Annotated in this window: 103 protein-coding genes, 2 tRNA genes, 3 other RNA genes, 3 pseudogenes and 1 other annotated feature (1 of these 112 cut by a window edge); of the genes and pseudogenes, 66 read left to right on the top strand and 45 right to left on the bottom strand. The window is 54.5% G+C overall.

The annotated features are described in order from the left end of the window. A protein-coding gene (locus EDF75_RS07805) for a tyrosine-type recombinase/integrase (RefSeq protein WP_133598308.1) crosses the window boundary here: on the top strand, nucleotides 1–121 show its final stretch. The gene continues 809 nt to the left of window position 1, outside the view; 121 of the gene's 930 nt are visible here — the last part of the coding sequence; its start codon lies off the left edge, out of view; its stop codon occupies nucleotides 119–121. Here EDF75_RS07805 and EDF75_RS07800 read toward each other — a convergent pair. Next, on the bottom strand, nucleotides 108–722 hold the full coding sequence (locus EDF75_RS07800; RefSeq protein ID WP_133598306.1) for a hypothetical protein: 615 nt from the start codon (nucleotides 720–722) through the stop codon (nucleotides 108–110). The genes EDF75_RS07805 and EDF75_RS07800 overlap by 14 nt on opposite strands. A gap of 224 nt (nucleotides 723–946) precedes the next feature. Here EDF75_RS07800 and EDF75_RS07795 point away from each other — a divergent pair, with 224 nt between their 5' ends. The 4 genes from EDF75_RS07795 (at nucleotide 947) to EDF75_RS07780 (ending at nucleotide 4,549) form a co-directional block, all read left to right on the top strand. Then, nucleotides 947–1,144 (top strand): helix-turn-helix transcriptional regulator, encoded by a 198-nt coding sequence (locus EDF75_RS07795; RefSeq protein WP_016248781.1) that lies wholly within the window; start codon nucleotides 947–949, stop codon nucleotides 1,142–1,144. A 1-nt stretch (nucleotide 1,145) separates the two neighbouring features. Further along, entirely contained in the window at nucleotides 1,146–1,592 is a 447-nt protein-coding gene (locus EDF75_RS07790; protein ID WP_016248780.1) for a hypothetical protein, read from the top strand. Nucleotides 1,593–1,693: 101 nt separating this feature from the next. Next, nucleotides 1,694–2,647 carry a hypothetical protein gene (locus tag EDF75_RS07785; protein WP_133598304.1) on the top strand — a complete coding sequence of 318 codons (954 nt, stop codon included), beginning with the start codon at nucleotides 1,694–1,696 and terminating at the stop codon, nucleotides 2,645–2,647. 528 nt (nucleotides 2,648–3,175) lie between these two features. Further along, nucleotides 3,176–4,549 (top strand): hypothetical protein, encoded by a 1,374-nt coding sequence (locus EDF75_RS07780; RefSeq protein ID WP_208113310.1) that lies wholly within the window; start codon nucleotides 3,176–3,178, stop codon nucleotides 4,547–4,549. Between the two features lie 404 nt (nucleotides 4,550–4,953). On the opposite strand, the gene EDF75_RS07775 is transcribed toward EDF75_RS07780, so the two are convergent. Beyond that, nucleotides 4,954–5,364: a hypothetical protein gene (locus EDF75_RS07775; protein ID WP_133598300.1), complete on the bottom strand. Its 411-nt coding sequence runs from the start codon at nucleotides 5,362–5,364 to the stop codon at nucleotides 4,954–4,956. A gap of 69 nt (nucleotides 5,365–5,433) precedes the next feature. On the opposite strand from EDF75_RS07775, the pseudogene EDF75_RS07770 reads away from it, so the two are divergent. Further along, nucleotides 5,434–5,640: pseudogene (locus tag EDF75_RS07770) on the top strand (LysR family transcriptional regulator); the annotation flags it as partial. Between the two features lie 159 nt (nucleotides 5,641–5,799). Here EDF75_RS07770 and EDF75_RS07765 read toward each other — a convergent pair. The 3 genes from EDF75_RS07765 to EDF75_RS07755 all read right to left on the bottom strand — a co-directional run bounded on the left by EDF75_RS07765 (nucleotide 5,800) and on the right by EDF75_RS07755 (nucleotide 9,726). Next, nucleotides 5,800–7,068 carry a hypothetical protein gene (locus EDF75_RS07765; protein ID WP_133598296.1) on the bottom strand — a complete coding sequence of 423 codons (1,269 nt, stop codon included), beginning with the start codon at nucleotides 7,066–7,068 and terminating at the stop codon, nucleotides 5,800–5,802. 206 nt (nucleotides 7,069–7,274) lie between these two features. Continuing rightward, nucleotides 7,275–8,279 carry a hypothetical protein gene (locus tag EDF75_RS07760; RefSeq protein ID WP_133598294.1) on the bottom strand — a complete coding sequence of 335 codons (1,005 nt, stop codon included), beginning with the start codon at nucleotides 8,277–8,279 and terminating at the stop codon, nucleotides 7,275–7,277. Nucleotides 8,280–8,823: 544 nt separating this feature from the next. Continuing rightward, entirely contained in the window at nucleotides 8,824–9,726 is a 903-nt protein-coding gene (locus tag EDF75_RS07755) for a hypothetical protein (protein WP_133598292.1), read from the bottom strand. A gap of 442 nt (nucleotides 9,727–10,168) precedes the next feature. Here EDF75_RS07755 and EDF75_RS07750 point away from each other — a divergent pair, with 442 nt between their 5' ends. Next, complete coding sequence (locus tag EDF75_RS07750; RefSeq protein WP_133598290.1) at nucleotides 10,169–11,485, top strand: hypothetical protein; 1,317 nt, start codon at nucleotides 10,169–10,171, stop codon at nucleotides 11,483–11,485. 231 nt (nucleotides 11,486–11,716) lie between these two features. After that, nucleotides 11,717–14,402 (top strand): annotated as a pseudogene (ppl, locus tag EDF75_RS27500) (anti-phage protein Ppl). 126 nt (nucleotides 14,403–14,528) lie between these two features. Here ppl and EDF75_RS07740 read toward each other — a convergent pair. The 5 genes and pseudogenes from EDF75_RS07740 to pth form a co-directional block, all read right to left on the bottom strand. Next, nucleotides 14,529–16,751 carry a KAP family P-loop NTPase fold protein gene (locus EDF75_RS07740; RefSeq protein ID WP_133598288.1) on the bottom strand — a complete coding sequence of 741 codons (2,223 nt, stop codon included), beginning with the start codon at nucleotides 16,749–16,751 and terminating at the stop codon, nucleotides 14,529–14,531. A gap of 1 nt (nucleotide 16,752) precedes the next feature. Further along, nucleotides 16,753–17,068: pseudogene (locus tag EDF75_RS27275) on the bottom strand (transcriptional regulator); the annotation flags it as partial. Nucleotides 17,069–17,264: 196 nt separating this feature from the next. Further along, nucleotides 17,265–18,440 (bottom strand): tyrosine-type recombinase/integrase, encoded by a 1,176-nt coding sequence (locus EDF75_RS07730; RefSeq protein ID WP_133598286.1) that lies wholly within the window; start codon nucleotides 18,438–18,440, stop codon nucleotides 17,265–17,267. A gap of 214 nt (nucleotides 18,441–18,654) precedes the next feature. Next, nucleotides 18,655–19,746 (bottom strand): redox-regulated ATPase YchF, encoded by a 1,092-nt coding sequence (gene ychF / locus EDF75_RS07725; protein WP_041146109.1) that lies wholly within the window; start codon nucleotides 19,744–19,746, stop codon nucleotides 18,655–18,657. Nucleotides 19,747–19,863: 117 nt separating this feature from the next. Beyond that, nucleotides 19,864–20,448, bottom strand: a complete 585-nt coding sequence (gene pth, locus EDF75_RS07720; RefSeq protein ID WP_041147674.1) for an aminoacyl-tRNA hydrolase — start codon at nucleotides 20,446–20,448, stop codon at nucleotides 19,864–19,866. Nucleotides 20,449–20,719: 271 nt separating this feature from the next. Between pth and ychH the strand changes: the two genes are divergently transcribed. Together ychH and EDF75_RS07710 are read left to right on the top strand one after the other, a co-directional pair. Further along, nucleotides 20,720–20,995 carry a stress-induced protein YchH gene (gene ychH, locus EDF75_RS07715; RefSeq protein WP_045858992.1) on the top strand — a complete coding sequence of 92 codons (276 nt, stop codon included), beginning with the start codon at nucleotides 20,720–20,722 and terminating at the stop codon, nucleotides 20,993–20,995. 227 nt (nucleotides 20,996–21,222) lie between these two features. Beyond that, nucleotides 21,223–22,266: a MerR family transcriptional regulator gene (locus EDF75_RS07710; RefSeq protein WP_133598284.1), complete on the top strand. Its 1,044-nt coding sequence runs from the start codon at nucleotides 21,223–21,225 to the stop codon at nucleotides 22,264–22,266. On the opposite strand, the gene dauA is transcribed toward EDF75_RS07710, so the two are convergent. From dauA to lolB, 4 genes are all read right to left on the bottom strand, one after another. Beyond that, nucleotides 22,267–23,946 (bottom strand): C4-dicarboxylic acid transporter DauA, encoded by a 1,680-nt coding sequence (dauA, locus tag EDF75_RS07705; RefSeq protein WP_133598282.1) that lies wholly within the window; start codon nucleotides 23,944–23,946, stop codon nucleotides 22,267–22,269. Between the two features lie 126 nt (nucleotides 23,947–24,072). After that, nucleotides 24,073–25,020, bottom strand: coding sequence for a ribose-phosphate diphosphokinase (prs, locus tag EDF75_RS07700; protein ID WP_004863536.1), 948 nt, complete (start codon nucleotides 25,018–25,020; stop codon nucleotides 24,073–24,075). Nucleotides 25,021–25,203: 183 nt separating this feature from the next. Beyond that, complete coding sequence (gene ispE / locus EDF75_RS07695; RefSeq protein ID WP_166646161.1) at nucleotides 25,204–26,052, bottom strand: 4-(cytidine 5'-diphospho)-2-C-methyl-D-erythritol kinase; 849 nt, start codon at nucleotides 26,050–26,052, stop codon at nucleotides 25,204–25,206. After that, nucleotides 26,052–26,663: a lipoprotein insertase outer membrane protein LolB gene (gene lolB, locus EDF75_RS07690; protein ID WP_095101965.1), complete on the bottom strand. Its 612-nt coding sequence runs from the start codon at nucleotides 26,661–26,663 to the stop codon at nucleotides 26,052–26,054. Before lolB ends, ispE begins: the two co-directional genes overlap by 1 nt. 271 nt (nucleotides 26,664–26,934) lie before the next feature. On the opposite strand from lolB, the gene hemA reads away from it, so the two are divergent. The 6 genes from hemA to kdsA all read left to right on the top strand — a co-directional run bounded on the left by hemA (nucleotide 26,935) and on the right by kdsA (nucleotide 32,325). Then, nucleotides 26,935–28,191, top strand: coding sequence for a glutamyl-tRNA reductase (gene hemA / locus EDF75_RS07685; protein ID WP_095101968.1), 1,257 nt, complete (start codon nucleotides 26,935–26,937; stop codon nucleotides 28,189–28,191). 42 nt (nucleotides 28,192–28,233) lie between these two features. After that, nucleotides 28,234–29,316, top strand: a complete 1,083-nt coding sequence (gene prfA / locus EDF75_RS07680) for a peptide chain release factor 1 (protein ID WP_045858977.1) — start codon at nucleotides 28,234–28,236, stop codon at nucleotides 29,314–29,316. Next, a complete protein-coding gene (gene prmC, locus EDF75_RS07675; protein WP_133599405.1) occupies nucleotides 29,316–30,170 on the top strand; it encodes a peptide chain release factor N(5)-glutamine methyltransferase in 855 nt (284 codons plus the stop codon). The genes prfA and prmC overlap by 1 nt, the downstream gene beginning before the upstream one ends. Next, complete coding sequence (gene sirB2 / locus EDF75_RS07670; RefSeq protein WP_133598279.1) at nucleotides 30,167–30,559, top strand: invasion regulator SirB2; 393 nt, start codon at nucleotides 30,167–30,169, stop codon at nucleotides 30,557–30,559. Before prmC ends, sirB2 begins: the two co-directional genes overlap by 4 nt. 3 nt (nucleotides 30,560–30,562) lie before the next feature. Further along, a complete protein-coding gene (gene sirB1, locus EDF75_RS07665; protein WP_133598277.1) occupies nucleotides 30,563–31,375 on the top strand; it encodes an invasion regulator SirB1 in 813 nt (270 codons plus the stop codon). A gap of 95 nt (nucleotides 31,376–31,470) precedes the next feature. Then, nucleotides 31,471–32,325 carry a 3-deoxy-8-phosphooctulonate synthase gene (kdsA, locus tag EDF75_RS07660; RefSeq protein ID WP_041146098.1) on the top strand — a complete coding sequence of 285 codons (855 nt, stop codon included), beginning with the start codon at nucleotides 31,471–31,473 and terminating at the stop codon, nucleotides 32,323–32,325. Between the two features lie 96 nt (nucleotides 32,326–32,421). On the opposite strand, the gene chaA is transcribed toward kdsA, so the two are convergent. Next, nucleotides 32,422–33,522 carry a sodium-potassium/proton antiporter ChaA gene (chaA, locus tag EDF75_RS07655; RefSeq protein WP_123708327.1) on the bottom strand — a complete coding sequence of 367 codons (1,101 nt, stop codon included), beginning with the start codon at nucleotides 33,520–33,522 and terminating at the stop codon, nucleotides 32,422–32,424. Nucleotides 33,523–33,787: 265 nt separating this feature from the next. Between chaA and chaB the strand changes: the two genes are divergently transcribed. Together chaB and EDF75_RS07645 are read left to right on the top strand one after the other, a co-directional pair. Next, complete coding sequence (gene chaB / locus EDF75_RS07650) at nucleotides 33,788–34,018, top strand: putative cation transport regulator ChaB (protein WP_041146096.1); 231 nt, start codon at nucleotides 33,788–33,790, stop codon at nucleotides 34,016–34,018. Between the two features lie 152 nt (nucleotides 34,019–34,170). Then, nucleotides 34,171–34,851 (top strand): gamma-glutamylcyclotransferase, encoded by a 681-nt coding sequence (locus tag EDF75_RS07645; protein WP_133598275.1) that lies wholly within the window; start codon nucleotides 34,171–34,173, stop codon nucleotides 34,849–34,851. Nucleotides 34,852–34,920: 69 nt separating this feature from the next. Here the strand turns inward: EDF75_RS07645 and EDF75_RS07640 are convergent, their stop codons facing one another. Both EDF75_RS07640 and EDF75_RS07635 read right to left on the bottom strand, forming a co-directional pair. Beyond that, nucleotides 34,921–35,163, bottom strand: a complete 243-nt coding sequence (locus EDF75_RS07640; protein WP_076947669.1) for a DUF1883 domain-containing protein — start codon at nucleotides 35,161–35,163, stop codon at nucleotides 34,921–34,923. 239 nt (nucleotides 35,164–35,402) lie between these two features. Further along, nucleotides 35,403–35,756 carry a DsrE/DsrF/TusD sulfur relay family protein gene (locus EDF75_RS07635; RefSeq protein WP_045858961.1) on the bottom strand — a complete coding sequence of 118 codons (354 nt, stop codon included), beginning with the start codon at nucleotides 35,754–35,756 and terminating at the stop codon, nucleotides 35,403–35,405. A 68-nt stretch (nucleotides 35,757–35,824) separates the two neighbouring features. On the opposite strand from EDF75_RS07635, the gene nasR reads away from it, so the two are divergent. The 6 genes from nasR (at nucleotide 35,825) to EDF75_RS07605 (ending at nucleotide 44,798) form a co-directional block, all read left to right on the top strand. Then, on the top strand, nucleotides 35,825–37,021 hold the full coding sequence (gene nasR / locus EDF75_RS07630) for a nitrate regulatory protein NasR (RefSeq protein ID WP_133598273.1): 1,197 nt from the start codon (nucleotides 35,825–35,827) through the stop codon (nucleotides 37,019–37,021). 247 nt (nucleotides 37,022–37,268) lie between these two features. Then, complete coding sequence (locus EDF75_RS07625; protein WP_133598271.1) at nucleotides 37,269–38,525, top strand: CmpA/NrtA family ABC transporter substrate-binding protein; 1,257 nt, start codon at nucleotides 37,269–37,271, stop codon at nucleotides 38,523–38,525. A gap of 1 nt (nucleotide 38,526) precedes the next feature. Continuing rightward, entirely contained in the window at nucleotides 38,527–39,420 is an 894-nt protein-coding gene (gene ntrB / locus EDF75_RS07620) for a nitrate ABC transporter permease (RefSeq protein WP_041146091.1), read from the top strand. A gap of 8 nt (nucleotides 39,421–39,428) precedes the next feature. Continuing rightward, nucleotides 39,429–40,217, top strand: a complete 789-nt coding sequence (locus tag EDF75_RS07615; RefSeq protein WP_041146090.1) for an ABC transporter ATP-binding protein — start codon at nucleotides 39,429–39,431, stop codon at nucleotides 40,215–40,217. A 174-nt stretch (nucleotides 40,218–40,391) separates the two neighbouring features. Then, nucleotides 40,392–43,229, top strand: a complete 2,838-nt coding sequence (gene nirB, locus EDF75_RS07610) for a nitrite reductase large subunit NirB (RefSeq protein WP_463671426.1) — start codon at nucleotides 40,392–40,394, stop codon at nucleotides 43,227–43,229. Nucleotides 43,230–43,421: 192 nt separating this feature from the next. Continuing rightward, nucleotides 43,422–44,798, top strand: a complete 1,377-nt coding sequence (locus tag EDF75_RS07605; RefSeq protein WP_133598268.1) for a YchO/YchP family invasin — start codon at nucleotides 43,422–43,424, stop codon at nucleotides 44,796–44,798. On the opposite strand, the gene narL is transcribed toward EDF75_RS07605, so the two are convergent. Continuing rightward, entirely contained in the window at nucleotides 44,795–45,445 is a 651-nt protein-coding gene (narL, locus tag EDF75_RS07600) for a two-component system response regulator NarL (protein WP_041146087.1), read from the bottom strand. The two genes, EDF75_RS07605 and narL, sit on opposite strands and share 4 nt — an antisense overlap. A gap of 9 nt (nucleotides 45,446–45,454) precedes the next feature. Beyond that, the gene (gene narX / locus EDF75_RS07595; protein WP_133598266.1) at nucleotides 45,455–47,233 is read right to left on the bottom strand and encodes a nitrate/nitrite two-component system sensor histidine kinase NarX; all 1,779 of its coding nucleotides are present in this window, start codon (nucleotides 47,231–47,233) and stop codon (nucleotides 45,455–45,457) included. A gap of 311 nt (nucleotides 47,234–47,544) precedes the next feature. Between narX and EDF75_RS07590 the strand changes: the two genes are divergently transcribed. The 5 genes from EDF75_RS07590 to narI all read left to right on the top strand — a co-directional run bounded on the left by EDF75_RS07590 (nucleotide 47,545) and on the right by narI (nucleotide 55,991). After that, nucleotides 47,545–48,936, top strand: coding sequence for a NarK family nitrate/nitrite MFS transporter (locus EDF75_RS07590; protein WP_133598264.1), 1,392 nt, complete (start codon nucleotides 47,545–47,547; stop codon nucleotides 48,934–48,936). A gap of 392 nt (nucleotides 48,937–49,328) precedes the next feature. After that, entirely contained in the window at nucleotides 49,329–53,072 is a 3,744-nt protein-coding gene (locus tag EDF75_RS07585; RefSeq protein ID WP_133598262.1) for a nitrate reductase subunit alpha, read from the top strand. After that, nucleotides 53,069–54,607: a nitrate reductase subunit beta gene (gene narH, locus EDF75_RS07580; RefSeq protein ID WP_133598260.1), complete on the top strand. Its 1,539-nt coding sequence runs from the start codon at nucleotides 53,069–53,071 to the stop codon at nucleotides 54,605–54,607. Before EDF75_RS07585 ends, narH begins: the two co-directional genes overlap by 4 nt. After that, complete coding sequence (gene narJ, locus EDF75_RS07575) at nucleotides 54,604–55,314, top strand: nitrate reductase molybdenum cofactor assembly chaperone (RefSeq protein WP_133598258.1); 711 nt, start codon at nucleotides 54,604–54,606, stop codon at nucleotides 55,312–55,314. Before narH ends, narJ begins: the two co-directional genes overlap by 4 nt. Then, on the top strand, nucleotides 55,314–55,991 hold the full coding sequence (gene narI / locus EDF75_RS07570) for a respiratory nitrate reductase subunit gamma (RefSeq protein ID WP_133598257.1): 678 nt from the start codon (nucleotides 55,314–55,316) through the stop codon (nucleotides 55,989–55,991). The genes narJ and narI overlap by 1 nt, the downstream gene beginning before the upstream one ends. A 17-nt stretch (nucleotides 55,992–56,008) precedes the next feature. On the opposite strand, the gene EDF75_RS07565 is transcribed toward narI, so the two are convergent. After that, nucleotides 56,009–56,905, bottom strand: a complete 897-nt coding sequence (locus tag EDF75_RS07565) for a DMT family transporter (protein ID WP_133598255.1) — start codon at nucleotides 56,903–56,905, stop codon at nucleotides 56,009–56,011. Nucleotides 56,906–57,013: 108 nt separating this feature from the next. Between EDF75_RS07565 and EDF75_RS07560 the strand changes: the two genes are divergently transcribed. Further along, the gene (locus tag EDF75_RS07560; protein ID WP_133598253.1) at nucleotides 57,014–57,457 is read left to right on the top strand and encodes an Lrp/AsnC family transcriptional regulator; all 444 of its coding nucleotides are present in this window, start codon (nucleotides 57,014–57,016) and stop codon (nucleotides 57,455–57,457) included. A 69-nt stretch (nucleotides 57,458–57,526) separates the two neighbouring features. Here EDF75_RS07560 and EDF75_RS07555 read toward each other — a convergent pair. The 6 genes from EDF75_RS07555 to EDF75_RS07530 form a co-directional block, all read right to left on the bottom strand. Beyond that, nucleotides 57,527–57,658: non-coding RNA, RtT sRNA (locus tag EDF75_RS07555), on the bottom strand. Nucleotides 57,659–57,704: 46 nt separating this feature from the next. Continuing rightward, a non-coding RNA gene (locus EDF75_RS07550) (RtT sRNA) lies at nucleotides 57,705–57,836 on the bottom strand. A 45-nt stretch (nucleotides 57,837–57,881) separates the two neighbouring features. Beyond that, nucleotides 57,882–57,966, bottom strand: a tRNA-Tyr gene (locus EDF75_RS07545). Nucleotides 57,967–58,097: 131 nt separating this feature from the next. Continuing rightward, nucleotides 58,098–58,182 (bottom strand) — tRNA-Tyr (locus tag EDF75_RS07540). A 158-nt stretch (nucleotides 58,183–58,340) separates the two neighbouring features. Continuing rightward, nucleotides 58,341–59,183 carry a formyltetrahydrofolate deformylase gene (purU, locus tag EDF75_RS07535; protein ID WP_041146078.1) on the bottom strand — a complete coding sequence of 281 codons (843 nt, stop codon included), beginning with the start codon at nucleotides 59,181–59,183 and terminating at the stop codon, nucleotides 58,341–58,343. A 42-nt stretch (nucleotides 59,184–59,225) separates the two neighbouring features. Further along, a complete protein-coding gene (locus tag EDF75_RS07530) occupies nucleotides 59,226–59,684 on the bottom strand; it encodes a YchJ family protein (protein WP_133598251.1) in 459 nt (152 codons plus the stop codon). 111 nt (nucleotides 59,685–59,795) lie between these two features. On the opposite strand from EDF75_RS07530, the gene rssA reads away from it, so the two are divergent. The 3 genes from rssA (at nucleotide 59,796) to galU (ending at nucleotide 62,899) form a co-directional block, all read left to right on the top strand. Continuing rightward, nucleotides 59,796–60,698 carry a patatin-like phospholipase RssA gene (gene rssA, locus EDF75_RS07525; protein ID WP_133598249.1) on the top strand — a complete coding sequence of 301 codons (903 nt, stop codon included), beginning with the start codon at nucleotides 59,796–59,798 and terminating at the stop codon, nucleotides 60,696–60,698. Nucleotides 60,699–60,787: 89 nt separating this feature from the next. Then, nucleotides 60,788–61,801 (top strand): two-component system response regulator RssB, encoded by a 1,014-nt coding sequence (gene rssB / locus EDF75_RS07520; RefSeq protein ID WP_133598247.1) that lies wholly within the window; start codon nucleotides 60,788–60,790, stop codon nucleotides 61,799–61,801. Between the two features lie 195 nt (nucleotides 61,802–61,996). Next, on the top strand, nucleotides 61,997–62,899 hold the full coding sequence (gene galU / locus EDF75_RS07515) for a UTP--glucose-1-phosphate uridylyltransferase GalU (RefSeq protein ID WP_045858929.1): 903 nt from the start codon (nucleotides 61,997–61,999) through the stop codon (nucleotides 62,897–62,899). 117 nt (nucleotides 62,900–63,016) lie between these two features. On the opposite strand, the gene hns is transcribed toward galU, so the two are convergent. Then, complete coding sequence (hns, locus tag EDF75_RS07510; protein ID WP_041146073.1) at nucleotides 63,017–63,424, bottom strand: histone-like nucleoid-structuring protein H-NS; 408 nt, start codon at nucleotides 63,422–63,424, stop codon at nucleotides 63,017–63,019. A 560-nt stretch (nucleotides 63,425–63,984) separates the two neighbouring features. Between hns and tdk the strand changes: the two genes are divergently transcribed. After that, a complete protein-coding gene (tdk, locus tag EDF75_RS07505; protein ID WP_041147671.1) occupies nucleotides 63,985–64,602 on the top strand; it encodes a thymidine kinase in 618 nt (205 codons plus the stop codon). A gap of 189 nt (nucleotides 64,603–64,791) precedes the next feature. Here tdk and adhE read toward each other — a convergent pair whose 3' ends face one another. Beyond that, nucleotides 64,792–67,470, bottom strand: coding sequence for a bifunctional acetaldehyde-CoA/alcohol dehydrogenase (adhE, locus tag EDF75_RS07500; protein ID WP_133598245.1), 2,679 nt, complete (start codon nucleotides 67,468–67,470; stop codon nucleotides 64,792–64,794). Between the two features lie 476 nt (nucleotides 67,471–67,946). Between adhE and EDF75_RS07495 the strand changes: the two genes are divergently transcribed. The 7 genes from EDF75_RS07495 to EDF75_RS07465 all read left to right on the top strand — a co-directional run bounded on the left by EDF75_RS07495 (nucleotide 67,947) and on the right by EDF75_RS07465 (nucleotide 75,825). After that, entirely contained in the window at nucleotides 67,947–68,594 is a 648-nt protein-coding gene (locus tag EDF75_RS07495) for a YchE family NAAT transporter (protein WP_076947656.1), read from the top strand. Nucleotides 68,595–69,345: 751 nt separating this feature from the next. Further along, nucleotides 69,346–70,977 carry an oligopeptide ABC transporter substrate-binding protein OppA gene (gene oppA / locus EDF75_RS07490; RefSeq protein ID WP_076947655.1) on the top strand — a complete coding sequence of 544 codons (1,632 nt, stop codon included), beginning with the start codon at nucleotides 69,346–69,348 and terminating at the stop codon, nucleotides 70,975–70,977. A gap of 84 nt (nucleotides 70,978–71,061) precedes the next feature. Then, the gene (gene oppB, locus EDF75_RS07485) at nucleotides 71,062–71,982 is read left to right on the top strand and encodes an oligopeptide ABC transporter permease OppB (RefSeq protein WP_041146069.1); all 921 of its coding nucleotides are present in this window, start codon (nucleotides 71,062–71,064) and stop codon (nucleotides 71,980–71,982) included. Nucleotides 71,983–71,996: 14 nt separating this feature from the next. Then, nucleotides 71,997–72,905 carry an oligopeptide ABC transporter permease OppC gene (gene oppC, locus EDF75_RS07480; RefSeq protein ID WP_115192440.1) on the top strand — a complete coding sequence of 303 codons (909 nt, stop codon included), beginning with the start codon at nucleotides 71,997–71,999 and terminating at the stop codon, nucleotides 72,903–72,905. Nucleotides 72,906–72,916: 11 nt separating this feature from the next. Next, nucleotides 72,917–73,930: an ABC transporter ATP-binding protein gene (oppD, locus tag EDF75_RS07475; protein ID WP_133598243.1), complete on the top strand. Its 1,014-nt coding sequence runs from the start codon at nucleotides 72,917–72,919 to the stop codon at nucleotides 73,928–73,930. Beyond that, on the top strand, nucleotides 73,927–74,931 hold the full coding sequence (gene oppF, locus EDF75_RS07470) for a murein tripeptide/oligopeptide ABC transporter ATP-binding protein OppF (RefSeq protein WP_123708305.1): 1,005 nt from the start codon (nucleotides 73,927–73,929) through the stop codon (nucleotides 74,929–74,931). The genes oppD and oppF overlap by 4 nt, the downstream gene beginning before the upstream one ends. A gap of 45 nt (nucleotides 74,932–74,976) precedes the next feature. Next, nucleotides 74,977–75,825 carry an ion transporter gene (locus EDF75_RS07465; protein ID WP_133598241.1) on the top strand — a complete coding sequence of 283 codons (849 nt, stop codon included), beginning with the start codon at nucleotides 74,977–74,979 and terminating at the stop codon, nucleotides 75,823–75,825. Nucleotides 75,826–75,892: 67 nt separating this feature from the next. On the opposite strand, the gene EDF75_RS07460 is transcribed toward EDF75_RS07465, so the two are convergent. Both EDF75_RS07460 and cls read right to left on the bottom strand, forming a co-directional pair. Next, nucleotides 75,893–76,222, bottom strand: coding sequence for an HI1450 family dsDNA-mimic protein (locus EDF75_RS07460; RefSeq protein WP_095102024.1), 330 nt, complete (start codon nucleotides 76,220–76,222; stop codon nucleotides 75,893–75,895). Nucleotides 76,223–76,256: 34 nt separating this feature from the next. After that, entirely contained in the window at nucleotides 76,257–77,717 is a 1,461-nt protein-coding gene (gene cls, locus EDF75_RS07455) for a cardiolipin synthase (protein ID WP_045858917.1), read from the bottom strand. Between the two features lie 144 nt (nucleotides 77,718–77,861). Between cls and EDF75_RS07450 the strand changes: the two genes are divergently transcribed. Continuing rightward, nucleotides 77,862–78,035, top strand: coding sequence for a YciY family protein (locus EDF75_RS07450; RefSeq protein ID WP_095102028.1), 174 nt, complete (start codon nucleotides 77,862–77,864; stop codon nucleotides 78,033–78,035). A gap of 65 nt (nucleotides 78,036–78,100) precedes the next feature. On the opposite strand, the gene EDF75_RS07445 is transcribed toward EDF75_RS07450, so the two are convergent. Further along, nucleotides 78,101–78,397 (bottom strand): YciI family protein, encoded by a 297-nt coding sequence (locus tag EDF75_RS07445; protein WP_045858916.1) that lies wholly within the window; start codon nucleotides 78,395–78,397, stop codon nucleotides 78,101–78,103. 210 nt (nucleotides 78,398–78,607) lie between these two features. Between EDF75_RS07445 and tonB the strand changes: the two genes are divergently transcribed. After that, entirely contained in the window at nucleotides 78,608–79,345 is a 738-nt protein-coding gene (gene tonB / locus EDF75_RS07440; RefSeq protein WP_133598239.1) for a TonB system transport protein TonB, read from the top strand. 19 nt (nucleotides 79,346–79,364) lie between these two features. Here tonB and EDF75_RS07435 read toward each other — a convergent pair whose 3' ends face one another. The 3 genes from EDF75_RS07435 to pfkB form a co-directional block, all read right to left on the bottom strand. After that, nucleotides 79,365–80,237, bottom strand: coding sequence for a fructosamine kinase family protein (locus tag EDF75_RS07435; protein WP_041146060.1), 873 nt, complete (start codon nucleotides 80,235–80,237; stop codon nucleotides 79,365–79,367). Between the two features lie 105 nt (nucleotides 80,238–80,342). Beyond that, nucleotides 80,343–80,627 carry a type V toxin-antitoxin system endoribonuclease antitoxin GhoS gene (gene ghoS / locus EDF75_RS07430; RefSeq protein ID WP_045858909.1) on the bottom strand — a complete coding sequence of 95 codons (285 nt, stop codon included), beginning with the start codon at nucleotides 80,625–80,627 and terminating at the stop codon, nucleotides 80,343–80,345. Between the two features lie 87 nt (nucleotides 80,628–80,714). Then, entirely contained in the window at nucleotides 80,715–81,647 is a 933-nt protein-coding gene (gene pfkB / locus EDF75_RS07425) for a 6-phosphofructokinase II (RefSeq protein WP_133598237.1), read from the bottom strand. Between the two features lie 289 nt (nucleotides 81,648–81,936). Between pfkB and EDF75_RS07420 the strand changes: the two genes are divergently transcribed. From EDF75_RS07420 to ihfA, 10 genes are all read left to right on the top strand, one after another. After that, complete coding sequence (locus EDF75_RS07420; RefSeq protein ID WP_076947649.1) at nucleotides 81,937–82,695, top strand: DUF481 domain-containing protein; 759 nt, start codon at nucleotides 81,937–81,939, stop codon at nucleotides 82,693–82,695. Between the two features lie 269 nt (nucleotides 82,696–82,964). Beyond that, nucleotides 82,965–83,198: a YdgH/BhsA/McbA family protein gene (locus EDF75_RS07415; RefSeq protein WP_041146056.1), complete on the top strand. Its 234-nt coding sequence runs from the start codon at nucleotides 82,965–82,967 to the stop codon at nucleotides 83,196–83,198. 447 nt (nucleotides 83,199–83,645) lie between these two features. Beyond that, entirely contained in the window at nucleotides 83,646–85,574 is a 1,929-nt protein-coding gene (gene thrS, locus EDF75_RS07405) for a threonine--tRNA ligase (protein WP_041146055.1), read from the top strand. Nucleotides 85,575–85,577: 3 nt separating this feature from the next. Beyond that, nucleotides 85,578–86,120 carry a translation initiation factor IF-3 gene (gene infC / locus EDF75_RS07400; RefSeq protein WP_049267827.1) on the top strand — a complete coding sequence of 181 codons (543 nt, stop codon included), beginning with the start codon at nucleotides 85,578–85,580 and terminating at the stop codon, nucleotides 86,118–86,120. Nucleotides 86,121–86,216: 96 nt separating this feature from the next. Then, nucleotides 86,217–86,414: a 50S ribosomal protein L35 gene (gene rpmI, locus EDF75_RS07395; RefSeq protein ID WP_001124225.1), complete on the top strand. Its 198-nt coding sequence runs from the start codon at nucleotides 86,217–86,219 to the stop codon at nucleotides 86,412–86,414. A gap of 50 nt (nucleotides 86,415–86,464) precedes the next feature. After that, entirely contained in the window at nucleotides 86,465–86,821 is a 357-nt protein-coding gene (gene rplT / locus EDF75_RS07390) for a 50S ribosomal protein L20 (protein WP_133598233.1), read from the top strand. 118 nt (nucleotides 86,822–86,939) lie between these two features. Beyond that, nucleotides 86,940–87,065, top strand: a sequence feature (Phe leader region). Further along, on the top strand, nucleotides 86,945–86,989 hold the full coding sequence (pheM, locus tag EDF75_RS27185; RefSeq protein ID WP_001386830.1) for a pheST operon leader peptide PheM: 45 nt from the start codon (nucleotides 86,945–86,947) through the stop codon (nucleotides 86,987–86,989). Its footprint overlaps the feature before it by 45 nt. A gap of 169 nt (nucleotides 87,066–87,234) precedes the next feature. Next, the gene (gene pheS / locus EDF75_RS07375; RefSeq protein ID WP_041146054.1) at nucleotides 87,235–88,218 is read left to right on the top strand and encodes a phenylalanine--tRNA ligase subunit alpha; all 984 of its coding nucleotides are present in this window, start codon (nucleotides 87,235–87,237) and stop codon (nucleotides 88,216–88,218) included. A 15-nt stretch (nucleotides 88,219–88,233) separates the two neighbouring features. After that, the gene (gene pheT / locus EDF75_RS07370; protein ID WP_133598231.1) at nucleotides 88,234–90,621 is read left to right on the top strand and encodes a phenylalanine--tRNA ligase subunit beta; all 2,388 of its coding nucleotides are present in this window, start codon (nucleotides 88,234–88,236) and stop codon (nucleotides 90,619–90,621) included. Nucleotides 90,622–90,625: 4 nt separating this feature from the next. Next, nucleotides 90,626–90,925 carry an integration host factor subunit alpha gene (gene ihfA, locus EDF75_RS07365; RefSeq protein ID WP_004102960.1) on the top strand — a complete coding sequence of 100 codons (300 nt, stop codon included), beginning with the start codon at nucleotides 90,626–90,628 and terminating at the stop codon, nucleotides 90,923–90,925. Nucleotides 90,926–90,980: 55 nt separating this feature from the next. Here ihfA and EDF75_RS07360 read toward each other — a convergent pair whose 3' ends face one another. The 3 genes from EDF75_RS07360 to admX are packed head-to-tail and all read right to left on the bottom strand — an operon-like array spanning nucleotide 90,981 to nucleotide 93,549. After that, complete coding sequence (locus tag EDF75_RS07360) at nucleotides 90,981–91,334, bottom strand: RidA family protein (protein ID WP_133598229.1); 354 nt, start codon at nucleotides 91,332–91,334, stop codon at nucleotides 90,981–90,983. After that, nucleotides 91,331–92,584: a D-amino acid dehydrogenase gene (locus EDF75_RS07355; RefSeq protein ID WP_133598227.1), complete on the bottom strand. Its 1,254-nt coding sequence runs from the start codon at nucleotides 92,582–92,584 to the stop codon at nucleotides 91,331–91,333. Before EDF75_RS07355 ends, EDF75_RS07360 begins: the two co-directional genes overlap by 4 nt. Nucleotides 92,585–92,634: 50 nt before the next feature. Continuing rightward, nucleotides 92,635–93,549, bottom strand: a complete 915-nt coding sequence (admX, locus tag EDF75_RS07350) for an HTH-type transcriptional regulator AdmX (protein WP_133598225.1) — start codon at nucleotides 93,547–93,549, stop codon at nucleotides 92,635–92,637. A 277-nt stretch (nucleotides 93,550–93,826) separates the two neighbouring features. Here admX and EDF75_RS07345 point away from each other — a divergent pair, with 277 nt between their 5' ends. Together EDF75_RS07345 and btuC are read left to right on the top strand one after the other, a co-directional pair. Next, nucleotides 93,827–95,260, top strand: a complete 1,434-nt coding sequence (locus EDF75_RS07345) for a gluconate:proton symporter (protein WP_133598223.1) — start codon at nucleotides 93,827–93,829, stop codon at nucleotides 95,258–95,260. 133 nt (nucleotides 95,261–95,393) lie between these two features. After that, nucleotides 95,394–96,380: a vitamin B12 ABC transporter permease BtuC gene (gene btuC, locus EDF75_RS07340; protein WP_133598221.1), complete on the top strand. Its 987-nt coding sequence runs from the start codon at nucleotides 95,394–95,396 to the stop codon at nucleotides 96,378–96,380. A gap of 62 nt (nucleotides 96,381–96,442) precedes the next feature. Here btuC and EDF75_RS07335 read toward each other — a convergent pair whose 3' ends face one another. Continuing rightward, on the bottom strand, nucleotides 96,443–97,243 hold the full coding sequence (locus EDF75_RS07335) for a MetQ/NlpA family ABC transporter substrate-binding protein (protein WP_133598220.1): 801 nt from the start codon (nucleotides 97,241–97,243) through the stop codon (nucleotides 96,443–96,445). Nucleotides 97,244–97,468: 225 nt separating this feature from the next. On the opposite strand from EDF75_RS07335, the gene EDF75_RS07330 reads away from it, so the two are divergent. From EDF75_RS07330 to selO, 4 genes are all read left to right on the top strand, one after another. Next, nucleotides 97,469–98,020 carry a glutathione peroxidase gene (locus EDF75_RS07330; protein WP_045858875.1) on the top strand — a complete coding sequence of 184 codons (552 nt, stop codon included), beginning with the start codon at nucleotides 97,469–97,471 and terminating at the stop codon, nucleotides 98,018–98,020. Further along, on the top strand, nucleotides 98,020–98,769 hold the full coding sequence (gene btuD, locus EDF75_RS07325) for a vitamin B12 ABC transporter ATP-binding protein BtuD (RefSeq protein WP_133598217.1): 750 nt from the start codon (nucleotides 98,020–98,022) through the stop codon (nucleotides 98,767–98,769). Before EDF75_RS07330 ends, btuD begins: the two co-directional genes overlap by 1 nt. Nucleotides 98,770–98,850: 81 nt before the next feature. Further along, nucleotides 98,851–99,315 (top strand): NlpC/P60 family protein, encoded by a 465-nt coding sequence (locus tag EDF75_RS07320; RefSeq protein WP_041146044.1) that lies wholly within the window; start codon nucleotides 98,851–98,853, stop codon nucleotides 99,313–99,315. 524 nt (nucleotides 99,316–99,839) lie between these two features. Next, a complete protein-coding gene (gene selO / locus EDF75_RS07315; RefSeq protein WP_133598216.1) occupies nucleotides 99,840–101,282 on the top strand; it encodes a protein adenylyltransferase SelO in 1,443 nt (480 codons plus the stop codon). Between the two features lie 52 nt (nucleotides 101,283–101,334). Here the strand turns inward: selO and hemP are convergent, their stop codons facing one another. From hemP to ppsR, 3 genes are all read right to left on the bottom strand, one after another. Then, entirely contained in the window at nucleotides 101,335–101,514 is a 180-nt protein-coding gene (hemP, locus tag EDF75_RS07310) for a hemin uptake protein HemP (protein WP_166646147.1), read from the bottom strand. A gap of 171 nt (nucleotides 101,515–101,685) precedes the next feature. Beyond that, a complete protein-coding gene (gene aroH / locus EDF75_RS07305; protein ID WP_133598212.1) occupies nucleotides 101,686–102,732 on the bottom strand; it encodes a 3-deoxy-7-phosphoheptulonate synthase AroH in 1,047 nt (348 codons plus the stop codon). 154 nt (nucleotides 102,733–102,886) lie between these two features. Continuing rightward, the gene (gene ppsR / locus EDF75_RS07300; protein ID WP_133598210.1) at nucleotides 102,887–103,720 is read right to left on the bottom strand and encodes a posphoenolpyruvate synthetase regulatory kinase/phosphorylase PpsR; all 834 of its coding nucleotides are present in this window, start codon (nucleotides 103,718–103,720) and stop codon (nucleotides 102,887–102,889) included. Nucleotides 103,721–104,060: 340 nt separating this feature from the next. Between ppsR and ppsA the strand changes: the two genes are divergently transcribed. From ppsA to EDF75_RS07280, 4 genes are all read left to right on the top strand, one after another. Next, entirely contained in the window at nucleotides 104,061–106,439 is a 2,379-nt protein-coding gene (ppsA, locus tag EDF75_RS07295) for a phosphoenolpyruvate synthase (RefSeq protein ID WP_123708287.1), read from the top strand. A gap of 469 nt (nucleotides 106,440–106,908) precedes the next feature. Beyond that, nucleotides 106,909–107,391 (top strand): Hcp family type VI secretion system effector, encoded by a 483-nt coding sequence (locus EDF75_RS07290; RefSeq protein ID WP_133598208.1) that lies wholly within the window; start codon nucleotides 106,909–106,911, stop codon nucleotides 107,389–107,391. 11 nt (nucleotides 107,392–107,402) lie between these two features. After that, on the top strand, nucleotides 107,403–107,855 hold the full coding sequence (locus EDF75_RS07285) for an STM2901 family protein (protein WP_133598206.1): 453 nt from the start codon (nucleotides 107,403–107,405) through the stop codon (nucleotides 107,853–107,855). Next, complete coding sequence (locus tag EDF75_RS07280; RefSeq protein WP_227503252.1) at nucleotides 107,855–108,154, top strand: DUF1493 family protein; 300 nt, start codon at nucleotides 107,855–107,857, stop codon at nucleotides 108,152–108,154. Before EDF75_RS07285 ends, EDF75_RS07280 begins: the two co-directional genes overlap by 1 nt. Nucleotides 108,155–108,207: 53 nt before the next feature. Here EDF75_RS07280 and rprA read toward each other — a convergent pair. After that, nucleotides 108,208–108,315: antisense sRNA RprA (rprA, locus tag EDF75_RS07275), an RNA gene on the bottom strand. Nucleotides 108,316–108,499: 184 nt separating this feature from the next. Further along, a complete protein-coding gene (ydiK, locus tag EDF75_RS07270) occupies nucleotides 108,500–109,624 on the bottom strand; it encodes an AI-2E family transporter YdiK (protein WP_133598203.1) in 1,125 nt (374 codons plus the stop codon). 322 nt (nucleotides 109,625–109,946) lie between these two features. On the opposite strand from ydiK, the gene ydiJ reads away from it, so the two are divergent. Together ydiJ and menI are read left to right on the top strand one after the other, a co-directional pair. Then, nucleotides 109,947–113,003, top strand: coding sequence for a D-2-hydroxyglutarate dehydrogenase YdiJ (gene ydiJ, locus EDF75_RS07265; RefSeq protein WP_133598201.1), 3,057 nt, complete (start codon nucleotides 109,947–109,949; stop codon nucleotides 113,001–113,003). Further along, nucleotides 113,000–113,410 carry a 1,4-dihydroxy-2-naphthoyl-CoA hydrolase gene (menI, locus tag EDF75_RS07260; protein WP_133598199.1) on the top strand — a complete coding sequence of 137 codons (411 nt, stop codon included), beginning with the start codon at nucleotides 113,000–113,002 and terminating at the stop codon, nucleotides 113,408–113,410. The genes ydiJ and menI overlap by 4 nt, the downstream gene beginning before the upstream one ends. 54 nt (nucleotides 113,411–113,464) lie before the next feature. On the opposite strand, the gene EDF75_RS07255 is transcribed toward menI, so the two are convergent. Then, nucleotides 113,465–113,653 carry a YegP family protein gene (locus EDF75_RS07255; RefSeq protein WP_095102074.1) on the bottom strand — a complete coding sequence of 63 codons (189 nt, stop codon included), beginning with the start codon at nucleotides 113,651–113,653 and terminating at the stop codon, nucleotides 113,465–113,467. Nucleotides 113,654–113,819: 166 nt separating this feature from the next. Here EDF75_RS07255 and EDF75_RS07250 point away from each other — a divergent pair, with 166 nt between their 5' ends. Next, complete coding sequence (locus tag EDF75_RS07250) at nucleotides 113,820–114,068, top strand: GlsB/YeaQ/YmgE family stress response membrane protein (RefSeq protein ID WP_041146033.1); 249 nt, start codon at nucleotides 113,820–113,822, stop codon at nucleotides 114,066–114,068. Between the two features lie 185 nt (nucleotides 114,069–114,253). Here EDF75_RS07250 and EDF75_RS07245 read toward each other — a convergent pair whose 3' ends face one another. Then, the gene (locus EDF75_RS07245) at nucleotides 114,254–114,577 is read right to left on the bottom strand and encodes a hypothetical protein (protein WP_133598198.1); all 324 of its coding nucleotides are present in this window, start codon (nucleotides 114,575–114,577) and stop codon (nucleotides 114,254–114,256) included. Nucleotides 114,578–115,343 lie beyond the last annotated feature (766 nt).

Here is a 115,343-nt window from a genome sequence, read left to right as displayed (position 1 = left end):
CGTGGATATCAACACCGTCCGCCAGTTGGCAGGCCACAGCGACATATCCACGACAACCCGCTATGACTGTCGTGGTGAGAGCATGAAAATCAGCGCCAGTAAACGCATCAGGTGTTTTTAGCTGTTGAGCCGTTTCCAGACGCAGCTTCAGTTTTATCTTCAGCACTCAACCGCGCATATTTTTGATTCTGGACTTTAATCAGTGCATTGATGTTTTCAGGCTGAAGCATCCACGCAACATCCTCACGTGCCCATTCTTTACCGTCAGAGAGACGTTTTAACCGGGGTTTCCATAATCCATACTCATTAAGTTTTTTTGCTACCGAAGCATATTTCTCACGATCTGACTCCCCCGTATGAAGCTTGTCAAAACGACCTTTTACAAGCTGGTAAACAGTATAGATTTCCAGTGCCTTAGGGGACCTGGCTGGAACTATCATGGGGTACTCCCCCAGCCCATAAATCCCGTTTAGCTCTCCCTCATTGAGCAGGTCATTAAACATGTGATTCACGCATGCGCTCAGCACATCCGCCGCTTTCTCTGCATCGAATTTATCCGGGTTAAAACCCGCTCCCGTCAGCTTCCGGGCAATCAGCGCCAGCTTTTGCCGTGTATCCCGCCCCAGATAGAGCTTCTTCTCCAGAAATTCAAAGACCTCGTTACTGCTTTTCCGTTCCCGGTGGCATTTAGCATCAGCCTTGTTGCTTTGGTTACCAATCACTGGTCACCTCCATGAGAGCGCTTTGTACAAAATATCACCATTGAGCCTCAGTGAAAATTGCTTCTTTATATGACCGTTTTGGAGACAGAAATAGATGATCTCGAATGACATCCACATTAAAGATGCCCTTAAAGTGCTCAACGAAGGCATCGTTGAGTGAATCCTTGCGTTTTTTGGTGGTTGTAAATAACCCCGCTCCTGAAACAGCTCAAAGGAGCACAAGCATGAACACCAACCGTATTTTGCGTAAAAAAGAGGTTCTTCATCTGACGGGGATCTCGTCGGCGACGTTGTACCGACTCATCTCGAAAGGAGTCTTTCCTTTGTCAAAGAAGCTAACGGGCGACAGTGGCCGGGCGGTGGGTTGGCTGGAGAGTGATATCAATAACTGGGTTAACAATCGTATGCAGGCGGGAGAATAAAATGAAAGAGATAATAGCTAAAACAAGTTCTGCGAAAGAAATAGCAGTCCCCTGGTTTGAAACCATGGGGAAACAGGTTGGGTTATCGAAACGTACTACCGCTGCCATACTAAGGGAACAACAGTTGCGGATACGTAAGCTTAACCGGGTATCTGCACGGATTTTGTCTGATGCCATCAAAAGAGGGGAGCACTGGTGGGAGGATGAGTGCAACATATACGGTAAAATAGCGTGTATTCTTGACAGGTGTAAATACATTCCATGTGGAAGTGGAGCCTGTGCGCAATGTAACGCTGCTAAACAATTACATTACCAGGGCGTTTCGGTGGGGAATAGTTTACCGGGTCATACGACATTAAATTTAGATTATTTAAGGCCGACTGATGATGAATATTCATCTGGCTGGACTGCAAATGACTTAGTTGAACGGCATCAGGATATTTTTTAATACTTAACAGGATATAGCAATTTTGCCTGAATAAAAACCGGACACATTACCCTGTTGCTTTACTCAGGTGGCAGGGTAATGAATACAACCAGGAATATTAAATGAACGAATCTTATTACTTCAGAACATCAGACCCGGATTACATTCGCCACGCACCGTCAAGGCTTGAGATTTTAAGTAAAGCATTCCCCACTATTATTACGCAGCAGGAAAGTGAGCATGAATTGCAGCGTCTTATTCATTTACTAAATAAACTGAAAGGCAGCAATCGCTGCTACAACATCATTGCTCAAAAACTCAGGCAGTGCAGAAACGGATCTCCATGCAACAGTCTTATATGCCCGCATTGCCAGCGGGAACGCATTCTGGCGCAACTGGCTATGCTGCATGTCCTGCCGGGGAATTCAGCAGAATATGTGGAAGTGGTCCTGTTTTTCAACAAGGATACGCAAACTCCGCCGCCATGGAAGAACACCGATGCGCTCAGGGCGCAAATTGGTCGTTATAAGCAGAGGATAAGCCGGGTACTTAACCGACTGGGGTACGCCGGTCCGGCCACAGGCACCTTTAGTATGATGCGCCATATGCCTGATGGCCCAGAAGCGCGTATTTTCTGGGTTCCACAGTTGTGTTTGTTCCTGCTCAATGACAGTACGTTGATTAAGGGGCTAAAAGCGCATATGTCGCGAAGTAGTGGGGAATTTATTGATGCGACGACAGTTAACACGCCGGTGATCGTGCCCAGGTATAAAGACCCCGCCAGGCTACTTTCATGCGCCCTGGATCCCGCCTGGCACACAACGGATTATACACTGACTGATAAAGACGCTCTTGTTAAGTCCAGAGTAGCGCCATTGAAAGGTCGGACACTGTTAAAAAGTTTACTGGCCCTGGACTCACTGGGAACAGGTGCCGTTTCTTTTTCGTTTGGGCAACCCCAGGGAAAGTGCATTGATTTCCCGGTAATGCAGCCACTGCAATGCACTTTTGCTGTTGATCAAATTGCAGTGGAACGACGGGTAACACTGGCAACCACTGCATTTTCGTTGTTGTAAAACTGCAGCGCTCGCCTGTGATTCTGCTGGCACTGATGCACTTTAAAATTCCAACTGTTCCGGTTTTAGCGTAACTGTCTGTTTTCTGAAGAGTCTTACGGATGCCTCTGTGCACCCGATCCTTGCCATCAACTGACGGGTTAGCGCATCTGCGAGGACTTTCTGCGTTTCAGCCAGTGAATATTCTACACACAATGGGGGAGCGGTCAGCGAGCACCATTGCCATTGAGCGCAACGGAGAGCCTAGGGACACGCAGCATAACGGAGGCTTTATCCGCTTCTCCAGTCATGAAACAACATGGCGAACGAGCGTAGCGAGTGAGGGAAGGCGTCAGCCTGAACAGGGGGAAAGATTTGCGACCGGAGTGGAGCAAATCATGGGCGGAGCCCATCCTCGCGACTGGGGTTTTGACTTTCAAATTACCCGACTTAAAAACTGGTGAAATGGTCTGCGTAAGAGTCAACGTAATAGCTGATGCAACAACACTATGCTGAGACGGGGCCGTGAGTACTGAAAAGGATTATCCAGTGAAGATCCCGAAGTGGGTTTATGACCGTATTACTGAATTAACGGACTGTGTGGTGGGAGATACGCAATGGGCGGTCACCCGGCGACAGACATTGCGCCGGTTCCTAGCCCACATATGGCTGGAGGCAGACGATGATGGGTGGACTATATGCACTGTCCGGGATATCCGTAGTTGTTACGCCAGCCTTCTAAGTGAATGTGAAATCAATTACCAGGGCAGGGCCTCCATATCCATGCTAGTCGATTTCCTGCCGACATTGCCGGATATTGAGTTTCGTGCAGGGGAAGCGAGTAAAGACCCGGACAAGCGTAAAGCCAATGCATGGCTGTTCAATCCCCTGCGGCCTGTGTGTGATGAGTCTGCCAGGGGTAAGTTAAATCTGGTTGATGCGGATACAGGTGAGTCTGTTAGTTTTAGAGCTCTGCTTCAGGGGAACGGGAAAGCTCCTGGGCATGCGATAGATGTAGAGAAACGCCAGACGGCCCTAAAACAAACGGAAAAGGACTTCTTGGCCAAAGTTGGGCGGGGGCGCATGAGTATACAGTTTGTGAAGGAATTGCGTAGCTGTGAGCCGGATCACTATTGCCGCGCAGGTATACGCAGCCTTAACCATCTCTACAATGGCAGAATTGAGGGACAATATGTCACTTACGACCATCATTATCGTCTGACGTTTGGAGGGCGGTATTATGATCAAGCTTTCCAGAATCTGCCCAATGAGTTCAAAGCTAAATTTCGGACCGGGTTACTCAACTATGACATCGAAGCGTGCAATCTGGCCTGTCTGAACCATCTGTTCAGACAGTATGACGTCGATTATCGTGTGAAGTCATCGATATATAAAACCATGATGGAACATACCGGGCTGACCCGTAAACAGTGCAAACAGATGGTCCATACCACCACCTACAGAATTGGGCGTGTGACTATTGGTGTTAATGATGGCCTTGGGGCAAAAGTGTATCAGTGGTGCGGTAACAGCCAAAAAAAGGCGCTAAAGATTTTGCGTTGGTGGAACCGTTATATCAGTCCATTGAAATCTGCGCTTGAGTCATTGCTGGAACGTGTGCATGGCACACACCGCAAGAGTTGTTCATCACCACGGAACTATCACAGGTACGCTAATGAAGTCGGATTAATACTGGATCTGAATAGTGAGGTGTATCAGCGTGAAAAGACTCACCATCAGCAATATGCGAGGGATAAGGCACTCTTGGCGTTTATGATCTGTGGTGTGGAGCAGGCGTATATCCGTGAGGTAGTCAGTCTGAACCCTGGTCGTGTCTGCATGCTCGATCACGATGGGGTAGTGGCAACGGGCGCGCTTTCACTGCCGGACTGGCGGGGTTTCACGATGAAGGTGAAGGACTAGCTTGCTTTCTTGAATTTAACTATCTGCGATCTCTGATAAGGGCGTATTACGTTGTCAATCATAATGGGATATGCGCATTGGAGCACGATGTGCATATCCAGCAAGTGATCCACGTCCGCTTTGAGCGAACAGCGGAAGTTCGCAGGTGTTTCACATCTGATGAAGGCATTACTTAAAGGATGGTGTGGCAGTCAACGGGGAGCAGGCCAGAAGGCCTCTTCCAGAGAGTGAAGCTCCATGCTTGGCATGGCAATATGACTTATCACGCTTTTGACAGCTGGCAACAAGAAATCCCTTGTCCACTAACTTTGGAAAAGCAAAAGTGACATCCTGGGAATTCCTACTCGTAAGTTGTCATGCTCTCTCATGATTTATCCATCCCTCTGTAGCTCCCGTGATAGCAATCATTCGTTCTCAGCGTCATACGCGAATAAAACATCGGGCATGAGGCCTGTTTTCTCTATGGTTGCCAGCACAGACTGCGTTGAAGCCTCGGAGATGACCCTCATCGCCTCATCGCGAATTTCAACATACGAACGATCTTCACGGGGCACAAAAGGCTCCAGGAGGTGGGCAATCGCTTTATCGTTAACAGAAAGGCTGAACGTGCCAGCATTACGATCAACATTCCAGATGTAAATGAGCGGCCATAACCCCAGTTCGTCGCATTCGGCCTCACTGCGGATCCCCGGCAGGTAAACGGGCATCGACAGCTTTTCATCACTCAGCGTCAGCGCGATAAACTGGTTTGCCGTCAGTCGGGGACCTTGCCCGGGCTCAGCGTCAGTTTTTTTCTTTTTAAAGAATCCGAACATGGCTCTTTCCTTGTTTATGACGAATCGGAGGGAGAATCACTGCCTTACTGAGTGGCCAGGTACTCCGCGCCAGGACACCCGAATGATCTGAAGGAGCACAAAATGGTCAATCTGCGTTACCAGAATACCGGGCAGGTTTTTCGCTGGCCGTTCCGGATTGGAGAGCAGGAGATCGAAATTGTGCCTTCATCTGAGATCATCATTGATGTCAGTGAAGCCGTGGTAGCGGCCGTGGCTGCCGGTGTTGGAATAGGAATGGCCGCGAGCTTTATGGCTGATAAAATTTGCCATTTTCTAAATATTAAGAAACGTCTACTTCTGATACTAAATAGACCAACTAAAGGATAGTAGGGTCTGTAAAAGCGAGGTGCTGAAGCTAATTTAAATTGCCAAAACTGTCTAATAAATCAAAGGGTCAAGAGTTTTTTTATGAAATTAATATATTAATTTTTTTAGATCATTGATTCCTATTACTTTGGTCTTGACACCCAGTATCCCATAAATAATCTCTGCTCTATTTTTTAATCTTCTATCTTCTGTCATAAAATAATCACAGATATAGCCATGTTCTAAATGCTCTCTATCTCTATAAGAACTAGAAATCTTATTGACATTTGAAAGCTTTAAATGTTCTGTTTCAAAGTTCACAAAATCAAAAAGAGAAATTAAATCCCCTATCACGGCTCTGTAATCCTCAATAAAACCAATACGGCCCGAAATAATAAATTCACAGATGCTTGTGCCTAAGAATTTATTTTTAACATGGTTAAATCCAGAAACCGTCTCCTTTTTATTGCCCTTAAAGAACCCAATAACATCACAAGATAAAGCATTACTTAATTCACGACCTTTACGCAATTCAGGGTAGGTGTGGAAATTTTTAATAAATTCCAAAGCAATGGTAGATTCGAATATTTTTGTCAACTCAAAGTACTTTTGGGCACGCGCAACTGTATGCTCAATTTTTTCAGTCACATAGCAAAGTCCCTCATTCATATAACCAACCATCACACCATTAGTTAACGAAAACAAGTCTGAGAAGAAAGAATTTAAAAATAGTGGATTGCTATTTAATACATCCACAACCAAATAAGAACTATAAACGAATGAATAATCTGAACTTTTTTCTAGTCTCAACTCATTTGCTAGTATTTGAATAGTATTAGTATCTAAATAAATGGATTTTTTATCCATAGCAGATTTTTCGAAGTTTATATTTCTTTCTTGAATGATATGTTGACTGTCAAAAAAAACATCTTGACAATCCGCGTTCTCATAATCTAATAATGCTATTCTAAAATTACATATAATACTATCGAGGGCTGAAATATAATTCTTATATTTGTTCATCCAGGGAGATGATAGTTTGAAGGAAATTTTCTTCTCGTGGTTATATAGAGTTCCTGAAATAAAAAAATCGTCTTTCATTTCAGTGTTATATATTTTCAGTATGTGCGAGATTAATTCACAATTCTCTTTGTTTAACTTACCAACGTAGTAGTTTATTTTATTATAAGCACCAACAACTAAATCATAATCAACATTATCTTCACCTTCCGTGCGTTTATACAACGCATCTAAACTAATAAGCAACTTAAAATCTTGTGTTTCTTTAATTTTAGCTATTGACTCTATATCATCAAAACGTTGCTTAAGTAAATTATAGAGTATCCTTGCAATTGTTTTTCCTAATATTTTCTTCATTTAGGTTTTCCTATATAATTTATTTAGAAAGTGGGTGCGTGTTAATGGTAAAAGTTAATTTAGACATTATATTTAATTCTTTTCTGATTTCAAGTGTTGATGCACGAAATCGGGAAAAATGTTTTTTAGAAATTGAGTTACATCTAAACCTTTTCAAGTTAAAATAAACACAATCCCCAATCACCTTTATGAACAAAATGAATAAATTACTCTGATGCTGTGTTATCGGGTTTATCAGATTTGCTTGTTATTTTTTTCTGATCTTTAGTGGTTTTACTATTTAAATTATTTAATTTCTGCAAAATGTCACTTTCCTTTATCTTTATATGTTTGATGGTAGATTTGTTAATGGGGAATGTTTGATTACTTTCTGCCCTAGATAAATCCATACCCCAAAACTCCTTGAACATCATCTTATGTATTTCTGATAGCTTGATAGGGGAGCAACTGTTGTACATAGAGCTACTTATCATATGCTTTCTGAGCTCAGCATTATCTTTTCCACCTAAAGCCACTAAGAATATATATGTACATTCTACATAGGTTAATTGTGAGAAAACCAAATCGCGATACTGCTGTATATTAGAATTTTCAGGACAATTTTCCTCTAGATGCCTAAGTAATATCTTAAAGCTTTCGATTAGTCTCCATTGTCGGCTCAAAACACTACTTAGAAATATGAAATGCTTATAATAGTAGTAATTTATTATTTCCTTATCATCATCAGTGAGTTCATTTTTCCTATACTTTTTGCTTAGCTGAGCTGGAATAACATTTAATCCAGAGCTTTTTACTTTGCCGGTGAATATAGACAAAGATTTTTGAAGCGCATCCCGCCCAAATAACTCGCCACCTTCATAATTTATTTTCACCTCTTTCATAGTACTATGAAAAAGAGAAATTAATTTATGTAATGTTTCTTCGTATTGTAGTTGAGAAGATATTGCATCTTGTTTCTTTGACTCGTTTTCCTGACTGTTTATTTGCCGTTGCTGATAAAAAAGAGTAATTAAAAGGCCTGAGAAGCCCAACCCTGAGAATAATGCATTCAGAATTCCGAAACTATCGCCAAATGAACCCAATGAGCTGAGAGAGTCTGTCTCGCTTACCTTATGAATTATGTAAAGCATAAATCCAAAGTAAATTAAGGAAATGATTATGAATGGTATGATAAATATGTAATTTTTTTTGATCCAATTAAAATCTTTCATCGTATTCAAATAAGTTAAATTGTAAGTGTCGATATGCTCATATTAGTAAACATATGCAATGTTCGCTTTCAAGGCTCATATGCTACTGTCATAGTGTTTTCAGGTTAGAAAACCTCTCGAAGTGAAGCTGAGACTTATGAAGGCGAGTGTAGCTAACGTTCTTTATAAAAACCACCATTTTTATGTTCATGGTACCCCGAATAAGCGGCTGATAAATTCATTAATCTCTCTGCTGGAAAGTAGGCATAAAAAAGCCAAACAACTTAAAAGCGGGCTGGTTCATGAGGAAAAGGCGGGAGGATTGGGGGCCACGATAGTAATGCTACGAAATCAGTCGCGAGATTTTTATAGGAACACTAACTAAAACTACTGCTCGCCCCATAAGAACGGCAGACAGTCATAGGTTTTATGCAAGACGCGATGGTTGAAGGTCCTGCCATGAGGTTGGGCGGACCTATTCTGAATCACTTAAAATGGTATTTCTGCAGGTACGAATGACACAGTTAGCATAGGGCTGCTGTTGTAACCCTGGCAACCTTTTGAATCACCACTGTTCCCGTATCACCTTTTTCACTTGGCAGAACACCCGCTGGCAGACTGACCAAAACGTTGATCCTACGGACGATGAGCGGGATACAGGGTTGTCCTTCGGAATTTGCCGCACATCGCCGGAAATACTTTCTTGTTCCCCGACGGCGGGTACTGCAGTGCTCTGCGTCGCGACAGGCGGAACCTCAAGCTCCAGCGAAAGCTGATCCTCAGCAGGGATGTTATTGATCTCAGGTGCTGTCTCATCCTGGAGTTTGATCCCCTGTGTTTCGAGCCACGAGATATCCAGTTGCCAGGCATGACGAGAGCGTTCCCGCCACACGTCAAAGGCCTCATCCACATAGTCAAATGCGCCCTGAAGGGACCAGCCGTTGACGAGAGCCAGATGAGCCACCGCCTCGTCCTTTTTACCCAAGAGCTCGCTGAACCCCATGTGTTTGACTTCATGGCATGAAGGGCATAACGCGATGAGCCCGGTGAGGGTCTGACACTGCCTGTCATCATCGTAATGCCAGATTTCATGACACTCCACAGACCATCTGGGTCCATTTCCGCCGCAGACCTGGCATTTCCACCCTGCTGTTCTGGCCGTTTGTTGCCGTAACCGTTTCCAGTCCGATGAAGAGACCGCACTTCTGACGTTATCGAACCAGCATGTCCGGGGCACCAGCTCAATGGTCAGTCTTGGCGGGTAAAAGCTCACATCAGGTTCACCCTCTAGAGCCTTCAGCACTCCCCTGTGAAGATACTCCTGACAGACATCAGAGAGGTTGTTTTTCCTGCACATCTCTGCAAGCCACTCTTCCGACCGGTTATCACGGATTTTACATACCATGTAACGAAGCACTTCTTCATGGGGTAAGGGCACAGCTTGTTCAATATCAGGAAAGAGATCCATGAAGACATCCTTTTGCAGAGGTGCGTCTCAGCCCATTATACGAAAAGCTTTGAGGTGATTAAACGGGTTAAGGTCGCGCTCTTCGTCCTTTGGCTATATGAGTCACTATGGAAAGAATGTGATTGAATTTTCTATGTAAAATTGATTGTTGTAGCTTTTGAAAGAGAGTTCTGCAATACACTGTGCAATACAAAGTACGAACTCTTAACCTTATGCTCATCTGTAAGGAACCAGAAACTGTTTCACTATGAACAGTCGATTAACTCCTTGGCCCTGAACCACTGAACCAGGAAAAACAATTAATAACAACGGGTTACGTGGATTTTTTTATCTCGATAATGTGAAGTCAACCTTTCCACGAAAAATTGACAAGAACTATCTTGATATCTTTTTCAGATTCAATAAAGTAGAAAAAAATGGAAAAGAATAGGAAAAGACTGAAATGAAGGGTACGGAGATAAGCTCACATTTAGTGCCGCCAGTTCCACTCAATCCTACAGAGGTTACATTGTTACAAACTGCACTCTCAACTGTGAGGCAAGATGTAGTTGACTGCCCATACATTTCAGAGGCAATAAGAGTTCTTCCTGTAAAAGGTTATAGAAGTGCCATCACCGCCTACTGGAATGCTGTTGTTGATGATTTACGTAAAAAGATAATTCATCGTAGCCTGGATCTGTTCAACAAAGAATGTAAACAAAAAAAAGAAATTAAAACGTATGAAGATTTTCAGGATTATGTGAATGACTTTGATTTGATAGATGGAGCTTTCAAAATAGGAGTTATCGACCGAGAAGGTCAGAAGCTATTACAGCAAGCGAGAGATACCAGGAATTTATTTGGTGGACACCCACAAAGTAGCGATCCTGATTTAATAAAAGTAGTGAACTTAATCAATGATTGTAATAAATACGTTCTTTCTAAAGAGTTCCCACCAGCCATTATAGATATAGCTACATATCTTTCAGAAATGGATTCAGCAACATTTAACAAAAATAGTCTGGCAGTTAATCAAGCCTTTTCAGACTTACCAGAGATCTATATCAGTGAATTATCCTCACGCTTCTTTGGCACATACTGTTCAGCCAATATATCAAGTGAGTTGAGAAACAACATTGAGTTTTGTGCACCTATTTTATGGGCATTACTTTCTAAAGAAGATCGCCGTAAAGTCGGCCAACAATTCGACAAATATTTAGTTTCAGGAAACAACAGTAAGATTGAGAAGGCACAACAATTCATACTATTGGTAGATGGCCTGATGTATATTAGCCCCGCATCCCGAAAAGTTATCATTGAGCCTCTTATTAACAAGCTTACCGAGTCTTTAGATAATTGGTCGGAAGAGGAAAAAGCTGTAACCCAATTATTACCTTTCTCGAGTTTCGTTCCTGAAGATAATATTATTGAATTTGTTTCAGCTATTACCAAAACTTATGTTGGATATCGTGGCGTAAGCTATCAGTACGGAAGGAAGAATTTTTATTCAAATGGTGCTGTCCCCTTAATATTGGAAATGTTCGAACACTTCGATATTAATATGGTTTCTGCTTTTGTTGATGTTATTAAAAATGATAATACACTTCGTCATAGAATCCAAGAAGATGGACAATTTTCTCGATTACAGAAACTGGGTGAATTGCTGTTAAGCAAAAGCACATGCGCCCCTGCAGATAAAGTATTCTTAACACTTTTAACAGATACAAGTAGAAATAAAGACGTATTTCTAAAAACCCTACCTAAAGTCCCAGCGAGATAAAAGACTTAGGTGTGATCGATTTTTATCACGCCTAAGTTTCAATTTTCTGGCAAAGTCGGATCCTCGGCCAATACTGGTTCATAGCTATGAATTAAAGGAAGGTGCTTTATTCCGTGACTTAGGTTTTTGGGACATAATAACCCTGGAATATATGAGCAAAAGTTTCATTCTCTGGGTACAAAATCTCTTATAGTTGGGAGACTTCTAAAGCGCCATGGAAAAGGAACAAAGATGGTAGGATCTCGCTGGTATAAATTTGATTTTCATAACCATACTCCGGCTTCACATGATTACAGAATGCTTGATATCACTCCAAGAGAATGGCTTCTTGCTTACATGAGGCAGCAGGTTGATTGTGTTGTCATCAGCGACCATAACAGTGGTGCCTGGATCGACATCCTAAAAGATGAGTTGGCTAAAATGTTTCAGGATGCGAGTACCGGCGAGCTGCTTGAATTCCGACCGCTGACACTTTTTCCTGGGGTGGAGCTGACAGCAACCGGCAATGTCCACATTTTGGCAGTTCTTCACACCCACAGCACCACTGCCGATGTGGAAAGGATTCTGGCCCACTGCAATAACAACGGCCCCATTCCACTCAATGCCCAAAATCACCAACTGGTCCTCCAACTGGGGCCAGCCGGTATCATTAACAATATTCGCCTTAATCCTGAGGCGGTCTGCATTCTTGCCCATATAGATGCGGTTAAAGGCATTCTTCAAAGCCTGACCAATCAGGGTGAATTGACTGCCGCTTTTCAGGAAAAACCCCATGCTGTTGAGATCAGGAATCAGGTGCAAAATATTACCGATGGAACCCATCGGCGGCTTATTGATGGTTTGCCGTGGCTACGGGGCTCAGACGCTCACCATCCAGAACAGGCCGGTGCACGCACATGCTGGTTAAAAATGTCGTCCCCTGATTTTGACGGGCTCCGTCATGCTCTACTTGATCCGAATAACTGTGTTCTTTTCGATCAGCTTCCCCCGGAGGAACCCGCTTCGCATTTACGTAGTCTAAAGATCAGAACCCGTTTCTGCCAGCCTGCAGATCAGGACACTGCGTCGGTAGAATTCAGTCCTTTTTATAACGCCGTAATTGGGCTCCAGGGGCAGCGGTAAGTCCACGCTCATCGAAAGTATTCGTCTTGCGATGCGCAAGACCGGGGGACTCACTGTGTCCCAGAACCGGAATCTGAGCCAGTTCAGTGAGTCGGGGATGACAGAAGATTCCTTCATCGAATGTGTGTTTCATAAAGAGGGCACCGATTTCAGGCTCAGCTGGCGACCGGGTGGTAGCCATGAATTACACATCTTCAGTGACGGCGAGTGGATACCTGATAGCTACTGGTCGGCCGACCGTTTCCCGCTCTCGATTTACAGTCAAAAAATGCTTTACGAGCTGGCTTCAGACACCGGTGCATTCCTGCGCGTCTGTGACGAGAGTCCGGTGGTCGATAAACGGGCCTGGAAAGAACGATGGAATGAGCTGGAGCGGGAATATCTTAACGAACAAATCACCCTGCGTGGACTCCGGGCAAGACAGGTGACAGCCGACTCGCTGCACGGAGAATTATCTGATGCACTGCGTGCCATCAGCCAGCTGCAGTCAAGCGCCTACTATCCCGTCTGCAGCCTGCAGCCTGCTGGCTCTGGCCAAAAGTGAGCTTTCTGCTGCAACCTACCCACTGGAGCTCTACGAACAGCATATTGCAGCCATTCAGTCTCTGGCAGCAGAACCGCAGCAGATACCTGCCATTCCACAGGATCCGTCCGGCCCACAGACGGAATTCATGGCGCGCCTGTCGTCTGTACAACAGCATTACGACCAGCGAATTAATGCTCTCCTAGCAGAATGTGCTGCAGATCTCATAGACATCAGGCAGGGACAGGCGTTCACAGCTCTAGGAACTGCAGTCAGCAGCCAGGAGGCTGCAGTGCAAGCTGAAGCTGTTGCCCTCCGGGCTCAGGGACTAAATCCCGATGTCCTCAACGAACTGATGGCACGTTGTGAAGCACTGCAACATGAACTGAGAAGTTACGATGGCCTTGACGGAATGATTACCGCCTCGCAGGCGCGGTCTGAGCTGTTGCTGTCTGATATGCGTGCTCACCGAATGACTCTGACACATAACCGGAAAGCATTTCTGTCTTCCCTGTCGCTTACCGATCTGGACATTAAGATCCTTCCCCTTTGTGCCCCACATGAAGAGATCTTGTCTGGTTATCAGGCGGTGACTGACATCAGTAATTTTGCCGAACGTATCTACGATCACAGTGATGGGAGTGGCTTACTGCATGCCTTTGTCAGCCAGCGTCCGTTCAGCCCCCAGCCTGCGGTAACAGAGCAAAAATACAGGGCGCTGGACGAATTGAAAGCGCTGCACCAGGAAATCCGTAAGAATAACTCCGGGGCCGGAGCCTCGCTTCATGGTACTTTCCGGAATCGCCCCAGAGGTCTGAATGACCAGCAGATGGATGCACTGCAATGCTGGTATCCCGATGATGGCATTCACATCCGGTATCGGGCACCCGGAGGACAAATGGAGGATATTTCGTCTGCTTTTCCGGGACAGAAAGGGGCGAGCATGCTGCAGTTCCTTTTATCTTATGGCACTGATCCACTCCTGCTGGACCAACCTGAGGATGACTTGGACTGTTTGATGCTGAGCACGAGCGTAATACCCGCGATTATGTCTAACAAGAAGCGCCGGCAGCTTATTATTGTGTCGCATTCTGCCCCTATCGTGGTTAACGGAGATGCAGAATACGTTATCAGTATGCAGCACGATCGTACCGGCCTGTACCGGGACTCTGCGCCGCGCTTCAAGAAGCCCCGATGAAGGCTCTGATATGCAGGCAAATGGAGGGCGGCGAAAAAGCGTTTCGTTCGCGATATGAGCGTATTCTGAGCTGAAGAACTGGAAACGCAAGCTTTTGAACGAGCTGGCACATGCCGGTTTTCCTTTTGACAAGGAAAAAGCGTTTAGCGCCTGATTCACTTTGTGTAGTAAGAAAAAGGCCGCTAAGCGGCCTTTTTTGATCACTCGTCATTATCCAACGCACTTTTGAGTTCTTCCTGCTCCGGCATCAGTTCATTACCGGAAAGTATAACCCTCAGCTTATCTTCAACTGCAGGCCAGTTATCAAAAAATGGACTGACCTGGTCACGTGCAATCCGGCGATATGCCCCCCTGTCAGAACTGAAGACGCTGGTCTGTAATCGTATTAACAGGTTAACAAGGCCTTCATCGGTGGCAGCCACCTCTCTGACCCATTGCTTCACGGTTTCATCTGAACTCATGTCTCTCCATGCATAGAGATATCCAAGAATTGACTGGCGCACGAGAAGTTGTTGCTGAAGGTCTGGCTGATTCATACGTTCAGCAAATCTGTCACGCAGCCGTTCCGTAATATCACGACTGAAAAGAGCGTCTGATGGCGAAGATACCGTATTGTGGGCAAGTCCGTGTTCCCAGATAAGATCCCGCATAAAATCGGCTATCCAGAACGGCGACGTGCCCGCAACGACCAGCATTTCCATTTGCGTGACTATTCTGGCCTCATCAATATCCTGCATATGCTTCAGCAGATGCCTTACAACCTGATTAATGCCCGTTTCACGCAGAGAAAACCATGTGTTACGGGTTCTGAAACGAGTGCTGACCTCATCCGTATGATCGAAGAAAAACTGCACCAGCCCTGCGCACTCTTCAAAATTGCGTTCTCTTATCAGGCCCGGAGTCAGCCTGCTCAGTATATGTTCGAACCAAGTTCCGGACAGAATACCCACGCTGCTGATTTTTGAGAGGAGATCCTCAGAGAGCTGCTGCTTTTCCGGTACGGCGGCCAGCGTAAAAAGCTGGTTGAAAAACTCCGGAGGAAGAACATTCTGGGGTGAGGAAAAGGCAAAGTAATACCGCCAGTGCGTCAGGCTGCTGAGTCGCTTGTTGCTTGTATGGATGTGGCGATAATCCTCACTGACGGGCTCAAAAAGACTAAGATATTCATCATTATGTCCGCTGATACCGGGGATCCAGTCTGCTAGTGTCAGAAATGAGTCTGCATTCGATGCCTCCAACATCTTCATACACCTAATAAGCCCCTCACGGAAGTCTGCCTTTTCTCCGTCAGAAAGCATGCCCTGGCCGTTTTCAATCACGGACCGTTCTGTCAGGTAATGCTCCGTCCAGTCATACAGGGCCGGGTTAGTTACTCGTATAAGTTGAAGCAGGCACAAATCAGGGAAATACACAAAATCCCGCATTCCCGGATAGAGAAAAATCAGGGAATTAATGGCCTGATGGATCTCGCGTGGCGTCGAAAGTGCGGCACCATACGTATCAGTCACAGCGGCGAGATCTTTTGCCATTTCTGCGTCTGCCGGTTGATTATTAATTTGCTGATACAGCGTCTCGGCCCGCTGGCGAAATTCATTGCGTAGATCAAAGGCCTCAGGGCGAGGTATTTTAAAACTGAGCTGAATAATTTTCTGAAGATAACGGCTACCATCTCCGATATTCAGTGCATGCTCAACGGCATGAGTGATAATCTGCCTGTCATAGCAAAGAATGTGTGTAAAGCGCGGTAGATCGGCTACTGCACGGACCAGCCTGAACACCTCCGCCACCTGGGTCGGCTCCAGTCGGTCCAGATCATCCATGACAACAATGAACTTCAGATCCAGTCTAACCAGTTGCCCAGCAATATCAGCACGAAGCTTTGTCGTGGTTTTCTGATCAACAGCCAGGCGACTATCTGAAAATACCTTTATTCCGCCAGCTATCCAGTTAACGATTCGGGAAAACTGCCCGATATACTGAACCAGCGGAAGAACGCGCGATGAAGTATCCTGTGCATACTCAATCACTTTCTGAGCTTCCGTTGACAGAAGGTATTTACGCCAGATTTTTTTTAAACCTGTTGGGGGATATCGTTTATCCGTTTCCTGCTGGATGACAGTGGCAACCGGAAGAAAAAGCACTTCAACCGGGTCGTTGCCGCTCAGCCAGGGAGAAATATGCAGCACATGTGTGTGTCCATCCTTGTACTCGGCAAGGTTTTTTAGGATCAGATTCAGGAGGCTTGTTTTACCTGATCCCCATGCCCCTTCAATTCCGACAACATTTGAAGCTTCCTGGGGAAGGGAAAGAATGGAGCGGGATATATTTTCCGCTATATTACTGAAGCCGTATCGATCCTCAGGTACATTGTCAACTGCCGCATCAAGCCCCTTCGGGTTCCACAGCTGCCTCAGTATTTTCAAGTTACAAATCTCCGTATAGGCCGCGCAGCCCGGTCAGGACTTCCGCCAGCGTGACTTCAGCGCATCGCATGCTGAGCTCCCGTACCAGTGTATCAAAAGCTTCAGCCTGTAAAAAATCCGCCACCCGTTGATCCCGAAGAATTTCTCTTTTGATACATGCCCTGGCGGGGAGAGCATGACGCGCTCTTCCTGTAGGCCGTGCGCCAGGGATTCCGGATGATGAGTGTAGCCCTGCGGTTTGTAGAACGCATTCCAGCCGTACGCCACCACGAAACTCTGACCGGGGATAAGCAGAGATGCAGCTGCGGCAGTGTGAACATTTTAACTAAAAGTTGGCTATCTTCATCAAATCTTGAGGGGGCGACCTCCGAAATTAATTTTATTTCAGAGATGAATCAACATTGATTGAAACACTGTGTCTGGCTTCGCTGTTCAAAACAATATCCGCTTCTGGCACAAAGTGTACCCTGAGGAATGAGTTCTATCCTCGTGGTTCACTAAGTGCAGCAAGTTCTACTCGAATCCTGCTACCCATTTGCCCAACATATCAGCCCATTCCTGCATCATCACTTTACGCTCATCAAGATAAGTCGCATGATTGTATGTGCGACGAACATTGTTGGTGTCAGCATGAGCAAGTTGAGCTTCAATAGCATCAGGTCGATAGCCCATTTCGTTTAAACGCGTACTTCCTGTAGTTCGGGTAGCATGGGGACTATAAATGCCACTCCATCCGAGGCTTTTAAGTAGCTGGCGCAGCGAGTGCGATGTCATTGGCCCTAGCGGATTATCTCTGCCCGGGAAAAGGTGCTGCCGATGCCCGGTTAACCCCTGTAGTGTTCTGAGCATTTTGACTGCTTGGAAGGGTAGGGGAATAACGTGTTCTCTGCGGGCTTTCATTCGCGCTGCCGGAATGGTCCATAGGGCGTTATTAAGATCGAATTCTGTCCATTCTGCTTCGGTGGCTTCTGCAGGACGCGCCAATGTCCACCACATAAGCCACATGCAATAGTTAACCTGATACGAGCCACGACTATTGTCAAAACAGCTTAGTAACTTTCCGATTTGCTGAGGATTTAGTGCCTGTTTGTGCTGTGTCTTATTAGCCGGAAGGGCCTTGCGCACAGGCCATACGGGATCGCTATCAGCTCTAAGCGTCGCGACTGCCAACTCAAAAACTGATGAAATGGTGCGACGGGCTTCAGCGGCAACTGTTGGTGCTCCTCGTTTAGCGGTTTCCTGAAGAATTTTAAGTATATGGTGTGGAGTGATCTCTCTGACAGGGAGCTTACCGATGGCGGGAAAAACCACACGTTCAAGCATATCCAGTCGCCGCGTTTTGGTGATTTCGGCCCAGTCTTTCATCTGCAACCACTCTTTAGCGATCAGCTCAAAGGTGTTGGATGCGTCGTTGACCTTGCGGATCTTATCTAACTGGCGAGCCTGTGTCGGGCTAACTCCATCCGCGACTTGTTTACGTGCTTGCTCACATTTTTCGCGAGCTTCGGCAAGTTTGACCGTTGGGTACTCACCCAACGCGAACATGCTGGATTTGCCGTTGAGTTTAAACCGATAGCGCCATGCCTTTTTGCCGTTGGGTTTCACTTCGAGGTAGAGACCATTGAAGTCATTGAGTCGATAGAGTTTTTCTTTCGGCTTAGCAGTGCGGCATTGCGTATCGGTGAGCATAACGGGGCCTTGTTTATTTATTATACCGTTATTGTACTCACTTAAAATGAAGATGGAAGAATGTTGTACTCATGCCTATACTCATTTTTGGCTGCGCTATTATGAGATGAGCTGAGACATTATGAAAAGAAAAATCCACGCAACTGCGTGGATTTTATGGGGTTTTACATTTTTCATGCGATTGACTGAGATTGCATGAGACAACAGAAACAAATTAGACGTTGAACAGGAAGTTCATGACGTCGCCATCTTTAACGATGTAGTCTTTGCCTTCGGCGCGCATCTTGCCGGCTTCTTTCGCACCCTGCTCGCCTTTGTAAGTGATAAAGTCTTCATAGGCGATAGTCTGAGCGCGGATAAAGCCTTTTTCGAAGTCAGTGTGGATTTTACCCGCCGCCTGCGGTGCGGTCGCGCCGACAGGGATGGTCCACGCGCGGACTTCTTTAACCCCGGCGGTGAAGTAGGTCTGCAGGTTCAGCAGCTCGTAGCCGGCGCGGATAACGCGGTTCAGGCCCGGCTCTTCGATGCCCAGTTCGGCCATGAACTCATCGCGGTCAGCGTCGTCAAGTTCCGCAATATCGGATTCAACGGCGGCGCACACGGCAACCACTACTGAGCCTTCGGCGGCAGCGATTTCGCGGACTTTATCGAGGTACGGGTTGTTCTCGAAGCCGTCTTCGTTGACGTTGGCGATGTACATGGTTGGCTTCAGGGTCAGGAAGCTCAGGTATTTGATGGCGGCTTTATCTTCGTCCGTCAGCGCCAGCGCGCGCAGCATGCCGGCGTTTTCGAGCTGCGGCAGGCATTTTTCCAGTGCGACCAGTTCAGCTTTCGCGTCTTTATCGCCGCCTTTTGCCCTTTTCTGTACGCGGTGAATGGCACGTTCGCAGGTGTCAAGATCGGACAGCGCCAGCTCGGTATTGATAACGTCGATATCGTCAGCCGGGTCCACTTTGTTGTTAACGTGGATGATGTTGTCGTTTTCAAAGCAGCGAACAACGTGGCCGATAGCTTCGGTTTCACGAATGTTGGTCAGGAACTGGTTGCCCAGGCCTTCGCCTTTGGATGCGCCTTTTACCAGGCCCGCGATGTCGACGAATTCCATGGTAGTCGGCAGGATGCGCTGCGGTTTAACGATTTCGGCCAGCTTATCCAGACGCGGATCGGGCATCGGTACGACACCGGTGTTCGGCTCAATAGTACAGAAGGGGAAGTTGGCCGCTTCAATACCCGCTTTGGTGAGCGCATTGAACAGGGTGGACTTGCCGACGTTGGGCAAACCGACGATACCGCATTTGAATCCCATGATTTAAATCACCTTAATCTTTGGATAATCAACCTGTTACATTGAACAGATTGTAGAAAAGTAAATAGCTTCGCCTATTATACACGGTGTGCGGCAAAAATTCCGCACGTCGGCCGGTTATTGCGCTTTAAATGCGTGTAAACGGTTGGTGGCTTTGGTCAGTCCCTCTTTCAGCCAGACTTCCGTGCAGCGCGCGGCTTCATCAACGGCTTCGTCTATCAGTTTCTGCTCGCTAAGCGGCGGTTTACCTAACACAAAACCGACAACTTTGTTTTTATCGCCCGGATGGCCGATCCCAACGCGTAAGCGGTGAAAGTTCGGGTTATTGCCCAGTTTGCTGATGATATCTTTCAGGCCGTTATGCCCGCCGTGGCCGCCGCCGAGCTTAAATTTCGCCACGCCGGGCGGTAAATCCAGCTCATCGTGCGCGACCAGAATCTCGTCGGGATTAATCCGGTAAAAGGTGGCCATCGCCGCCACGGCTTTACCGCTGAGGTTCATAAAGGTGGTCGGCACCAGCAGGCGCACATCCTCGCCGGCAAAGTTAATCCGTGAGGTGTAGCCGTAGAATTTGCTCTCTTCGCGCAGCGGGGCGCGGTGGCGGTCGGCCAGGAGGTCTACATACCAGGCGCCCGCGTTATGGCGTGTCGCCGCGTATTCCGCACCGGGGTTAGCCAGGCCGACAATCAGTTTTATCGTCACTTTTATATCCTGCATGGGTCGTTCTCTGGCGCGTAGTGTACTGTCTGCGAGCGCGCTTGACAAAATTCTGCCAGCGCAGCGCTATCGACACGATAATTTCGCCGGTGAACCATTAGAATTTGATTTTGTTCAGTAGGTTATTTGTAAACTTTTGTTGGTTTGATGTTCGCTATTGTGATCGCCAACGCAATCAATCTTCTGCCCGTTGTCTATACTACACCTATAAGTTCTGAGGATATTCTCAGGCAACCCAAGGTTCCGGAGGTGACATATGAAACGCAGAAACGCTTCGTTACTCGGTAATGTACTGATGGGTTTAGGGTTGGTCGTCATGGTTGTTGGCGTCGGCTACTCCATTTTAAACCAGCTCCCGCAGCTTGATCTGCCGCAGTTTTTCGCGCACGGCGCGATTCTCAGCATCTTCGTCGGCGCCGTTCTCTGGCTTGCCGGCGCGCGTATTGGCGGCCATGAGCAGGTCGGCGACAGATACTGGTGGGTGCGCCACTACGACAAACGCTGCCGTCGCGACCAGCATCGCCACAGCTAGGTCAGTGCGTTATCTGCACCTGTCGCCAGGCGGGTGCAATTTTGTCAACGTATCCGCTCTACAGCCAGCCTTCGTCCTGACGGCTGGCTGACTATATTACTCCCGCTTATTTTACTCCCGCAACGCCCGTCCCGCTGATATTGTTGCCCCAGTTGATAAATATGCGCTTGACCCTGACGTAACGTCAGGCTGCAGAGTAGCGCCACTGGCAGGCAAAAGGAGCAGTCATGTTAATTCAGGTGGGGGAACTGGCGAAACGCGCCGGAATGACCGTCCGTACGCTACATCACTATGAACAAACCGGGCTGCTGACGCCTTCGGCCAGAAGCGCGGCGGGTTATCGGCTATACGATCTGGCGGCCGTTCAGCGGCTGCATATGATTAAGGCGCTGGCACAGGCCGGGCTGGAACTCGCGGCTATTAAGGAGCATCTCGATCGCGGTTCGCTTTCGTTATCCGATCTGCTGGTGCAGCAAATTACCACCCTCGATACGCAGCTGCGCACTATCTCAACGCTGCGCGAAAGGCTGGTGCTGCTCCGCGACGAACTGGGTAGCGGCCGTGAACCCGATCTGGAGTCCTGGCTACAGACCCTGGAGCTTATGAAAATGTACGATCGTTGGTTTAGTCCGCAGGAGTTACAAACGCTGCCGTTCGCCGAGCAGGATGAACAGCGCAATCAAATCTGGCAGGCGCTGGTTATTGACGCGCAGCGGCTGATGCAGGAGAGCTGCCCGCCTGACTCGCCGTCGGCGATGGCGCTGGCCACCCGCTGGATGGAGCGCCTGGAGCTTGATACCGCCGGGCGACCGGAATTTCTCACCCGGCTCAATGAGATGCACGCTACGGAACCGCAAATGCGCGCGCAAACCGGCATTACGCCCGAGATTGTGGACTACATTACCCACGCCTTTGCGCAAAGCAAGCTCGCGATCTGGGCGCGCTATCTCAACGCCGAGGAGCTGGCGTTTACCCGTGAACACTACTTCGATCGGCTGATGGAGTGGCCGGGGCTGGTATCGGCGCTGCATCAGGCCTGCGCTGAGCAGACCGATCCGGCATCCGAGTCCGGGCAAAAGCTGGCGCGGCAGTGGCTGGAACTGTTCCAGTCGTATGCCGGCACCAGCCCGCAGACTCAGCAAAAGTTTCGCCACGCGATGGAGTGCGAACCGCATCTGATGAAGGGGACGTGGATGACGCCGCCGGTGCTCGGCTGGCTCCAGCAGGCGATAGGGGTGATGATGCAGGCGCGAACGCCCGCATCCCGCTAGTTAAATATCCGCCAGCGCGGCGTTGCGATCGGGGTAGAAGCTCAGGCGTCCGGCAATGGGCTGGACGCCGGCGCGTGCCAGGGTACGCAGCGGCTGAAACTCAAGATTAGACACCCGCAGCTCGCAGCCTTCCGGCAGCTTTTTCACGAAGCGCTGGAAGGCATCCAGGCCACCGGCATCCAGCACCGGCACCGCATCCCATTTCAGCACCACGATCCGCTTACCCTCAATACGCGTTTCCAGATCGTTAAATAGCCCCTCGGCGGCGGCGAAGAACAGCGGGCCGATAACCCGCAGCACCAGCACGTCGTCGGGCACGTCGACGTTGACCGGGGCCAGGCGCGTCATGCGGGCGATACGGCGCATAAACAGCAGCGAAGCCAGTACGATGCCGACGCTGATCGCGATGACCATATCAAACAGCACCGTCAGCGACATGCACATCAGCATGACCACGATGTCGTCCTTCGGCGCATAGCGCAGCAAATTCACCACCTTGTGCGCTTCGCTCATATTCCACGCCACCATCAGCAGCAGCGCCGCCATCGCCGAAAGCGGCAGCCAGGAGAGCAGCGGGGCGAGGATCAGCAGCGCCATAATCACCAGCAGCGCATGGATCACCGCGGAGATCGGCGAGGTCGCACCGGCGCGCACGTTGGCCGCCGAGCGGGCAATCGCCGCGGTCGCGGTAATGCCGCCGAAGAAAGGCGCGACGATATTGCCCAGACCCTGACCGATCAGCTCGCTGTTCGCCTTATGCTTGGTGCCGGTCATACCATCCAGCACCACCGCGCACAGCAGCGACTCAATGGCGCCGAGCATGGCCATGGAGAACGCCGCCGGCAGCAGCGCCTGCAGCGAGGCCCAGCTGAGGGTGAAATCAGAGCCCGGCATATCCCAGGGCAGCACCAGCTGCGGCAGCAGCTGCGGAATGCCGCTTCCCTGGCTGCCGTCGGCGAGCGTGTAGTGGAACTGGGAGCCGATGGTCGCGACGTGGCCGCCCAGCAGGGTGACAACCGCCATCACCGCACAGCCCGCCAGCAGCGCGGGAAGATGGCCCGGCAGGCGGATCCCAAGGCGCGGCCAGATGATGAGGATTGCAAGCGTCACGATGCCAATCGCGGCGTCGCCAACGTTGATCGTCGGCAGCGCCATAATCAGCGCGGAGACTTTCTGCAAATAGTGCTCCGGCACGTGCGTCATCTGCAGGCCAAGGAAGTCCTTAATCTGCATGGTACCGATAGTAATCCCGATACCTGAGGTGAACCCGAGGGTCACCGAGAGCGGGATATATTCAATCAGCCGGCCGAAGCGGGCGAGGCCGAAGAGAATTAAAAAAATGCCGGACATCAGCGTCGCGACCAGCAGCCCGGCGAGGCCAAACTGCTGCGATACCGGGTAGAGGATCACCACAAAGGCGGCGGTCGGCCCGGAAACGCTAAAGCGCGAGCCGCCGGTCAGAGCGATGATGATCCCGGCTACGGCGGAGGTATAGAGTCCGTACTGCGGCGCTACGCCGCTGCCAATTGCCAGCGCCATTGCCAGCGGGATCGCAATAATCCCCACCGTTATCCCGGCAATCAGGTCGCGGGTGAAGCGCGAAACGGTATATTTTTCTTTCCAGCAGGCGTCGATGAGGGCGCGGAAAGGCATCACGTGTGAGGAAAATAATCTATTCACGATAATGTTTCATCCATGGGCGCATCATCTGTCAACTAATATGGCAGGTGAAGGAGGCAATGGTCATACAAATTGGTTTAAGAGACAAAAAAACCCGCCTCAGCGGGTTTCCTTGGCCGGGCTCGATTAATGCTCGAACATAGCAGAGATAGATTCTTCGTTGCTGATACGACGAATCGCTTCTGCCAGCATACCGGACAGCGTCAGGGTACGAACTTTTTCCAGGGCTTTGATTTCTGGCGCCAGCGGGATGGTATCGCAGACGACGAATTCATCAATCACAGAGTTTTTAATGTTCTGGATAGCGTTGCCGGAGAAAATCGGGTGAGTGGCGTAAGCAAAGACGCGTTTAGCACCACGTTCTTTCAGCGCTTCTGCTGCTTTGCACAGCGTGCCGCCGGTATCGATCATGTCGTCAACCATGACGCAGTCGCGGCCTGCCACGTCGCCGATGATATGCATCACCTGGGAGACGTTAGCGCGCGGACGACGTTTGTCGATGATGGCCATATCGGTATCGTTCAGCAGTTTGGCGATAGCGCGGGCGCGCACGACGCCGCCGATGTCCGGAGAAACCACGATCGGGTTATCCAGATTCAGCTGCAGCATATCTTCCAGCAGGATTGGGCTGCCGAATACGTTATCAACCGGAACGTCGAAGAAGCCTTGGATCTGTTCTGCGTGCAGGTCAACGGTCAGCACGCGGTCAACGCCAACGCTGGACAGGAAGTCCGCAACCACTTTAGCAGTGATTGGCACACGGGCGGAACGAACGCGGCGGTCCTGACGAGCATAGCCGAAGTAAGGAATAACAGCAGTGATACGACCCGCCGAAGCGCGACGCAGGGCATCAACCATAACAACCAGTTCCATCAGGTTGTCGTTGGTGGGAGCACAAGTGGACTGGATGATGAAAATATCACCACCGCGTACGTTTTCATTGATTTGTACGCTGACTTCGCCGTCGCTAAAACGACCTACAGCGGCGTCGCCAAGAGAAGTGTACAGGCGGTTGGCAATACGTTGTGCTAGTTCCGGGGTGGCGTTACCAGCAAAAAGCTTCATATCAGGCACGAGAAGAACCTCAGGCATGCGTCCAGTGGTGGATGAAAAGGGCCAAAAACTGTGCGGCGGCGTCGTTTCATCCAGGCGGTGTATTTAAAGAGAGCGATGCAACGTCTGGAACAGGGTGACGTTGTCACCGTAACTCAATTTGCCCGGCGTACTTATCGTTACTCACGCTTAACGCGGAGCAACTTAGGGTAGGGCTAGCCTGAGCGGCGAGATGTTAACTCCTCGCGCAACAAAGCCTTGTAGCCATTCCGGGGCTTTCTCCAGCACCTGACGAGCGGCAGATTCGGTGTCAAATTCAGCAAAGACACACGCTCCTGTGCCAGTCAGGCGCGACGGCGCATATTCTAACAGCCAGGAAAGCGCCGCATCAACCTCGCGAAAACGTTTTCTTGCGATAACCTCGCAATCATTGCGAAATTCACATTTTAGCAACGTATTTATTGGCCTGATCGGGGTGTCTCGTGGTAGCTCGGGGTCGCGAAAGATGACCGGAGTCGGAATACTGACCCCGGGGTGAGCGACGAGGTACCACTTTTCCGGCGGTTCGACCGGGGTCAGAATTTCGCCAATGCCTTCGGCAAAGGCCGCATGACCGCGGACGAAAACCGGTACATCGGCGCCGAGCTGCAGCCCAAGCGTCGCCAGCTGGTCTTCCGATAGCCCGCAGCCCCAAAGCTGATTCAGCGCCACCAGCACCGTGGCGGCGTTGGACGAACCGCCGCCCAGCCCGCCGCCCATCGGCAGGCGCTTCTCAATGCTGATATCGGCACCGCTGCCGGATGGCAGCCGCCCGCGTTCTGCCGCCGCCTGCATCAGCAGCCTGGCGGCGCGAATAATTAAATTCTCTTCATTCGGCACGCCGTCCACCGGCGTCAGCAGACGCAGCTCGCCGTCATCGCGCGCCTCAATGGTTAACGTATCGCCATAGTCGAGAAACTGGAACAGCGTCTGCAGCTGGTGATAACCGTCGGTGCGCTGCCCGGTTATATACAAAAACAGGTTCAGCTTCGCGGGAGAGGGCCAGCGGGTCATCATTTCACAATCCAGTTATCCATTTTCAGCTTGATGCGCTGACTGCCGTTGTTGAGCTCCATATTAGCCGGCAGCGATGGCGTGGTATCGCTGGTATATCCGCCGTAGGTGACGCGCCAGGTTTTGCCGTTTTGCGTATAGTTAAGGGTGCTCAGACGATACTGCTGATCGAGGGTATAATCGGTGGCATCGCCCGGAAGGCCGACGATCCACTGGCGCAGGCTGTTCAGCGGGATGGGCATCCCGGTCAGGCGGCCAATCATCTCTTCCGCGTCGGTTGCGGTATAGGTCTGACCCTTGTTATCGATCAGCGTCACGCTGCCCGGCTGCGCGGTCAGCGACAGCTCGGTACTGCCCAGCGGGTTGGTCAGCAGCAGGCGGTAGCGATCCTGACCGGTCTGCTGCCAGAAGAAACGGGCGTAAACCTTTTGCTCGTCTGAAAGATAAGCAAAGGCGCCGCGGGTCTGGAACTGGCTAAGATTGCGGACATCCTGCTGGTGCTGACGCCACTGCGGTGAGTCCGGGCTTTTACCGGGGCCTTTCGGGGCGTTGAGGGTACAGGCGGTCAGGACCAGGCTTGCCAGGGGCAACAGGCGGAGCAGTCGATTCATAATGATGACAAATCCTTGATGTCTACAGTGAAATCCGGCGAAGGGTGAATACGCACACGATTTGTGTAGCGGGTTACAATTATAACTCTTAATGCTAGCGTTGCCCGGCGGTAGCGTCTACGTTCAAATTGTCTGAAATCAAAAAATTACCGTTAGTGGCTGTTACGCATTGGCTATTACTCCAAAAGGGGAGCGTCTCTTTTATTGATTCCGCGCATCCTGTATGATGCGCTCAGACTAACCTTAGCAACGCTGGTACTACTCCCTCACAATGACCCTTTTAGCTCTTGGCATTAATCACAAAACAGCCCCGATAGCGCTGCGAGAACGCGTAACGTTTTCGCCGGACACGCTCGATGAGGCGCTGGAGAGCTTGCTGGCTCAGCCAATGGTGCAGGGAGGTGTGGTGCTGTCGACCTGTAACCGCACGGAGCTCTATCTCAGCGTTGAGGAGCAGGATAATCTGCAGGAAGTGCTCATCCGCTGGCTGTGTGATTACCACCATCTTAATGAAGACGATCTGCGAAACAGCCTCTACTGGCACCAGGATAACGATGCGGTCAGCCATCTGATGCGCGTCGCCAGCGGCCTGGATTCGCTGGTGCTCGGCGAGCCGCAGATCCTCGGCCAGGTTAAAAAAGCCTTTGCGGACTCCAGCCGCGGGCATCTCAACGTCAGCGAGCTGGAGCGGATGTTCCAGAAGTCATTCTCCGTTGCTAAGCGCGTGCGCACCGAAACGGACATTGGCGCCAGCGCGGTCTCCGTCGCGTTCGCCGCCTGTACGCTGGCGCGACAAATCTTTGAATCGCTCTCCAGCGTTACCGTACTGCTGGTTGGCGCCGGGGAGACAATCGAGCTGGTGGCTCGCCACCTGCGCGAGCACCACGTACGCAAAATGGTCATTGCCAACCGCACCCGTGAACGCGCCCAGGTGCTGGCTGATGAAGTCGGCGCTGAGGTTATCGCCTTGAGCGACATCGATGAACGGCTGAAAGACGCCGATATCATTATTACTTCCACCGCCAGCCCGCTGCCGATAATTGGCAAAGGGATGGTGGAGCGTGCGCTGAAGGCGCGCCGCAATCAGCCGATGCTGCTGGTCGATATCGCGGTGCCCCGCGACGTCGAGCCGGAAGTGGGCAAGCTGGCGAACGCCTATCTCTACAGCGTCGACGACCTGCAAAACATCATTCAGCACAACCTGGCGCAGCGTAAAGCCGCTGCGGTACAGGCGGAATCGATCGTCGAGCAGGAAACCAGCGAATTTATGGCCTGGCTGCGCGCCCAGAGCGCCAGCGAGACTATCCGCGAATATCGCTCCCAGTCCGAACAGGTCCGCGAGGAGCTGACGCTGAAAGCGCTGGCGGCGCTGGAGCAGGGCGGTGATGCCCAGGAAATCATGCAGGACCTGGCGCGTAAGCTGACCAACCGCCTGATCCACGCGCCAACCAAATCTCTTCAGCAGGCTGCCCGTGACGGGGACGATGAACGCCTGCATATTCTGCGCAACAGCCTCGGGCTGGAATAGCGCCATTTCTCTCTTTTTTCAGGACAGGGTTAATTCACACCTATGAAGCCTTCTATTGTTGCCAAACTGGAAGCTCTGTACGAACGCCATGAGGAAGTTCAGGCGCTGCTGGGGGATGCTGCGACCATCGCCGATCAGGATCGATTCCGCGCGCTGTCGCGCGAGTACGCGCAGCTGAGCGACGTTGCACGCTGTTATACCGAATGGCGCCAGGTGCAGGATGATATTGAAACCGCGCAGATGATGCTTGACGATCCGGAGATGCGCGAAATGGCGCAGGAAGAGCTGCGCGACGCGAAAGATAAGAGCGAAGAGATGGAGCAGCAGCTGCAGGTTCTGCTGCTGCCGAAAGATCCCGACGATGAGCGTAACGCCTTTGTCGAAGTCCGCGCCGGTACCGGCGGAGACGAAGCGGCGCTGTTTGCCGGGGATCTGTTCCGCATGTACAGCCGCTACGCGGAAGCCCGCCGCTGGCGCGTGGAGATCCTCAGCGCCAACGAAGGCGAGCACGGCGGTTATAAAGAAGTGATTGCCAAAATCAGCGGCGACGGCGTCTACGGCCGGCTGAAGTTCGAGTCCGGCGGCCACCGCGTGCAGCGCGTACCGGCGACCGAATCGCAGGGGCGTATCCACACCTCCGCCTGTACCGTCGCGGTGATGCCGGAGCTGCCGGAAGCCGAAATGCCGGACATCAACCCGGCCGACCTGCGTATCGATACCTTCCGCTCCTCCGGGGCGGGCGGGCAGCACGTTAACACCACCGATTCCGCTATTCGTATTACCCACTTGCCGACCGGTATCGTCGTTGAGTGTCAGGACGAACGCTCTCAGCACAAGAACAAGGCCAAGGCGCTGTCGGTGCTGGGCTCGCGCATTCGCGCCGCCGAAGTGGCCAAGCGTCAGCAGGCGGAAGCGTCTACCCGACGTAACCTGCTGGGCAGCGGCGATCGTAGCGATCGTAACCGTACCTATAACTTCCCGCAGGGCCGCGTGACCGACCACCGCATCAACCTGACGCTCTACCGGCTGGATGAAACGATGGAAGGTAAGCTGGATATGCTCATTGAGCCGATTGTCCAGGAGTACCAGGCCGATCAGCTGGCAGCGCTTTCCGAGCAGGAATGATGATTTTTCAACAGTGGCTGGCGCAGGCGATTGCCCGACTGAGCGACAGCGAAAGCCCGCGCCGCGACGCGGAGATCCTGCTGGGACACGTGACCGGCAGGGCGCGGACTTACCTCCTCGCCTTTGGCGAAACGGCGCTGACCGATGACCAGCTGGCCGAGCTGGAGGCGCTGCTGAGCCGCCGCCAGCGCGGCGAACCGATCGCGCATCTGGTCGGTCAGCGCGAATTCTGGTCGCTGCCGCTGCTGGTGTCACCGGCAACCCTGATTCCGCGTCCGGACACCGAGTGTCTCGTCGAGCAGGCGCTGGCGCGGCTGCCGGCGACGCCGTGTCGGATCCTCGATTTAGGCACCGGCACCGGCGCGATTGCGCTGGCGCTGGCCAGCGAGCGTCCTGACTGTCGGGTGACGGCGGTCGATTTTATGCCCGACGCCGCCGCGCTAGCCGCGCGCAACGCGTCTCAGCTTGCCATCACCAACGTGACGGTGCTGCAGAGCAACTGGTTCAGCGCGCTGGCGGGCCAGCGGTTTGAAATCATCGTCAGCAACCCGCCCTATATCGACGAAACCGACCCGCATCTTGCGCAGGGCGACGTTCGCTTCGAGCCGAAAACGGCGCTTGTTGCCGCCGATAGCGGCCTTGCCGATCTGGCGCACATCGTTCGCGAAGGACGTCGCTTCCTGACCCCTGGCGGCTTAATGCTGCTGGAGCACGGCTGGAAGCAGGGCGCCGCGGTGCGCGGCCTGTTCCACGATGCGGGATATCTCGACGTGGTGACCTGCCGCGATTACGGCGATAACGACCGCCTGACGTTAGGACGTTTTCCGGCTATGGATAAGAAGGTTGGCGTATGAATCTGTTTACCGCAGTGCTGTATCTGCATATTGCGGCGGTGGTCGTGTCGGTCAGCCTGTTCGCGTTACGCTACTGGTGGAGCTACAGCGGCAGCCCGTGGCTTAACCGCCGCTGGGTACGCATCGTCCCGCACTGCAGCGACACGATGCTCTTTCTCAGCGGCGCCGGATTAATGGCAATAACGCACTATCTGCCGTTTACTGAAGACGGCACATGGCTGACTGAGAAGCTATTTGGCGTTATTATTTACATCGCATTGGGTTTTATCGCGCTGGGCCGTCGGCGTCCGCGCAGCCAGCAGAGCAGGTTTATCGCCTTCCTGCTGGCTTTGGTGGTGTTGTTCATCATCATACAACTCGCCATCACAAGAACACCGTTACTGGGGTAAGTCATGAGGTCACTAGCTGATTTCGAATTTAATAAAACGCCACTGTGCGATGGAATGGTCCTCATTTCTGAATTGATCCGCGACGACTTTCCAACGGATTACGTGCAGGACGAGCTGGAGCGGCTGCTGAGCCTGGCGCAGGAAGAGATCGCGACCTCGTGGGATCAGGAGCGTCAGCTGGAGCGGCTGCTGGAGCTTTTCTATCATGAATGGGGCTTCAGGGACTCCCACGGCGTCTACCGGCTGTCCGATGCCCTGTGGATCGATAAGGTATTGATTAACCGCCAGGGGAGCGCCGCGTCGCTGGGGGCGATTGTGCTGTGGATTGCCCAGCGCATGTCTCTGCCGGTGGTGCCGGTGATTTTCCCGACGCAGATGCTGCTGCGCGCGGACCCTGAAACCAGCGAAGAGATGTGGCTGATTAACCCGTTCAACGGGGAAACGCTCAACGAGCACACGCTGGAAGTGTGGCTGAAGGGCAATATTAGCCCGGTGGCCGAGCTGTTCAATGAGGATCTTGATGAAGCGGATAACGCGGAAGTGATCCACAAGCTGCTCGACACCTTAAAATCGGCGCTGATGGAAGAGCGGCAGATGGAGCTGGCCCTGCGCGCCAGCGAAGCGCTGCTGCAGTTCAATCCGGAAGATCCGTACGAAATTCGCGACCGCGGGCTGATCTACGCCCAGCTCGAGTGCGACCACGTTGCGCTGCTGGATCTGAACTATTTCGTCGAACAGTGTCCTGAAGACCCGATCAGCGAAATGATCCGCGCGCAAATCAACACGATTTCGCACAAACAAATTACATTGCATTAGTCGATATACGCGAAATACGCCGCGCTGAGGCGGTTTTTAGGTATGACGCGTATTTATCTGGAATGATTCCGGTTACACCCTGATAAGGCGATCTTATGAAACAAAAAGTGGTTAGCATTGGTGATATCAACGTAGCAAACGACCTGCCTTTCGTCCTGTTTGGCGGGATGAACGTGCTGGAATCCCGCGATCTCGCGATGCGTATCTGCGAACACTACGTGACGGTGACGCAGAAGCTGGGCATTCCTTATGTGTTCAAAGCCTCTTTTGATAAAGCCAACCGTTCTTCCATCCACTCCTATCGCGGGCCGGGTCTGGAAGAAGGGATGAAGATTTTCCAGGAGCTGAAGCAGGCTTTCGGCGTGAAAATCATCACTGACGTTCATGAAGCCAGCCAGGCGCAGGCCGTGGCCGACGTGGTTGACGTGATTCAGCTGCCGGCGTTCCTCGCTCGCCAGACCGACCTGGTTGAAGCGATGGCGAAAACCGGGGCGGTGATCAACGTTAAGAAACCGCAGTTCGTGAGCCCGGGCCAGATGGGCAACATCGTCGACAAGTTTATTGAAGGCGGCAACGACAAGGTTATTCTGTGCGACCGCGGCGCTAACTTCGGCTACGACAACCTGGTTGTTGATATGCTGGGCTTTGGGGTGATGAAAAAAGCCTCCAACAACTCGCCGGTTATCTTTGACGTCACCCACGCTCTGCAGTGCCGTGACCCGTTTGGCGCCGCTTCTGGCGGTCGCCGTGCGCAGGTTGCTGAACTGGCGCGTGCCGGTATGGCGGTAGGTATTGCCGGCCTGTTTATTGAAGCGCACCCGGACCCGGAACATGCGAAATGCGACGGCCCGTCCGCGCTGCCGCTGGATAAGCTGGAGCCGTTCCTCAAGCAAATGAAGGCAATCGACGATCTGGTTAAAGGATTTGACGAGCTGGATACCAGCAAGTAGCGGTCCCTGATATGACAAAAGCCTGCCGGTTGCAAAACCGGCAGGCTTTTTTATGCATCCTCCCCCGGTCCGCGTCGCGCGGCCGGGGGAGGTGAATCAGGCAAAAATGGTCATCAGATAGGCGGCGAATAGCGCCAGGTGCGCCGCGCCGTTGAGCACGTTGGTGCGTCCGGTCGAGAAAGAGATCTGGCACAGCACCAGGGATGAAACCATTACGATCATCTCCGGCGACCCGAGGCCAAAGTGCAGCTCATTGCCGGTTAAAAAGGCAATCAGGGTCACGACCGGAACGGTCAGAGAGATGGTGGCCAGCACCGAACCGAAGAACAGATTCATCGCGCGCTGTACCTGATTGTTTAACACCGCCTTCAGGGCACCCAGGCCTTCCGGGGAGAGGATCAGCAGCGCCACCAGGAAACCGGTAAAGGCCACCGGCGCGTTCATGCTGGTCAGCAGCGTCTCCAGCGGGTTGGCGTTCATCTTGGTCACCGCAATCACCGCAATCAGGTGAATGAGCAGCCACGCGGTGTGCCAACCGCTGCTGTGCGCCGACGGCTTGCCGTGATGCGGGTCGTCGTCGTCGCCGTCATCTTCATGCTCATAAATAAACAGGCTCTGGTGCGTTTTGGTCTGAATCAACAGGAAAACGCCGTACATGGCCGCCGAAATAAGCGCCACCAGCAGCGCCTGGCCGGTGGAGAAATTGGCGCCAGGCAGGGCCATGGGAAACACCAGCACGATAATCGCCAGCGGGAAGAGGGCGATTAAATACTGCTTGATGCCGAACAGATTCATGTACTGGGTGGCAAACTTACGCCCGCCCAGCAGCAGCGAGAAGCCGACCAGGCCGCCGGTAACGATCATGATTATCGAGTACAGGGTGTCGCGCATCAGCGTCGGCGCCGCGTCGCCGGTGGCCATCAGCGCGGAAATCAGGCTAACTTCAAGAATGACGACCGACAGGCTTAGAATTAGCGAACCGTAGGGCTCGCCCAGGCGGTGGGCCAGCACGTCCGCGTGGCGTACTACGCTGAATGCGCTGCTGAGAATGCCGACTAACGCCAGAATATTAATCGCAATAACCACTGGCAGTGACTGGCTACTTCCGAAGAAGAAAAGCACCGCCAGTGCCAGCAGCGGAAATACGAGGGACGTCTCCTTGTGGCGGGTTTTTACCGCCTCATGTGCATGGGTCATGAACCATCTCCATATTGTGCAGGTGTTATAATTATAGATACTGTAAGTTGATAAAATAACAGACATTACGGGAATTGATTGCTTTTTTTACTTAAATTTACCGCTATCAACCACTAATGGTGTTAGATTGCTATAACCTGCTGTTATTGCACTTTTATATTTACTATTCAGATAATTACTAAAGTCAACTTCTCACTCCCTCCCGCCTTGCGTAGGGCAATATTGCGTTCCAGACTTAAATTCCAGCCCCTTTCTGGAGAACACTATGCCTTATCACAGTAAAAAAGACCTACCCGACAGCGTCCGCCACGTCCTGCCTGAACATGCCCAGGAGATTTATAAAGAAGCCTTTAATAGCGCCTGGGACCAGTACAAGCATAGCGAGGACCGTCGGGGCGACGCCAGCCGCGAAGAGACGGCGCATAAAGTGGCCTGGGCGGCGGTAAAACATGACTATCAAAAGGGAGACGATGACCGCTGGCACAGGAAGTCATAGCCGATCCTGCTACCCGCGCGGCGCCTGAGCAGCGTTAATTGCTAATTGCCAAATAAAGCTGGATAATAATTCAGCAATGTTTCACAAGAATGTTTCACAAGGATGGCATCAGATAAACGCCGGGAAGCGGGCAGTGGCGGAGGTAGTAGAAAGTGTTAACACGTGATTTCTTAATCAATGCGGATTGTAAAACGGCGTTTGGCGCTATTGAGGAATCGCTACTCTGGTCGGCAGAGCAACGGGCAGCCTCCCTGGCGGCCACTTTAGCCTGTCGTCCGGACGCGGGATCGGTATGGATTTTTGGCTACGGTTCGCTGATGTGGAACCCGGCCCTCGAGTATCGCGAGTCCTGTACCGGTACGCTGCCGGGCTGGCACCGCGCCTTTTGCCTGCGGCTCACCGCCGGGCGCGGAAGCGCGCATCAGCCGGGGCGCATGCTGGCGCTGAAGGAGGGCGGGCGCACCACCGGCGTCGCCTATCGCCTGCCGGACTGCACGCTGGAAGAGGAGCTCACCCTGCTGTGGAAGCGAGAGATGATCACCGGCTGCTATCTGCCGACCTGGTGCAAGCTGGAGCTCGACGACGGTCGGACGGTCAACGCGCTGGTCTTCATTATGGATCCGCGTCATCCGCTGTTCGAAGCCGATACCAGCGCCCAGGTGATCGCGCCGCTGATCGCCAAAGCCAGCGGTCCGCTTGGCACCAACGCCCAGTACCTTTTCTCGCTCGAGCAGGAGCTGCGCAAGCTCGGCATGCACGATGATTGCCTCGACGAGCTGGTCGGCAAGGTGCGAAATCTGTTGGGCGATTGCGGTCAGCCGGGGCTGGCCTGAGAAATGCCCGGGAGACCCGGGCATGAAGAGACGTTTGACGCTGCGGTCGCAACGCGTTCAGCGGATGCCTCAGGCGGGAACGTAGCTGATTGAGTGCTCCAGCGACTGGCTGTGGCTATCGATAAGCACGTTCCAGGTGCCGCTGTAGGGCACGGTCATATACGCGCTGTCCCGATCCTGCACGCTCAGCACATCCGCGTGGCTGTCGCCTGGAACCTTCGCGCTCATCAGGTGAATATGGCAGCGCTCTGAACAACGCACCACCAGCGTATCACCGCCAAACAACGTCAAACTTGCTTTTACCATTGCCATTTTCCAACCCCGTCTTTGTCAGCCCACGGCATCCTGCCCGTTCAATCCTGCGCGTGATATTGTTCACACTTTGCTCATGGCATAACACCAAATGGGGAAGGTACGGATGATGATTTTGATCAAAAAAAGGATAAAGATTCAACAAAAATGACGTTGTTCCTGAAAGCATTCAGCTGGCATATCTTTTAACGCAATAAACGCTGCCAGCCTGGTATTTAATCCTGCTAAAGAGGGTTAACTCAGAAGGTCAGGACTTTATCCGCCGCCAGCGTCCACTGCGCCAGCTCAACCAGCGTGCCGATCTCAACGCCATCGATCAGCGGCAGGGAGGTTATCCCCCGGCCGTCGGTACAGGTTTTGCACAGCTTCACCGGCACGTCCTGCGCGGTGAGGATCTCCAGCATCTGCTGAATGTTATAGCCTTCCGCCGGTTTTTGACCGCGTAGCCCGGCGGTAACCGCGTCGGACATTAAAAACACCTTCAGCGTCAGTTCGGACTGCTGTTCGCGCAGGGCAATCGCCAGGCGCAGGCTGTTGAACAGGGATTCGCTACCGTAGGCAGCGCCGTTGGCGATAAGCACAATACTTTGCATAAGGACTCCTTTGTATAAGGCACGGTTATTGCTTAGCTGAAGTATAAAGCGTTAACCCTGGAGAGAGCATGAATAATACGGCCGGCACCGTGCCTGAAGCAAACGACTGGTTCCAACATGCGCGCCAGCTCCAGAGGCAGCAGCTGCGTCAGCTGGCGCAGCAGGGCGCGCTGGCCAATCAGATAAGCGCCCTGGTGCATATGCTGCAGTGCGAGCGCGGAGCCTCCAATATCTGGCTATGTTCCGGCGGCCGGCTCTACGCCGCGGAGTGTCGGGCCGGCGGGGCGCTGGTGAATGAACAGCTGGCCGCCTTTCGCCAGGCGCTGGAGCCGGCGCGCGCCAGCGCCAGCAGCGCCCTGTGCTGGCGTATCGCCAGCGCGGTGTGGTATCTCGATCAGCTTCCCACCCTGCGCGAGGCGGTGCGCCTGCGCACTATCGCCGCCGAAGAGGCGACCGGCCAGTTCAGCCGCATTATCCGGCACCTGCTGAATATCGTCCCGCAGCTCAATGACAGCATCGACGATCCGCAGATTGCCGGAAGGATGGTGGCGCTCTACAGCTTTATGCAGGGCAAGGAGCTGGTGGGGCAGGAGCGCGCGCTGGGGGCGCTGGGCTTTGCCCGCGGCCAGTTCAGCGACGAGCTGCGCCAGCTGCTGGTGGACCGTATCGACGGGCAGCAGCCGTGCTTTGACAGCTTTCTGGCCCTGGCCGACGCGGCGCAGACCGCGCTGTTTAATGAGCAGTGCCAGGCCGGCCTCGAAATAGAGCAGCTTCGGCGTATCGCCTGTACCCGTCAGCCCTCGGAGGATAGCGGCGAGACGGCGCTGCGCTGGTTCTGCGCCCAGACGCAGCGTCTGGAGCTGATGCGCGGTCTGGAAGAGCGGCTGATTAGCGATCTGCTCGACGCCGCCGATCGGCTGCTGCAGGGGAGCGGGCCGGAGATGCCGCCCGACCGCTGGCCGGAAGAGGACGGCGGCGATGACGTTGCGCGACGGCTGGACAGGCAGCTGCTGCCGCTGGTTCGCCAGCAGGCGTATGAGCTGCAGCAGCTCTCCGGCCAGCTGGCGTCGCTAAAGGATAGTCTCGAAGAGCGTAAGGTCATTGAGAAGGCCAAAAGCGTCCTGATGTCCCACCAGGGGATGAATGAAGAGCAGGCCTGGCAGGCGCTGCGCAAGATGGCGATGGATAAGAATCAGCGGATGGTGGAAATCGCCCGCGCCCTGCTGATGGTCAAGTCATTATGGCCGCTAACCCCAAAGGAGTAGGTGCACAATGAGTGGGCATTCTCTGCCTGTAGACGGTGCAATTTTGGCCCTGACCGCCGCTGCAGCGGGGGGAAAACCGGCAAAAACAGCCATATGGAAAACTGGCATCCCGTTTGCATTAGCTAAATCGAGTTAGTTCACCATTTTTGGGCAGCAGGCCAACGGCGGCATGCGGGTCCATGGATAAAGGCGTCCTGCAGTGCGTAAGCACTGTCGGGCGCTTTTTTTTGCGCGTTCTGGAGCGGGTATGGGCGATAAGATTTCGATGACACGGCGGCGTTTTCTACAGGCAGGGGCCGCGCTTGGCGGCGCGATGCTGCTGCCTGGGCTGATGCAGTCAGCGTGGGCGGCAGGCTCCGATAAGCCGGAGCAAACCACCGTGCGGGTGGGCTTTATTCCGCTAACCGACTGCGCGCCTTTGGCGATCGCGTCGCTGAAAGGCTTTGATAAAAAATACGGCATTACCCTTGTGCCGACCAAAGAGGCCAGCTGGGCGGCGGTGCGCGACAAGCTGATCTCCGGCGAGCTGGATGCGGCGCATATCCTCTACGGCCTGCTGTACGGCCTCGAGCTGGGTATTGCCAGCAAACCGCAGTCCATGGCCAACCTGATGACCCTCAACCGCAACGGGCAGGCCATCACCCTGTCACGGGACCTGCAGGACAAAGGCGTAACCGATCTTCCCGGCCTGAAGCGGCTGATTGGCCAGAGCGCGCCGGGTAGCTACACCTTTGCCCATACCTTTCCTACCGGCACCCACGCGATGTGGCTCTATTACTGGCTGGCCAGCGGTGGCATCAATCCGTTTGAGGATGTGCGCACCGTCGTCGTGCCGCCGCCGCAGATGGTGATGAACATGCGGATCGGCAACATGGTGGGCTTTTGCGTCGGCGAGCCGTGGAACGCGCGGGCCATCAACGATCGCATCGGTTTTACCGCCGCCACCTCTCAGGATATCTGGCCGGATCATCCGGAAAAAATTCTCGGCACCCGCAGCGAGTGGGTGGAGCGTAATCCGAATACCGCCCGGGCGCTGGTTGCGGCGGTAATGGAGGCCTCGCGCTGGATAGAGGCTTCGCCAGAGAACACCCGCGAGACGGCGCGCATCCTGGCGAAACGCGCGTGGCTGAATACCAAAGAACAGTACCTCACCGGGCGGATGCTGGGTGAATACGACAACGGACTGGGGCGCAGCTGGCAGGACGCGCACCCGATTCGTTTCTACGACCGCGGCGAAGTTAGCTTCCCGTGGCTGTCGGATGGCATGTGGTTCATGACCCAGTTCCGACGCTGGGGGCTGCTTAAAGCGGCGCCGGATTATCAGGCGGTGGCGCAGCGTATTAACCGAATTGACGTATGGAAAGAGGCGGCGCAGGCCGTTGGCGGCATCAGCGCGCCGGGTCAGGTGATGCGCAGCAGCACATTGATGGACGGAACGGTCTGGACGGGGGCCGATCCTGAAGGCTACGCCCGCGGCTTTGCGATTCAACGTATGGGGGCATGAGATGAAACACGCGCAAAAAAATAGTACTCAACCTGCAGTCGCCAGCGCTGAAAAAGCGCCGGGCGAAGTCATTATCCTGCCGCCGGTGCAGGTCCGTCGCCCAACGCCCGCCGTCACGCGCTGGCTGCGCGAAGGCGTCCAGCGGGTGCTGCCGCCGCTGCTGGGGCTGGGGCTGCTCCTGTTCTGCTGGCAGATGGCGGCGATTAACGGTAAAGGCTTCCCGACGCCGCTCAGCACGCTTGATTCGGCGCTGACGCTGTTTGCCGACCCGTTTTATCAGGACGGCCCTAATGACATGGGTATCGGCTGGAACGTGCTGGCATCGCTGCAGCGCGTGGCGGTGGGCTTCGGCCTCGCGGCGCTGGTCGGCATTCCGCTGGGCTTCCTGATTGGCCGTTCGCTGTTCTTCGCCCGCATGTTTAATCCGCTGATCGCGCTGCTGCGTCCGGTCAGCCCGCTGGCCTGGCTGCCAATCGGCCTGCTGCTGTTCCAGAAAGCGGAGCCCGCGTCGAGCTGGACCATCTTTATCTGCTCTATCTGGCCGATGGTGATCAATACCGCCGAAGGCGTCCGGCGTATCCCGCAGGACTATCTGAACGTGGCGCGCGTTTTGCAGCTTTCCGAATGGACGGTGATGCGCCGCATTCTCTTTCCGGCGGTGCTGCCCGCCGTGCTGACCGGGGTGCGCCTGTCGATAGGCATCGCCTGGCTGGTGATTGTCGCCGCTGAAATGCTCACCGGCGGTCTGGGGATTGGGTTCTGGATCTGGAACGAATGGAACAACCTCAACGTAGAAAACATCATTATCGCCATCGTCATTATCGGCGTCGTCGGCCTGCTGCTTGAGCAGGGCCTCATGCTTATCGCCCGCCGCTTCAGCTGGCAGGAAAAATAGGAGTCGCTATGAAACCATTAATTCAGGTACAGGCCGTCAGCCAGCGTTTCAATACCGCCAGCGGCGAGTTTTTGGCTCTGCAAAACGTCTCCTTCGATATCTACGAAGGGGAGACCGTCAGCCTGATCGGCCACTCCGGCTGCGGAAAATCGACGCTGCTGAATCTGATTGCCGGGATTACGCTGCCGACGGAAGGAGGCCTGCTGTGCGATAACCGCGAAATCGCCGGGCCGGGGCCGGAGCGGGCGGTGGTGTTTCAAAACCACTCCCTGCTGCCGTGGCTGACCTGCTTTGACAACGTCGCGCTGGCGGTGGATCGGGTCTTTCGCCGCACCATGAGCAAGGCCGAGCGCCGGGAGTGGATTGAGCACAATCTCGACCGGGTGCAGATGGGCCATGCGCTGCACAAGCGCCCGGGGGAAATCTCCGGGGGAATGAAGCAGCGCGTGGGGATCGCCAGGGCGCTGGCGATGAAGCCAAAGGTGCTGCTGCTGGATGAACCCTTCGGCGCGCTCGACGCCCTGACCCGTGCCCATCTGCAGGACGCGGTCATGCAAATTCAGCAGGCGCTGAACACCACCATCGTGATGATTACCCACGACGTTGATGAGGCGGTGCTGCTGTCGGACCGGGTGATGATGATGACCAACGGCCCGGCGGCGACGGTCGGTGAAATCCTCGATATCAATCTCCCCCGGCCGCGCAATCGCGTGCAGCTGGCGGACGATAGCCGCTATCACCACCTGCGCCAGCAGATCCTGCACTTCCTCTACGAAAAACAGCCGAAAGCGGCGTAGGGGGCGGCGCTACTCGCCTGAAGGTGACCGGTCTTGAGCCGTTCAGCCCCGCTGACGGCGCGGCCGGAAACCCGCGGATCGCCAGAATGGCTTTTTCAACCTTCTTCAATGCAGCCGCGTGCTGCAGGACAAATCACTATGACAAAACCTGTTTTGGTGCTGATCGGACACGGCATGGTCGGTCACCACTTTCTTGAGCAATGCGTCAGCCGTAACCTGCATCAACAGTATCGTATCGTGGTGTTCTGCGAAGAGCGCTACGCCGCCTATGACCGGGTGCATCTGTCGGAATATTTCGCCGGCCGCAGCGCGGAATCGCTGTCGCTGGTGGAGGGCGACTTCTTTACCGACAACGGGATTGAGCTGCGCCTCAGCGAGCCGGTGGCCGCCATTGACCGCGAGGCGCGGGTGGTTCGCGATGCTCACGGCCACGAAACCCACTGGGACAAGCTGGTGCTGGCCACCGGCTCTTACCCCTTCGTTCCGCCGGTCCCGGGAAACGATCTTGACGGCTGCTTCGTCTACCGTACGCTGGACGATCTTGACCGGATCGCCGCCTGCGCCAGCGGGGCGAAGCGCGGAGTGGTGATTGGCGGCGGCCTGCTGGGGCTGGAGGCCGCCAATGCGCTCAAGCAGCTGGGGCTGGAAACCCACGTGGTGGAGTTTGCGCCGAACCTGATGGCGGTGCAGCTGGACGGCCCGGGAGCGGCCATGCTGCGGGAAAAAATTAGCGATATTGGCGTCGGAGTGCATACCAGCAAGGCGACCCAGCAGATCGTCCGCGAGGCCAGCGGGCTGGCGCTTAACTTTGCCGACGGCGGCTCGCTCAGCACCGATATGGTGGTGTTCTCCGCCGGTATCCGCCCGCAGGACGCGCTGGCGCGCAGCAGCGGGCTGGCGGTGGGCGAGCGCGGCGGTATCTGTATCGACGATCGCTGCCGCACCTCCGACCCGGACGTGCTGGCCATCGGCGAGTGCGCCCTGTGGGAGAATAAAATTTACGGCCTGGTGGCGCCGGGCTATCAGATGGCGAGAACGGCGGCGGCGGATCTGGCCGGAGAAGAGGCGCGCTTCGGCGGGGCGGATATGAGCACCAAGCTCAAGCTGCTGGGCATCGACGTCGCCTCCTTCGGCGACGCTCAGGGGCGCACGCCCGGTAGTCAGAGCTATCAGTGGACCCACGGACCGGAGCAGATTTATAAAAAAATCGTCGTCAGCCAGGATGGCAAAAAGCTACTTGGCGGCGTGCTGGTGGGCGACGCCAGCGATTACTCCACCCTGCTGCAGATGATGCTCAACGACATGGCGCTGCCGTCGCGCCCGGAAAGCCTGATCCTGCCGGCCCTTGAGGGCAGCGCGCCGAAGGCGCTCGGCGTGGCGGCGCTGCCGGACAGCGCGCAAATCTGCTCCTGCCATAACGTCAGTAAAGGCGATATTTGCCAGGCGGTCAGCGGCGGCGCGGGTGATATGGCAGCGATCAAAAGCTGTACCAAAGCCGCGACCGGCTGCGGCGGCTGCAGCGCGCTGGTCAAGCAGGTGATGGAGTATCAGCTCTCCGCCCAGGGCGTCGAGGTCAAAAAAGATATCTGCGAGCACTTCCCGTGGTCGCGGCAGGAGATTTATCACCTCGTGCGCGTGAATCACATTCGTACCTTTGAACAGCTGATTGCCCGCTACGGCCAGGGGCACGGCTGCGAAATCTGTAAACCGCTGGTGGCCTCGGTGCTGGCCTCCTGTTGGAACGAATATCTGCTGAAGCCGGCGCATTTGCCGCTGCAGGATACTAACGACCGCTACTTCGCCAACATCCAGAAGGACGGCACCTATTCGGTGGTGCCGCGGATGGCGGCCGGCGAGGTGACGCCTGACGGCCTGATTGCCATCGGGCAGATTGCCAAACGCTACCAGCTGTACAGCAAAATTACCGGCGGCCAGCGGATCGATCTCTTTGGCGCTCGTCTGGAAGAGCTGCCGGCCATCTGGCGCGAGCTGGCGGATGCCGGGTTTGAAACCGGCCACGCCTACGGCAAATCCTTGCGCACGGTGAAATCCTGCGTCGGCTCCACCTGGTGCCGCTACGGCGTGCAGGATTCTACCGGCCTGGCGGTGACCCTTGAACATCGCTACAAGGGCCTGCGCGCGCCGCATAAGATCAAAATGGCGGTCTCCGGCTGCACGCGGGAATGTGCCGAAGCGCAGGGCAAAGATATCGGGGTGATCGCCACCGAGAAGGGCTGGAATCTTTACGTCTGCGGCAACGGCGGCATGAAGCCGCGCCATGCGGACCTGTTTGCCAGCGATATCGACGATGCGACGCTGATCCGCACCGTCGACCGTTTGCTGATGTTCTATATCCGCACTGCCGATCGCCTGCAGCGAACCAGCACCTGGCTGGACAACCTTGAGGGCGGCATCGACTATCTGCGCGAGGTGATCCTCGAGGACAGCCTCGGGATCGGCGAAGAGCTGGAGCAGGAGATGGCGCGGGTAGTGGACAGCTACCAGTGCGAGTGGCAAACCACCCTTAACGATCCGCAGCGCCTGTCGCTGTTCCGCTCCTATGTCAACAGCGAGCAGCCGGACGATGCGGTGCAGCGCCAGCCGCTTCGCGGCCAGCCGCAGCCGGTGGCGGCGCCCGTGCTGCATGAAGGCGCGCCTTCGGCCCGACCGTGGCAGGCGATTTGCGATCTCGAGGCGATCCCCGCCGAGGCCGGGATCGGCGCGCGGCTCGGCGAGCGGCAGATAGCGCTGTTCCGCTTTGGCGAGCAGATTTACGCGCTCGATAACCTCGAACCCGGTAGCGACGCCAACGTGCTGTCGCGCGGGATCCTCGGCGACGCCGGAGGAGAGCCGATCGTCATCTCTCCGCTCTACAAACAGCGCATTCGCCTGCGCGACGGCCGCGCCTGCGACGGCGGCGAGCAGGCGGTACGCGCCTGGCCGATAAAAGTGGAGAACGGCAAAGTGTGGGTGGGCAACCAGGTTCTGCTGGCGCGCGCGGAGGCTTCCTGATGGCGAAGACCCGAACGAACGACTCCTGCCGGGCTCCCGTATCCCGGAACTGAACGCGCTGTTAACGGAAAATAATCCCCGGGCGGAAGATTCAGCATATTCCTGAAATTGGCCCGGGGGCTGCGGGCGATGGTAAAAAACGATAAACTTAGGTTCTGTTGCCATCCTTCGCGAGCCTCTGTCATCCGTTTAATGCCTTTGCTATTCCGCTTTACGCCACTCCTCCCCATCCTCCTGCTGCTGGCCGGCGCACCGGCTCGTGCCCTGCAGGGAAGCAACGCCTTCAGCGAGAAACAGACGGCGCTGCCCGATCTCGGCATCGCTCCCCAGCTTGATCAGGATGCGCAGCATTTTGCCGAAATGGCGAAGAAATTCGGCGAAGCCAGCATGAGCGATAATGGCCTTACAACCGGCGAGCAGGCGCGGATGTTTGCGATCGGCAGGATTGGCTCCGAGGTCAGCCAGCAGCTGGAGAGCTGGCTATCGCCGTGGGGCAACGCCAACGTCGATTTTCTGGTGGATAAGGAGGGGCGCTTTACCGGCAGCAAGGGCAGCTGGTTCGTGCCGCTGCAGGATAACGGCGATTTCCTCACCTGGAATCAGTATTCGGTGACCCAGCGCGATAGCGGCCTTGTGGGCAATATCGGCCTGGGGCAGCGCTGGCGGGTTGGAACATGGCTGCTGGGCTATAACTCCTTCTACGATAAGGTGCTGGATGAGCGCCTGGCGCGCGGCAGCATCGGGGCCGAGGCGTGGGGAGAGTCGGTGCGCCTGTCGGCTAATTACTACCACCCGGTGGGGAGCTGGCAGCAGGGCGACAGCCTGACCCAGGAGCAGCGGATGGCAAGCGGCTACGACGTCACGGCCCAGGCGCGGCTGCCGTTTTATCAGCATATTAATACCAGCGTCAGCGTCGAGCAGTATTTCGGCGACAGCGTTGACCTGTTCCATTCCGGGACCGGCTACCATAACCCGGTGGCGGTCTCGGTGGGGCTCAACTACACCCCGGTTCCGCTGGTCACGGTGACGGCGAAGCATAAGCAGGGCGAAAGCGGGATCAGCCAGAATAACGTCGGGCTGAACCTAAACTATCGCTTCGGCGTGCCGTTAAAGCAGCAGCTGGCGGCCGACGAGGTGGCGATCAGCCGCTCCCTGCGCGGCAGCCGCTACGACAGCCCGGAGCGCGATAATTTGCCGGTGGTTGAGTATCGTCAGCGTAAATCGCTGTCGGCCTATCTGGCGACGCCGCCGTGGGATCTGCAGTCGGGGGAAACGGTACAGCTTAAGCTGCAGGTTCGTAGCCTGCATGGGATTAAATCGCTGAAATGGCAAGGGGATACGCAGCTGCTGAGTTTGACGTCGCCGGTAGATGCCAATAGCCCTGACGGCTGGAGCGTGATTTTGCCGGCCTGGAGCGGTGAACCCGGCGCGACCAACCTGTGGCATCTGTCGGTGGTGGTTGAAGATAAAACAGGTCAGCGCGTCTCATCCAATGAGATCGCACTGGCGCTGACCGAGCCGCTGGTAAAATTCTCGGCCGAGGGCGTATCCTGGCGAGAGCTGCCCTAGAAAACGCGCTCCTGGTGTACCCAAACCGCGGCTTCGACGCGCGATTTCAGCTTCATTTTCTTCAGCATATGCTTAACGTGTACTTTCACGGTGCTTTCGGTTATCTCCAGACGGCGCGCGATCATTTTGTTCGGCAGGCCCTGGGCGATAAGCTTGAGGATATCGCGCTCGCGCGGGGTCAGCTGGCTGATATCGCGGTCCGAGGTGGCGCGGTTGGCGCGCAGGCTGGCCGCCAGCACCGGCGTTAACGCCTCGCTCAGCACCATCTCACCGGCAGCCGCCTGCTGCAGGGCTTTCAGCAGATCTTCCGGCTCCATGTCCTTGAGCAGGTAGCCGTCGGCGCCGCGTTTTAAGGCGGTGACCACGTCTTCTTCATGGTTGGAAACGCTGAATACCACCACCCGGCCAGAGAGCGACTTCTCGCGCAGCTTATCGAGGGTTTCCAGGCCGTTCATGCCCGGCATGTTGAGATCCAGCAGGATCAGGTCTGGATCCAGCGACTCCGCCAGCGCAATACCTTGTTCGCCGTTGCTGGCTTCGCCGATCACCTGAATGTCGGATGCCATGCTAACCAGCTGTTTAACGCCGGTGCGCAGCATCGGGTGATCGTCAATGAGAAGGATGGTTGCCCGTTCCTGTTGACTCATGGGGTTCTCCTATTGGATTGAAAACGATTTTTCCGGGATAAAAGTGACGACCACTTCGGTACCGCCCGTTTCGCGACGGCGTACCTGGCAGTCTCCGCGCAAGCTCTGGGCGCGATCCCGCATAATAATTAAACCGTAATGGTTACTCCGTTCGGCATGGTCTGGTACGCCGCGGCCATTATCCGCGACCACCAGCCTGACCTGATTATCCCGCAGCGACACGGTTACGGTGACCTCCGTCGCTTTGGCGTGCTTCAGCGCATTACTGAGCGCCTCGCGGGCGATTTGCAGCACATGGATCGCCTGGTGCGAGGGGACGAAACGCGGCGGCAGCTGGTAGTCCAGCCTGACCGTAAAGCCGAAGTGGGCGCTGTATTCCATGCAGCTGGCTTCCAGCGCCGGACGCAGTCCCGGTTCGGTTAACTGTAGCCGGAAGGTGGTCAGCAGCTCGCGAAGCTGTGCCCAGGAGGTGTTCAGCTCGTTACGGATCTGACCCAGCAGCTGGCGACTCTCTTCCGGTAAATGTTCTCCCTGCATCTGCAGACAGCTGACCTGCATCTTCATGCAGGAGAGCGACTGGGCAATCGAGTCGTGCAGTTCGCGCGCGATAGTGGCACGCTCCTCCATAACGATCAGCTGCTGCTGATGCTCCTGATGCCTGTCCAGCGCCAGGGTCGAGGTCAGCTGTTCGACCAGGGTATCCACCAGCTGCTGCTGGTCGTGGCTCAGATGGCGGCCCACCGGCAGAGTGGCCAGCAGAATGCCGTACTGGTTATGGGCATCAGAGAGCCGCCACTTCAGCGTTGCCCCGCCGTCGGGCAGCGGCGGCAGATCGCGCGGACATAAATAACAGCCTTTATCATCGCAGTGTAAATCTGAATGACAGGCGAATTCCTGATGGTTGTCTTCATCTTCGAGGTCATAGACCCTGACTTCAATATCGCGCAGCAGCGTCAGCCCCTGTAGGCCATTAAGCACCGGCGAGATCCGCTCGCAGAGCGGGGCGCTGGAGTGCAGTCGGCGGTTGGCCTGCCACAAAAAAGCGAGAATTTCGTTTTTCTGTTCCAGACCGGCGGTTTTTTCCTGCACCCGCCGCTCGAGTACGGAATAGCTCTCCGCCAGCTCTTCCGACATGTTGTTCAGCGCCATCCCGAGGGTGGCCATTTCATCACGTCCGCTGATGCGCACGCGCTGGGTAAAGTCGCGATGGCTTATCGCACGGGCCATCTCCAGCAGCTGCTTCCACGGACGCAGCAGCCGAGCCCGCAGCCAGACGATGGTGAACAGAAACAGCAGCGCCATGCCGCAGCCAAGGATCCGCTGGATCCAGACTACGTGCCTGATGCGCTGTTCGGTCGTATGGTCAAAGGCGGTGACCAGATGGTCTATGCGATCGACAAAGCTGGCGACGTCGGTGGCGACGGTCGCCTGATTCTGCGCGTGCCGCATCCCCGGCGCCAGCTCCTGCTGCCAGTAGTGCTGCAGCGCTTTAAGCTGGTTTTGCTGGCCGTCCCGCAGGGCGGCGTTCTGCAGCTCTTCGCTAAATACGGTGGCGGTCATCTCGTCGATAAGCCTGTCGTCGCTCTCGTTGAGCGGCACCGCGGCCAGCAGGCGATAGCTCTGCATTCTCAGCGAACCCGCTTTATTAATCGCATGCGCGCTGCCCTGGACGCCGTGCACCAGCCGCGCGGAGATGCCGATCCCCGTGACGCCAATGGCCGTCGAAAGCAGGACAATCAGCGCCAGTTGATTCACCAGCGTGAGCGGGGTAAAAAGACGTTTTAACATAGAATGCGTGGCTCCTGACCGGCAAACCATCCGGGAGTGGGACCTATTCTCGGATATCCGATGGAGTATACCCATACCTATAAAGGATTACCCCTTAATTGTCGGTGGTAGGTAGTCCGCCAGGAGGGGATCGGTGAAAGCGGGCAGCCTCGTGAAAAACCACACTTTTTTAAGCGAAAATAACTACTCCCTTCGAGTGATGATTTTTTTTTAAGCAAATTGGTGACAACTTTTCCTTTGATTTATATCAACTTACTGCCGCCTGTAATCCCTAATGTATCTGCGGGATATATGAATAATCAGAGGTATATATGAGTCAATCTTCCCTCCCGGAGAAGACTACCACTTCAGTCATCACCGACTGGCGTCCGGAAGATCCTGAGTTTTGGCAGCAGCGCGGTCACCGCGTCGCCAGCCGCAACCTGTGGATCTCCGTGCCGTGTCTTTTGCTGGCGTTTTGCGTTTGGATGCTGTTCAGTGCCGTGGCCGTTAACCTGAATAAGGTTGGCTTTCAGTTTACTACCGATCAGTTATTTATGCTGACCGCGCTGCCGGCGCTGTCTGGCGCGCTGCTGCGCGTGCCTTACGCGTTCATGGTGCCGCTGTTCGGCGGCCGCCGTTGGACGGCATTCAGTACCGGGATCATGATCGTGCCTTGCGTCTGGCTGGGCTTCGCGGTGCAGGATACCTCTACGCCGTTCAGCGTCTTCGTTATCATCTCCCTGCTGTGCGGTTTTGCCGGGGCAAACTTTGCTTCCAGCATGGCGAACATCAGCTTCTTCTTCCCGAAACAGAAGCAGGGCGGTGCGCTGGGTATTAACGGCGGTCTTGGCAACATGGGCGTCAGCGTCATGCAGCTCGTTGCGCCGCTGGTGGTTTCTCTGTCTATTTTCGCCGTCTTCGGCGGGACCGGCACCGAGCAGCCGGATGGCTCAATTCTGTATCTCGAAAACGCGGCCTGGATTTGGGTTCCGTTCCTTGTCGTCCTGACTCTGGCGGCATGGTTCTTTATGAACGACCTGTCGGCATCGAAAGCTTCGCTCAGGGAGCAGCTGCCGGTGCTCAAGCGTGCGCATCTGTGGATCATGGCGCTGCTGTATCTGGCAACCTTCGGCTCGTTTATCGGCTTCTCCGCCGGTTTTGCAATGCTGTCCAAAACGCAGTTCCCGGACGTGCAGATCCTGCACTACGCCTTCTTCGGGCCGTTTATTGGCGCCCTGGCGCGCTCTACCGGTGGGGCTATCTCCGACCGTCTGGGCGGGACCCGCGTGACGCTGGTTAACTTCGTGGTGATGGCCATCTTCTGCGGCCTGCTGTTCCTGACGCTGCCAACCCACGGTGAAGGCGGTAACTTTATCGCGTTCTTCGGCGTATTCATGGTGCTGTTCCTGACCGCCGGGCTGGGTAGCGCGTCTACCTTCCAGATGATTTCGGTTATTTTCCGTAAAATGACCACCGATCGGGTGAAGGCGCAGGGCGGTAGCGAAGCGCAGGCGATGCGTGAAGCGGCGACCGATACGGCGGCGGCGCTGGGCTTTATCTCAGCGATCGGCGCGATTGGCGGCTTCTTCATTCCGAAGGCATTCGGTATCTCTCTGGACCTGACCGGTTCTCCGGCGGGGGCGATGAAGGTCTTCCTCGTGTTCTATATCGCCTGCGTAGTCATTACCTGGCTGGTTTACGGACGTAAGCAGAAGTCCTAAGCGACGAGGTTTACCGGCATAAGGCGCAACCTGATTTGCGCCTTTTTTTTACCCTGCAAATAGTTACAGCATGCTGTCGCGCGGCGGCGCCCCGGCCGGGCGCATAAATTCAGCAAAATAATCCCCGGCCCTGCGCTCTACCCCTTAATACCTATATAGATATTGTTCGTGCTTCAAATGGCGTACTTTTCTATGAAAACCATTAAAAAACAGATAGATAAAAAATAGAAAAAGATACCACTAAGGTGGTAACCCCCTGTTTTACCGATGTTTATAAGGCATTTCGTATTGATCGTTATCAATTCTCTCCCTCTTTCATAGCGTTACCTTCGCTGCAAATCCAGCAATGTCGATTTATCAGAGAGCCGTCAGGCTCCAAACAGGAGAAACCCATGAGTAAATTCCTGGACCGGTTTCGCTACTTCAAACAGAAGGGCGAGACCTTTGCCGATGGGCACGGCCAGCTTCTACACACCAACCGGGACTGGGAGGATGGATACCGCCAGCGTTGGCAGCATGACAAAATCGTGCGTTCCACTCACGGTGTGAACTGCACCGGCTCATGCAGCTGGAAAATTTATGTCAAAAATGGCCTCGTCACCTGGGAAACCCAGCAGACGGACTATCCGCGTACCCGCCCGGACCTGCCTAATCATGAACCGCGCGGCTGCCCGCGCGGCGCCAGCTACTCCTGGTACCTCTACAGCGCCAACCGCCTGAAATATCCGCTGATGCGTAAGCGCCTGATGAAAATGTGGCGTGAGGCTAAGGTTCAGCACAGCGATCCGGTTGCGGCATGGGCTTCGATTATTGAAGATGCTGATAAAGCGAAAAGCTTTAAGCAGGCCCGCGGTCGCGGCGGCTTCGTACGCTCCTCCTGGCAGGAAGTAAACGAACTGATTGCCGCGTCCAACGTTTATACCGTCAAAACCTACGGCCCTGACCGCGTGGCGGGCTTCTCGCCGATCCCGGCGATGTCGATGGTTTCCTACGCTTCCGGCGCGCGCTACCTGTCGCTGATCGGCGGTACCTGCCTGAGCTTCTACGACTGGTACTGTGACCTTCCGCCGGCTTCTCCGCAGACCTGGGGCGAGCAGACCGACGTACCCGAATCCGCCGACTGGTATAACTCGAACTACATTATCGCCTGGGGTTCAAACGTTCCGCAGACCCGTACCCCGGATGCGCACTTCTTTACCGAAGTCCGCTACAAAGGCACCAAAACCGTTGCTATCACCCCTGACTACGCCGAAATCGCCAAGCTGTGCGATCTGTGGCTGGCACCGAAGCAGGGTACCGATGCGGCGCTGGCGCTGGCGATGGGCCACGTTATGCTGCGCGAGTTCCATCTCGACAAACCGAGCCAGTACTTTACCGACTACGTCCGCCGCTACACCGACATGCCGCTGCTGGTGATGCTCGAAGAGCGCGACGGCTACTACGCGGCGGGCCGTATGCTGCGCGCCGCCGACCTTATCGATTCGCTGGGCCAGGAAAACAACCCGGAATGGAAAACCGTGGCGATCAACGCCGACGGCAACATGGTTGCGCCGAACGGCTCAATCGGCTTCCGCTGGGGTGAAAAAGGCAAATGGAACCTCGAGCAGCGCGACGGCACGTCCGGTGATGAAACTGAACTGCAGCTGAGCCTGCTGGGCAGCCAGGATGAGATCGCCCAGGTGGGCTTCCCGTACTTTGGCGGCGAAGGCACCGAACACTTCACCAGCGTTGAGCTGGAGAACATCCTGCTGCATAAGCTGCCGGTAAAACGCCTGCAGCTGGCGGATGGGAGCACCGCTCTGGTGACCACCGTTTATGACCTGACCATGGCTAACTACGGCCTGGAGCGCGGTCTGGACGATGAAAACTGCGCCAAAAGCTACGATGAGGTTAAGGCGTACACCCCGGCGTGGGCTGAAAAAATCACCGGCGTTGCTCGGGCCAACATCATTCGCACCGCCCGTGAGTTCGCCGATAACGCCGATAAGACGCACGGCCGCTCGATGATTATCGTCGGGGCCGGTCTGAACCACTGGTATCACCTCGATATGAACTATCGCGGTCTGATTAACATGCTGGTGTTCTGCGGCTGCGTCGGCCAGAGCGGCGGCGGCTGGGCGCACTATGTGGGCCAGGAAAAGCTGCGTCCGCAGACCGGCTGGCAGCCGCTGGCGTTTGCCCTCGACTGGCAGCGTCCGGCGCGTCATATGAACAGCACTTCCTATTTCTATAACCACTCCAGCCAGTGGCGCTACGAGTCGGTCACCGCGCAGGAGCTGCTCTCTCCGCTGGCGGATAAATCGCGCTACACCGGCCATCTGCTGGACTTCAACGTGCGCGCCGAACGTATGGGCTGGCTGCCGTCCGCGCCGCAGCTTGGGACTAACCCGCTGCGCATTGCGGAAGAGGCGAAGAAAGCCGGTATGACGCCGGTTGACTACACCGTGAAGGCGCTGAAAGAAGGCACTATCCGCTTTGCAGCGGAGCAGCCGGAAAACGGTAAAAACCACCCGCGCAACCTGTTCATCTGGCGTTCTAACCTGCTGGGCTCTTCCGGTAAAGGTCATGAATATATGCTGAAGTACCTGCTGGGTACCGAGCACGGCATTCAGGGGATGGATCTCGGCAAGCAGGGCGGCGTGAAGCCGGAAGAAGTGGAATGGCAGGACAACGGCCTCGACGGCAAGCTGGACCTGGTGGTGACGCTGGACTTCCGCCTGTCGAGCACCTGTTTGTATTCCGATATCGTGCTGCCGACCGCAACCTGGTACGAAAAAGACGACATGAATACTTCGGATATGCATCCGTTTATTCACCCGCTCTCTGCCGCCGTCGACCCGGCCTGGGAATCGAAAAGCGACTGGGAAATCTACAAGGGCATCGCGAAGAAATTCTCCGAAGTCTGCGTGGGCCACCTCGGAAAAGAGACCGACGTGGTGACGCTGCCCATCCAGCACGACTCGGCCGCCGAACTGGCGCAGCCGCTCGACGTGAAGGACTGGAAAAAAGGCGAATGCGACCTGATCCCAGGGAAAACTGCGCCGCACATTATTCCGGTTGAACGCGACTACCCGGCAACCTATGAGCGCTTTACCTCCATCGGGCCATTGATGGACAAAATCGGTAACGGCGGTAAAGGCATTGCCTGGAACACCCAGAGCGAAATGGATCTGCTGCGTAAGCTCAACTACACCAAGGCGGAAGGCCCGGCGAAAGGCCAGCCGATGCTGGATACGGCGATTGACGCGGCTGAGATGATCCTCACCCTGGCCCCGGAAACCAACGGTCAGGTGGCGGTGAAAGCCTGGGCGGCGCTGAGCGAGTTTACCGGCCGTGACCACACGCATCTGGCGCTGAATAAAGAAGACGAGAAAATTCGCTTCCGCGATATTCAGGCCCAGCCGCGCAAGATTATCTCCAGCCCGACCTGGTCAGGACTGGAAGATGAGCACGTCTCCTATAACGCCGGCTACACCAACGTTCATGAGCTGATCCCGTGGCGTACGCTTTCTGGTCGTCAGTCCCTCTATCAGGACCACCAGTGGATGCGTGACTTCGGCGAAAGCCTGCTGGTGTACCGTCCGCCGATCGATACCCGCTCGGTGAAAGCGGTGATGGGTAAGAAATCAAACGGCAACCCTGAGAAGGCGCTGAACTTCCTGACGCCGCACCAGAAGTGGGGTATTCACTCGACCTACAGCGACAACCTGCTGATGCTGACCCTCGGTCGCGGTGGTCCCATCGTGTGGATGAGCGAAGCGGATGCCAAAGAGATGGGCATTGAAGATAACGACTGGATTGAAGTCTTCAACAACAACGGCGCCCTGACCGCGCGTGCGGTAGTGAGCCAGCGCGTGCCGGCCGGAATGACCATGATGTACCACGCGCAGGAACGTATTGTGAACCTGCCGGGTTCTGAAATTACCGGCCAGCGCGGCGGGATCCATAACTCGGTGACCCGCATTACGCCAAAACCGACGCATATGATCGGCGGCTATGCGCACCTGGCATACGGCTTTAACTACTATGGCACCGTCGGCTCGAACCGCGATGAGTTTGTGGTTGTACGTAAGATGAAAAATATTAACTGGCTGGATGGCGAAGGCAATGACCAGGTACAGGAGAGCGTAAAATGAAAATTCGTTCACAAGTCGGCATGGTGCTGAATCTCGATAAATGCATCGGCTGTCATACCTGCTCAGTCACCTGTAAAAACGTCTGGACCAGCCGTGAAGGGACCGAGTACGCATGGTTCAACAACGTTGAAACCAAGCCGGGCCTCGGTTTCCCGACCGACTGGGAAAACCAGGAAAAATGGAAGGGCGGTTGGGTTCGTAAGATCAACGGCAAGCTGCAGCCGCGTATGGGTAACCGCGCGATGCTGCTGGGTAAAATCTTCGCTAACCCGCATCTGCCGGGTATCGACGACTACTACGAGCCGTTTGATTTTGACTACCAGACGCTGCATAACGCGCCGGCCGATAGCAAGGCGCAGCCGATCGCGCGTCCGCGCTCGCTGATCACCGGCCAGCGCATGGATAAGATCGTCAAGGGTCCGAACTGGGAAGACGATCTGGGCGGTGAGTTCGAGAAGCTATCGAAAGATAAGAACTTCGAGAACATGCAGAAGGCGATGTACGGCCAGTTCGAAAACACCTTCATGATGTATCTGCCGCGCCTGTGTGAGCACTGTCTCAACCCGGCGTGCGTGGCGACCTGTCCGAGCGGCGCTATCTACAAGCGTGAGGAAGACGGCATCGTACTGATCGACCAGGACAAGTGCCGCGGCTGGCGTATGTGTATCACCGGCTGCCCGTACAAGAAGATCTACTTCAACTGGAAGAGCGGTAAGTCTGAGAAATGCATCTTCTGCTACCCGCGCATCGAAGCGGGCCAGCCGACCGTGTGTTCAGAAACCTGCGTCGGCCGTATCCGCTACCTTGGCGTGCTGCTGTATGACGCAGACGCGATTGAAACCGCAGCGAGCACCGAAAACGAGAAAGATCTCTATCAGCGTCAGCTGGACGTGTTCCTCGATCCGCATGACCCGAAAGTCATCGAGCAGGCGCTGAAGGACGGCGTACCGCAGGGGGTTATCGACGCTGCCCAGAAGTCGCCGGTCTATAAGATGGCGATGGACTGGAAGCTGGCGCTGCCGCTGCATCCGGAATACCGCACGCTGCCGATGGTCTGGTACGTGCCGCCGCTGTCACCGATTCAGTCCGCGGCGGACGCCGGCGAGCTGGGGAGCAACGGTATTCTGCCGGACGTGGAAAGCCTGCGTATTCCGGTTCAGTACCTGGCAAACCTGCTGACCGCAGGCGATACCCAGCCGGTGCTGCTGGCGCTGAAGCGCATGCTGGCGATGCGCCACTTTAAACGCGCTGAAAGCGTTGATGGCGTAGTGGATACCCGCGCGCTGGAAGAAGTGGGTCTGAGCGAAGCCCAGGCGCAGGAGATGTATCGCTACCTGGCGATTGCCAACTACGAAGACCGTTTCGTGGTACCCAGCAGCCACCGCGAGCAGGCGCGCGACGCCTTCCCGGAAAAAAGCGGCTGCGGCTTCACCTTCGGCGACGGCTGCCACGGTTCGGACAGCCAGTTCAATCTGTTCAATAGCCGCCGCATCGACACTATCGACGTGACCAGCAAAACGGAGCCGCACCCATGATTGAACTCGTGATCGTGTCGCGCCTGCTTGAGTATCCTGACGCTGCCCTGTGGCAGCATCAGCAGGAGATGCTGGAGGCGCTGGCGTCATCGGAAAAATTAGTCGCGGAGGATGTCCGCAAGCTGGGCGACTTCCTGCGCTACCTGACCGCCCGGGACCTGCTCGACGCTCAGGCGGATTACAGCGAGCTGTTTGACCGCGGACGGGCGACGTCGCTGCTGCTGTTCGAACATGTTCACGGCGAGTCCCGCGATCGTGGTCAGGCGATGGTCGATCTGATGGCGCAATACGAGCGCCATGGCCTGGAGCTCGACAGCAATGAGCTTCCTGACCACCTGCCGCTGTACCTGGAGTATCTGGCGCAGCTGCCGGAAGGTGAAGCTATCGCCGGGCTGAAGGACGTGGCGCCGATTCTGGGTCTGCTAAGCGCTCGCCTGCAGCAGCGCGAAAGCCGCTACGCGGCGCTGTTCGAACTGCTGCTGAAGCTGGCGGATACTCGGGTTGATAGCCAGAAGGTTGCAGAAAAAATAGCCGACGAAGCCCGCGACGATACGCCGCAGGCGCTGGACGCGGTATGGGAAGAAGAACAGGTGAAATTCTTTGCCGATAAAGGCTGCGGCGAGTCAGAAATTGCCGCTCACCAGCGTCGTTTTGCCGGGGCCGTGGCCCCGCAATACTTGGATATCTCTAACGGAGGACCGCAATAATGCACTTCCTGAATATGTTCTTCTTTGACATCTACCCATACATTGCCGGTTCGGTATTTCTGATCGGCAGCTGGCTGCGCTACGACTATGGTCAGTACACCTGGCGGGCCTCGTCCAGCCAGATGCTGGACCGCAAAGGGATGAACCTGGCGTCTAACCTGTTCCATATCGGGATCCTCGGTATCTTCGCCGGCCACTTCCTCGGAATGCTGACCCCGCACTGGATGTATGAGTCCTTCCTGCCGATGGACGTGAAGCAGAAGATGGCGATGATTGCCGGCGGTGCCAGCGGCGTGATGTGTCTGGTCGGCGGCGTGCTGCTGCTCAAGCGTCGCCTGTTCAGCCCGCGCGTTCGCGCAACCACCACTACCGCGGATATCCTGATCCTCTCGCTGCTGCTCGTTCAGTGCGCGCTGGGCCTGCTGACGATCCCGTTCTCGGCGCAGCATATGGACGGTAGTGAAATGCTTAAGCTGGTAGGCTGGGCGCAGTCGGTGGTGACCTTCCACGGCGGAGCGTCACAGTATCTGGACGGGGTGGCGTTTATATTCCGCCTGCACCTGGTGCTGGGGATGACGATGTTCCTGCTGTTCCCGTTCTCTCGCCTGGTGCATATCTGGAGCGCGCCGGTAGAGTACCTGACGCGCAAATATCAGATTGTTCGCGCTCGTCGCTAGTTCAGCTATCGGTTGTATCAAACCCCGCTTCGGCGGGGTTTTTTATTGCTCAGCGCCAGCCCATCACCCCAACCCAGATTATTCCCCGCCGCCGCCAGCAGGATCAGCGCACCTCCGGCCAGCTGCACCGGCGCCAGCGCATGGTCAAAGACCAGATAATCGACCACGATCGCCACAATCGGATAGATAAAAGAGAGTGAGCCGATCGCTGGCGTAGGCAGCTTCTGGATCGCGCTGTAGAGCAGCTGGTACATGATGCCGGTATGCACAACGCCGAGAATCAGCAGGTATCGCCAGGGGAACGCAGCGCTAAAATCGGGGAGGTTAACCAGCGGCAGCAGCATAATTGTCCCGACGATGACCTGAATAAAGGCAATATGCTGGGGCGGGAGCGGGCGCAGCTTGCGGGCGATCATCGCCGTTAGCGCGTAGAAAAAAGCGGCGCCAAGAGCCAGCGCAATACCCGCCGCCAGCTGGCCGCCGTGCGCCTGCATCAGCTCGCTGGAGAGCAGCACCACCACGCCGAAAAAGGCCAGCGCCAGCCAGCCCCATTTAATCAGCGTAACCCGCTCACCTGTCAGTATGCCCATCAATACCAGCATAAACGGCTGGGTATTATAAACAACGGTGGCCATGCCAATAGAAATTCGGGCGTAAGCGGCAAAAAGCAGCAGCCAGTTAATGACCAGGGCGACGCCTCCGAGGATCGCCAGCAGCAGCGTGAGCCGCGTGAGCTGGCTGAACGGCTGTCGGCTGAGAGAGATGAAGCCCGCTAAGGTCAGCGCGCCAATAAGGCAGCGCCAGAAGACAACGTCGATCACCGGCAAACCGGAAAGTAAAACGAATGCGCCAATCGAACCCGAAATTATCATCGCCAGGCTCATTTGCCAGACGCCCGTCACCGTATGTTTCATTTTTCTACCTCCGTTTGCGTACCGCTATTGTCGTTAATCAGATGACAGGTTGATATGCATGATCTAAGGTGAAAACCTGATATCGCTTTTATTTAGCAGGTAAAAAGAGTGGAACACTTAATTGATAATATCGATCACGCCATTCTGGCCTGTCTGGCGGAAGATGCGCGCATATCGCTAAAGGTGCTGAGCGCCCGGGTAGGGCTGACCTCGCCAAGTACCGCCGAGCGGGTAAAGCGTCTGGAAGAGCGCGGGGTTATTCAGGGATATGGCGCCCGGATTAATCTGGCCGCGCTGGGCTATAGCCTGCAGGCGCTGGTGCGCGTCAGACCCTTGCCAGGGCTGCTGCAGAAAGTGGATAAATACATTCAGGCGATGCCGGAATGCATCGAATGCGACAAGGTCACGGGGGAAGATTGCTTCGTCATGCGCCTGGCGGTGCGTGATATTGCGCAGCTTGATACCCTGCTGGATGGCCTGGCAGAACACGCCCAGTGCAACACCTCGATAGTAAAAAGCTCGCCGGTAGCGCGCCGTCTGCCGCCGATGTAGCGCTATTCCGGACAGGCCGAATGTGCAATGCTGATGCTTGTTTGGGAGTGACGAGATATCGGGAAATGATGGTGGTGGGGGAAGGATTATTCGCAGCTTTGCTGCTCACCCTTCGGGCCGTTGCCTGCGGCAACGTTCTCTCGCTGACGCTCGAGTCGAACCCTGGTCGAAGCTTCTCATCCTTCCCGGATGGACAGAATGCGCGACGCTGGCGTTTGTTTGGGAGTGACGAGATATCGGGAAGTGATGGTGGTGGGGGAAGGATTATTCGCAGCTTTGCTGCTCACCCTTCGGGCCGTTGCCTGCGGAAACGTTCTCTCGCTGACGCTCGAGTCGAACCCTGGTCGAAGCTTCTCATCCTTCCCGGATGGCAGAATGTGCGACGCTGGCGTTTGTTTGGGAGTGACGAGATATCGGGAAGTGATGGTGGTGGGGGAAGGATTCGAACCTTCGAAGTCGATGACGGCAGATTTACAGTCTGCTCCCTTTGGCCGCTCGGGAACCCCACCAGGGGTAAAATCAAATTGTAGCTATTCAACTGCGCGAATAATGGGGTAGAGAAGGATTGTTCCTCACCCTTCCCGACAAGTGCAAACCTCGCTAAGGCTTATCGGGGTTACCACATTGCTGTGGTGAATAATGGTGGTGGGGGAAGGATTCGAACCTTCGAAGTCGATGACGGCAGATTTACAGTCTGCTCCCTTTGGCCGCTCGGGAACCCCACCACGGGGTAATGCTAATACTGGCCTGCTTCCTTCTGGGGAAGCGGGGCGCATCATACCAAATGACGCGCCCCTGTAAAGCATTCCGTTGATAAAAATAAACTGGTTGCCTGCTTTTTGCGCGCAAAGACGCAAAGCTAACCAGCTAATTTATCTATCGATTAAAGAATAATCGTTCGGTTGCCGTAAACGAACACGCGCTGCGCCAGCACCTGATACAGGGCGCGACTCAGCACGTTCTTCTCAACATCGCGTCCGGCGCGCATCATATCTTCCGCGGTGTAGGTGTGATCGACATGAATCACGTCCTGCATGATGATCGGGCCTTCATCCAAATTATCGTTCACATAGTGCGCGGTGGCGCCGATGATTTTCACACCGCGCTCGTAGGCCTGATGATACGGACGGGCGCCAATAAAGGCCGGCAGGAACGAGTGATGGATATTGATAATCTGGTTCGGGAAGCGGGAAACGAACTCTGGCGTCAGCACGCGCATATATTTCGCCAGCACCACATAGTCCGGCGCTAACGCTTCGATAGCATCGCCCATCTGCTTATCGTGCTCCTCACGCGTCAGGCCTTCATGGCTGACCAGCTGGAACGGAATATCAAAGCGCTCAACCAGCGTACGCAGCGTCTCGTGGTTACCAATAACCGCGGCAATCTCCACATCCAGGCCGCCGTAGTTAGCTTTCATCAGCAGATCGCCGAGGCAGTGCGCTTCTTTGGTGACCAGAATGACCACGCGGCGACGGCCCGCAGGCGTCAGCTCGCGAATTGAACCTTCCGGCAGCGCGCTATCCAAATCGGCCAGCAGAATGGCGTCATTGAAAATACCTTCCAGCTCGGTACGCATAAAGAAGCGGCCGGTTCGGTGATCGACAAACTCGTTGTTCTGCACGATGTTCAGCTCGTGCTTGTAGCAAATGTTGGTGATACGCGCGATGAGTCCTTTCTGATCAGGGCAAATAGTGCGTAGTACTTTACGTTGTAATGAATGCATCGCGGGGGAAATCCTGTAGTGTTTGCTATTGCTGACGCCGGTTTATTGGCCGCAGCATTTTTTAAATTTTTTACCTGAGCCACAAGGGCAGGGGTCGTTACGACCAACCAGCGGTCGCGTGCCGTCGATATAGTACCACTGTCCATTTTCTTTTAAGAATCTGGAACGTTCAATAATTACGCCGGAACGGCTATCGTCGTTAAATCGCGCAATAAAGCTGACGAATCCTTCATCGGGAGTCCGCCCTTCATCGGCTGCAAAGACGGTCAGGCCCAGCCAGTGCGTTTTGGCAAAACCGCTCTCCAGATCCGCGCGGAACTGCTGCGCATGGCAAGAGGGGTGCCAGGTTTTAATCAGATAATCGGCATCTTTCATAACAAACGCGCTGTAGCGGGATCGCATCAGCTGTGACGGGCCTGGCGCTGGCAGCGCGCCGTCCAGATAACGCTGGCAACATGCGCTATACTGCAGAGCGCTGCCACAGGGACATAATGGCGACAAAGCGGCCTCCATGGAAAAAGAATGACGGCGCATCGACGCCAAAGTGTTTTATGTTAACTGAGCTGTGGCGATGATGCCATGTTCGCGGTGGAAGGATGTGTATCGGTAATAATGAGAAAGCTTAAGATTGGTCTGGCCTTAGGGGCGGGAGCTGCCCGAGGGTGGTCGCATATTGGTGTGATTAACGCGCTACAGCGGGCAGGTATTGAAATTGACGTTGTTGCAGGATGCTCTATCGGATCGCTGGTTGGCGCGGCCTACGCCTGCAACCGCCTTCCGGTACTGGAAAAATGGGTATGCTCGTTTAGCAACTGGGACGTGCTGCGGTTAATGGATCTCTCCTGGCGTCGCGGAGGCCTGCTGCGCGGGGAGCGGGTATTCAATCAATTCCGACAAGTCCTGCCTACCTCCGAAATTGAACGCTGCGATCGCCGGTTTGCGGCGGTGGCGACCAATCTGAGCACCGGCCGCGAACTGTGGTTTACCGAAGGCGATTTGCATCTGGCGGTACGCGCCTCCTGCAGCATGCCAGGCCTGATGTCGCCCGTTATGCACAATGGCTACTGGCTGGTAGACGGCGCCGTCGTCAATCCCGTCCCGGTCTCTTTGACGCGCGCGCTGGGGGCCGATATCGTCATCGCCGTCGATCTTCAGCACGATGCGCATCTGATGCAGCAGGATTTATGGTCTATCGAGAAGCCGCGAGCTGAAGATGAAAAAGATTTTTCCTGGCATTCGCGCCTGCGCGCGCGGCTGACGGGAATGACCTCCCGGCAGACGACCACCGCTACGCCTACGGCAATGGAGATTATGTCCACCTCTATTCAGGTGCTGGAAAATCGCCTGAAACGTAACCGTATGGCGGGGGACCCACCGGATATTCTGCTACAGCCCTTTTGCCCACAAATATCTACTCTCGATTTTCATCGCGCCGGTGAGGCGATTGCTGCCGGTCACCAGGCGGTGGAAAAAAAGATGGATGAACTTTTACCTTTGGTGCGCGCCTCGGCGTGACGCCCTTGACTTAGACTTCAGTAAATTCTGACAGGCGATAGTGTGAATTGCATGCCAATATTTAATTATCGTCAGCCAGAGGAGAGATCATGACGCAGCCATTGGCGGGAAAACAAATTCTGATCGTTGAAGACGAGCCCGTTTTCCGCACTCTTTTGCACTCCTGGTTAACCTCGCTAGGCGCTACGACCGCGCAGGCTGAGGATGGCGTTGAGGCACTACAAAAAATGGCCGAGTCAAAGCCCGACCTGATGATCTGCGATATCTCGATGCCGCGCATGAATGGGCTCCAGCTGGTGGAGTATCTGCGTAACCAGGGCGATCAGATGCCGATTCTGATGATTTCGGCGACGGAAAATATGGCGGATATTGCTAAGGCGCTGCGTCTTGGCGTGCAGGATGTTCTGCTTAAGCCGGTAAAAGATTTTAACCGCCTGCGTGAGACGGTCTACGCCTGCCTCTATCCCCACATGTTCAGCTCGCGTGTGGAAGAGGAGGAGCGGCTGTTTGAGGACTGGGATGCGCTGGTCAGCGACCCAAACGCCGCCTCCAGGCTGCTGCAGGAGCTACAGCCTCCGGTGCAGCAGGAAATATCGCGCTGTCGCATCCACTATCGCCAGCTAGTCACCGCGGACAGGCCAGGACTGGTTCTCGATATTGCGCCATTATCAGAAAATGATTTGGCATTTTACTGTCTGGATGTCACACGAGCAGGAGATAATGGCGTTCTCGCGGCGCTGCTGCTGCGCGCGCTGTTTAACGGTCTACTTCAGGAACAGCTTGCCCATCAAGGCCAGCGCCTGCCGGAAATGACCGGGTTGTTAAAGCAGGTCAACCAGCTGCTTCGTCAGGCGAATTTGCCGGGGCAATTTCCGCTGCTGGTGGGTTATTACCACAGCGGGTTGAAAAATTTGATTTTGGTATCGGCGGGGTTAAACGGCACGCTCAATACCGGAGAACATCAAATACAGATTAGTAATGGTGTGCCGCTTGGCACATTAGGTAATGCTTATCTCAACCAAATTAGCCAACGCTGCTCCTCGTGGCAGTGCCAAATTTGGGGGGCTGGCGGCCGTTTACGCCTGATGTTGTCTGCGGAATGAACAGTTAAGTTTATTTTCACGCTGGTAGGATTACCGCTCTCTCTTTGGCGGTGATACTATCGATGGGTTTTATACGTATAAGTCCTAATTCGAGAAAATCCGCGCCTTTCAGACCAGGCTTACCTGGATGGGCTGATATACTGGGTGCGTTATTATTATGACTAGTTTAAAAAACATACAGTCCAGGAGATTTCAATGGCTGCCGTTAATTCTAAAGTAAGAAAAGCTGTTATCCCGGTTGCGGGATTAGGCACCAGGATGCTGCCCGCTACCAAGGCTATTCCGAAAGAAATGCTGCCACTGGTAGATAAGCCTTTAATTCAGTATGTTGTTAACGAATGTATTGCGGCCGGGATTACTGAAATTGTTCTGGTAACGCACTCTTCCAAAAATTCTATCGAAAACCATTTCGATACCAGTTTTGAACTGGAAGCAATGCTGGAAAAACGTGTAAAACGTCAGCTTCTTGAAGAAGTCCAATCTATATGTCCACCGCACGTCACCATTATGCAGGTTCGTCAGGGCCTCGCTAAAGGCCTTGGTCATGCCGTGCTGTGCGCGCACCCGGTCGTGGGCGACGAGCCGGTCGCGGTTATTCTGCCGGACGTTATTCTGGATGAGTTTGAATCCGACCTGAGCCGCGATAACCTGGCGGAAATGATGGCTCGTTTCGACGAAACCGGATCCAGCCAGATTATGGTTGAGCCTGTGGCTGACGTCACTGCCTATGGCGTTGTTGATTGCAAGGGACAGTCCCTGCAGCCGGGTGAAAGCGTGCCGATGGTTGGCGTGGTGGAAAAGCCGAAAGCCGACGTTGCACCTTCCAATCTGGCCGTCGTTGGTCGTTACGTGCTGAGCGCGGATATTTGGCCGCTGCTGGCTAAAACCCCTCCGGGCGCAGGCGATGAAATCCAGCTGACTGATGCCATCGATATGCTGATCGAGAAGGAAACGGTTGAAGCCTACCATATGAAGGGCAAGAGCCATGACTGTGGTAATAAACTGGGCTACATGCAGGCTTTCGTTGAATATGGCGTGCGCCATAAAACGCTCGGCGCAGATTTTAAAGACTGGCTGGAAAAAGCAATCGCTAAGTAATCGTTATCTTTAGATATCAGAGCCGGGGTGCAGGTATTGTTCCCCGGCTTTTTTATCGCAGTAAGTTAAGATAAAAAAAATCCCGCCGAAGCGGGATTTTTCAAATCTGACGATTTATTACAGCAGGAAATCGTCCAGAGATTTGCCCTGCTCATCCATCGCTTTTTTGATCACTGCCGGGGTGCGGCCCTGACCAGTCCAGGTTTTGGTTTCGCCGTTTTCATCAACGTAGCTATATTTCGCCGGACGTGCTGCGCGTTTGGCTTTGGTGCCCGCTTTAACTGCAGCCATGGTGCTCAGCAGTTCATTCGGGTCAATACCATCAGCGATCAGCATTTCACGGTATTGTTGCAGTTTACGAGTACGCTCTTCAATTTCTGCAGCCGCAGCGCTTTCTTCTTCGCGACGTTCGTTAACGACAACTTCTAATTTTTCCAGCATTTCTTCTAGCGTTTCAAGGGTGCATTCTCTCGCCTGCGCACGAAGAGTACGGATGTTGTTCAAAATTTTAAGTGCTTCGCTCATTGTAGTAATCTCAAACTTATATTGTGGGGTGGTTTGTTGAACTAATAATAGAGCGATATAATCAGATGTGCAATAGGGTAGAATGTAAGGAACTCAAAATTACTTGTTATTTGTCCCGGTAATTAATTAATTTAAGTTAAATTTTTCGCGCGAGTTCACATCTTTCTCGCTTATAGCTTAACCGGCACCGCAAGCTAAAACCCTGAGATAGTATGCTTTTCCCAGCGGCCAGGGAGTAAAATTATACTTTGCAGGGATAAATATCCCCCTTCAGTATTAGCGCATTAGTTACAGTGATGTTTAATATAAAACGCTGAACAAAATCCGTTATAACCGCCTGCAAAATGCACCGATTCGCACGAAAGGACAACTGCTCCAGCCGGTTGCACCCCGCGGTGAGGGCAAATAACCGATGACCCGATTGTATTAAGAAGCTTAATCTTTCAGAAGTCGGCTGACGCAACATACACCTCCCGCCCATCCCTGAAGGGGCCGACAGCGCCAGAAAATATGCTACAATCCCGCCGCGATTAAACACATTGATTGGGGTTATGCAGCCGATGGCACAACTTTATTTTTACTATTCTGCAATGAATGCCGGTAAGTCGACTGCGCTACTGCAGTCCTCATACAATTATCAGGAACGAGGCATGCGTGCCTTAGTTTATACGGCTGAGATTGATGACCGCTTTGGTTCCGGTAAGGTCAGTTCAAGAATTGGACTCTCATCGCCGGCACGGCTGTTTAACCCGCAGACTTCATTATTCGCCGAGATTAGCGATGAGCACGCAAAGCAGCCGGTTCATTGTGTATTAGTCGATGAGAGCCAGTTTCTTACCCGCGAGCAGGTACATGAGCTATCCGAGGTTGTTGATGGGCTGGATATCCCGGTGCTGTGCTACGGCCTGCGTACTGATTTTCGCGGGGAGCTGTTTATCGGCAGCCAGTATTTATTAGCCTGGTCAGATAAGCTGGTTGAATTAAAAACGATCTGTTTTTGTGGCCGTAAGGCGAGTATGGTGCTGCGCCTCGATCGGGAAGGGCGGCCGTACAACGAGGGCGAGCAGGTCGTTATTGGCGGCAATGAACGCTACGTATCGGTCTGTCGTAAACATTATAAAGAGGCCTTAAAAGAGGGGTCTTTAACGCTTGTGCAAAACAAGCAGCGTTCCTGCTAACCTCCCTCCGTCGACCCCGCTCAGGCGCGCACCAGGCGCCTGATGACGTCCTGCTGTCATTCCCGCGTTATATATTACGGCTGTTGCTTCAGCGTCGCTCTGCGTCGGTTGTGCGACTCCAGGCAAAATAGTGGCGATAAAAAAAGGCCTCATCAAAAGATGAGGCCTCGTATTGATTACCGGCGTAAATTAAGCGGATTTTTTCGCTTTTTTATCGGCTTTCGGTGCTGCAACAGTCTCTTTCTTCGCGGCAGCTTCGCCTTCGCTGAACTCATTACCGTAGAAGGTATCGAGCAGAATCTGTTTCAGTTCGGCAATCAGCGGGTAGCGCGGGTTAGCGCCGGTGCACTGGTCATCGAATGCGTCTTCAGACAGCTTGTCAACGTGGGCCAGGAAGTCAGCTTCCTGCACGCCAGCTTCACGGATTGACTTAGGAATACCCAGTTCAGCTTTAATGCTTTCCAGCCATGCCAGCAGTTTCTCGATTTTCGCTGCGGTGCGGTCACCAGGTGCGCTCAGGCCCAGGTGGTCAGCAATTTCTGCGTAGCGGCGACGAGCCTGCGGACGGTCGTACTGGCTGAATGCGGTCTGCTTGGTTGGGTTATCGTTCGCGTTGTAGCGGATAACGTTACAAATCAGCAGGGCGTTCGCCAGGCCGTGCGGGATATGGAACTGAGAGCCCAGCTTGTGCGCCATAGAGTGACATACGCCGAGGAAGGCGTTCGCAAACGCGATACCGGCAATTGTCGCTGCACTGTGCACGCGCTCACGCGCTACCGGGTTCTTAGAACCTTCATGGTAGGACGCTGGCAGGTACTCTTTCAGCAGCTTCAGCGCCTGCAGAGCCTGGCCGTCGGAGAACTCAGATGCCAGTACGGAAACGTAGGCTTCCAGGGCGTGAGTAACGGCATCCAGACCACCGAAGGCACACAGGGATTTCGGCATATCCATGACGAGGTTAGCATCGACAATCGCCACATCCGGAGTCAGCGCGTAGTCTGCCAGCGGATATTTCTGACCGGTCGCATCGTCGGTAACAACCGCAAACGGGGTCACTTCAGAACCGGTACCGGAAGTGGTAGTGACGGCGATCATTTTCGCTTTCACGCCCATTTTCGGGAACTTGTAGATACGTTTACGGATATCCATAAAGCGCAGCGCCAGGTCTTCGAAGTGGGTTTCCGGATGTTCGTACATCACCCACATGATTTTCGCCGCATCCATCGGGGAACCACCGCCGAGCGCGATGATGACGTCCGGCTTGAAGGAGTTGGCCAGGTCTGCACCTTTACGTACCACGGTCAGAGTCGGGTCAGCTTCAACTTCAAAGAACACTTCGGTTTCAACGCCGGATGCCTTCAGCACGGAGGTGATCTGGTCGGCATAGCCGTTGTTGAACAGGAAGCGGTCGGTCACGATCAGCGCGCGTTTGTGACCATCAGTAATCACTTCATCCAGTGCGATTGGCAGAGAGCCACGACGGAAGTAGATAGATTTCGGAAGTTTGTGCCACAACATGTTTTCAGCTCGCTTAGCAACGGTTTTCTTGTTGATCAGGTGTTTCGGACCAACGTTTTCAGAGATGGAGTTACCACCCCAGGAACCACAACCCAGAGTCAGGGAAGGCGCAAGCTTAAAGTTATACAGGTCACCGATACCACCCTGAGAAGCCGGGGTGTTAATCAGAATACGTGCGGTTTTCATCATCTGGCCGAAGAAGGCCACGCGAGCAGGCTGGTTATCCTGGTCGGTGTACAGGCAGGAGGTATGACCGATACCGCCCATCGCCACCAGTTTTTCAGCTTTATTAACGGCGTCTTCGAAGTTTTTGGCGCGATACATTGCCAGGGTCGGAGAGAGTTTTTCGTGAGCAAACGGCTCGCTTTCATCAACGTCGGTCACTTCACCAATCAGAATTTTGGTGGTGGCCGGAACGGTGAAGCCTGCCAGTTCGGCAATTTTGTATGCCGGCTGACCAACGATAGCGGCGTTCAGCGCGCCGTTTTTCAGGATGATATCCTGAACCGCTTTCAGCTCTTTGCCCTGCAGCAGGTAGCCGCCGTGGCTGGCGAAGCGTTCACGAACGGCGTCGTAGACGGAATCCACAACGACAACGGACTGTTCAGACGCACAGATAACGCCGTTATCGAAGGTTTTGGACATCAGTACCGACGCAACGGCACGTTTAATGTCAGCGGTTTCGTCAATAACAACCGGCGTGTTGCCTGCACCTACGCCGATAGCCGGTTTACCGGAGCTATAGGCCGCTTTAACCATGCCTGGACCACCGGTCGCAAGGATCAGGTTAATGTCAGGATGGTGCATCAGGGCGTTGGAAAGCTCAACGGAAGGCTGGTCGATCCAACCGATCAGGTCTTTCGGTGCGCCGGCAGCAATAGCAGCCTGCAGAACGATGTCAGCCGCTTTGTTGGTGGCATCTTTAGCACGCGGATGCGGAGAGAAGATGATCGCGTTACGCGTTTTCAGGCTGATCAGTGATTTAAAGATTGCTGTAGAAGTCGGGTTCGTCGTTGGGACGATACCGCAAATAATACCGATAGGCTCTGCGATGGTGATGGTACCAAAGGTATCGTCTTCGGAGAGAACACCGCAGGTCTTTTCATCTTTATAAGCGTTATAGATGTATTCAGAAGCGAAGTGGTTTTTGATCACTTTGTCTTCGATAATGCCCATGCCGGATTCGGCAACGGCCATTTTTGCGAGAGGGATTCGAGCGTCAGCGGCGGCCAGAGCGGCTGCACGGAAGATCTTATCAACTTGTTCTTGAGTGAAACTGGCATATTCACGCTGGGCTTTTTTTACGCGCTCTACAAGTGCGTTAAGTTCAGCGACATTAGTAACAGCCATAATGCTCTCCTGATAATGTTAAACTTTTTTAGTAAATCAGTAGCTCGATTCGACAGTATAGACAGGCGGTTAATAGCTTGCATCTAAATGTTAACGTATCGAATTTTGCCGTACTGGCTTCACTGATTTACTAACGAAGCTTTATTTCTTTATCCTCAGGTACTGCCGGCTTCCACTCTTTGGTGTAAACAAGATTACTCACTTCTGAGTACGATTTACGTGATTTAGATCAATTTTATGTCAAGCTGACACCTTTCAGCAGGCTATTTTATGACCACTTAGATCAAGTGTAATGAAAAGGTATGCAGAATAAATGAATAAATCGGCTAAAAGACACAAATATATAACATACACACTTTATCATTAGGGTATGCATTTTTGAGATGAATTATGCTGTTAAAAAGCGTATCTTCTGCGCGAATATTTTATGACACCCACTGTCAACAGCCATATTTAATGATGCTGCGGAGCGCACTGTGACTCTACCGTTGTTTGATTTTTCAGCTTATTTCAAGTTTTTCATCGGGTTATTTGCACTGGTTAACCCGGTTGGCATCATTCCGGTGTTCATTAGTATGACCAGCTACCAGAGTGCGGCGATCCGTAACAAGACCAACCTGACGGCGAACCTTTCCGTTGCCATTATCCTGCTGACCTCGCTGTTCCTCGGGGACGGTATTTTACAAATCTTCGGCATCTCCATCGATTCATTCCGTATTGCCGGGGGGATCCTCGTCGTTACCATCGCGATGTCGATGATTAGCGGCAAGCTCGGGGAAGACAAACAGAATAAGCAGGAAAAATCAGAGACGGCTATCCGCGAAAGCATTGGCGTAGTGCCTCTGGCATTACCGCTGATGGCCGGGCCGGGGGCGATTAGCTCCACCATTGTTTGGGGAACGCGTTACCACACCGTAGCCCACCTCTTTGGCTTCTCGGTGGCCATCGCGCTATTTGCCCTGTGCTGCTGGGGAATTTTCCGCATGGCACCGTGGCTCGTTCGCCTGCTTGGGCAAACCGGGATTAACGTGATAACGCGTATTATGGGGCTGCTGCTGATGGCCCTCGGAATTGAGTTTATCGTTACCGGACTGAAGGCGCTTTTCCCGGGTCTTCTGGTCTGAAGCACCGCGTTGCGCGGGGCCTGAGGCTCCGCGCTTGCTTTATTATTAGCAAAACATATCAATAAAGCGGATATAGACGAGAAGAATAACTTTCCGTGATGATGGTTTATTTCTTTTAATATCAATCTGTTATCCGTTTTCTTCGCCTTCTTCTCTTTTTTTTCCGCACCGACGCCACTGTTATTTTCTTCACATCATTCTCTGGTGCTTGCCGTCAGATAATTGAAATGATATTAGTAATTTCATAACAGCGGCAGATGAATGTGCTAAATAATAACCGATTGTTAAATTTTCGTACAAAAAAGCGGCTTTGCACCCTTAAGCGGCATGCAGAACGACATGTTTTTTGTATCTAAATGATAAATAACTACTTTATTGCTCCTCTCTCGGAAGTGACCGGCAGAATCCTGCCGCGGCAGGAGCAATAAAAGAGAATCCGGTAACATATTTGCAAATTGCATTGGCGGATGAGAAAGCCTTTTGGTACTTTCCGGCGTTATCGCTCACTGAATAACAGACGTAAATGAGAATTATTATTAAATAACTCATTGCGTAAAAGCCGCCCCAGGACAGGGGGGTAAAGAATCGACGTCAAGGCTGCCGTTTGAGCGGTCGTAATAAATAAGTCGGTGATAGCAAGCAGTAAAGTCTGACAGCAGCAAAAACTCCTGCACTGTACAGAATCCCGAATAAGGGAAAAAAAGAGGCTGGTTAAATAGCCAGTAATTATAATGAGTGGAGTAACAACACAATGACCATCATCACCAAAAAAAATCTGGTAGCAGCGGGGATTTTCTCTGCGCTATTTACGGCGAACGTTGCTATGGCAGCAGATGTACCTGCAGGGGTGCAGCTGGCGGATTCACAATCGCTGGTACGTAATAACGGAGCAGAGGTTCAATCTCTGGATCCGCACAAAATTGAAGGTGTGCCTGAATCCAACATTAACCGCGACCTGTTTGAAGGTTTAGTGATTGGCGATATTCAGGGCCACCCGATTCCTGGGGTTGCCGAATCCTGGGATAATAAAGATTTTAAAGTCTGGACCTTCCATCTGCGTAAAGACGCTAAATGGTCCGACGGCACGCCGGTAACCGCACAAGATTTCGTTTATAGCTGGCAGCGCCTGTCCGATCCGAAAACCGCCTCACCGTACGCGAGCTATCTGCAGTATGGCCACGTTGCCAACGTTGATGAAATTATCGCCGGCAAAAAGCCAATCACCGATCTGGGCGTTAAAGCGCTCGATGATAAAACCTTCCAGGTTACCCTGAGCGAGCCTGTTCCTTATTTCTATAAACTGCTGGTGCACCCGTCCGTTTCACCGGTGCCAAAAGCGGCTATTGAAAAATATGGCGAGAAATGGACTCAGCCGGCCAATATTGTCACCAACGGCGCCTATAAGCTGAAGGACTGGGTCGTTAACGAACGTATCGTTCTTGAGCGTAATACTCAGTACTGGGATAACGCGAAAACCGTTATTAACCAGGTAACCTATCTGCCTATTTCTTCAGAAGTCACCGACGTTAACCGCTACCGCAGCGGCGAAATCGACATGACCTATAACAATATGCCGATTGAGCTGTTCCAGAAGCTGAAAAAAGAGATCCCGAAAGAAGTTCACGTCGATCCGTATCTCTGCACCTACTACTACGAAATTAACAACCAGAAAGCACCGTTTACCGACGTCCGCGTGCGTACCGCGCTGAAGATGGCGCTGGACCGCGACATTATCGTTAATAAAGTGAAGAACCAGGGCGATCTGCCGGCATACAGCTACACCCCGCCTTATACCGATGGCATGAAGGTCGTTAAACCAGAATGGTTTACCTGGACTCAGGATAAGCGTAACGAAGAAGCGAAAAAACTGCTGGCTGAAGCCGGATATACCGCGGATAAACCGCTGACCTTTAACCTGCTGTACAACACGTCCGATCTGCATAAAAAGCTGGCCATCGCCGTGGCATCCATCTGGAAGAAAAACCTGGGCGCCAACGTGAAGCTGGAAAATCAGGAATGGAAAACCTTCCTCGATAACCGCCATCAGGGCACCTTTGACGTGGCGCGTGCGGGCTGGTGTGCCGACTACAACGAACCAACCTCATTCCTCAATACCATGCTGAGCGACAGCTCAAACAACACCTCGCACTATAAGAGCCCGGCGTTCGATAAAATTATCGCTGAAACGCTGCAAACCAATGATGACGCCAAACGCGCCGATCTGTATGCGCAGTCAGAGCAGCAGCTGGATAAAGACTCTGTCATTGTGCCGGTCTTCTATTACGTCAACGCCCGTCTGGTTAAACCGTGGGTAGGTGGCTATACCGGTAAAGACCCGTTAGATAATATCTACGTTAAAAACCTGTATATTATCAAACATTAATGGCAAGACGTGGGGCAGGCATCGCTTGCCCCACCGTGTCTGAATTCATCGCATACGATAGGCACACGCCAGAAGGTACGGGCAATGTTAAAATTTATTTTTCGTCGCTGTCTGGAAGCGATTCCGACGCTATTTATTCTTATAACTATCTCATTCTTCATGATGCGCCTTGCGCCGGGAAGTCCCTTTACCGGCGAACGTACGCTGCCGCCAGAAGTGCTGGCGAATATTGAAGCAAAATATCATTTAAATGACCCCATCATGACCCAGTACTTCAACTATCTGAAGCAGCTGGCGCACGGTGATTTCGGTCCCTCTTTTAAATATAAAGACTATTCGGTGAACGATCTGGTGGCGTCAAGCTTCCCGGTCTCGGCCAAGTTAGGCTTTGCCGCCTTCCTGCTGGCGGTAGTTCTTGGCGTGAGCGCCGGCGTTATTGCGGCCCTCAAGCAAAATACCAAATGGGACTATGCGGTGATGGGGGTGGCAATGACCGGCGTCGTCATACCCAGCTTCGTGGTTGCGCCGCTGCTGGTGATGATTTTTGCCATCACCCTGCACTGGCTACCCGGTGGCGGCTGGAACGGCGGGGCGCTGAAGTTTATGATCCTGCCGATGGTGGCGCTGTCGCTCGCCTATATTGCCAGCATCGCGCGTATCACTCGCGGTTCGATGATTGAAGTTCTGCACTCTAACTTTATCCGCACCGCGCGGGCGAAGGGGCTGCCGATGCATCGTATCATCCTGCGCCACGCGCTGAAGCCTGCGCTGCTACCCGTTCTCTCCTATATGGGGCCGGCGTTCGTTGGCATTATCACCGGATCGATGGTTATCGAGACTATCTACGGTCTCCCGGGGATCGGCCAGCTGTTCGTCAACGGCGCGCTTAACCGCGACTACTCCCTGGTACTCAGCCTGACGATTCTGGTCGGCGCGCTGACCATTCTGTTTAACGCGATTGTTGATGTGCTGTATGCCGTTATCGATCCGAAGATTCGCTATTGAGGCCGGGGTTCGCCATGATGTTAAGTAAGAAAAACAACGAGGCGCTGGAGAACTTCAGTGAAAAGCTTGAAGTCGAAGGGCGTAGCCTGTGGCAAGATGCCCGCCGCCGCTTTATGCATAACCGCGCGGCCGTGGCCAGCCTGGTGGTGCTGATCGTTATCGCTCTGTTCGTGACCATTGCGCCGATGGTGTCGCAATTTTCCTACTACGACACCGACTGGGGCATGATGTCCAGCGCGCCTGATACGGCGTCCAGCCACTACTTCGGTACCGACTCATCCGGTCGCGACCTGCTGGTGCGCGTTGCTATCGGCGGACGTATTTCGCTGATGGTTGGCGTTGCCGCCGCGCTGGTGGCGGTGATCCTCGGTACGCTCTACGGCTCGCTTTCCGGCTATCTCGGCGGTAAGGTCGACTCCGTCATGATGCGTCTGCTGGAGATCCTCAACTCCTTCCCGTTTATGTTCTTCGTTATCCTGCTGGTGACCTTTTTTGGCCAGAACATACTGCTGATCTTCGTCGCCATCGGAATGGTTTCCTGGCTGGATATGGCGCGTATCGTGCGCGGCCAGACGCTGAGCCTGAAGCGCAAAGAGTTTATCGAAGCAGCCCAGGTCGGCGGCGTCTCGACCTTCAGTATCGTGACGCGTCACATCGTGCCTAACGTCCTGGGCGTGGTGGTGGTGTATGCCTCGCTGCTGGTGCCGAGCATGATCCTGTTCGAATCCTTCCTGAGCTTCCTCGGTCTGGGTACTCAGGAGCCGCTCAGCAGCTGGGGAGCGCTGCTGAGCGATGGCGCAAACTCAATGGAAGTGTCGCCGTGGCTGCTGCTGTTTCCTGCGGGGTTCCTGGTGGTAACGCTGTTCTGTTTTAACTTTATCGGCGATGGCCTGCGTGATGCCCTCGACCCGAAAGACCGCTAAGGAGCGCCGTCATGAGCATAATTGAAACGGCAAAAGCGCCGCAGGCGCAGCAACAATCCGGGCTGCTGCTGGATGTTAAAGATCTCCGCGTGACCTTTAAAACGCCGGATGGCGACGTCACCGCCGTCAACGACCTCAACTTTAGCCTGCGGGCCGGGGAAACGTTAGGCATCGTGGGTGAGTCGGGCTCCGGTAAGTCGCAGACCGCCTTTGCGCTGATGGGGCTGCTGGCCGCCAACGGCTATATCGGCGGCTCGGCGACCTTTAACGGCCGGCAGATCCTTAACCTGCCGGAGCGTGAGCTGAATAAGCTGCGCGCCGAGCAGATTTCGATGATTTTCCAGGACCCGATGACCTCCCTGAACCCGTATATGCGGGTCGGCGAGCAGCTGATGGAGGTTCTGATGCTGCACAAAGGTCTGGGGAAAGCCGAGGCCTTTGAAGAATCAGTGAAGATGCTGGATGCGGTCAAGATGCCGGAAGCGCGCAAGCGGATGAAAATGTATCCGCATGAGTTTTCTGGCGGGATGCGCCAGCGCGTGATGATCGCTATGGCGCTGCTGTGCCGGCCAAAGCTGCTGATCGCTGATGAGCCGACGACGGCGCTGGACGTGACGGTGCAGGCGCAGATTATGACCCTGCTGAATGAACTTAAACGTGAATTCAATACGGCGATCATTATGATTACTCACGATCTGGGCGTGGTCGCCGGGATCTGTGACAAAGTTCTGGTGATGTACGCCGGCCGCACCATGGAGTACGGTCACGCGCGCGATGTCTTTTATCATCCGTCGCATCCGTACTCTATCGGCCTGCTGAATGCGGTCCCGCGCCTGGACGCCGAAGGCGATGCGCTGTTAACCATCCCTGGCAATCCGCCGAACCTGCTGCGCCTGCCGAAGGGCTGCCCGTTCCAGCCGCGCTGTCCGCATGCGATGGAGATTTGCAATAGCGCTCCGCCTCTGAAGGAGTTTGCCCCTGGCCGCCTGCGTGCCTGCTTTCAACCGGTGGGAGATCTGCTATGAACGCCGTGACTGAACAAAGAAAAGTCCTGCTCGAAATCGCCGATCTAAAAGTCCACTTTGATATTAAAGATGGCAAGCAGTGGTTTTGGCAGCCGTCTAAAACGCTGAAGGCGGTTGATGGCGTCACGCTGCGTCTGTATGAAGGCGAAACGCTGGGCGTGGTGGGTGAGTCCGGCTGCGGTAAATCGACCTTTGCCCGCGCGATTATTGGCCTGGTGAAAGCGACCGAGGGCAGGGTAGCGTGGCTTGGCAAAGATTTGCTGGGCATGAAGCCGGACGAGTGGCGCGACGTGCGCAGCGATATTCAGATGATTTTCCAGGATCCGCTGGCGTCGCTGAACCCGCGTATGACCATCGGCGAGATTATTGCCGAGCCGCTGCGCACCTATCATCCGAAAATGTCGCGCCAGGAAGCTCGCGATCGGGTGAAGGCGATGATGATGAAGGTTGGCCTGCTGCCAAACCTGATTAATCGCTATCCGCACGAGTTTTCCGGCGGCCAGTGCCAGCGTATCGGCATTGCCCGCGCGCTGATCCTTGAGCCTAAGCTGATTATCTGCGATGAGCCGGTGTCGGCGCTTGACGTGTCGATTCAGGCCCAGGTGGTCAACCTGCTGCAGCAGCTGCAGCGCGAAATGGGTCTGTCGCTGATCTTTATCGCCCATGACCTGGCGGTGGTAAAGCACATCTCCGATCGCGTGCTGGTGATGTACCTCGGGCACGCGGTGGAGCTGGGCACCTACGATGAGGTGTACCACAACCCGCTGCACCCTTATACCAAAGCGCTGATGTCTGCGGTGCCGGTTCCCGACCCGGATCTGGAAAAAAATAAAACCATCCAGCTGCTGGAAGGCGAGCTCCCTTCGCCGATTAATCCGCCGTCGGGATGCGTTTTCCGCACGCGCTGTCCTCTTGCCGGGCCGGAATGTGCCAAAACGCGGCCGGTGCTGGAAGGAAGTTTCCGTCATGCGGTTTCCTGCCTGAAGGTAGACCCGTTATAATCTCCGGGGCTGACGCTGGTCAGCCCTTTTTTTTGCGAGGTTAACGTGGCTGTCAATATTCACGCCGCCCGTCAGCGGCTATTTCATGTGCTCTTCGATCAGCATCAGCGCTCCGGGCGCCGCTTTGAAGGACTGTGCGGCGTTTTTGCACTGCTCAGCGTGGTGGTTATTTTTATCGAGTCGGGTCTGGGGACTCAGTACCACCTGAACGTTGATGAATGGCATATTTTCGTCTGGCTGGAGCTGTTTGTTACCGCCGTTTTTACCCTCGAATATATCCTGCGCATCGTCAGTTGGCCCAATCCGCTCAGGTATATTTTCAGCTTCTGGGGGCTGATTGATTTAGCGACGATTTTACCGCTGTACGTGATGTGGCTGTGGCCGGAAATAAGCATTGACTATGTCTTTGCCTGGCGCGCGATGCGTGCGATCCGAGCCTTGCGTATTCTCAAGCTGCTGCGCTTTATGCCGTCGTTGAATATCTTCTGGGCTGCTATCGTCAGCGCCCGCCATCAGCTGATACTGTTTTACTCATTTATTGCCATTGTGATGGTGATTTTCGGCTCGCTGATGTATCTGATTGAGGGGCCGCAGTACGGATTCACCACGCTTAACGCTTCGGTGTACTGGGCTATCGTGACGATCACAACGGTAGGTTATGGCGATATTACGCCGCACACGCCGCTGGGACGAATACTGGCTTCGGTGCTGATATTAATCGGCTACTCAATTATCGCCATCCCAACCGGCCTGATTACCACCCATATGACCACCGCCTTTCAGAATCGCCGCAGCCAGCGGATTTGCCAGAACTGTCAGCACGGGCCTCATGATAAAAACGCGCGGTACTGCAACGCCTGCGGGAGTGCGCTTGCGCAGCAGGCGGACGGGTAAATAAAAATGCCTGCCGGTCGTTAAACGGGCAGGCATTTTTCAGGCCAGCAGAGGCCGGAATAAAATCTTATTCACGCCACAAAATATGGCACAGCTTGTGATCTTTCTCGCGGCACAGCAGAACGCGGGCGAAGATATCGTTGATTTCGCCGCCGTCGGTGTCAGCCAGGCCAATCACCACCTCGGCGAAGAAGTCCGGGTTGAGATCGTAATCGACGTGCTCTTGCCAGTCTTCTGCCGGATCAAAGAGTTCGGCGCCGCCGCGCTCTTCAAACTGCAGGTTAAACAGAATGACATCCGCCGGGTCGAGGTTGTCGACCGCCAGCTCGAGAAAGATATCGTAAGCCTGCTCAAGCGTTTCATCTTCGGTCAGGCGATTGTTTAAATCCATATCCATGATAGCTACCCGTTTAACATCTGATTGGCACGTTTTACAGCAACGGACTGAAGAAGTAAAACAGTCGCTCCGCTATCCGCTGCCAGAGCGGACGTTTTAACCATAAGCCGGCGTCGAGCAGGCGCGAGCGGGAGATATAATCATCCTGAACCGCCGCCAGATCGCTGCCAAAACCGGCGTCATCAATCACCAGCGTAATCTCGAAATTGAGCCACAGGCTGCGCATATCGAGATTGACGGTCCCCACCAGGCTCAGCTCGCCGTCGACCAGCACGCTTTTGGTGTGCAGCAGCCCGCCTTCAAACTGATAAATTTTCACCCCGGCGGCCAGCAGCTCGGTAAAGAAGGCCCGGCTGGCCCAGCCGACGAGCAGCGAGTCATTCTTGCGCGGCAAAATGATGCTGACATCAACCCCGCGCTGGGCGGCGGTACAGATAGCGTGCAGCAAATCGTCGCTGGGCACGAAGTAGGGGGTGGTCATGATCAGATGTTCTTTGGCGGAATAGGCGGCGGTCAGCAGCGCCTGGTGAATCAAATCTTCCGGGAAGCCAGGGCCCGAGGCGATGGTATGGATGGTATGTCCGCTGGCCTCCTCAAACGGCATAATATTGAGGTCCGGCGGCGGCGGCAGGATCCGTTTACCGGTTTCGATTTCCCAGTCGCAGGAGTAAACGATACCCATCGCCGTGGCGACCGGGCCCTCCATGCGCGCCATCAGATCGATCCACTGGCCGACGCCGGAATCCTGCTTAAAGAAGCGCGGGTCAACCATATTCATACTGCCGGTGTAGGCAATATAGTTATCAATCATGACCATTTTGCGGTGCTGACGCAGATCCATCCGGCGCAAAAACACGCGCATCAGATTAACCTTCAGCGCTTCGACCACCTCGATGCCGGCGTTGCGCATCATCGCCGCCCACGGGCTGCGGAAGAAGGCGACGCTGCCGGCGGAGTCCAGCATTAAGCGGCAGTGCACGCCGCGTCTGGCGGCAGCCATTAGCGATTCTGCAACCTTATCGGCCATCCCGCCGGGCTGCCAGATATAAAACACCATCTCGATATTGTGGCGAGCCAGCTGAATATCGCGGATCAGCGCCTGCATGACGTCGTCTGACTCGGTGAGCAGCTGCAGCTGATTGCCCTTGACGCCGGCGATCCCCTGGCGGCGTTCGCAGAGTTTAAACAGCGATTCGGCGACCGGACTATTATCGTCGGCAAAGATATGCTTGCAGGCCTTGAGATCGTTGAGCCACTTGGCGGTGGAGGGCCACATTGCCCGCGCCCGTTCGGCCCGGCGCTTGCCGAGATGGAGTTCACCAAACGAGAGATAGGCAATAATTCCGACCAGAGGAAGAATATAAATAACCAGCAACCACGCCATTGCTGAAGGGACGGCGCGCCGTTTCATCAATATGCGTAATGTTACACCGGCGATCAGTAACCAGTAACCGAGGATGACTAGCCAGTTCACCACCGTGTAAAAGGTTGTCATAGATGAAAAATCCTTTTGAATGACTCTATTTTATGAGTTTACGCATCAACATCCATCTGGCAAATAAAAACGCAGCGAAAGCGTTGGTCAGCCGGATTCATAGGCCTATAATGCAGGCTGTTTTTCACTTGTAGAGTAGTAGCAATGAAGCGTAGTAGAACGGAAGTAGGGCGCTGGCGCATGCTAAGACAGGTGAGCCGCCGTAAGTCACGCTGGCTGGAGGCCCAATCGCGCCGCAATATGCGCATCCTCGCCATCCGCAAGGAGCTGGTGAAACGACAGCGTCATTCCCTGTTGTTCGTCTTCACTGAGTACTGAGATCGCTAAGTACTGAAATAAAAGGCACCGCATGCGGTGCCTCTGTGTTTTGATGGCGGCTGGCCCTAAAATACCTTTTTGTAAGGCTTCACCGCGACGTTCTGGTACACCCCGGCAGCAATATAAGGGTCGTCGTTCGCCCATGACTGCGCTGCTTCCAGTGATTCAAACTCGGCAATAACCGTTGAGCCGGTGAACCCCGCAACGCCAGGTTCATTGCTGTCTACGGCAGGCATTGGCCCGGCGGTCAGCAGACGACCTTCATCATGTAGCAGTTGTAAACGCGCCAGGTGGGCGGGACGGACCGACGACCGCTTTTCCAGAGAATCGGCGATGTCTTCAGCGTAGATTACGTAAAGCACGGCAAGGCTCCTTATCAATAAATGGGCGAATCACGTTAAGTGAATCCGGCCTTGACTGCAATGCAAAGATGCTAAGCGGGGCAAAATGCCCGCTGCCGGGCTTTTTTTTAGCGGAAAGATGGCAAATTTTGATGCAAGCCAATAAGGCTTATTGAATATGATTGCTATTTGCATTTAAAATCGGGGCATCATTTTTCAACTGAAACGACTATGAGCGCAATGACCATTGATTTACCTCGCCGCTTCCCGTGGCCGACGCTGCTGTCCGTGACTATCCACGGTGCCGTTGTGGCGGGGTTGCTTTATACCTCGGTACATCAGGTTATTGAACGGCCATCTCCCTCCCAACCGATCGAGATAACCATGGTGGCTCCTGCGGATCTCGAGCCTCCTCAGGCCGCACAGCCGGTCGTGGAGCCGGTTGTTGAGCCGGAGCCAGAACCCGAACCTGAAGTCGTGCCAGAGCCGCCGAAGGAAGCGCCGGTAGTGATTCATAAGCCTGAGCCGAAACCCAAGCCGAAGCCAAAACCGAAGCCGGAGAAAAAGATCGAGCAGCCGAAGCGTGAGGTTAAGCCTGCGGAAACGCGTCCGGCATCGCCGTTTGAAAATACCAACACTGCGCCAGCGCGTACGCCGCCATCCACATCTACGGCCGCCGCGAAGCCAACGGTTACCGCACCGAGCGGCCCGCGGGCGCTCAGCCGTAACCAGCCAACTTATCCGACTCGCGCCCAAGCGCTGCGTATTGAAGGTGTGGTGCGCGTGAAGTTTGACGTCACGCCGGACGGCCGCCTGGACAACGTCGAGATCCTTTCCGCGCAGCCGGCGAATATGTTTGAGCGTGAAGTGAAAAGCGCCCTGCGTAAGTGGCGCTACGAGCCCGGCAAACCGGGCACCGGCGTGACGATGACCATTAAGTTCCGTCTTAAAGGCGTTGAGATCAACTAACCGCCGTCAATAAGGCCCCTTACGGGGCCTCCTCAGCGAACACATCGTCGAGCGCTTTTTGCGCCGTCACGAGGTGCTGACCGCCGAACAAGATCGCCCGGTTGAAGAGCGTATAGAGTTGGTAAATGGGCTGGCGATCGAGGAACCCGGACGGCAAAGGCGAGACCGACTGATAGCCGTCGTATATTTGCGGCGGCTGCTCAGGATGCAGCGGCAGCATGGCGAGGTCGCACTCTCGGTCTCCCCAGTAGCAGGCCGGGTCGAAGATATAGGGTCCGTTCGGCCCCAGCGCGCAGTTGCCGGACCAGAGATCGCCGTGCAGTAAAGAGGCCTGAGGTTGATGGCCGCTGAGGCGCTGCTGCACGTACTCAACGATGGTATCAATATCGCCGAAATGTAGCCCTTTTTCTGCCGCCAGCTCAAGCTGCCAGCCGATGCGCTGCTCGGCAAAGAATGTCGACCAGCGGCGTTGCCAGGCATTGGGCTGGGGAGTCGTGGAAAGGTCATTATCAAAATCGAGCCCGAACTGCGGCTGGTCGCTCCACTGATGCAGATGCGCGATTTGCTGACCGAGCAGAAAAGCGTTGTGCGCGTCGAGCGGGCGAGGGGGCAAATACTCCATCACCATAAAGCTGTAGTCGCGATCGCTGCCGACGGCAAACACCTGCGGTACGTGAACGGTTTTACTCCGCGACAGCAGCTCGAGCTGATCCGCCTCGGCGGTAAAGATAGGCAGCAGCTCACGTTCGTCACATTTCACGAAGTAGTCCTTCCCACCGAAGCGCAGGTGCCATGCTGCGTGGATTTCTCCGCCGGGCAGTTCGTTTCGCAGTTCGATTTCAGCTGCTTCAGTATGCCACTCGCTTAACAAATTGCTGATAGCCTGCCACATGCCGTCTCTCCCCATGTTTTCCACCATTTCATAAGGTTAGCGCATAACCTCGGCGTAAAATTCGAACTGACGCACAACTGACGCTTTCCACCGCGTCAATCGCACTTATTGAGCTTCCAGCCACTGAGAAAATGTGGTTACCGTAACTTCAGCAGGCCGCCCCAGCGCCGTTTCCGCTAATCCCGCGCTCAGGGCCTGCACCTCTTGCGCGCTTTGCGGGGAAACCAGGCCAAAGGTGTTGGTTCCCAGCTCGTGAGGTTTTCCCTCGTCATCATTCAGTACAAGGGTGAAGCCCGCGCGGGTAAGGTGATTGCTTAGCTCGTTAATCTCGGTAAGCGTCTCTTCGTGAAAACGGATCGTAACGACATGGGTTTGAATTTCGGCGCTCATTTTTCACCCCGTTGTTATCCATGGAATTTTCAGCATAGACCATGCTGGTCATTTGGCGACTCCCTCTGCCTGAGCAGAGGGAAGGAATCAGCGATCGCACAAATAGGCGTAAATTTTAAGCGTGTTCTCCTGCGAGCAGAGCCGGGTGCCCTGATTGACGGTAGCGGCGCTGCCCGCCGCGACGCCAAAACGCACCATGTCCTCAAGTCCGGCATCTTCGGCGAGGCGCAGGGTCATCGCGCCCACCATGCTGTCGCCTGCGCCGACGGTGCTTTGGCTTTTCATCGGCGGTGGGACAACCTGTACGCTGCCGCTGCTATCGACACCCAGCGCCCCCTGCGGGCCGAGGGAGACGACGACTCTTCGGGCTTTGCCCGAGCGGATCAGCTCCTGTGCCGCCTGTCGAACGTCGTTCGGCTGGCTCAGATCGCGCTGGACGAGCGCGCTCAGCTCTTTTTGGTTAGGTTTGACGAGCTCAATGTTACCGACCTCAAGCGCGGCCGAGAGCGCTTCTCCTGAGCTGTCGATAATGCAGCGCAGCTGATGCTGTTGCGCCTTTTTTACCAGCTGAGTCAGATTTTCAATATCGATCCCCGGCGGCAGGCTGCCGCTAATTACCAGCAGCGAGCCGGGCTCGATCGCCAGAACCTTCTCCTCGAGACGGCAGAACTCCTGCTGGGTTAGCGCCGCGCCGGGCATCACGAAGCGATACTGTTCTCCGCTGGAATCAACGTGGACGTGCAGATTTTGCCGCGTCCAGTCACCGGTCTCGACGGTTTCTACGGGGACCTGTTCATCGGCAAGCAGGGCGGTGAGATGTTCCCCGGTTGCGCCGCCGGCGGGGAAAATTGCCGTGGCGTGGCCGCCGAGAAAGGTAATTGCGCGGGCGACGTTAATGCCGCCGCCGCCGGGTTCGAAAACCGGTGCGCTGCAGCGTAGTTTACCTTCCGGATAGATCTGCGGGGTCTGGGTAGCGCTGTCGAGCGAAGGAGCCAGAGTCAGCGTATAAATTTTGGTCATCAAAATTCCTCCATGATACGAGTCGGCTGTTCTTTTTTTAAGCATGGCACTTCTCATTGCTAAGGGAAAGCATACGCGGCGGGGATTTGTCGGGAAGAGGCTATTTTCATTATAAAATAAAGATAGTTCTGAGGGCCGTCTTATTCAAAAAATGAAAGAGTAATTGATTGCTATGTTAATCGTGCTTTTTTATAATTTACCGCCTTTCATTGGACCAGCAGCAGCGATCCTCGCGAAAGTTTCCGGGACCATCTGGGTCTCTCTTTTTGTTGTACGGACTCTAAATTAAATGAAGCTTTTGAAGACAGTACCCGCAGCGGCTATGCTGGCGGGGGGGCTATTTGCGTCTGCGTGCGCAATGGCCGACGATTCCGTTTTTACTGTTATGGATGACCCTTCCACTGCCAAAAAACCTTTCGAAGGTGCTGTTAACGCCGGCTATCTGGCGCAGTCCGGAAATACGAAAAGTTCCTCAATGACCGCGGATTCTACGCTCACCTGGTATGGCAATACGACAGCATGGTCGCTGTGGGGGAACGCCAGCAACACCTCGTCTAACGACCAGCGCTCTTCCGAGAAGTACGCGGTCGGCGGCCGTAGTCGTTATAACATGACCGACAGCAACTACCTGTTCGGCCAGGCCAGCTGGCTGACCGACCGCTATAACGGTTATCAGCAGCGCGATGTGCTGACCGCCGGTTACGGTCGTCAAATTCTGAACGGGCCGGTGCACAGCCTGCGTTTTGAATTTGGTCCTGGCGTGCGCTATGACGAATATACCGATGGCGATAATGAGACTCAGCCGCTGGGCTACGCCTCAGGCACCTGGGCATGGCAGATGACCGATAACGCCAAATTCACTCAGGGCGTTTCCGTGTTCGGTTCCGAAGATACCACGCTAAACTCAGAAAGCGCGCTCAATGTCGCTATCAACGCTCACTTTGCGCTGCGTGTTGCCTATAACGTGACCTGGAACTCCCAGCCGCCGTCATCGGCGCCGGAGCACACCGATCGTCGTACCACGCTGTCGCTTGGCTATAAGATGTAATATTTTCAGGCCGGTTATTCCGGCCTGATTGTTTTAAATTTAGCAATAAGTGACATTATTATTTTTGGTCTTTTGTTTTGTTTTTTATAAAAATAAAATAGCCTCCATAATTTCTTCATAATTGATTATCTTGATAAATATTTAAGTTTTTTGACACGAATAGCTAAATATTTAGTCGGACAAAAATGTGATCTGGATCTATACTATCCGTCACAGGCAGAGATGATGTCTTTGCTCGAAATCCTTACGTAAATAAGAGAATCATCACTATGAAAAATAGCAAAATCGCAACTGCGGCCGTGATGCTGTGCGCGCTCTCGTTCGGCGCCTTAGCCGCTAATCCAGTCCCACAGCCAGGCAGCAAGGACCATACCCAGGTCGGCATTGCTAAAGCGACCGACGTCGAAGCAGGCTCTAATATTGCCCCGGGATCGCAGTCAACGGGTCAGACTATGGGCGATGCTTTTAATGTTCATAAACTCGTTGCCGGTGAATGGTCCTGATATTTCATTCTTCCGTCGGACTGTCTCTTATATTTTGAGAAATATAAAGCCGGGTAAAGATGTACCGGTTTGACAGGCATATGTTTGGCTCCGCGTTTTGATTTTGCCCGCTACTCACTACCGCACGTAAGCAATACGGCGCGGGCGCTTATTTTTGTCCTTTTTATCTCAACCCGTCGTCCCTTGCGATCTTTGGCCCCGTCCTCCTTGTTTTATCATTAATAGCAGCCATTTAGTGGGTTGTGACTTTTATCACGCACTAATGATGTGTAAACTAAAGCCCGGTGTTATCAGCAGGCGGCTGCAGGTGAGAACGGTGGGGTTACCCTCGTGCTCATATTTTCGCAGAGTGAAGCGGGAGCTCGGTCTGAACTTGTTGATAATTATGATTATATTGTTTTGTATGTGCTCTTTCGTGTGGGGCACCACTGCAAATAAGGACATGAAATGCCTGTAATTACGCTTCCTGATGGCAGCCAACGCCATTTTGACCACGCGGTTAGCCCGCTGGACGTTGCCCTCGACATCGGCCCTGGCTTGGCTAAAGCCACCATCGCTGGCCGTGTGAACGGCGAGCTGGTTGATGCCTGCGATCCCATCGAAAACGATGCAACGCTCTCTATCATCACCGCTAAAGATGAAGACGGCCTGGAGATTATTCGTCACTCCTGCGCGCATCTGTTAGGTCATGCGATTAAGCAGCTGTGGCCGAACACCAAAATGGCTATCGGCCCGGTTATCGATAACGGCTTCTATTATGATGTTGATATCGATCGTACGCTGACCCAGGAAGACCTCGACGCGCTCGAAAAACGTATGCACGAGCTCGCTGAGAAAAACTACGACGTCATCAAGAAAAAAGTCAGCTGGCATGAAGCGCGTGAAACCTTCGTGCAGCGCGGTGAGACCTACAAAGTGTCGATCCTTGATGAGAATATTGCTCATGATGACAAGCCCGGCTTGTATCATCATGAAGAGTACGTCGACATGTGCCGTGGGCCGCACGTGCCGAACATGCGTTTCTGTCATCATTTCAAACTGATGAAAACCGCTGGCGCCTACTGGCGTGGCGATAGCAACAATAAGATGTTGCAACGTATTTATGGCACCGCGTGGGCGGATAAAAAGGCGCTCAACGCCCATCTGCTGCGCCTGGAAGAAGCATCTAAGCGTGACCACCGTAAGATCGGTAAGCAGCTTGACCTGTATCATATGCAGGAAGAAGCGCCGGGTATGGTATTCTGGCACAACGATGGCTGGACTATCTTCCGTGAACTGGAAACTTTCGTCCGCTCTAAGCTGAAAGAGTACCAGTATCAGGAAGTTAAAGGCCCGTTTATGATGGACCGTGTGCTGTGGGAAAAAACCGGCCACTGGGACAACTACAAAGATGCGATGTTCACCACCTCTTCTGAAAACCGTGAGTACTGCATCAAGCCGATGAACTGCCCGGGTCACGTGCAGATCTTTAATCAGGGCCTGAAATCCTATCGCGATCTGCCGCTGCGTATGGCGGAGTTCGGTAGCTGCCATCGTAACGAGCCGTCAGGCGCGCTGCATGGCCTGATGCGCGTTCGTGGCTTTACTCAGGATGACGCGCATATTTTCTGTACTGAAGAGCAGGTGCGTGATGAAGTTAACGCCTGTATTCGTATGGTCTACGATATGTACAGCACCTTTGGCTTCGAAAAAATCGTCGTCAAGCTCTCAACTCGTCCGGAAAAACGTATCGGAAGCGACGAGGCCTGGGATCGTGCTGAGGCGGATCTGGCAGTCGCGCTGGAAGAAAACAATATCCCATTTGAGTATCAGCTGGGTGAAGGCGCGTTCTACGGTCCAAAAATTGAATTTACTTTGTATGACTGCCTCGATCGTGCATGGCAGTGCGGAACGGTACAGCTGGACTTCTCTCTGCCGCAGCGTTTAAGCGCCTCTTATGTAGGCGAAAGCAACGAGCGACAGGTACCGGTAATGATTCACCGTGCTATCCTTGGTTCTCTGGAGCGCTTTATTGGCATCCTGACCGAAGAGTTTGCCGGCTTCTTCCCAACCTGGCTTGCGCCAGTGCAGGTAGTGGTCATGAATATTACTGATTCTCAGGCCGATTACGTTAACGAATTGACGCGTAAACTACAAAATGCGGGAATTCGTGTAAAAGCGGACTTGAGAAATGAGAAGATTGGCTTTAAAATCCGCGAGCACACTTTACGTCGTGTCCCGTACATGTTGGTCTGTGGCGACAAAGAAGTCGAAGCCGGTAAAGTAGCCGTGCGTACCCGTCGCGGGAAAGACCTCGGCAGCATGGACGTAAATGAAGTGATCGAAAAGCTGCAACAAGAGATTCGCAGCCGCAGTCTTCAACAACTGGAGGAATAAGGTATTAAAGGCGGAAAACGAGTTCAAACGGCGCGTCCGAATCGTATTAATGGCGAAATTCGCGCGCAAGAAGTTCGCTTAACAGGTCTGGAAGGCGAGCAGCTTGGTATTGTGAGTCTGAGAGAAGCTCTGGAAAAAGCTGAAGAAGCCGGAGTAGACTTAGTCGAAATCAGCCCTAACGCCGAGCCGCCGGTTTGTCGTATCATGGATTACGGCAAATTCCTCTATGAAAAGAGTAAGTCTTCTAAGGAACAGAAGAAAAAACAAAAAGTTATCCAGGTTAAGGAAATTAAATTCCGACCTGGTACCGATGATGGCGACTACCAGGTAAAACTCCGCAGCCTGGTTCGCTTTCTGGAAGAGGGTGATAAAGCTAAGATCACGCTGCGTTTCCGCGGTCGTGAGATGGCTCACCAGCAGATTGGTATGGAAGTGCTCAACCGCGTCCGTGACGATCTGAGTGAACTGGCTGTGGTCGAATCCTTCCCATCGAAGATCGAAGGCCGCCAGATGATCATGGTGCTCGCTCCGAAGAAGAAACAGTAAGGCCTTCAAGTAGCAATTCCTGTGGAGCCCCTGGGCCTCGCAGGGACTGTTCGCCTACGTTTCGTTTATTAACAATGCGAAGTGGAAGTTATTAAAATGCCAAAAATTAAGACCGTACGCGGTGCTGCTAAGCGCTTCAAAAAAACCGGTAAAGGTGGTTTTAAGCACAAGCACGCTAACCTGCGTCACATTCTGACCAAAAAAGCTACCAAGCGTAAACGTCACCTGCGTCCGAAAGCCATGGTTTCCAAAGGCGATCTGGGCCTGGTAATCGCGTGCCTGCCGTACGCATAAGTCGTTAACCCTTTTAACTTTTTAATTAGAATAGATACAGGAGAGCACATATGGCTCGCGTAAAACGTGGTGTAGTTGCCCGTGCACGTCACAAGAAAATTTTGAAACAAGCTAAAGGCTACTACGGTGCGCGTTCTCGCGTATACCGCGTTGCCTTCCAGGCTGTTATCAAAGCAGGTCAGTACGCTTATCGTGACCGTCGTCAGAAAAAGCGTCAGTTCCGTCAACTGTGGATTGCGCGTATCAACGCAGCAGCACGTCAGAACGGTATTTCTTACAGCAAATTCATCAACGGCCTGAAAAAAGCCTCTGTTGAAATTGACCGTAAGATCCTGGCTGACATCGCAGTATTCGACAAATTAGCGTTCTCCGCTCTGGTCGAAAAAGCGAAAGCAGCTCTGGCATAAGCCAGTTGAAAGAGGGAGCTTGTCTCCCTCTTTTTGTTTCAACACTATCAATACATTGACTTTTATTGCTGTAAGCTTTTCAATACAGGTCTTACGTTTCGTGCCAGACAAGGTAATGCAAGCATGAATGCTGCTATTTTCCGCTTCTTTTTTTACTTTAGCACCTGAACTCAGGAGGCTAGCGCGTGAGAAAAGAAACGAAAAACAGCGCCAGAAAGCCTCCCACCGTGGAGGCTTTTTTCGTATATGAACTGGCTCGTTCTATTTCAAGCTGCAGGTGCGTGGCTTAATGCGCGTCATCCCGCCGGAGTCTTCGTACTGGATAACGGCTTGATCCGCTGCCTGCGACTCGAAATAGTCAGAGCAAAATAATGACCATAACCGGTGTCTGCACCGACATAATGAGGAAAACCATGTCACATCTCGCAGAGCTGGTTGCCAGTGCGAAGGCAGCCATTAATGAGGCATCAGATGTTGCCGCGCTGGACAACGTCCGCGTGGAATACCTGGGAAAGAAAGGGCATCTGACCCTTCAGATGACGACCCTGCGCGAGCTGCCGCCAGAAGAGCGTCCGGCTGCAGGCGCGGTGATCAACGAAGCCAAAGAGCAGGTCCAGCAGGCGCTCAACGCGCGTAAAGCCGATCTGGAAGGCGCCGCGCTGAATGCGCGTCTGGCCGCTGAGACCATTGACGTCTCGCTGCCGGGGCGTCGGGTCGAAAACGGCGGTCTGCATCCGGTTACCCGCACTATTGACCGCATCGAAAACTTCTTCGGCGAGCTCGGCTTTACGGTGGCAACCGGTCCGGAGATTGAAGATGATTACCATAACTTCGATGCGCTGAATATCCCGGGCCACCACCCGGCGCGCGCTGACCACGATACCTTCTGGTTTGATGCCACTCGCCTGCTGCGTACCCAGACTTCTGGCGTGCAGATCCGTACCATGGAACATCAGCAGCCGCCGATTCGTATTATCGCCCCCGGCCGCGTTTATCGTAACGATTACGATCAGACCCATACCCCGATGTTCCATCAGATGGAAGGCCTGATTGTTGATAAGAATATTAACTTCACCAACCTTAAAGGGACGCTGCACGACTTCCTGCGTAACTTCTTTGAAGAAGATCTGCAAATTCGTTTCCGTCCGTCCTACTTCCCGTTTACCGAACCCTCTGCTGAAGTTGACGTCATGGGTAAAAACGGCAAGTGGCTGGAAGTGCTTGGCTGCGGCATGGTGCACCCGAACGTCCTGCGCAACGTCGGCATTGACCCGGAAGTCTATTCCGGCTTCGCCTTTGGTATGGGCATGGAGCGTCTGACCATGCTGCGCTATGGCGTAACCGACCTACGCGCGTTCTTCGAAAACGATCTGCGTTTCCTCAAACAGTTTAAATAAGGACAGGACAGAACAATGAAATTCAGTGAACTGTGGTTACGCGAATGGGTTAATCCGGCGATCGACAGCGAAGCCCTGGCGAATCAGATTACGATGGCCGGCCTCGAAGTTGACGGCGTTGAGCCGGTTGCCGGCAGCTTCAACGGCGTCGTCGTCGGTGAAGTCGTCGAGTGTGGCCAGCATCCGAACGCTGACAAGCTGCGGGTGACCAAAATTAACGTCGGCGGCGAACGCCTGCTGGATATCGTGTGCGGCGCGCCGAACTGCCGCCAGGGTCTGAAGGTTGCGGTTGCTACTATCGGCGCCGTACTGCCGGGCGACTTCAAAATTAAAGCAGCAAAACTGCGCGGTGAGCCTTCCGAAGGGATGCTGTGTTCGTTTTCCGAGCTGGGTGTTTCCGACGATCATAGCGGAATTATCGAACTGCCGGCAGATGCGCCAATTGGTACCGATATCCGTGAATATCTGAAGTTTGACGACAACACCATTGAAATCAGCGTGACGCCGAACCGTGCCGACTGTTTAGGTATCATCGGCGTCGCTCGCGACGTGGCGGTACTGAATAAAGAGCCGCTGAACGCACCGGAAATTACGCCGGTAGCGGCGACGATTGCCGATACGCTGCCCATCACCGTCGACGCGCCGGACGCGTGCCCGCGCTACCTGGGACGCGTGGTTAAAGGCATCAATGTTAAAGCGCCCACTCCGCTGTGGATGAAAGAGAAGCTGCGTCGCTGCGGCATTCGCTCCATCGATGCGGTGGTGGATGTCACCAACTATGTTCTTCTCGAGCTCGGCCAGCCGATGCACGCCTTTGACCGCGACCGCATTGAAGGCGGCATCGTGGTGCGGATGGCGAAAGAGGGCGAAACGCTGGTGCTGCTGGACGGTTCCGAAGCCAAACTCGACGTTGACACTCTGGTTATCGCAGACCATCAGAAGGCGCTGGCGATGGGCGGCATCTTTGGCGGCGAGCACTCCGGCGTGAACGACGAAACGCAGAACGTGCTGCTGGAGTGCGCATTCTTCAGCCCGCTGTCTATCACCGGTCGCGCGCGCCGTCACGGCCTGCACACCGATGCTTCCCACCGCTACGAGCGTGGGGTCGACCCGGCGCTGCAGCACAAGGCCCTGGAGCGTGCAACCCGCCTGCTGATCGATATCTGCGGCGGCGAAGCCGGCCCGGTGATCGACGTGACCAACGACGCGACCCTGCCGAAGGCGGCAACCATTACCCTGCGCCGCAGCAAGCTGGATCGCCTGATTGGCCATCACATTGATGATGCTCAGGTTAGCGATATTCTTAGTCGCCTGGGTTGTGAAGTGACCGCGGGCGAAGGCCAGTGGCTGGCCGTCGCGCCGAGCTGGCGTTTTGATATTGCGATCGAAGAAGATCTGGTTGAAGAAGTTGCCCGCGTATACGGCTATAACAACATTCCTGACGAACCGGTCCAGGCTGGCCTGATTATGGGTACCCACCGCGAGGCGAACCTGTCGCTTAAGCGCGTGAAAACCCTGCTCATCGACAAAGGCTATCAGGAAGTTATTACCTATAGCTTCGTTGACCCGAAAGTACAGCAGCTGATTCACCCGGGTGAAGAGGCGCTGATCCTGCCAAGCCCAATCTCCAGCGAAATGTCGGCGATGCGCCTGTCGCTGCTGACCGGCCTGCTGGGCACCGTGGTGTATAACCAGAATCGCCAGCAGAGCCGCGTGCGCATCTTTGAGAGCGGTTTACGCTTTGTTCCTGATACCGAGGCCCCGCTGGGGATCCGTCAGGACGTGATGCTGGCCGGCGTAATTTGCGGTAATCGCGTTGATGAGCACTGGAACCTGGCAAAAGAGTCCGTCGATTTCTATGATTTAAAAGGCGATCTGGAGTCCGTTCTTGACCTGACCGGTAAATTATCCGCCATCGAATTCCGCGCAGAAGCGAACGCCGCGCTGCATCCGGGACAGTCGGCAGCGATTTATCTGAAAGGTGAACGCATTGGTTTCATTGGGGTTGTTCATCCTGAACTGGAACGTAAACTGGATCTGAACGGTCGCACTTTGGCGTTTGAGCTGGAGTGGAACAAGCTTGCAGACCGCGTGGTGCCTCAGGCGCGCGAGATTTCTCGTTTCCCGGCAAACCGTCGCGACATCGCGGTCGTCGTCGCTGAAAACGTACCCGCAGCTGATGTTTTGACCGAGTGTAAGAAAGTTGGCGTAAATCAGGTAGTTGGCGTAAACTTATTTGACGTGTACCGCGGTAAAGGCGTTGCAGAAGGCAGTAAGAGCCTTGCAATCAGCCTAATCCTTCAGGATACCAGCCGTACACTCGAAGAAGAGGAGATTGCCGCTACCGTCGCCAAATGTGTAGAGGCATTAAAAGAGCGATTCCAGGCCTCATTGAGGGATTGAACCTATGGCGCTTACAAAAGCTGAAATGTCAGAATATCTGTTTGATAAGCTTGGGCTTAGCAAGCGGGATGCCAAAGAACTGGTAGAGTTGTTTTTCGAAGAGGTTCGTCGTGCTTTGGAAAACGGAGAACAGGTAAAACTCTCCGGGTTCGGCAACTTCGATTTGCGTGATAAAAACCAGCGCCCGGGTCGTAACCCGAAAACGGGGGAAGATATTCCGATTACAGCCCGGCGCGTGGTGACCTTCAGACCCGGCCAGAAACTTAAAAGCCGCGTCGAAAACGCTTCGCCCAGAGACAAATAATCTGAACTAACTAAAAAGGCCGCTGATGCGGCCTTTTTTCTTTTCATTTTCAGGATCAGGCTTTTACGGCAGTGACCATCACTTCGACGAGAATATCCGGGCGCGCCATCTCTGCCTGGACGGCCGCGCGCGCCGGGCTGTGGCCTTCCGGCAGCCAGGCAACCCAGGCCTCGTTAAAACCGACAAAATCGCGGGACATGTTTTTCAGCCACACCTGCGCGGAAAGAATGTGCCCGCTGTCGCTACCGGCCGCCGCCAGCAGGGCGTCGATTTTCTCTAAGACTTCACGCGTCTGCTGAATAATATCCTCCTCGCTGCTTTTCGGGGTTTGACCCGATAAAAAGATCAGGTTGCCATATTCGACGCTGGCGGAAAGACGCGGCTGCGGATTGTTACGGATAATGTTCATGCTGATTTTTTCCATGTCAGGCCATCTAAAGCGATGGCGGGGTTTTCGCTATCAAGCAGGGCGCCGAGCACCGCCGCGCTGCCGGCGGCAAGGGTGAAGCCCAGGCTACCCTGGCCGAGGTTCATCCACAGGTTTTGGTAGCCGGCGCGTCCCAGCAGCGGAGGGCCGGCTGGCGTAGAAGGGCGCATACCGCTCCAGGCCTGCGCATCCTCAATGCCCTGAAGCTCGGGGAAGCTGCCGGCAACAATTTTTTTCAACGCCGCAATACGCTCAGGGCGCAGCCCGTCGCCGTCGTAGCCGATATCAACCATCGCGGCGATACGCAGCTGCTCTCCGAGGCGGGCATAGACAATTTTGTGCCCATAGTCGGTGACGCTGATATCCGGCGCGATCCCGGCCTGGGCCGGATAGGGCAGCGTCAGGCTGTAGCCTTTCAGGCCGCAAAGCGGCACGTGAATTCCCGTGCCAGCCAGTAACGGGCTGCTGCCATTGCCGGCGGCAACCACAAAATCATCGCCGACAATCGTTCCCCGGCTGGTTTCCGCCGAGTGAATACGACCGCCTTTTTTATTCAGACGGCGAACGTCGCAGTCGCCGGTGAGGGTAAAGCCGGCGCTGGCGTTGAGTTTCTCCAGCAGCGCCAGGCAAAACTGATGACAGTCAGCAGTTTCGTCGCCGGGGGAATAAATACCGCCGCAGAGCGAGGCGCGGATATGCCTGAGCGCGGGTTCAAGTTCGATACACTCGGCTCCGCTCAGGGAGCGCTGATATTGCGGATTGATCCCTGTTTCCGCTTTATTCAGATCGTACTCCCGGCGATGGACGACTAATTTCCCGCAGCGTCGCCAGTGAAAGTCGCTCAGATTATCCTCATTCAACCACGCCTGCATAACCTGACGGCTGAGCAGCGACAGGCGAAGGATATGATCGCCGTTCACCTTATTGGTCCGGCTGTTGCAGGCACGCAGGAACTGCAGCAGCCAGCGCCACTGGCCTGGCGACATCCGCAGGCGCATATTGAGCGGCGAGTCGCTCCTGCCCATCCATTTTATTCCCTGCAGCGGGACGCCGCGGTCGGCCAGCGGTGCGACGTAGCGGTAGCTGAGCTGGCCGCCGTTAGCAAAGCTCGTCGCCAGGCCGGGGTTCGCATTGCGCTCCAGCAGCTGGACCTCGTGGCCGCGCTTAATGAATACATAGGCCGTCGCCAGCCCGATAACGCCCCCACCGATAATAACAATGCGCTTTTTCATAACCTGAGATATCCGCCGCTGATAAATGCAATGGCGCTATGTCAAAGCATTTACCCCTGCGGCGCAATTGACTTTTTATTTTCAGGGTATAACCCCAGGTTAATTTCCTGCAGCTGTTTACGCAGCTGCAGGCAGATAAAATCGACAAATTTATGCGCAATCGGACTCAGGGAAACATCCGCCCGACGCAGCAGGCAGAGAGGGATCGTCATCGGCGGCGAAATAGGGTGGATCATCGTCGGGGTCAGGTTGTGACGCGCGGAAAAAATATCGGTAATGCTACAGCCCATGCCGCGTTTAACAAATTCAGTTGCCATGTAGTAGGTCTGAACGTTGAGGCGGGTCGTCGAGAAGTCCCGACGGGTAGCAATGGCGGCCGACAGCGAGTGGGGGCCGGGAGAGATCCAGCGCTGCTGGTCTATCTCATCGATCGCCACCACGCCCTGGCGGTAGTCGCGGTCGATGTAGACCAGCGGCACCTCGGCGATGGTGGTGGGGATGATTTCACCCTGCTGAATCGGCTGGAGCGTCAGGGCCAGATCGATCTCGCGCAGATCCAGTTTCTTGACCAATGTCTCAGTATGTTCCGTGGTCAGGGTCATCACCAGATTCGCGTTTTGCTGATAGAAGTCGGTCACCATTTCCGGCACCAGGCTCAGCCCGAGGCTGGGCAAACAGCCGAGGCTAATTTTCGCCCGCGGGTCGCGCGCCAGGTTGTCGGCAAGCAGGCGCAGATTATCCAGATCCTGGTAGATATTCTGCGCCTTCTCGAACAGCGTCAGCGCTTCGCTGCTCGGCAGCAGCTTGCCGCGAACGCGCTGAAAGAGCTTAAAACCCAGCTTCGTTTCGGCGTTTTTGAGCGCCTTACTGGCCGCCGGTTGAGAGATATTCAGCGACTCTGCTGCTCGTGAAAGGGTGCCGCAGGTCATCACGGCGTGGAAAATTTCCAGGTGACGCAGTTTCATCAGGGGTTAACTCAGGGTTATAGGGGCCAGATAAAAATTCATTTTCTAATAACAATAAATTAACATAAATTCAATTCACAATCAGCGTTCTGTTTACTTATTGCGCTTTTTGCCCCGCCGGCAGGCGGATAATCCGATTCTCAGAACAATACCTGTTGTCCCTACGCAAACCCTCAGGCCTTCGCGCCAACAATTATAACGAGGGGGATATTTTCTGAGCTGGCCCAAATGCGCTGACCTGAAATAGCGGTTGGTTTTATTGGCATCAAGGAGTTGTATGAGTGACTCAACGCTCTCCGGTAATCCTGTTACCCGAAGAACTATTAGCAGAAAAAATATCGTTATTGGCCTGCTGTCAGGGCTGTTTTTATTGATTGCATTTTGGTGTCATGGCCGCCCCAGCGCAGAGCTGGGACTTCTCAGTTTTACCCCGCTGGTGGCATTAGCCGTGCTGTCGCTTATTGGCGTGGATATCGTGCTGGCGGTTATTTCATCAATTATTATTGCGATGATCATGACCTCTACCGGGCTGCCGGAAATGGGCGCGATGCTGGCGAAATCGACCGGCTCTTTTATCGCCACCGTCGGGCTAATCATTATGCTCGGCGCCGGGGTGGGGGAAGTGGCTACCCGCACCGGCGCGGCGGTAGAGCTGGTGAAATTCGTGGTTCATCGCATCGGGCTCTCCAGCCAGACGCGGGTGAAATTTGGTATCGTTGCCTCCTCGATTCTGATTTGCGGCGCCCTGGGCACCATGGCCGGCGGTAACGCTATTATCGTCGCGGTGATTATTCCCATCGCCGCTGCGGTGCGCCTGACGCCGCCAACGGTGGCCGCGCTGATGATTACCGCCGGTTCCATCGGGCTGTTTACCGGCCCCTTTACCCCGAGTACGGTGACTATTCTTAAGCTTGGAGGCCTGAGCTATCCGGACTATTTGCTCTATGTCGGTCTGCCGATGAGCGCCGTCACGCTGCTGGCCGGCTGGGTCATGGCGGGGCGTATCCAGAAAATGACCGAGGGCAAGCTGCGCTATGAGGTTAACCTTGCTGAGCTGCCGCAGGATGAGAATAACCCGACTCTTACCCGCCGCAGAAAGCTGAGCGCGCTGGCCTTTGCGGCCACGATTATCGTGATGGCGGTGGTGGGGGTGGTCATTAAGGCCGGCTTTAGCTTCGCTATTATCGTGATGCTGCTGGTGGCGCTGATTACCGGCCTGGTCGGGGGGCTGCGGCCAACGCAGATCCTGCAGGCGCTGTATCACGGCTGCGGTCGGCTGGTGTGGATGTTCCTGCTGTACTGGCTCTACAACCCCATTCTTGAACTGATGGACGGGCTGCACGCTTACCAGGGGCTGCTGGACTACACCCAGCCCCTGCTCGAGGGGATCTCTCCCGCCTGGCTGTGCTTTAGTATTTTTGCTTTTAATATTATTGGCCATGTCCCCGGCGCGGCGGTAGCGCAGATGACCTTTACCCATAAAATCTTCGGCCCGATGCTGATGGCGGCAGGCGTCCCGCCGCAGGGGACGACCGCCGTGCTGCTGGCATCATCGCAGGTTGACTGGTTTGGCCCTTTTCCGTCGTCGGATATGTTTGGACAGATGGGGTTGGCGCAGTCCACGCATTTGAAATATATGCTCTATAACGGCTGGGCCATCGTTCTGGCCAATATTGTTCTCTTCGCCGTGCTGTTCCAGGTCCTGGCGTAACAGCTGCGCTAGCGGGCAGCGCAATTCAGCCCGCTAGCGTCCGCCGATATGCGCCATGAGCCGATGTTTTGCTTTTCTCCCCGCAATACCCACCGTAAAATCAAATACATCTCTTTCTTGCATCCCGGTATTTATGCAGACCTTTGCTCAAATTCAACAGCGTCGAAGCCGGCGCTGGCTCGTTGCTTTACTGCTGCTGCTGCTGGCGATGATGGCCGCCAGCCTCTGCGCGGGCGATCTCTGGATCCCGCCGCAGGAGTGGCTCAGCGCCAGGGGGCAGCTCTTCATCTGGCAAATTCGCCTGCCGCGCACCCTGGCGGTGCTGCTGGTGGGCGCCGCTTTAGCGCTCTCCGGGGCGATCATGCAGGCGTTGTTCGAAAACCCGCTGGCGGAGCCGGGGCTGCTGGGGGTCTCTAACGGCGCGGGGGTCGGTCTCATCGCCGCCGTGCTGCTGGGTAAAGGGTTCCTCCCGGGCTGGGTGCTGGGGCTATGCGCCATTGCCGGCGCGCTGGTTATCACCTTTATACTGCTGCGCTTTGCCCGTCGGCACCTGTCAACCAGCCGTCTGCTGCTGGCAGGCGTTGCGCTGGGCATTATCTGCAGCGCGCTGATGACCTGGGCCGTCTATTTTTCCACCTCGTTCGATTTACGTCAGCTGATGTACTGGATGATGGGCGGCTTTGGCGGCGTAGACTGGCAGCAGCTGTGGCTGATGCTGGCGCTTCTGCCGGTGCTGGCCTGGGTGGGGCTGCAGTCGCAGCCGCTGAATATGCTGGCTCTGGGAGAGGTATCGGCTCGCCAGCTGGGCTTACCGCTGTGGCTGTGGCGTAAGCTGCTGGTGGTCGCCACCGGTTGGCTGGTGGGGGTCAGCGTGGCGCTGGCCGGAGCCATCGGTTTTATTGGCCTGGTGATCCCGCATATCCTGCGGCTATGCGGCTTAAGCGATCATCGCGTTCTGCTGCCGGCCTGCATGCTTGCAGGGGCCAGTGCGCTGTTAGGCGCCGATATCGTCGCCCGCCTGGCGCTGTCGGCGGCGGAGCTGCCGATCGGCGTGGTGACCGCGACGCTGGGCGCGCCGGTGTTTATCTGGCTGCTGCTGAAGTCCGTGCACGCGCAATAAGCGCCGAATCCAGGCGCATCGGCAGGGCGTCTATCGCCTGCCGATGCGCAGATTAAGTGCTATTACCACCCTTTGATGGCATCGCCTTTATAAACTTCCAGCGCTTTGTCGGCGACCTCTTTAGTCTGGAACGCCTCTTTCAGCTCCTGAACTTTTTTGCTGTCTTTATTATCTTCGCGAGACACGATGGCGTTCACGTACGGCGAGTCCTGACCTTCCATAAACAGACCATCCCGCGCGGCGGACAGGCCAACCTGCGCCGAGAAGTTGGTGTTAATAATCGACAGGCTAACGTCAGGATCGTCCAGGGTACGCGGCAGCTGCGGGCTGTCCACTTCGACAATTTTCAAATGCTTCGGATTGTCGATAATGTCCAGCGCCGTTGGCAGGTAGCCGACGCCATCTTTCAGCTTGATCAGGCCCTGCGCCTGCAGCAGCAGCAGGCTGCGCCCCAGGGTCGTGGTCTCGTTAGAAATAGACACCGTCGCACCATCCGGCAGCTCGCTGATATTTTTTATCTTGCGAGAGTAGGCGGCGATAGGGAAAACAAAGGTTTTGCCGACGACGGCAAACTTGTAGCCACGCTCTTTCGACTGCGCTTCGAGGTAGGGCAGCGTCTGGAAGGCGTTAGCGTCGACGTCTTTATTATTTAACGCTTCGTTAGGCAGGACGTAATCATTAAAGGAGATAACCTCGACGTCGAGGTTATATTTGTCCTTCGCAACCTGCTCAACGACTTTCCAGATAGCCTCATCCGGACCGGTATTGATCGCCACTTTGACCTTATTACTATCGTCAGGGGAGCAGGCCGATAACAGCACAACCGATGAGGCAATCAGTACCGAACTCAACAGCTTCTTCATCTATAAAACTCTCTTAAATTAATCATTAACGAAATGCTATTACATCCGTTTAACACTGTACACTGAATTGCGCGACGTCCCTATTGAGAGGAATTCATGTTGCCGCACGGGCACGGTACGGTATGCCGCTCAGGCAATTCAAAGTACAATGACCGCGCCTCAATCCGCTACAGTAGATAGGGATCACCTGAACCAGAAATCGCTTTTATTCACAGAGGGAAGGCTATGCAACACACTATTCTTGATACCGAAGTTACCACTATCGATGGCGAGAAAACGACGCTTAACGCCTATGCGGGTAAAGCGCTGTTAATCGTTAACGTGGCCTCAAAATGCGGCCTGACGCCGCAGTATGAACAGCTGGAAGCGCTGCAGCAGGAGCTTGAGAATGACGGCTTCACGGTGCTGGGTTTCCCCTGTAACCAGTTCCTTGGACAGGAGCCGGGCAGCGAGGAGGAGATCAAAACCTTCTGTAGCACCACCTATGGCGTGACCTTCCCGCTGTTCAGTAAAGTTGACGTTAACGGCGAACATCGTCATCCGCTATACCAGAAGCTGGTTGAGGCCGCCCCGCAGGCCGTAGCGCCGGAAGGCAGCGGTTTTTACGAGCGGATGGCAAGCAAAGGCCGCGCGCCGCAGAACGATGGCGATATTTTATGGAATTTCGAAAAGTTCCTCCTGAGCGCCGATGGCCAGACTATCCAACGCTTCTCGCCCGATATGGCGCCGAACGATCCGCTGCTGCTGGCGGCGATTAAAGGAGCTTTAGCGAAATAATGCCGTTTTTGATGCAGCTACAGGACGTAGAAGAGCCGGGGCGGCTGGCAGCGTTTAGCGCCGAGGTTCGACCGGGAGAAATGATCCATATCGTCGGGCCGAACGGGGCCGGGAAGAGCACGCTGCTCATGCGCATGGCCGGCCTGACGACGGGGCCCGGGCGCATCATCCTCAACGAGCGGCCGCTTAAAACGTGGCCGGCCTCCGAGCTGGCGCGGCATCGTGCTTACCTCAACCAGCATCAGGCGCCGCCCTTCGCGATGCCGGTCTGGCACTACCTGTCGCTGCATCTGCAAAATAACGCGCGGAGCGATCTGCTCGGCGCGGTGGCCGAGAGGCTGGGGCTGAGCGATAAGCTTGGGCGTCAGGTCAATCAGATTTCGGGCGGCGAGTGGCAGCGCGTGCGGCTGGCGGCGGTCATTCTGCAAATCGATCCGCTGGCCAACCCTGCGGGACAGCTGCTGCTTCTCGATGAGCCGATGAACAGCCTCGACGTAGCGCAGCAGGCCGCGCTCGACGGCGTTCTCAGCGAACTGTGCGCGGCGGGGATCTCGGTGGTTATGAGCAGTCACGATCTCAACCACACGCTACGGCACGCGCAGCGGGCATGGCTTATCTGCCGGGGAAAAACGATAGCCTGTGGTTATACCTCAGAGGTATTGACCGAAGAGAATTTAACCGCCGCCTATGCGATTTCTTTCCAGCGGGTGGCGTTTGGCGGTCATTTTATGCTCATCGCGTCACAGTAGCGCGAAGCAAGCTTGCCAGTTCATTGATAAACCAGCTAAATTATCCTGACAATAAGATAAGGAACAGAGGAATCGTCTGAGATGCGCTTGTGGTTCATTCTTTTGACGGCACTATTTCTGGCAGGCTGCAGCAGTCACCGGGCGCCGCCGCCCAATCCCCGGCTTGCGGATTCTATTACCGTCATCGCTAATCTTAACGATCAGCTGCGGAACTGGCGGGGGGCGCCGTATCGCTACGGTGGGATGACGCCGCGCGGGGTGGACTGTTCCGGCTTTGTGGTGAGAACCTTTCGCGATAAGTTTTCCATGCAGCTGCCGCGTGAAACCCGCGAGCAGGCAGAGATCGGCACCCGTATTGATAAAAGCGAACTGCTGCCCGGGGATCTGGTGTTCTTCAAGACCGGCTCAGGAGAGAGCGGTTTGCACGTAGGGATCTACGATACCGATAACCAGTTTATCCATGCTTCGACCAGCAACGGCGTTACGCGCTCGTCGCTGAATAACGTGTACTGGAATAAAAAATTCTGGCAGGCGCGGAGAATATAGCGTCACGCGCGGTTTACCGGGTTCACGTCGGTCGGCCGTGAGGTGTTCCGTTCACCGGACGTCTGGCAGAACATGCGGCCTCGCTGCCAGGTGACCGGGTTAAGGGGAAGATAACCGTCTTCCCCTTAACAATCCCCGCGGTCCCGCACGGAAATCGGTGCTGCGCACTGCGCTCACCTCCCGGCCTGCAGCCTGCGGTCGGCTCAACTCGACCTGCTCGCCCGTTCCGGGGCTCGCTCCTGTCTCGATTCGCCTCTTGCCGCCATCCCTGGCGGCCAGCCCTTGTCTTTCGGCCTTCGGTTCGCCGATTTCAGCGGGGAGCCAGGGCCCCGCTGCACGCCTTTCCGTCACTGGAGCCCATCATTGCGGTAGTGTTCGGCGGGAGTGTAGCGATGGATGAGACAAAAATCGCCTGGCTGGCAAGCACAGGACCTTCGGCTTACCCCACTTTTATGTTGATAACCCTGTCATTCGCCCGTGTTAATACTTTGTTGAAGGCACTACACTGAAGGCCGGAGGAACCCATGACCCTGTCTTTTACAACCCACTGGCGTGATGAACTGCCAGATTTCTATACCGCCCTGACCCCGACGCCGCTGAGCAACGCGCGGCCGATCTGGCACAACGCGCCGCTGGCGCAGACCCTGGGCGTGCCTGAGGCGCTATTTCAGCCGTCAACGGGCGCCGGCGTATGGGGTGGCGAAGCGCTGCTACCCGGCATGTCACCGCTGGCGCAGGTCTATAGCGGCCATCAGTTCGGCTCCTGGGCCGGACAGCTTGGCGACGGCCGCGGGATCCTGCTGGGCGAGCAGCAGCTGCCCGATGGCCGGCGGATGGACTGGCACCTGAAGGGCGCCGGACTCACGCCCTACTCGCGAATGGGCGACGGGCGCGCCGTGCTGCGCTCGACGATCCGCGAAGGCCTGGCATCGGAAGCGATACACGCTCTGGGCATACCCACCACCCGCGCGCTGTCGATCGTGACCAGCGACACGCCGGTGTATCGTGAAACCGTCGAGCAGGGAGCGATGCTGATGCGCATCGCTGAGAGCCACGTGCGCTTTGGCCACTTCGAGCATTTCTACTATCGCCGGGAGGCGGAAAAGGTGCAGCAGCTGGCCGACTACGTGATTCGTCACCACTGGCCCGAGCTCGACGGAGAAGCGGATAAGTACATTCTGTGGTTCCGTGACGTTGTCACCAGAACGGCGACGCTTATCGCCAGCTGGCAAACGGTAGGCTTTGCGCATGGGGTAATGAATACCGATAACATGTCTATTCTCGGCCTGACGATGGACTACGGCCCGTACGGGTTCCTCGATGACTTCAAGCCTGATTTCATCTGCAACCATTCGGATTATCAGGGGCGCTATAGCTTTGAGAATCAGCCGGCGGTAGGGCTGTGGAATCTGCAGCGTCTGGCGCAGTCGCTGTCGCCGTTCATCAGCGCCGATGCGCTAAACGCCGCCCTGGATGGCTACCAGCACGCGCTGCTGAGCGCCTACGGCCGCCGCATGCGCGACAAGCTTGGCCTGTTTACCCCGCAGCAGGGCGATAACGATCTGCTGGACGGCCTGTTTGCGCTGATGATGCGCGAAGGCAGCGATTACACCCGTACCTTCAGGATGCTGAGCGCCAGCGAGCAGCTCAGCGCCGCCTCGCCGCTGCGCGATGAGTTTATCGATCGCGCCGCCTTTGATAGCTGGTTTGACGGCTATCGCGCGCGCTTGCGTGATGAGCAGATTGATGATGCGCGGCGCCAGCAGCATATGCGTGCCGTCAACCCGGCGCTGGTGCTGCGTAACTGGCTGGCGCAGCGGGCTATCGAACAGGCGGAACAGGGGAATACCGGCGAACTGGAGCGGCTGCACGAGGCGCTGGCTCAGCCGTTTATCGACCGGGAAGATGATTACGTCAGCCGCCCGCCGGACTGGGGAAAAGGGCTGGAAGTCAGCTGCTCCAGCTGATGCGTCAATGCAATCGGGGGCGTGCTCTCCTCGCGCCAGGCGGCGGGGAGGGCTATTTTGTCAGGATCAGCCTGCCGGCATGGGTTTGACGCAGCAGATAGCGCTGGCCGTCATGCTCGATAACTACCCGACCTTCGGGACCGAGCAGCACCCGGCTGCAAATTTTGCGATCCGTGGCGACAGGGTAAGGGGCATTGTCTTTTGTTTTTTCAGCTGTGGCAGTGTTATCCATTCGCGTCATAGCACCAAAAATAAAAATAAAAGTAACAATGATAATTATTATCAGTAATGTTAATTTTCACGGCAAGCGTTTTTTATCAAAGTACTATATTTGGCAGGTTAGCGGTGGGGATATTCTGCCGCGTGGGAGGATTCCCACCGCAGGCGCGGTGGGAGAGTAAGCCTACAGGCGAGTGGCGGTTGCCGCAGCCAGTTCAGCCAGCAGGCGCTCGCTGTCTTCCCAGCTCAGGCACGGGTCGGTAATCGACTGGCCCCAGGTCAGCGGCTGCCCGGCGACCACTTTCTGCGTCCCTTCCTTGAGGAAGCTTTCCGCCATGATGCCGGCGATAGCCGTCGAACCGTCGCGGATCTGCTGACACACGTTCTCGCACACTTCCAGCTGGCGACGATGCTGCTTCTGGCAGTTGCCGTGGCTGAAGTCCACCACCAGCTGCTCCGGCAGATCAAACTCGCGCAGCGCATCGCAGGCGGCGCTAATATCCGCCGCATGATAATTTGGCCGTTTGCCGCCGCGCATAATGATATGCCCGTAAGGGTTGCCGCTGGTCTGATAGATGGTCATCTGACCCTGCTTGTCCGGAGAGAGGAACATATGGCTGGCGCGGGATGCGCGAATCGCATCAACGGCGATGCGCGTGTTGCCATCGGTGCCGTTTTTGAATCCGACCGGGCAGGAGAGCGCGGAGGCCATTTCACGGTGGATTTGGCTCTCGGTAGTGCGCGCGCCGATGGCGCCCCAGCCGATCAGATCGGCAATAAACTGTCCGGTCACCATATCGAGGAATTCAGTGGCGGTCGGCACGCCCAGCTCGTTGATCTGCAGCAGCAGGCGACGCGCGACTTCGATGCCGTGATTGACCCGATAGCTGCCGTTCAGGTCAGGGTCGGAGATCAAACCCTTCCAGCCGACAACGGTACGCGGTTTTTCAAAATAGGTGCGCATCACGATTTCCAGCTGCGGCTGGTAGCGCTCGCGCATCGCCTGCAGGCGGCGCGCATACTCCAGCGCGGCCTCGGTATCGTGAATGGAACATGGGCCAATAATCACCAGCAGGCGGCGATCTTCGCCGTTAAGGATCTTTTCAATTCGGCGGCGGGAAGCGGAGACGTGTGCCGCGACATCGGCAGACACGGGATGCCGCTGGGCCAGCTCCGCAGGCGTTACCAGGCTTTCAATGCGCGCGGTACGCAGTTCGTCTGTTTTATTCATTGGGGTCTCAAAAATCTGTTTCTTCCGCGACGAAACTGCCGGGAAGTGATGCGCATCACGATAAACCAATCCCCGCTTATTGCAAGAGCGGGGGATGATCCTGTATAGGCCACGGGTGATAGCATAAACAAATTTTCAATAATGTACTAGTGTGTTAGTACATTCTTCGATTCAGCCCCATGATATCCATGATTTTCGTCGCGATTTCCTCTACTGAATAGTTGGTACTATTCAGGCAGGGAATTTTATTTTTGCGGTACAGGGCCTCCACCTCGGTGACCTCCATTCGGCACTGACGCATTGAAGCATAGCGGCTGTTTTCCCGACGCTCTTCGCGGATCGCCGCCAGGCGCTCAGCGTTAATCGTCAGGCCGAACAGCTTGTGCTGTAGCGGTTTGAGCGAGGCGGGCAGGATTAAATTATCCATATCGTCGGCGATAAACGGATAGTTGGCGGCGCGGATACCGTACTGCATGGCCAGATAGAGGCTGGTCGGCGTTTTGCCGCAGCGCGAGACCCCCAGCAGGATCACCTGCGCCTGATCGAGATTGCGCAGCGAGATGCCATCGTCGTGGGCGAGGGTGTAGTCAATGGCGGCAATACGCGCATCGTACTTGTTCAGGTTACCCGGCGTCAGGCCGTGGGTACGATGAGCGATCGGCGTGGGGTCGAGCCGCAGCTCCTGCTGCAGCGGCGCCACCAGCGCCTGCACGATATCCTGACAAAATCCTTCGCTTTGCGTGATAATGTCGCGAATTTCCGGGATCACGATGGAGTAGAAGACCAGCGGACGGATGCCGCTTTGCTCATAGATCGCGTCGATTTGCTCCTTCACCGCCCGCGCCCGGCTGACATTCTCCACGAAAGGCAGGGTAACGCTGCTGATAGCGACCGGAAACTGCGACATCACCGCGTGCCCCAGCACCTCGGCGGTAATGGCCGTCCCGTCGGAAATATAAAATACGTGGCGATCTACAGCACTTTCCATTTTGACCATCCGGTATAATGAGTTTAATTACCTGAAAGCAGTTATTAAATTTAAGCATATCCGTTTATGTTTTGTCTCACTTTAAAAATGAAACGCTATTTTTATTTTTAATGAAAAGGTAGGTTCATTTTTGCCGGCTGGTTATTTTTTGTCTCTTATTTCAGCAGATTTGTGAAGAATCATTGAGTTAGCTATATCAGGTGAACTGTCCTAAAAAAGAAAAAATAATTTGCTTGAACGATTCACCGTTTTTTTCAGCCGCGTAAATATGTCAGGATAAATCCCGTAGTTGATCGTGAGTTTTTTATCACTGGTATTAAATCACAAAAGGATTGTCTCGATGTCCAACAATGGCTCGTCACCGCTGGTGCTTTGGTATAACCAACTCGGCATGAATGATGTAGACAGAGTTGGGGGCAAAAATGCCTCCCTTGGTGAAATGATCACTAATCTGTCCGGTATGGGTGTTAGCGTACCGAACGGATTTGCCACCACCGCTGATGCCTTCAATCAGTTCCTGGACCAAAGCGGCGTAAACCAGCGCATTTATGAACTGCTGGATAAAACCGACATTGACGACGTTTCCGCATTAGCGAAAGCGGGGGGACAGATCCGTCAGTGGATCATCGATACCCCGTTCCAGAGCGAACTGGAAGACGCAATTCGCGATGCCTATAAGCAGCTGTCCGCCGACAACGCTGAGGCCTCTTTTGCCGTGCGCTCCTCCGCCACTGCCGAGGATATGCCCGATGCCTCCTTCGCCGGGCAGCAAGAGACATTCCTCAACGTGCAGGGCTTCGATGCCGTGCTCGTCGCAGTGAAGCACGTGTTTGCTTCGCTGTTTAACGATCGTGCGATCTCCTATCGCGTGCATCAGGGTTACGATCACCGCGGCGTGGCGCTTTCCGCCGGGGTGCAGCGCATGGTCCGCTCCGACCTCGCCTCGTCCGGCGTCATGTTCTCCATCGATACCGAATCCGGTTTCGACCAGGTGGTGTTTATCACCTCTGCCTGGGGCCTGGGAGAAATGGTGGTACAGGGCGCGGTAAACCCGGATGAGTTCTACGTCCATAAGCCAACGCTGGAAGCTGGCCGTCCTGCTATCGTGCGCCGGACCATGGGATCGAAAAAGATCCGCATGATTTACGCGCCGACCCAGGAGCACGGTAAGCAGGTGCGCATCGAGGATGTGCCGCAGGCGCAGCGCGATATTTTCTCGTTGACCGACGAGGAAGTGCAGGCGCTGGCGAAGCAGGCGGTGCAGATTGAGAAGCACTACGGACGTCCGATGGATATCGAGTGGGCGAAAGATGGCCATACCGGCGAGCTGTTTATCGTCCAGGCCCGTCCGGAAACCGTGCGCTCCCGCGGCCAGGTCATGGAGCGCTATACGCTGCATGCTCAGGGGCAGATTGTCGCTGAAGGGCGTGCCATCGGCCACCGCATTGGCGCGGGTCCGGTGAAGGTTATCCATGATATCAGCGAGATGAACCGCATCGAGCCGGGCGACGTCCTGGTTACCGACATGACCGACCCGGACTGGGAACCGATCATGAAGAAAGCGGCGGCCATCGTGACCAACCGCGGCGGGCGTACCTGCCACGCGGCGATTATCGCCCGTGAGCTGGGGATCCCGGCGGTGGTAGGCTGCGGCGACGCGACCGACCGCATTCAGGAAAACCAGAACGTGACCGTCTCCTGTGCGGAAGGCGATACCGGCTACGTTTATGCTGAGCTGCTGGATTTCAGCATCAAGAGCTCCAGCGTGGGCGAAATGCCCGACCTGCCGCTGAAAATTATGATGAACGTCGGTAACCCGGATCGGGCGTTTGACTTTGCCTGTCTGCCAAACGAAGGCGTAGGCCTGGCGCGTCTGGAGTTCATCATCAACCGAATGATTGGCGTTCATCCGCGCGCGCTGCTGGAGTTCGATGACCAGGAGCCTGGCCTGCAGAACGAAATCCGCGAGCTGATGAAGGGCTACGATTCACCGAGAGAGTTCTACGTCGGTCGCCTGACGGAAGGGATCGCCACGCTGGGTGCGGCATTCTATCCAAAACGCGTTATCGTGCGTCTGTCCGACTTTAAATCTAACGAATACGCCAACCTGGTGGGCGGCGAGCGTTATGAGCCGGAAGAAGAGAACCCCATGCTCGGCTTCCGCGGCGCCGGCCGCTACGTTTCCGACAGCTTCCGCGACTGCTTTGCGCTGGAGTGTGATGCGGTTAAGCGCGTGCGTAACGACATGGGGCTGAGCAACGTCGAGATCATGGTGCCGTTCGTCCGCACCGTCGCCCAGGCGAAAGCGGTGGTGGAAGAGCTGGAGCGTCAGGGCCTGAAGCGCGGCGAAAATGGCCTCAAAATTATCATGATGTGTGAAATCCCGTCCAATGCCCTGCTGGCGGAGCAGTTCCTTGAGTACTTTGACGGCTTCTCTATCGGTTCGAACGATATGACGCAGCTGGCACTTGGCCTTGACCGCGACTCCGGCGTCGTCTCTGAGCTGTTTGACGAACGTAACGATGCGGTGAAAGCGCTGCTGTCGATGGCGATTCGCGCGGCGAAGAAGCAGGGTAAATATGTCGGTATTTGCGGGCAGGGGCCGTCCGACCATGAGGACTTTGCTGCCTGGCTGATGGAAGAGGGGATTGATAGCCTGTCCCTGAACCCGGATACCGTGGTGCAAACCTGGCTTGGTCTGGCTGAGCTCAACAAATAACGCACCCTTTGCCCATGCAAACCCCGCCGCTAATGGCGGGGTTTTTTATTTTAATGGCCTCCTGATTAGGTATTTTGCGGCCAGGCACGTGAAGCGGAAAGAACAGTTTGTTTTCCTGATGCGCCTGCGCCCTTCCTGCCAGGTAGCTATATCAAGGCTGAACGCATTATACAGCGATGGAAAAGGAAACATAGCGTATCGGGACGTACAGAAGGAGATGGCGGCCATAGGCTGTTCAACTGTGGCGAAGGAAACAAGAGATAACCAGACTAAATAACTGCGTCTCCGTAGATACAGGTAAAATTATTAAAAAAGTAAATTATGTCGCAACTTGATTCATCAGAATTATGATGGCGCTGCTTTAATTCATCGATATGTATATTTTGATTTTTCTATAATATATAATTCTTGAGGTTGTGTTCACTTCTGTGATTTATTATGACCTCAACTTAGGAGAGGGCTAAAAATCATGGCAATTCCTGCTTGTTTATGGCTGAAAGATGATGGCGGTGCGCTTATTAGAGGAGGCGTCGATGTTATTAATCGAGAGTCCAGCATTGAAATTAAGGGGTTTCATCACAACTTAATGATTCCTACTGATAATGCGACAGGGAAAGTAACAGGTACACGAATGCATTCACCGATGCTGTTAGTGAAAGAGTTCGATTACTCCAGTCCATATCTTTATAAAGCGGTAAGTACGGGGCAAAATCTGACTTCAGCAGAGATTAAATGGTACAAAATCAATGATGCTGGTCAGGAGGTTGAGTATTTCAACATGTTTCTTGAGGAGGTCCGGATCGTCTCTATTTCTCCCTCTATGGCTTCACCAGACAACCCGAATGAGAATCATATGGAAACCCTGGAGCTTCGCTACGAGAAAATTACGTGGAAACACTGCGATGGCAATATTATGCATACTGATGCGTGGAACCAGCGTCAGACGGCGTAACGGAGGGCTGCATGGACACGACTGAAGAGCTTAACGGCACCTACTTCTATCACGGCCACGCTAATGTTGCGCGGGAAGAGTTGTTTTGGCTTATTTTTCTGGAGATTTTTTCCAGTCGTACCGGTATTGCAATAGAAACGGCTGCTATGATTTTATCCGGCCAGCCTATTTTACCTAAGCCTAAAGGATTGGGCAAATCAACGTCTCGGACCAGCATTGCATCAAAAATGGCGCGTCGAATATTTAAGGATAGACGTTTTCCTGAAAATATTCGCGTAGCAACATCCGTTGGTTTTGGAAATACAAGATATACAACTAAAATTGGTACAGTTATCGGGCGTGCCGTTCCGTATCTTGGCTATGCACAGGCCGTAGTCATTATGATGCACGTTGCTAAAGATACAAGAAACAAATATAACATTATTGTAAGGGCTTCAGATCGTATAGGGTGGACATATTTCTGATGGTTGATGAAAGAGAGATACTTCAATATCTCACCGATAAGTACAGTGAAAGAAAACAGCCAGTACAGAAAAACTGGACGTTTCAAGAGTATTTCAATTTCGTCGATGAAGAACTAGAAGAAATGCTCATTGATTTATTTACCCGATACAATATCAGGTATGATGGCTTCAATTTATATCATTACTTCGAGCCTGAACGCCCCTGGTGGAAGGGTAAGCCTCCTGAAAGAAAGCTTAAACCACTTACCGTAGAAATGATTATTGAATCTGCCAGGGCTGGTGTATGGCTCTATGAGTAAGAAAAGTCTCCATCAGGAGGCGCTCTATAGCGGTGTCCGCGTTGGGATTTCAGGAAAAAAAATGCCCATCGTGGGAGATGGGCAAAGACTACACACAGCAATTCGTTGTTTCACTCAGGGGATTTCCATGCTTATAAATCAAGGTGTTGATTTATAACCGTGCTCATATAGTAGACACGGGGACTTTTTGCGTCGATCGGATTCCTCTCAATAGTTAAATTGAAGTGAAGAATATGCGGGGGATATGTAGCGAAAGGGACGGTGAGGGCGTCAGGCAGGCATGAATGTATAAGGTTTATTTATGTTTAAGGCGGGTTTCCCCGCCTTGATATGCGCTGTCAGGGCCTACTTGTTGCTTTTGATATTGCCGGCATTAAGCTCGGTGAGCTCGGCCAGCACCCGATCGGGGTCTTTCGGCGGCGGTGGAACTTCGTGCACCCAGGCGTCGTACAGCCGCCATGATACGGCGAGCAGGACCGGGCCGATAAACAGGCCAATCATGCCAAAGGCAATCAGGCCGCCGATAACGCCGGAGAGGATCAGGATCATCGGCAGGTCGGCACCCATGCGGATAAGCACCGGACGGATGACGTTATCCATGGTCCCTACCACGCAGCTCCACACCAGCAGCACGGTGCCCCAGGTAGTATCGCCGCTGTAGTACAGCCAGATAATGGACGGGATGAGCACAATCAACGGCCCCAGCTGAACGAGGCAGGTGAAGATCATCACCACCGTCAGCAGCGCGGCGTAAGGCACGCCGGTGACCGCCAGGCCGATACCGCCCAGTACCGCCTGAGTCAGCGCGGTAACCACCACCCCCAGCGCCACGGCGCGAATGGCCTGTCCTGCCAGCAGTACCGCGGCGTCGCCGCGCTTGGCCGCCAGGCGGGTGGCGAAATAGCGGAATCCATAGGCCACCTTTTCACCCTGCCAGTAGAGCAGGGCGCTAAACAGCAGCATCAGTCCGCAGTAGACCAGCAGCTTGCCAATGTGTGCCGCCTGCCCAACAAACCAGGTGGTGGTGGTGCCGATATAGGGCCGAATTTTGGCCATGATCGCCGCGCCCCCCATATCCAGCAGGCCATGCCATGCGGAGTAGAGCTTGCCGCCAATCAGCGGGATGCTGTTCAGCCAGGCAAAATCCGGCAGGCTCACGCTACCGGTGGTAAACATTTTAATCAGCGGCGCGCTGTTATCGACCAGGCTGTTGACCAGCAGCGCGATCGGGATAACGAACAGCAGGAATAAGAGCACGGTCATTATCAGCACCGCGAGGGCGCGTTTGCCAAACAGCAGCCGCTGCAGGCGGAGAAGAACCGGCCAGGTGGCAATGACCACGGTGCCCGCCCAGGCAAATGACAGAATAAAGGGCTGTACGACCCACAGGCAGGAAACAATAATCAGGGACAAAAACAGCACCGATAGCAGAACCTGCGGTATATCCCGGGGCTGACGCTCGTTAATCATAGAGAAATTTTACCTTTCCAGTGGCGCCAAAAGCCTGACGCAGCGTAATTCCATATACGGATAATAATACCAATAATTTCACGAGCCTGATTCTGCACATAAATCTGGTGGGCGCATATGAAAAAAATGTGATAAAAAGTTGACTGCACTACGCAATCGTTTAGTTACCCACACGCAAAATCATCCAGGATACCTCGAACCGGCAGGTGAAAGCTCGCGACGTTTGCCTAAGTCAACGTTCGGCGCAGCAAAATCGGCTGACGAAAGCGCTCCGAAGGATGAAGTTTTTACAACACAACATAGTCAGGCAGGGTCAAGCGTTATGATCCCACAAATTTCTCAAGCACCAGGCGTCGTTCAGCTGGTATTGAATTTTTTGCAGGTACTGGAGCAACAAGGTTTTACCGGCGATACCGCCACCAGCTATGCCGACAGGCTGACGATGGCGACGGATAACAGCATTTATCAGCTGCTGCCGGACGCGATTTTATTCCCCCGCTCCACGGCGGACGTCGCGCTGCTGGCGAGAGTGGCGGCGGATGAGCGTTTTAAAACGCTGGTCTTTACGCCACGCGGCGGCGGCACCGGCACCAACGGCCAGTCGCTGAATGCGGGAATCGTGGTTGATATGTCCCGCTATATGAACCGCATTATCGAAATTAACCCGCAAGAAGGCTGGGTTAGGGTCGAAGCCGGGGTCATTAAAGATCAGCTCAACCAATATCTTAAGCCGTACGGCTACTTTTTCGCGCCGGAGCTGTCAACCAGCAACCGCGCCACCCTCGGCGGAATGATCAATACCGATGCCTCCGGCCAGGGGTCGCTGGTGTACGGTAAAACCTCCGATCACGTGCTGGGCGTGCGCTCGGTGCTGATGGGGGGCGATATTCTGGATACCCAGGCCATTCCCGCAGCCCTGGCAGAAACCCTGGCGAACGAGCAGTCGGCAATCGGTCGTATTTATCGCACCGTCTACCAGCGCTGCAAAGCGCAGCGCCAGCTGATTATCGATAAATTCCCCAGGCTTAACCGCTTCCTGACCGGCTACGATCTGCGCCACGTCTTTAATGACGATCTCAGCGAATTCGACCTGACGCGGGTATTAACCGGTTCGGAAGGGACGCTGGCGTTTATTACCGAAGCGCGTCTCGACATCACCCGGCTGCCGAAGGTGCGTCGGCTGGTGAACGTTAAGTATGATTCGTTTGACTCGGCGCTGCGCAATGCGCCGTTTATGGTGGCGGCCAACGCGCTGTCGGTGGAAACCGTCGACTCGAAGGTGCTCAACCTCGCGCGCGAGGATATCGTCTGGCACTCGGTCAGCGAACTGATCGCCGACGTGCCGGATAAAGAGATGCTGGGGCTGAACATCGTCGAGTTTTCCGGCGATGACGTCGAGCTGATCGACGGCCAGGTGGCTTCGCTGTGTCAGCGCCTGGAGCGGCTGATCGCCCAGGGCGAAGCCGGCGTCATCGGCTGGCAGGTATGCGGCGAGCTGGACGGCGTTGAGCGTATCTATGCGATGCGTAAAAAGGCGGTAGGGCTGCTGGGTAACGCGAAGGGCGCGGCTAAACCGATTCCCTTTGCCGAAGATACCTGCGTGCCGCCGGAGCATCTGGCGGATTACATCGTCGAGTTTCGCGCGCTGCTGGACGCCCACGGCCTGAGCTACGGCATGTTTGGTCACGTTGATGCCGGGGTGCTGCACGTGCGCCCGGCGCTGGATATGTGCGATCCCCGGCAGGAAGTGCTGATGAAGCAGATCTCCGATGAAGTGGTCGCCCTGACGGCCAAATACGGCGGCCTGCTGTGGGGTGAGCACGGGAAAGGGTTCCGCGCCGAGTACAGCCCTGCGTTCTTTGGCGACGAGCTCTACGGCGAGCTGCGGAAGGTGAAGGCGGCATTTGACCCGGATAACCGCCTTAACCCGGGTAAAATCTGCCCGCCGGAAGGCGTCGATGCGCCGATGATGAAGGTGGACGCGGTGAAACGCGGCACCTTCGATCGCCAGATCCCTATCGCCGTACGCAGCTCATGGCGCGGGGCGATGGAGTGTAACGGTAACGGCCTGTGCTTTAACTTTGATGTTAAAAGCCCGATGTGCCCGTCGATGAAGGTGAGCAATCATCGCATCCATTCGCCGAAAGGCCGGGCAACGCTGGTGCGCGAATGGCTGCGTCTGCTGGCCGATCGGGGTATCGATCCCAATCAGCTGGAGAGCCAGCTGGCGGAGAAACGCGCTAGCCTGCGCGAGCTTATCGAGCGCACCCGCAACAGCTGGCACGCGCGCAAGGGCGAGTATGACTTCTCCCATGAGGTCAAAGAGGCGATGTCCGGCTGCCTGGCCTGTAAAGCCTGTTCTACCCAGTGTCCGATTAAAATCGACGTTCCTGAGTTCCGTTCGCGCTTCCTGCAGCTTTACCACAGCCGCTATCTGCGCCCGGTTCGCGACCATCTGGTGGCGACGGTGGAATCCTACGCGCCGCTGATGGCGCAGGCGCCGAAAACCTTTAACTTCTTCATTAACCAGCCGTGGATGCGCAAGCTGTCGGAGAAGCACATCGGGATGGTGGATTTACCGCTGCTCTCTACGCCGTCGCTGAAGCAGCAAATGGTCGGCCACCGTTCGGCGAATATGACGCTGGAGCAGCTTGAAGCGCTGAGCGCCGAGCAAAAGGCCAAAATGGTGCTGGTGGTGCAGGATCCGTTCACCAGCTACTACGATGCGCAGGTGGTGGCTGATTTTATCCGGCTGGTGGAAAAAGTCGGCTATCAGCCGGTGCTGCTGCCGTTTTCACCAAACGGTAAGGCGCAGCATATTAAAGGCTTCCTGTCGCGTTTCGCCCGTACGGCGCAGAAAACGGCGGACTTCCTCAACCGGATGGCGCAGCTCGAGATCCCGATGGTCGGCGTCGATCCGGCCCTGGTGCTGTGCTATCGCGATGAATACAACCAGACGCTGGGCGATAAGCGCGGCGACTTCCGCGTGATGCTGGTGCATGAATGGCTGCCGCGGGCCCTGCCTGAAACCGCGGTGCAGGATAACGGCGGCGAGGCGTGGTATCTGTTTGGCCACTGCACGGAGGTCACGGCGCTCCCGGCGGCCCCGAAACAGTGGGCCGAAATCTTTGCGCGCTTTGGCGCGAAGCTGGAAAACGTCAGCGTGGGCTGCTGTGGCATGGCCGGAACCTACGGCCATGAGGTTAAAAACCATGCCAACTCGCTGGCGATTTACGCGCTTTCCTGGCAACAGGCGATTCAGCGTTTGCCGCGCAACCGCTGTCTGGTGACCGGCTACTCCTGTCGTAGTCAGGTTAAGCGTATTGAAGGCAGCGGCGTACGTCACCCGCTGCAGGCGCTGCTGGAGATTATTGGATGATTTGGAAACGTCAGACAACGCTGGAACAGCTCAACGGCATGGGCGAGGGCAATATGGTGGGCCTGCTGGATATCCGCTTCGATGTGTTTAGCGATGACACCCTTGAAGCCACGATGCCGGTAGACAGCCGAACCCATCAGCCGTTCGGCCTGCTGCACGGCGGCGCGTCGGTGGTGCTGGCCGAAACGCTGGGTTCGGTTGCCGGCTATTTATGCAGCGAAGGCGAGCAAAAGGTGGTGGGGCTGGAAGTTAACGCTAACCATATCCGTTCGGTTCGCGGCGGTCGGGTGCGTGGCGTCTGTAAAGCACTGCACGTCGGGTCTCGCCATCAGGTGTGGCAGATTGAAATATCCGACGAGCAGGGGCGTCTGTGCTGCTCATCGCGGCTCACTACGGCGGTGGTTTAAGACCGCACTCATTGCCTGAAGTGATATATGGGGGAAATTTTTCCCCCATATTGTTTATAGCGTTTCATCCTTAATTATTTCACTCGGGCCATTCTTCTGCACCGAGGCAATTCCTTTTTTCGCCGCATCCTTCGAGGAATACATTTCACTGGTGGCGATGGTTTCGTGGTTATCGGCCTTCAGCAAGAAATACCAGGGTTGGGACACGCTCTTCTCTGACTTCTTAATGACGTAATACCCCATCTTTTACCTCTTTTGACGTTAACAGCTCCTCATGATATGTAGACCATGGCGGCTCGTGCGGCAAGTAATCGTCTAATAAATATATAATTCATGTTTCACATGCTCCGTATATGCTACTATTTAATTACTATGCACTTGCAGAGCAACAAAGAGGACGGAGTTAACCATGGGTATCATTTCCTGGATCATTTTTGGTCTTATTGCCGGTATTTTAGCGAAGTGGATCATGCCGGGTAAAGACGGTGGCGGCTTTTTTGTCACTATCATTCTGGGGGTCATCGGTGCGGTAGTGGGCGGCTGGATCAGCACCTTCTTTGGCTTTGGCAAGGTTGACGGGTTTAATTTCGGTAGCTTTGTCGTTGCGGTAATTGGCGCGCTGGTGGTGCTGTTTATCTACAGAAAAATTAAGAGCTAATAGCCCTTCAGTATCAGACTGAGTCGTTAGATATAAAAGCTGCCGCTATTATTGGCAGCTTTTTTTTCGTTTGCATAATAGCCATGCCGATGCGTCGGGTGACAAACAACCACATAAACCCGGCGGGTAAATCCATTTCGACCGCTTATTCATCGCGCCTGCACGGTTTAATTAACCCGGCAAAATCACAGGGGCCCGGCCTCTGCCATATCGGGTACGGCGACGACTTCAACATGGATTTCATAATGCCGGGCTTTGCTGGCAGGGATTAACGCGGTGAGCTTATTAATGGTGTCAGTCGGATTATCGCTGGCAACGGTCGCGGAGAAGAGCGCCGGCTTTCTCGGCGGCAGTGGAGGCATCGGCATGGGGCCACGCTGCTGGTTCATCTCAAACGGCGGCTGTCCGGCGTTATCCCGCGCAGGCGGCGTTTCGCTTTTATCCGCGGCGAAGGCGCTGGCGGCGGCAATAGAAACGGTTGCTAACAGGGCAATGATTGTTCCTTTCATCTTCGTTACCTCTTAAGTGTGTGGCTAAAATCTTAGAGGTTAGGTTTCGGGGCGACAATCCCACCGGGGGCGAATCCTCCAAATCTCCTTATTTATTAACGACTGTGGAGGGTCTGCAGGAGGGCGTGCGGGAAGGTAAAACCGAGGGCCGGTTTCATCAGGACACGGCTATAGCCGGCCGATAAACGGCGAGAATCGGAACAGCGGCGGCAAAGAGTTGTGGCGCAACACGCTTTCAGTCCAGCAGTACGCTCATCACCAGAAGGACTACCATGCACATCGACATAATACTGATATCTATCATCCGTTACGACAAAAGCTCCAGGTTACCAGCGGTTTCGGCATCATGCCGAAAACTGTAGAAATTATAAGCGAAGATTGTACACCAGCTTGATCAGGGTGATTAAAACTTAATCCCCGAAGGACGATCGACTTTATAACCAAAATGTCTACACATAGCCACACAACAACCCCGGTTTTCAGATAATGCTTATAGATTGGACGTGGTATCCGTAGGTTCAGTCAACGTTATGCTACTGGATGAGGTTTTTAGCGGCATAGCTGAAAAGCCGCCGCGCCTTCAGCGCCGGGCGGGAAGAGGCCGGTAGGGACCGATAGCACAACGGTGTGACTATATAACCCCTTGAATATCCGATAAGTCACTGAAAGGCGGATTTTTTCATCTCCTATCTCAAAAATCGGTATTTTCGATGCATCTTTTCCATTGCCGCATCTTCTGCCAACCCACATCAAATAACTTATTATT

The sequence above is a fragment of the Klebsiella sp. BIGb0149 genome, from assembly GCF_004362605.1.
In the GTDB taxonomy this organism is placed as follows: Bacteria; Pseudomonadota; Gammaproteobacteria; order Enterobacterales; family Enterobacteriaceae; genus Klebsiella; species Klebsiella terrigena.
The sequence above is the reverse complement of the archived record's forward strand: the minus strand, read 5'-3'. Positions and strand labels throughout refer to the sequence as shown.

Coding starts and splice junctions, on each gene's coding strand:
- EDF75_RS07795 (WP_016248781.1), top strand. CDS start 947: ATGAACACCAACCGTATTTTGCGTAAAAAAGAGGTTCTTCATCTGACG.
- EDF75_RS07790 (WP_016248780.1), top strand. CDS start 1,146: ATGAAAGAGATAATAGCTAAAACAAGTTCTGCGAAAGAAATAGCAGTC.
- EDF75_RS07785 (WP_133598304.1), top strand. CDS start 1,694: ATGAACGAATCTTATTACTTCAGAACATCAGACCCGGATTACATTCGC.
- EDF75_RS07775 (WP_133598300.1), bottom strand. CDS start 5,364: ATGTTCGGATTCTTTAAAAAGAAAAAAACTGACGCTGAGCCCGGGCAA.
- EDF75_RS07765 (WP_133598296.1), bottom strand. CDS start 7,068: ATGAAGAAAATATTAGGAAAAACAATTGCAAGGATACTCTATAATTTA.
- EDF75_RS07760 (WP_133598294.1), bottom strand. CDS start 8,279: ATGAAAGATTTTAATTGGATCAAAAAAAATTACATATTTATCATACCA.
- EDF75_RS07755 (WP_133598292.1), bottom strand. CDS start 9,726: ATGGATCTCTTTCCTGATATTGAACAAGCTGTGCCCTTACCCCATGAA.
- EDF75_RS07750 (WP_133598290.1), top strand. CDS start 10,169: ATGAAGGGTACGGAGATAAGCTCACATTTAGTGCCGCCAGTTCCACTC.
- EDF75_RS07730 (WP_133598286.1), bottom strand. CDS start 18,440: ATGCTCACCGATACGCAATGCCGCACTGCTAAGCCGAAAGAAAAACTC.
- ychF (WP_041146109.1), bottom strand. CDS start 19,746: ATGGGATTCAAATGCGGTATCGTCGGTTTGCCCAACGTCGGCAAGTCC.
- ychH (WP_045858992.1), top strand. CDS start 20,720: ATGAAACGCAGAAACGCTTCGTTACTCGGTAATGTACTGATGGGTTTA.
- EDF75_RS07710 (WP_133598284.1), top strand. CDS start 21,223: ATGTTAATTCAGGTGGGGGAACTGGCGAAACGCGCCGGAATGACCGTC.
- ispE (WP_166646161.1), bottom strand. CDS start 26,052: ATGACCCGCTGGCCCTCTCCCGCGAAGCTGAACCTGTTTTTGTATATA.
- lolB (WP_095101965.1), bottom strand. CDS start 26,663: ATGAATCGACTGCTCCGCCTGTTGCCCCTGGCAAGCCTGGTCCTGACC.
- hemA (WP_095101968.1), top strand. CDS start 26,935: ATGACCCTTTTAGCTCTTGGCATTAATCACAAAACAGCCCCGATAGCG.
- prfA (WP_045858977.1), top strand. CDS start 28,234: ATGAAGCCTTCTATTGTTGCCAAACTGGAAGCTCTGTACGAACGCCAT.
- prmC (WP_133599405.1), top strand. CDS start 29,316: ATGATTTTTCAACAGTGGCTGGCGCAGGCGATTGCCCGACTGAGCGAC.
- sirB2 (WP_133598279.1), top strand. CDS start 30,167: ATGAATCTGTTTACCGCAGTGCTGTATCTGCATATTGCGGCGGTGGTC.
- sirB1 (WP_133598277.1), top strand. CDS start 30,563: ATGAGGTCACTAGCTGATTTCGAATTTAATAAAACGCCACTGTGCGAT.
- kdsA (WP_041146098.1), top strand. CDS start 31,471: ATGAAACAAAAAGTGGTTAGCATTGGTGATATCAACGTAGCAAACGAC.
- chaA (WP_123708327.1), bottom strand. CDS start 33,522: ATGACCCATGCACATGAGGCGGTAAAAACCCGCCACAAGGAGACGTCC.
- chaB (WP_041146096.1), top strand. CDS start 33,788: ATGCCTTATCACAGTAAAAAAGACCTACCCGACAGCGTCCGCCACGTC.
- EDF75_RS07640 (WP_076947669.1), bottom strand. CDS start 35,163: ATGGCAATGGTAAAAGCAAGTTTGACGTTGTTTGGCGGTGATACGCTG.
- EDF75_RS07635 (WP_045858961.1), bottom strand. CDS start 35,756: ATGCAAAGTATTGTGCTTATCGCCAACGGCGCTGCCTACGGTAGCGAA.
- nasR (WP_133598273.1), top strand. CDS start 35,825: ATGAATAATACGGCCGGCACCGTGCCTGAAGCAAACGACTGGTTCCAA.
- EDF75_RS07625 (WP_133598271.1), top strand. CDS start 37,269: ATGGGCGATAAGATTTCGATGACACGGCGGCGTTTTCTACAGGCAGGG.
- ntrB (WP_041146091.1), top strand. CDS start 38,527: ATGAAACACGCGCAAAAAAATAGTACTCAACCTGCAGTCGCCAGCGCT.
- EDF75_RS07615 (WP_041146090.1), top strand. CDS start 39,429: ATGAAACCATTAATTCAGGTACAGGCCGTCAGCCAGCGTTTCAATACC.
- nirB (WP_463671426.1), top strand. CDS start 40,392: ATGGTCGGTCACCACTTTCTTGAGCAATGCGTCAGCCGTAACCTGCAT.
- EDF75_RS07605 (WP_133598268.1), top strand. CDS start 43,422: ATGCCTTTGCTATTCCGCTTTACGCCACTCCTCCCCATCCTCCTGCTG.
- narL (WP_041146087.1), bottom strand. CDS start 45,445: ATGAGTCAACAGGAACGGGCAACCATCCTTCTCATTGACGATCACCCG.
- narX (WP_133598266.1), bottom strand. CDS start 47,233: ATGTTAAAACGTCTTTTTACCCCGCTCACGCTGGTGAATCAACTGGCG.
- EDF75_RS07590 (WP_133598264.1), top strand. CDS start 47,545: ATGAGTCAATCTTCCCTCCCGGAGAAGACTACCACTTCAGTCATCACC.
- EDF75_RS07585 (WP_133598262.1), top strand. CDS start 49,329: ATGAGTAAATTCCTGGACCGGTTTCGCTACTTCAAACAGAAGGGCGAG.
- narH (WP_133598260.1), top strand. CDS start 53,069: ATGAAAATTCGTTCACAAGTCGGCATGGTGCTGAATCTCGATAAATGC.
- narJ (WP_133598258.1), top strand. CDS start 54,604: ATGATTGAACTCGTGATCGTGTCGCGCCTGCTTGAGTATCCTGACGCT.
- narI (WP_133598257.1), top strand. CDS start 55,314: ATGCACTTCCTGAATATGTTCTTCTTTGACATCTACCCATACATTGCC.
- EDF75_RS07565 (WP_133598255.1), bottom strand. CDS start 56,905: ATGAAACATACGGTGACGGGCGTCTGGCAAATGAGCCTGGCGATGATA.
- purU (WP_041146078.1), bottom strand. CDS start 59,183: ATGCATTCATTACAACGTAAAGTACTACGCACTATTTGCCCTGATCAG.
- rssA (WP_133598249.1), top strand. CDS start 59,796: ATGAGAAAGCTTAAGATTGGTCTGGCCTTAGGGGCGGGAGCTGCCCGA.
- rssB (WP_133598247.1), top strand. CDS start 60,788: ATGACGCAGCCATTGGCGGGAAAACAAATTCTGATCGTTGAAGACGAG.
- galU (WP_045858929.1), top strand. CDS start 61,997: ATGGCTGCCGTTAATTCTAAAGTAAGAAAAGCTGTTATCCCGGTTGCG.
- hns (WP_041146073.1), bottom strand. CDS start 63,424: ATGAGCGAAGCACTTAAAATTTTGAACAACATCCGTACTCTTCGTGCG.
- tdk (WP_041147671.1), top strand. CDS start 63,985: ATGGCACAACTTTATTTTTACTATTCTGCAATGAATGCCGGTAAGTCG.
- adhE (WP_133598245.1), bottom strand. CDS start 67,470: ATGGCTGTTACTAATGTCGCTGAACTTAACGCACTTGTAGAGCGCGTA.
- oppA (WP_076947655.1), top strand. CDS start 69,346: ATGACCATCATCACCAAAAAAAATCTGGTAGCAGCGGGGATTTTCTCT.
- oppB (WP_041146069.1), top strand. CDS start 71,062: ATGTTAAAATTTATTTTTCGTCGCTGTCTGGAAGCGATTCCGACGCTA.
- oppC (WP_115192440.1), top strand. CDS start 71,997: ATGATGTTAAGTAAGAAAAACAACGAGGCGCTGGAGAACTTCAGTGAA.
- oppD (WP_133598243.1), top strand. CDS start 72,917: ATGAGCATAATTGAAACGGCAAAAGCGCCGCAGGCGCAGCAACAATCC.
- oppF (WP_123708305.1), top strand. CDS start 73,927: ATGAACGCCGTGACTGAACAAAGAAAAGTCCTGCTCGAAATCGCCGAT.
- EDF75_RS07460 (WP_095102024.1), bottom strand. CDS start 76,222: ATGGATATGGATTTAAACAATCGCCTGACCGAAGATGAAACGCTTGAG.
- cls (WP_045858917.1), bottom strand. CDS start 77,717: ATGACAACCTTTTACACGGTGGTGAACTGGCTAGTCATCCTCGGTTAC.
- EDF75_RS07450 (WP_095102028.1), top strand. CDS start 77,862: ATGAAGCGTAGTAGAACGGAAGTAGGGCGCTGGCGCATGCTAAGACAG.
- tonB (WP_133598239.1), top strand. CDS start 78,608: ATGAGCGCAATGACCATTGATTTACCTCGCCGCTTCCCGTGGCCGACG.
- EDF75_RS07435 (WP_041146060.1), bottom strand. CDS start 80,237: ATGTGGCAGGCTATCAGCAATTTGTTAAGCGAGTGGCATACTGAAGCA.
- ghoS (WP_045858909.1), bottom strand. CDS start 80,627: ATGAGCGCCGAAATTCAAACCCATGTCGTTACGATCCGTTTTCACGAA.
- pfkB (WP_133598237.1), bottom strand. CDS start 81,647: ATGACCAAAATTTATACGCTGACTCTGGCTCCTTCGCTCGACAGCGCT.
- EDF75_RS07420 (WP_076947649.1), top strand. CDS start 81,937: ATGAAGCTTTTGAAGACAGTACCCGCAGCGGCTATGCTGGCGGGGGGG.
- EDF75_RS07415 (WP_041146056.1), top strand. CDS start 82,965: ATGAAAAATAGCAAAATCGCAACTGCGGCCGTGATGCTGTGCGCGCTC.
- thrS (WP_041146055.1), top strand. CDS start 83,646: ATGCCTGTAATTACGCTTCCTGATGGCAGCCAACGCCATTTTGACCAC.
- rpmI (WP_001124225.1), top strand. CDS start 86,217: ATGCCAAAAATTAAGACCGTACGCGGTGCTGCTAAGCGCTTCAAAAAA.
- rplT (WP_133598233.1), top strand. CDS start 86,465: ATGGCTCGCGTAAAACGTGGTGTAGTTGCCCGTGCACGTCACAAGAAA.
- pheS (WP_041146054.1), top strand. CDS start 87,235: ATGTCACATCTCGCAGAGCTGGTTGCCAGTGCGAAGGCAGCCATTAAT.
- pheT (WP_133598231.1), top strand. CDS start 88,234: ATGAAATTCAGTGAACTGTGGTTACGCGAATGGGTTAATCCGGCGATC.
- ihfA (WP_004102960.1), top strand. CDS start 90,626: ATGGCGCTTACAAAAGCTGAAATGTCAGAATATCTGTTTGATAAGCTT.
- EDF75_RS07360 (WP_133598229.1), bottom strand. CDS start 91,334: ATGAACATTATCCGTAACAATCCGCAGCCGCGTCTTTCCGCCAGCGTC.
- EDF75_RS07355 (WP_133598227.1), bottom strand. CDS start 92,584: ATGAAAAAGCGCATTGTTATTATCGGTGGGGGCGTTATCGGGCTGGCG.
- admX (WP_133598225.1), bottom strand. CDS start 93,549: ATGAAACTGCGTCACCTGGAAATTTTCCACGCCGTGATGACCTGCGGC.
- EDF75_RS07345 (WP_133598223.1), top strand. CDS start 93,827: ATGAGTGACTCAACGCTCTCCGGTAATCCTGTTACCCGAAGAACTATT.
- btuC (WP_133598221.1), top strand. CDS start 95,394: ATGCAGACCTTTGCTCAAATTCAACAGCGTCGAAGCCGGCGCTGGCTC.
- EDF75_RS07335 (WP_133598220.1), bottom strand. CDS start 97,243: ATGAAGAAGCTGTTGAGTTCGGTACTGATTGCCTCATCGGTTGTGCTG.
- EDF75_RS07330 (WP_045858875.1), top strand. CDS start 97,469: ATGCAACACACTATTCTTGATACCGAAGTTACCACTATCGATGGCGAG.
- btuD (WP_133598217.1), top strand. CDS start 98,020: ATGCCGTTTTTGATGCAGCTACAGGACGTAGAAGAGCCGGGGCGGCTG.
- EDF75_RS07320 (WP_041146044.1), top strand. CDS start 98,851: ATGCGCTTGTGGTTCATTCTTTTGACGGCACTATTTCTGGCAGGCTGC.
- selO (WP_133598216.1), top strand. CDS start 99,840: ATGACCCTGTCTTTTACAACCCACTGGCGTGATGAACTGCCAGATTTC.
- hemP (WP_166646147.1), bottom strand. CDS start 101,514: ATGGATAACACTGCCACAGCTGAAAAAACAAAAGACAATGCCCCTTAC.
- aroH (WP_133598212.1), bottom strand. CDS start 102,732: ATGAATAAAACAGACGAACTGCGTACCGCGCGCATTGAAAGCCTGGTA.
- ppsR (WP_133598210.1), bottom strand. CDS start 103,720: ATGGAAAGTGCTGTAGATCGCCACGTATTTTATATTTCCGACGGGACG.
- ppsA (WP_123708287.1), top strand. CDS start 104,061: ATGTCCAACAATGGCTCGTCACCGCTGGTGCTTTGGTATAACCAACTC.
- EDF75_RS07290 (WP_133598208.1), top strand. CDS start 106,909: ATGGCAATTCCTGCTTGTTTATGGCTGAAAGATGATGGCGGTGCGCTT.
- EDF75_RS07285 (WP_133598206.1), top strand. CDS start 107,403: ATGGACACGACTGAAGAGCTTAACGGCACCTACTTCTATCACGGCCAC.
- EDF75_RS07280 (WP_227503252.1), top strand. CDS start 107,855: ATGGTTGATGAAAGAGAGATACTTCAATATCTCACCGATAAGTACAGT.
- ydiK (WP_133598203.1), bottom strand. CDS start 109,624: ATGATTAACGAGCGTCAGCCCCGGGATATACCGCAGGTTCTGCTATCG.
- ydiJ (WP_133598201.1), top strand. CDS start 109,947: ATGATCCCACAAATTTCTCAAGCACCAGGCGTCGTTCAGCTGGTATTG.
- menI (WP_133598199.1), top strand. CDS start 113,000: ATGATTTGGAAACGTCAGACAACGCTGGAACAGCTCAACGGCATGGGC.
- EDF75_RS07255 (WP_095102074.1), bottom strand. CDS start 113,653: ATGGGGTATTACGTCATTAAGAAGTCAGAGAAGAGCGTGTCCCAACCC.
- EDF75_RS07250 (WP_041146033.1), top strand. CDS start 113,820: ATGGGTATCATTTCCTGGATCATTTTTGGTCTTATTGCCGGTATTTTA.
- EDF75_RS07245 (WP_133598198.1), bottom strand. CDS start 114,577: ATGAAAGGAACAATCATTGCCCTGTTAGCAACCGTTTCTATTGCCGCC.